General features: G+C 70.3%; 104 protein-coding genes and 2 pseudogenes (2 of these 106 cut by a window edge). 53 read left to right on the forward strand and 53 right to left on the reverse strand.

Features of this window, described 5'->3' with window-relative positions:
- The 4 genes in view from ACFUNE_RS12030 to ACFUNE_RS12045 are tightly spaced (at most 3 nt apart) and all read left to right on the forward strand, a layout consistent with a single transcriptional unit that may run on beyond the window.
- Positions 1-495: the end of a hypothetical protein gene (locus ACFUNE_RS12030; RefSeq protein ID WP_383565400.1), read on the forward strand. 4,704 nt of this gene lie to the left of the window's left edge; 495 of the gene's 5,199 nt are visible here — the last part of the coding sequence; the start codon falls outside the window, past its left edge; its stop codon occupies positions 493-495.
- A complete protein-coding gene (locus ACFUNE_RS12035) occupies positions 495-1,730 on the forward strand; it encodes an AAA family ATPase (protein ID WP_383565402.1) in 1,236 nt (411 codons plus the stop codon). The genes ACFUNE_RS12030 and ACFUNE_RS12035 overlap by 1 nt, the downstream gene beginning before the upstream one ends.
- A 3-nt stretch (positions 1,731-1,733) precedes the next feature.
- The gene (locus ACFUNE_RS12040; protein WP_383565404.1) at positions 1,734-5,600 is read left to right on the forward strand and encodes a DUF5682 family protein; all 3,867 of its coding nucleotides are present in this window, start codon (positions 1,734-1,736) and stop codon (positions 5,598-5,600) included.
- Complete coding sequence (locus tag ACFUNE_RS12045; RefSeq protein ID WP_383565406.1) at positions 5,597-7,438, forward strand: hypothetical protein; 1,842 nt, start codon at positions 5,597-5,599, stop codon at positions 7,436-7,438. The genes ACFUNE_RS12040 and ACFUNE_RS12045 overlap by 4 nt, the downstream gene beginning before the upstream one ends.
- A 37-nt stretch (positions 7,439-7,475) precedes the next feature.
- Here the strand turns inward: ACFUNE_RS12045 and ACFUNE_RS12050 are convergent, their stop codons facing one another.
- The 7 genes from ACFUNE_RS12050 to ACFUNE_RS12080 all read right to left on the reverse strand — a co-directional run bounded on the left by ACFUNE_RS12050 (position 7,476) and on the right by ACFUNE_RS12080 (position 12,920).
- Positions 7,476-7,982 (reverse strand): HAD family hydrolase, encoded by a 507-nt coding sequence (locus ACFUNE_RS12050; protein ID WP_383565408.1) that lies wholly within the window; start codon positions 7,980-7,982, stop codon positions 7,476-7,478.
- 49 nt (positions 7,983-8,031) lie between these two features.
- Entirely contained in the window at positions 8,032-8,448 is a 417-nt protein-coding gene (locus tag ACFUNE_RS12055) for a YybH family protein (RefSeq protein ID WP_383565410.1), read from the reverse strand.
- An 82-nt stretch (positions 8,449-8,530) separates the two neighbouring features.
- A complete protein-coding gene (locus ACFUNE_RS12060) occupies positions 8,531-9,124 on the reverse strand; it encodes an isochorismatase family protein (RefSeq protein WP_383565412.1) in 594 nt (197 codons plus the stop codon).
- A 429-nt stretch (positions 9,125-9,553) separates the two neighbouring features.
- A complete protein-coding gene (locus ACFUNE_RS12065) occupies positions 9,554-10,423 on the reverse strand; it encodes an alpha/beta fold hydrolase (protein ID WP_383565414.1) in 870 nt (289 codons plus the stop codon).
- A 101-nt stretch (positions 10,424-10,524) separates the two neighbouring features.
- On the reverse strand, positions 10,525-10,989 hold the full coding sequence (locus tag ACFUNE_RS12070; RefSeq protein ID WP_383565415.1) for a hypothetical protein: 465 nt from the start codon (positions 10,987-10,989) through the stop codon (positions 10,525-10,527).
- Between the two features lie 377 nt (positions 10,990-11,366).
- Entirely contained in the window at positions 11,367-11,702 is a 336-nt protein-coding gene (locus ACFUNE_RS12075; RefSeq protein WP_383565417.1) for an STAS domain-containing protein, read from the reverse strand.
- A 492-nt stretch (positions 11,703-12,194) separates the two neighbouring features.
- A complete protein-coding gene (locus ACFUNE_RS12080) occupies positions 12,195-12,920 on the reverse strand; it encodes a hypothetical protein (RefSeq protein ID WP_383565419.1) in 726 nt (241 codons plus the stop codon).
- 570 nt (positions 12,921-13,490) lie between these two features.
- Between ACFUNE_RS12080 and ACFUNE_RS12085 the strand changes: the two genes are divergently transcribed.
- Complete coding sequence (locus ACFUNE_RS12085; RefSeq protein ID WP_383565421.1) at positions 13,491-14,144, forward strand: hypothetical protein; 654 nt, start codon at positions 13,491-13,493, stop codon at positions 14,142-14,144.
- Positions 14,145-14,159: 15 nt separating this feature from the next.
- Here ACFUNE_RS12085 and ACFUNE_RS12090 read toward each other — a convergent pair whose 3' ends face one another.
- Positions 14,160-14,885 (reverse strand): dienelactone hydrolase family protein, encoded by a 726-nt coding sequence (locus ACFUNE_RS12090; protein WP_383565423.1) that lies wholly within the window; start codon positions 14,883-14,885, stop codon positions 14,160-14,162.
- 157 nt (positions 14,886-15,042) lie between these two features.
- On the opposite strand from ACFUNE_RS12090, the gene ACFUNE_RS12095 reads away from it, so the two are divergent.
- Positions 15,043-15,702 (forward strand): class I SAM-dependent methyltransferase, encoded by a 660-nt coding sequence (locus ACFUNE_RS12095; RefSeq protein ID WP_383565724.1) that lies wholly within the window; start codon positions 15,043-15,045, stop codon positions 15,700-15,702.
- A 90-nt stretch (positions 15,703-15,792) separates the two neighbouring features.
- Here ACFUNE_RS12095 and ACFUNE_RS12100 read toward each other — a convergent pair whose 3' ends face one another.
- Positions 15,793-16,971 carry a tyrosinase family protein gene (locus ACFUNE_RS12100; protein WP_383565425.1) on the reverse strand — a complete coding sequence of 393 codons (1,179 nt, stop codon included), beginning with the start codon at positions 16,969-16,971 and terminating at the stop codon, positions 15,793-15,795.
- Positions 16,972-17,311: 340 nt separating this feature from the next.
- Here ACFUNE_RS12100 and ACFUNE_RS12105 point away from each other — a divergent pair, with 340 nt between their 5' ends.
- Entirely contained in the window at positions 17,312-17,839 is a 528-nt protein-coding gene (locus ACFUNE_RS12105) for an NUDIX hydrolase family protein (RefSeq protein WP_383565726.1), read from the forward strand.
- 106 nt (positions 17,840-17,945) lie between these two features.
- On the opposite strand, the gene ACFUNE_RS12110 is transcribed toward ACFUNE_RS12105, so the two are convergent.
- Together ACFUNE_RS12110 and ACFUNE_RS12115 are read right to left on the reverse strand one after the other, a co-directional pair.
- Positions 17,946-18,935, reverse strand: coding sequence for an ArsR/SmtB family transcription factor (locus ACFUNE_RS12110; protein ID WP_383565427.1), 990 nt, complete (start codon positions 18,933-18,935; stop codon positions 17,946-17,948).
- A 189-nt stretch (positions 18,936-19,124) separates the two neighbouring features.
- A complete protein-coding gene (locus tag ACFUNE_RS12115; RefSeq protein WP_383565429.1) occupies positions 19,125-19,925 on the reverse strand; it encodes a peptidoglycan DD-metalloendopeptidase family protein in 801 nt (266 codons plus the stop codon).
- A gap of 231 nt (positions 19,926-20,156) precedes the next feature.
- On the opposite strand from ACFUNE_RS12115, the gene ACFUNE_RS12120 reads away from it, so the two are divergent.
- From ACFUNE_RS12120 to ACFUNE_RS12130, 3 genes are all read left to right on the forward strand, one after another.
- Entirely contained in the window at positions 20,157-21,509 is a 1,353-nt protein-coding gene (locus tag ACFUNE_RS12120) for a hypothetical protein (RefSeq protein WP_383565431.1), read from the forward strand.
- 35 nt (positions 21,510-21,544) lie between these two features.
- Entirely contained in the window at positions 21,545-22,825 is a 1,281-nt protein-coding gene (locus ACFUNE_RS12125; protein WP_383565433.1) for a hypothetical protein, read from the forward strand.
- A 133-nt stretch (positions 22,826-22,958) separates the two neighbouring features.
- Positions 22,959-23,366, forward strand: a complete 408-nt coding sequence (locus ACFUNE_RS12130; protein ID WP_383565435.1) for a RidA family protein — start codon at positions 22,959-22,961, stop codon at positions 23,364-23,366.
- Between the two features lie 76 nt (positions 23,367-23,442).
- Here ACFUNE_RS12130 and ACFUNE_RS12135 read toward each other — a convergent pair whose 3' ends face one another.
- Complete coding sequence (locus ACFUNE_RS12135) at positions 23,443-25,668, reverse strand: CBM35 domain-containing protein (protein ID WP_383565437.1); 2,226 nt, start codon at positions 25,666-25,668, stop codon at positions 23,443-23,445.
- Positions 25,665-26,855 (reverse strand): RICIN domain-containing protein, encoded by a 1,191-nt coding sequence (locus tag ACFUNE_RS12140; protein ID WP_383565439.1) that lies wholly within the window; start codon positions 26,853-26,855, stop codon positions 25,665-25,667. Before ACFUNE_RS12140 ends, ACFUNE_RS12135 begins: the two co-directional genes overlap by 4 nt.
- A 438-nt stretch (positions 26,856-27,293) precedes the next feature.
- Here ACFUNE_RS12140 and ACFUNE_RS12145 point away from each other — a divergent pair, with 438 nt between their 5' ends.
- Positions 27,294-29,672 (forward strand): cellulase family glycosylhydrolase, encoded by a 2,379-nt coding sequence (locus ACFUNE_RS12145; protein ID WP_383565441.1) that lies wholly within the window; start codon positions 27,294-27,296, stop codon positions 29,670-29,672.
- Positions 29,673-29,735: 63 nt separating this feature from the next.
- Here ACFUNE_RS12145 and ACFUNE_RS12150 read toward each other — a convergent pair whose 3' ends face one another.
- From ACFUNE_RS12150 to ACFUNE_RS12170, 5 genes are all read right to left on the reverse strand, one after another.
- Complete coding sequence (locus ACFUNE_RS12150) at positions 29,736-30,791, reverse strand: LacI family DNA-binding transcriptional regulator (RefSeq protein WP_383565443.1); 1,056 nt, start codon at positions 30,789-30,791, stop codon at positions 29,736-29,738.
- 85 nt (positions 30,792-30,876) lie between these two features.
- Entirely contained in the window at positions 30,877-32,664 is a 1,788-nt protein-coding gene (locus ACFUNE_RS12155) for a glycoside hydrolase family 43 protein (RefSeq protein WP_383565445.1), read from the reverse strand.
- Positions 32,665-32,692: 28 nt separating this feature from the next.
- A complete protein-coding gene (locus ACFUNE_RS12160) occupies positions 32,693-33,607 on the reverse strand; it encodes a carbohydrate ABC transporter permease (protein ID WP_383565447.1) in 915 nt (304 codons plus the stop codon).
- 22 nt (positions 33,608-33,629) lie between these two features.
- Complete coding sequence (locus ACFUNE_RS12165) at positions 33,630-34,583, reverse strand: carbohydrate ABC transporter permease (protein ID WP_383565449.1); 954 nt, start codon at positions 34,581-34,583, stop codon at positions 33,630-33,632.
- A 94-nt stretch (positions 34,584-34,677) separates the two neighbouring features.
- Positions 34,678-35,958, reverse strand: coding sequence for an ABC transporter substrate-binding protein (locus ACFUNE_RS12170; protein WP_383565451.1), 1,281 nt, complete (start codon positions 35,956-35,958; stop codon positions 34,678-34,680).
- A 375-nt stretch (positions 35,959-36,333) separates the two neighbouring features.
- Here ACFUNE_RS12170 and ACFUNE_RS12175 point away from each other — a divergent pair, with 375 nt between their 5' ends.
- Together ACFUNE_RS12175 and ACFUNE_RS12180 are read left to right on the forward strand one after the other, a co-directional pair.
- Entirely contained in the window at positions 36,334-37,929 is a 1,596-nt protein-coding gene (locus tag ACFUNE_RS12175) for an endo-1,3-beta-xylanase (RefSeq protein ID WP_383565453.1), read from the forward strand.
- 92 nt (positions 37,930-38,021) lie between these two features.
- Entirely contained in the window at positions 38,022-39,272 is a 1,251-nt protein-coding gene (locus tag ACFUNE_RS12180) for a hypothetical protein (protein WP_383565455.1), read from the forward strand.
- A gap of 155 nt (positions 39,273-39,427) precedes the next feature.
- Here the strand turns inward: ACFUNE_RS12180 and ACFUNE_RS12185 are convergent, their stop codons facing one another.
- A complete protein-coding gene (locus ACFUNE_RS12185) occupies positions 39,428-40,918 on the reverse strand; it encodes an FG-GAP repeat protein (RefSeq protein ID WP_383565457.1) in 1,491 nt (496 codons plus the stop codon).
- Positions 40,919-41,167: 249 nt separating this feature from the next.
- On the reverse strand, positions 41,168-41,743 hold the full coding sequence (locus ACFUNE_RS12190) for a TetR/AcrR family transcriptional regulator (RefSeq protein ID WP_383565459.1): 576 nt from the start codon (positions 41,741-41,743) through the stop codon (positions 41,168-41,170).
- Between the two features lie 97 nt (positions 41,744-41,840).
- Between ACFUNE_RS12190 and ACFUNE_RS12195 the strand changes: the two genes are divergently transcribed.
- The 4 genes and pseudogenes from ACFUNE_RS12195 to ACFUNE_RS12210 all read left to right on the forward strand — a co-directional run bounded on the left by ACFUNE_RS12195 (position 41,841) and on the right by ACFUNE_RS12210 (position 45,289).
- Positions 41,841-42,230, forward strand: a complete 390-nt coding sequence (locus ACFUNE_RS12195; RefSeq protein ID WP_383565461.1) for a hypothetical protein — start codon at positions 41,841-41,843, stop codon at positions 42,228-42,230.
- A 17-nt stretch (positions 42,231-42,247) separates the two neighbouring features.
- A pseudogene (locus tag ACFUNE_RS12200) lies at positions 42,248-43,102 on the forward strand (erythromycin esterase family protein); the annotation flags it as partial.
- A 76-nt stretch (positions 43,103-43,178) separates the two neighbouring features.
- Complete coding sequence (locus ACFUNE_RS12205; protein WP_383565463.1) at positions 43,179-43,529, forward strand: erythromycin esterase family protein; 351 nt, start codon at positions 43,179-43,181, stop codon at positions 43,527-43,529.
- Positions 43,530-43,828: 299 nt separating this feature from the next.
- On the forward strand, positions 43,829-45,289 hold the full coding sequence (locus ACFUNE_RS12210; protein WP_383565465.1) for an amino acid permease: 1,461 nt from the start codon (positions 43,829-43,831) through the stop codon (positions 45,287-45,289).
- 108 nt (positions 45,290-45,397) lie between these two features.
- Here the strand turns inward: ACFUNE_RS12210 and ACFUNE_RS12215 are convergent, their stop codons facing one another.
- A complete protein-coding gene (locus ACFUNE_RS12215; RefSeq protein WP_383565467.1) occupies positions 45,398-46,018 on the reverse strand; it encodes a hypothetical protein in 621 nt (206 codons plus the stop codon).
- 481 nt (positions 46,019-46,499) lie between these two features.
- Here ACFUNE_RS12215 and ACFUNE_RS12220 point away from each other — a divergent pair, with 481 nt between their 5' ends.
- Both ACFUNE_RS12220 and ACFUNE_RS12225 read left to right on the forward strand, forming a co-directional pair.
- The gene (locus ACFUNE_RS12220; RefSeq protein WP_383565469.1) at positions 46,500-47,693 is read left to right on the forward strand and encodes a PP2C family protein-serine/threonine phosphatase; all 1,194 of its coding nucleotides are present in this window, start codon (positions 46,500-46,502) and stop codon (positions 47,691-47,693) included.
- 180 nt (positions 47,694-47,873) lie between these two features.
- The gene (locus ACFUNE_RS12225; RefSeq protein WP_383565471.1) at positions 47,874-48,452 is read left to right on the forward strand and encodes a dihydrofolate reductase family protein; all 579 of its coding nucleotides are present in this window, start codon (positions 47,874-47,876) and stop codon (positions 48,450-48,452) included.
- 99 nt (positions 48,453-48,551) lie between these two features.
- Here ACFUNE_RS12225 and ACFUNE_RS12230 read toward each other — a convergent pair whose 3' ends face one another.
- Positions 48,552-48,824, reverse strand: coding sequence for a hypothetical protein (locus ACFUNE_RS12230; RefSeq protein ID WP_383565473.1), 273 nt, complete (start codon positions 48,822-48,824; stop codon positions 48,552-48,554).
- Entirely contained in the window at positions 48,821-49,099 is a 279-nt protein-coding gene (locus ACFUNE_RS12235) for a hypothetical protein (protein ID WP_383565475.1), read from the reverse strand. Before ACFUNE_RS12235 ends, ACFUNE_RS12230 begins: the two co-directional genes overlap by 4 nt.
- A gap of 401 nt (positions 49,100-49,500) precedes the next feature.
- On the opposite strand from ACFUNE_RS12235, the gene ACFUNE_RS12240 reads away from it, so the two are divergent.
- The gene (locus tag ACFUNE_RS12240; RefSeq protein ID WP_383565477.1) at positions 49,501-49,842 is read left to right on the forward strand and encodes a DUF6355 family natural product biosynthesis protein; all 342 of its coding nucleotides are present in this window, start codon (positions 49,501-49,503) and stop codon (positions 49,840-49,842) included.
- Positions 49,843-50,010: 168 nt separating this feature from the next.
- Here ACFUNE_RS12240 and ACFUNE_RS12245 read toward each other — a convergent pair whose 3' ends face one another.
- Positions 50,011-50,283 (reverse strand): hypothetical protein, encoded by a 273-nt coding sequence (locus ACFUNE_RS12245; RefSeq protein ID WP_383565479.1) that lies wholly within the window; start codon positions 50,281-50,283, stop codon positions 50,011-50,013.
- A 385-nt stretch (positions 50,284-50,668) separates the two neighbouring features.
- On the opposite strand from ACFUNE_RS12245, the gene ACFUNE_RS12250 reads away from it, so the two are divergent.
- The 4 genes from ACFUNE_RS12250 to ACFUNE_RS12265 all read left to right on the forward strand — a co-directional run bounded on the left by ACFUNE_RS12250 (position 50,669) and on the right by ACFUNE_RS12265 (position 54,335).
- Positions 50,669-51,718 (forward strand): medium chain dehydrogenase/reductase family protein, encoded by a 1,050-nt coding sequence (locus ACFUNE_RS12250; protein ID WP_383565481.1) that lies wholly within the window; start codon positions 50,669-50,671, stop codon positions 51,716-51,718.
- Positions 51,719-52,062: 344 nt separating this feature from the next.
- Positions 52,063-52,674, forward strand: a complete 612-nt coding sequence (locus tag ACFUNE_RS12255; RefSeq protein ID WP_383565483.1) for an ABC transporter permease — start codon at positions 52,063-52,065, stop codon at positions 52,672-52,674.
- Between the two features lie 173 nt (positions 52,675-52,847).
- A complete protein-coding gene (locus ACFUNE_RS12260; RefSeq protein WP_383565485.1) occupies positions 52,848-53,492 on the forward strand; it encodes an SRPBCC family protein in 645 nt (214 codons plus the stop codon).
- Between the two features lie 180 nt (positions 53,493-53,672).
- Complete coding sequence (locus tag ACFUNE_RS12265) at positions 53,673-54,335, forward strand: TetR/AcrR family transcriptional regulator (protein ID WP_383565487.1); 663 nt, start codon at positions 53,673-53,675, stop codon at positions 54,333-54,335.
- Between the two features lie 78 nt (positions 54,336-54,413).
- Here ACFUNE_RS12265 and ACFUNE_RS12270 read toward each other — a convergent pair.
- The 3 genes and pseudogenes from ACFUNE_RS12270 to ACFUNE_RS12280 form a co-directional block, all read right to left on the reverse strand.
- Positions 54,414-55,991: pseudogene (locus ACFUNE_RS12270) on the reverse strand (purple acid phosphatase family protein).
- Between the two features lie 138 nt (positions 55,992-56,129).
- Positions 56,130-57,155 (reverse strand): alcohol dehydrogenase catalytic domain-containing protein, encoded by a 1,026-nt coding sequence (locus ACFUNE_RS12275; protein ID WP_383565489.1) that lies wholly within the window; start codon positions 57,153-57,155, stop codon positions 56,130-56,132.
- Between the two features lie 259 nt (positions 57,156-57,414).
- On the reverse strand, positions 57,415-58,050 hold the full coding sequence (locus ACFUNE_RS12280; protein ID WP_383565491.1) for a GPP34 family phosphoprotein: 636 nt from the start codon (positions 58,048-58,050) through the stop codon (positions 57,415-57,417).
- Between the two features lie 234 nt (positions 58,051-58,284).
- On the opposite strand from ACFUNE_RS12280, the gene ACFUNE_RS12285 reads away from it, so the two are divergent.
- A complete protein-coding gene (locus ACFUNE_RS12285) occupies positions 58,285-59,031 on the forward strand; it encodes a DUF1838 family protein (protein WP_383565493.1) in 747 nt (248 codons plus the stop codon).
- A gap of 93 nt (positions 59,032-59,124) precedes the next feature.
- On the opposite strand, the gene ACFUNE_RS12290 is transcribed toward ACFUNE_RS12285, so the two are convergent.
- Positions 59,125-60,033, reverse strand: coding sequence for an NAD(P)-dependent oxidoreductase (locus ACFUNE_RS12290; protein WP_383565495.1), 909 nt, complete (start codon positions 60,031-60,033; stop codon positions 59,125-59,127).
- Positions 60,034-60,116: 83 nt separating this feature from the next.
- Here ACFUNE_RS12290 and ACFUNE_RS12295 point away from each other — a divergent pair, with 83 nt between their 5' ends.
- Complete coding sequence (locus ACFUNE_RS12295) at positions 60,117-60,488, forward strand: winged helix-turn-helix transcriptional regulator (RefSeq protein ID WP_383565497.1); 372 nt, start codon at positions 60,117-60,119, stop codon at positions 60,486-60,488.
- Positions 60,489-60,607: 119 nt separating this feature from the next.
- On the opposite strand, the gene ACFUNE_RS12300 is transcribed toward ACFUNE_RS12295, so the two are convergent.
- Positions 60,608-61,162 carry a pyridoxamine 5'-phosphate oxidase family protein gene (locus ACFUNE_RS12300; protein ID WP_383565499.1) on the reverse strand — a complete coding sequence of 185 codons (555 nt, stop codon included), beginning with the start codon at positions 61,160-61,162 and terminating at the stop codon, positions 60,608-60,610.
- 550 nt (positions 61,163-61,712) lie between these two features.
- Between ACFUNE_RS12300 and ACFUNE_RS12305 the strand changes: the two genes are divergently transcribed.
- The 4 genes from ACFUNE_RS12305 (at position 61,713) to ACFUNE_RS12320 (ending at position 68,702) form a co-directional block, all read left to right on the forward strand.
- Positions 61,713-62,663: a hypothetical protein gene (locus ACFUNE_RS12305; RefSeq protein ID WP_383565502.1), complete on the forward strand. Its 951-nt coding sequence runs from the start codon at positions 61,713-61,715 to the stop codon at positions 62,661-62,663.
- Between the two features lie 199 nt (positions 62,664-62,862).
- Positions 62,863-63,831, forward strand: a complete 969-nt coding sequence (locus ACFUNE_RS12310; protein WP_383565504.1) for a sugar phosphate isomerase/epimerase family protein — start codon at positions 62,863-62,865, stop codon at positions 63,829-63,831.
- Between the two features lie 119 nt (positions 63,832-63,950).
- Positions 63,951-67,229: a PQQ-dependent sugar dehydrogenase gene (locus ACFUNE_RS12315; RefSeq protein ID WP_383565506.1), complete on the forward strand. Its 3,279-nt coding sequence runs from the start codon at positions 63,951-63,953 to the stop codon at positions 67,227-67,229.
- 300 nt (positions 67,230-67,529) lie between these two features.
- Positions 67,530-68,702 (forward strand): ROK family protein, encoded by a 1,173-nt coding sequence (locus ACFUNE_RS12320; protein WP_383565508.1) that lies wholly within the window; start codon positions 67,530-67,532, stop codon positions 68,700-68,702.
- A gap of 95 nt (positions 68,703-68,797) precedes the next feature.
- Here ACFUNE_RS12320 and ACFUNE_RS12325 read toward each other — a convergent pair whose 3' ends face one another.
- Positions 68,798-69,871 (reverse strand): glycerophosphodiester phosphodiesterase family protein, encoded by a 1,074-nt coding sequence (locus tag ACFUNE_RS12325; RefSeq protein ID WP_383565510.1) that lies wholly within the window; start codon positions 69,869-69,871, stop codon positions 68,798-68,800.
- Between the two features lie 210 nt (positions 69,872-70,081).
- Here ACFUNE_RS12325 and thpR point away from each other — a divergent pair, with 210 nt between their 5' ends.
- Positions 70,082-70,678: an RNA 2',3'-cyclic phosphodiesterase gene (gene thpR / locus ACFUNE_RS12330; protein WP_383565512.1), complete on the forward strand. Its 597-nt coding sequence runs from the start codon at positions 70,082-70,084 to the stop codon at positions 70,676-70,678.
- 16 nt (positions 70,679-70,694) lie between these two features.
- Here thpR and ACFUNE_RS12335 read toward each other — a convergent pair whose 3' ends face one another.
- Positions 70,695-71,087 carry an STAS domain-containing protein gene (locus tag ACFUNE_RS12335; RefSeq protein WP_383565514.1) on the reverse strand — a complete coding sequence of 131 codons (393 nt, stop codon included), beginning with the start codon at positions 71,085-71,087 and terminating at the stop codon, positions 70,695-70,697.
- Positions 71,088-71,398: 311 nt separating this feature from the next.
- Here ACFUNE_RS12335 and ACFUNE_RS12340 point away from each other — a divergent pair, with 311 nt between their 5' ends.
- The gene (locus ACFUNE_RS12340; protein WP_383565516.1) at positions 71,399-71,896 is read left to right on the forward strand and encodes a MarR family winged helix-turn-helix transcriptional regulator; all 498 of its coding nucleotides are present in this window, start codon (positions 71,399-71,401) and stop codon (positions 71,894-71,896) included.
- A gap of 35 nt (positions 71,897-71,931) precedes the next feature.
- Here the strand turns inward: ACFUNE_RS12340 and ACFUNE_RS12345 are convergent, their stop codons facing one another.
- Positions 71,932-73,119, reverse strand: coding sequence for a PP2C family protein-serine/threonine phosphatase (locus ACFUNE_RS12345; RefSeq protein WP_383565518.1), 1,188 nt, complete (start codon positions 73,117-73,119; stop codon positions 71,932-71,934).
- Positions 73,120-73,384: 265 nt separating this feature from the next.
- Here ACFUNE_RS12345 and ACFUNE_RS12350 point away from each other — a divergent pair, with 265 nt between their 5' ends.
- From ACFUNE_RS12350 to ACFUNE_RS12360, 3 genes are all read left to right on the forward strand, one after another.
- Positions 73,385-74,272 (forward strand): SigB/SigF/SigG family RNA polymerase sigma factor, encoded by an 888-nt coding sequence (locus tag ACFUNE_RS12350; RefSeq protein ID WP_383565520.1) that lies wholly within the window; start codon positions 73,385-73,387, stop codon positions 74,270-74,272.
- A gap of 221 nt (positions 74,273-74,493) precedes the next feature.
- Positions 74,494-75,147, forward strand: coding sequence for a Type 1 glutamine amidotransferase-like domain-containing protein (locus tag ACFUNE_RS12355; RefSeq protein WP_383565522.1), 654 nt, complete (start codon positions 74,494-74,496; stop codon positions 75,145-75,147).
- Between the two features lie 110 nt (positions 75,148-75,257).
- Entirely contained in the window at positions 75,258-75,857 is a 600-nt protein-coding gene (locus tag ACFUNE_RS12360) for a DinB family protein (protein WP_383565524.1), read from the forward strand.
- A 123-nt stretch (positions 75,858-75,980) separates the two neighbouring features.
- On the opposite strand, the gene ACFUNE_RS12365 is transcribed toward ACFUNE_RS12360, so the two are convergent.
- The gene (locus tag ACFUNE_RS12365) at positions 75,981-77,051 is read right to left on the reverse strand and encodes a glycoside hydrolase family 43 protein (protein ID WP_383565526.1); all 1,071 of its coding nucleotides are present in this window, start codon (positions 77,049-77,051) and stop codon (positions 75,981-75,983) included.
- Between the two features lie 439 nt (positions 77,052-77,490).
- Here ACFUNE_RS12365 and ACFUNE_RS12370 point away from each other — a divergent pair, with 439 nt between their 5' ends.
- Entirely contained in the window at positions 77,491-79,155 is a 1,665-nt protein-coding gene (locus ACFUNE_RS12370; protein WP_383565528.1) for an RICIN domain-containing protein, read from the forward strand.
- Between the two features lie 79 nt (positions 79,156-79,234).
- Here ACFUNE_RS12370 and ACFUNE_RS12375 read toward each other — a convergent pair whose 3' ends face one another.
- The 4 genes from ACFUNE_RS12375 to ACFUNE_RS12390 all read right to left on the reverse strand — a co-directional run bounded on the left by ACFUNE_RS12375 (position 79,235) and on the right by ACFUNE_RS12390 (position 84,384).
- Positions 79,235-81,061, reverse strand: a complete 1,827-nt coding sequence (locus ACFUNE_RS12375; RefSeq protein ID WP_383565530.1) for a glycoside hydrolase family 2 protein — start codon at positions 81,059-81,061, stop codon at positions 79,235-79,237.
- A 79-nt stretch (positions 81,062-81,140) separates the two neighbouring features.
- Positions 81,141-82,040 carry a carbohydrate ABC transporter permease gene (locus ACFUNE_RS12380; protein ID WP_383565532.1) on the reverse strand — a complete coding sequence of 300 codons (900 nt, stop codon included), beginning with the start codon at positions 82,038-82,040 and terminating at the stop codon, positions 81,141-81,143.
- Between the two features lie 2 nt (positions 82,041-82,042).
- Positions 82,043-82,990 (reverse strand): carbohydrate ABC transporter permease, encoded by a 948-nt coding sequence (locus ACFUNE_RS12385; protein WP_383565534.1) that lies wholly within the window; start codon positions 82,988-82,990, stop codon positions 82,043-82,045.
- 23 nt (positions 82,991-83,013) lie between these two features.
- On the reverse strand, positions 83,014-84,384 hold the full coding sequence (locus ACFUNE_RS12390; RefSeq protein ID WP_383565536.1) for an extracellular solute-binding protein: 1,371 nt from the start codon (positions 84,382-84,384) through the stop codon (positions 83,014-83,016).
- Positions 84,385-84,651: 267 nt separating this feature from the next.
- Here ACFUNE_RS12390 and ACFUNE_RS12395 point away from each other — a divergent pair, with 267 nt between their 5' ends.
- The 4 genes from ACFUNE_RS12395 to ACFUNE_RS12410 all read left to right on the forward strand — a co-directional run bounded on the left by ACFUNE_RS12395 (position 84,652) and on the right by ACFUNE_RS12410 (position 90,145).
- Positions 84,652-85,707, forward strand: a complete 1,056-nt coding sequence (locus ACFUNE_RS12395; RefSeq protein WP_383565538.1) for a LacI family DNA-binding transcriptional regulator — start codon at positions 84,652-84,654, stop codon at positions 85,705-85,707.
- A gap of 296 nt (positions 85,708-86,003) precedes the next feature.
- Entirely contained in the window at positions 86,004-87,299 is a 1,296-nt protein-coding gene (locus ACFUNE_RS12400) for an SGNH/GDSL hydrolase family protein (protein WP_383565540.1), read from the forward strand.
- 239 nt (positions 87,300-87,538) lie between these two features.
- The gene (locus ACFUNE_RS12405; protein ID WP_383565542.1) at positions 87,539-89,008 is read left to right on the forward strand and encodes a cytochrome P450; all 1,470 of its coding nucleotides are present in this window, start codon (positions 87,539-87,541) and stop codon (positions 89,006-89,008) included.
- A gap of 246 nt (positions 89,009-89,254) precedes the next feature.
- Positions 89,255-90,145, forward strand: coding sequence for an LLM class F420-dependent oxidoreductase (locus ACFUNE_RS12410; protein WP_383565544.1), 891 nt, complete (start codon positions 89,255-89,257; stop codon positions 90,143-90,145).
- 199 nt (positions 90,146-90,344) lie between these two features.
- Here ACFUNE_RS12410 and ACFUNE_RS12415 read toward each other — a convergent pair whose 3' ends face one another.
- The 3 genes from ACFUNE_RS12415 to ACFUNE_RS12425 form a co-directional block, all read right to left on the reverse strand.
- Complete coding sequence (locus ACFUNE_RS12415) at positions 90,345-91,190, reverse strand: GNAT family N-acetyltransferase (RefSeq protein ID WP_383565546.1); 846 nt, start codon at positions 91,188-91,190, stop codon at positions 90,345-90,347.
- 251 nt (positions 91,191-91,441) lie between these two features.
- Positions 91,442-91,948 carry a GNAT family N-acetyltransferase gene (locus tag ACFUNE_RS12420; RefSeq protein ID WP_383565548.1) on the reverse strand — a complete coding sequence of 169 codons (507 nt, stop codon included), beginning with the start codon at positions 91,946-91,948 and terminating at the stop codon, positions 91,442-91,444.
- A gap of 98 nt (positions 91,949-92,046) precedes the next feature.
- Positions 92,047-92,217, reverse strand: coding sequence for a hypothetical protein (locus tag ACFUNE_RS12425; protein WP_329225229.1), 171 nt, complete (start codon positions 92,215-92,217; stop codon positions 92,047-92,049).
- Positions 92,218-92,393: 176 nt separating this feature from the next.
- Between ACFUNE_RS12425 and ACFUNE_RS12430 the strand changes: the two genes are divergently transcribed.
- Positions 92,394-93,497: a DUF4037 domain-containing protein gene (locus ACFUNE_RS12430; protein WP_383565550.1), complete on the forward strand. Its 1,104-nt coding sequence runs from the start codon at positions 92,394-92,396 to the stop codon at positions 93,495-93,497.
- A 198-nt stretch (positions 93,498-93,695) separates the two neighbouring features.
- Here the strand turns inward: ACFUNE_RS12430 and ACFUNE_RS12435 are convergent, their stop codons facing one another.
- Positions 93,696-93,962: a hypothetical protein gene (locus ACFUNE_RS12435; protein ID WP_383565552.1), complete on the reverse strand. Its 267-nt coding sequence runs from the start codon at positions 93,960-93,962 to the stop codon at positions 93,696-93,698.
- A gap of 336 nt (positions 93,963-94,298) precedes the next feature.
- Between ACFUNE_RS12435 and ACFUNE_RS12440 the strand changes: the two genes are divergently transcribed.
- Both ACFUNE_RS12440 and ACFUNE_RS12445 read left to right on the forward strand, forming a co-directional pair.
- Positions 94,299-94,721 (forward strand): PPOX class F420-dependent oxidoreductase, encoded by a 423-nt coding sequence (locus ACFUNE_RS12440; RefSeq protein ID WP_383565554.1) that lies wholly within the window; start codon positions 94,299-94,301, stop codon positions 94,719-94,721.
- Between the two features lie 215 nt (positions 94,722-94,936).
- Positions 94,937-95,368, forward strand: a complete 432-nt coding sequence (locus tag ACFUNE_RS12445) for a VOC family protein (RefSeq protein ID WP_383565557.1) — start codon at positions 94,937-94,939, stop codon at positions 95,366-95,368.
- 43 nt (positions 95,369-95,411) lie between these two features.
- Here ACFUNE_RS12445 and ACFUNE_RS12450 read toward each other — a convergent pair whose 3' ends face one another.
- From ACFUNE_RS12450 to ACFUNE_RS12460, 3 genes are all read right to left on the reverse strand, one after another.
- Entirely contained in the window at positions 95,412-96,179 is a 768-nt protein-coding gene (locus tag ACFUNE_RS12450) for an NPP1 family protein (protein ID WP_383565559.1), read from the reverse strand.
- A 138-nt stretch (positions 96,180-96,317) separates the two neighbouring features.
- The gene (locus ACFUNE_RS12455) at positions 96,318-97,415 is read right to left on the reverse strand and encodes a hypothetical protein (RefSeq protein ID WP_383565561.1); all 1,098 of its coding nucleotides are present in this window, start codon (positions 97,413-97,415) and stop codon (positions 96,318-96,320) included.
- Between the two features lie 167 nt (positions 97,416-97,582).
- Positions 97,583-98,062 carry a hypothetical protein gene (locus ACFUNE_RS12460; protein WP_383565563.1) on the reverse strand — a complete coding sequence of 160 codons (480 nt, stop codon included), beginning with the start codon at positions 98,060-98,062 and terminating at the stop codon, positions 97,583-97,585.
- A 780-nt stretch (positions 98,063-98,842) separates the two neighbouring features.
- On the opposite strand from ACFUNE_RS12460, the gene ACFUNE_RS12465 reads away from it, so the two are divergent.
- Positions 98,843-99,337: a GNAT family N-acetyltransferase gene (locus tag ACFUNE_RS12465; protein ID WP_383565565.1), complete on the forward strand. Its 495-nt coding sequence runs from the start codon at positions 98,843-98,845 to the stop codon at positions 99,335-99,337.
- A gap of 93 nt (positions 99,338-99,430) precedes the next feature.
- Here the strand turns inward: ACFUNE_RS12465 and ACFUNE_RS12470 are convergent, their stop codons facing one another.
- Entirely contained in the window at positions 99,431-100,246 is an 816-nt protein-coding gene (locus ACFUNE_RS12470; protein WP_383565567.1) for a PepSY domain-containing protein, read from the reverse strand.
- A gap of 169 nt (positions 100,247-100,415) precedes the next feature.
- Positions 100,416-100,670 (reverse strand): DUF5133 domain-containing protein, encoded by a 255-nt coding sequence (locus ACFUNE_RS12475; protein ID WP_383565569.1) that lies wholly within the window; start codon positions 100,668-100,670, stop codon positions 100,416-100,418.
- 275 nt (positions 100,671-100,945) lie between these two features.
- Here ACFUNE_RS12475 and ACFUNE_RS12480 point away from each other — a divergent pair, with 275 nt between their 5' ends.
- From ACFUNE_RS12480 to ACFUNE_RS12505, 6 genes are all read left to right on the forward strand, one after another.
- The gene (locus tag ACFUNE_RS12480; RefSeq protein ID WP_383565571.1) at positions 100,946-101,200 is read left to right on the forward strand and encodes a DUF6296 family protein; all 255 of its coding nucleotides are present in this window, start codon (positions 100,946-100,948) and stop codon (positions 101,198-101,200) included.
- A 158-nt stretch (positions 101,201-101,358) separates the two neighbouring features.
- Positions 101,359-102,120: a DeoR/GlpR family DNA-binding transcription regulator gene (locus ACFUNE_RS12485; RefSeq protein WP_383565728.1), complete on the forward strand. Its 762-nt coding sequence runs from the start codon at positions 101,359-101,361 to the stop codon at positions 102,118-102,120.
- Complete coding sequence (gene pfkB / locus ACFUNE_RS12490) at positions 102,117-103,064, forward strand: 1-phosphofructokinase (protein ID WP_383565573.1); 948 nt, start codon at positions 102,117-102,119, stop codon at positions 103,062-103,064. Before ACFUNE_RS12485 ends, pfkB begins: the two co-directional genes overlap by 4 nt.
- Before the next feature lie 79 nt (positions 103,065-103,143).
- A complete protein-coding gene (locus tag ACFUNE_RS12495) occupies positions 103,144-105,111 on the forward strand; it encodes a fructose-specific PTS transporter subunit EIIC (RefSeq protein WP_383565575.1) in 1,968 nt (655 codons plus the stop codon).
- 51 nt (positions 105,112-105,162) lie between these two features.
- Positions 105,163-105,441 carry an HPr family phosphocarrier protein gene (locus tag ACFUNE_RS12500; protein ID WP_383565577.1) on the forward strand — a complete coding sequence of 93 codons (279 nt, stop codon included), beginning with the start codon at positions 105,163-105,165 and terminating at the stop codon, positions 105,439-105,441.
- Positions 105,438-105,872 (forward strand): protein phosphatase, encoded by a 435-nt coding sequence (locus ACFUNE_RS12505; protein WP_383565579.1) that lies wholly within the window; start codon positions 105,438-105,440, stop codon positions 105,870-105,872. The genes ACFUNE_RS12500 and ACFUNE_RS12505 overlap by 4 nt, the downstream gene beginning before the upstream one ends.
- Positions 105,873-105,900: 28 nt before the next feature.
- Here ACFUNE_RS12505 and ACFUNE_RS12510 read toward each other — a convergent pair whose 3' ends face one another.
- Together ACFUNE_RS12510 and ACFUNE_RS12515 are read right to left on the reverse strand one after the other, a co-directional pair.
- A complete protein-coding gene (locus ACFUNE_RS12510; RefSeq protein ID WP_383565581.1) occupies positions 105,901-106,188 on the reverse strand; it encodes a hypothetical protein in 288 nt (95 codons plus the stop codon).
- Positions 106,189-106,310: 122 nt separating this feature from the next.
- A complete protein-coding gene (locus ACFUNE_RS12515) occupies positions 106,311-106,742 on the reverse strand; it encodes a DUF2000 family protein (RefSeq protein ID WP_383565583.1) in 432 nt (143 codons plus the stop codon).
- An 89-nt stretch (positions 106,743-106,831) separates the two neighbouring features.
- Between ACFUNE_RS12515 and ACFUNE_RS12520 the strand changes: the two genes are divergently transcribed.
- Positions 106,832-107,671 carry an AraC family transcriptional regulator gene (locus ACFUNE_RS12520; RefSeq protein WP_383565585.1) on the forward strand — a complete coding sequence of 280 codons (840 nt, stop codon included), beginning with the start codon at positions 106,832-106,834 and terminating at the stop codon, positions 107,669-107,671.
- On the opposite strand, the gene ACFUNE_RS12525 is transcribed toward ACFUNE_RS12520, so the two are convergent.
- From ACFUNE_RS12525 to ACFUNE_RS12540, 4 genes are all read right to left on the reverse strand, one after another.
- A complete protein-coding gene (locus tag ACFUNE_RS12525) occupies positions 107,632-108,141 on the reverse strand; it encodes a DUF664 domain-containing protein (RefSeq protein ID WP_383565587.1) in 510 nt (169 codons plus the stop codon). The two genes, ACFUNE_RS12520 and ACFUNE_RS12525, sit on opposite strands and share 40 nt — an antisense overlap.
- A gap of 168 nt (positions 108,142-108,309) precedes the next feature.
- Positions 108,310-109,023 carry a DUF4230 domain-containing protein gene (locus tag ACFUNE_RS12530; protein WP_383565589.1) on the reverse strand — a complete coding sequence of 238 codons (714 nt, stop codon included), beginning with the start codon at positions 109,021-109,023 and terminating at the stop codon, positions 108,310-108,312.
- Positions 109,024-109,112: 89 nt separating this feature from the next.
- Positions 109,113-109,628 (reverse strand): DinB family protein, encoded by a 516-nt coding sequence (locus tag ACFUNE_RS12535; protein ID WP_383565591.1) that lies wholly within the window; start codon positions 109,626-109,628, stop codon positions 109,113-109,115.
- 292 nt (positions 109,629-109,920) lie between these two features.
- On the reverse strand, positions 109,921-110,652 hold the full coding sequence (locus ACFUNE_RS12540) for a VanZ family protein (RefSeq protein ID WP_383565592.1): 732 nt from the start codon (positions 110,650-110,652) through the stop codon (positions 109,921-109,923).
- Between the two features lie 60 nt (positions 110,653-110,712).
- Between ACFUNE_RS12540 and ACFUNE_RS12545 the strand changes: the two genes are divergently transcribed.
- Complete coding sequence (locus ACFUNE_RS12545; protein ID WP_383565594.1) at positions 110,713-111,213, forward strand: tetratricopeptide repeat protein; 501 nt, start codon at positions 110,713-110,715, stop codon at positions 111,211-111,213.
- Between the two features lie 293 nt (positions 111,214-111,506).
- On the opposite strand, the gene rpmG is transcribed toward ACFUNE_RS12545, so the two are convergent.
- Complete coding sequence (rpmG, locus tag ACFUNE_RS12550) at positions 111,507-111,671, reverse strand: 50S ribosomal protein L33 (protein ID WP_383565596.1); 165 nt, start codon at positions 111,669-111,671, stop codon at positions 111,507-111,509.
- A gap of 510 nt (positions 111,672-112,181) precedes the next feature.
- Here rpmG and ACFUNE_RS12555 point away from each other — a divergent pair.
- Positions 112,182-112,706, forward strand: the 5' portion of a protein-coding gene (locus tag ACFUNE_RS12555; protein ID WP_383565598.1) for a PP2C family protein-serine/threonine phosphatase. 924 nt of this gene lie beyond the right edge of the window; only the first 525 of its 1,449 coding nucleotides appear in the window; it begins with the start codon at positions 112,182-112,184; the stop codon falls past the right edge of the window.

A 112,706-nucleotide genomic window follows, 5' to 3' on the forward strand; every position in this document is an offset into this window, starting at 1 on the left:
GCCCTGGTCTCGGCGGGTGCCCCCGACGGCACCCCGCACCACCCTGCCCAGGACCCGACGCGCGCGGTGCCGGAGCTGGTGGCAGAGGCCGCCGCAGCCCTCGGGCTGAGCGCCGACGCCGCCGCCCTGTACCTGATGCTGCTCGCCCTGCCCGACCCGACGGACCGCAACTGCGCCCGCTGGAGCGCGTGGAAGCCCGCACGGATCAAGAAGGCCCGGGCGGAGCTCGCCGCCACCGACCTCGTGGTGGAGGCCAAGCGCTCCCGCGCCGGCCGCACCCTCTTCCTGCCCTGCGGCTGGCTCGAACGCGGCGCGCCCGGTCTGCCGCTGGAGACCTGGAAGGAGCGGCTGTACCCCCTGACAGGGTCCACCCGGACGCTGCCGGACAGCCCCGTGCCGGAGCTGTTCGCCACGGCTTGGGCACGGGCCCGGGGCGGCGACGCCCCCGCCTTCGAGGAACTGCAAACCCGCGCACCCCGGAAGGGCCGCCGCTGATGACGAGCGACACCACGACCACCACTGAGAGCACCGGCACGGGCGCGGTCCCGGACCACGCGACGCCTCCTGCCGGTGTCTCCGGCCGGGAGAACCGCCAGGTCATCCCGCCGGAGGACCAGTACGGCACCGAGCTGGCCTTCCTCGCCGCCCACGACGCCGGGCCGCGCCCGCCCGGCTGGCTGCTCACTCCGCGCGCTGTCGTCACCTTCGTGATGGGCAGCGCGGGCGAGGCGCTCGGCCTGCCGAAGACCGCGCGGCCCGCTGCCGGGGTGCCACGCCGTCTGGTGATCGAGCAGAAGTTCGTCGGCGAACGAGCCCTGGTCGAGCGCTGTGTGGTCACCCTCGCCGGGGAGCGCGGGCTGCTGCTGGTGGGTGAACCGGGCACCGCGAAGTCCATGCTCTCCGAGCTGCTGTCGGCTGCTGTCTGCGGGACCAGCGCACTCACGGTGCAGGGCACCGCGGGCACCACGGAGGACCAGCTCAAGTACGGCTGGAACTACGCGCTGCTGCTCGCCCAGGGCCCCACCGAGCAGGCCCTGGTGCCCTCCCCGGTGCTCACCGCCATGACCCGGGGCGCCGTCGCCCGTGTCGAGGAGGTCACCCGTTGCCTGCCCGAGGTCCAGGACGCGCTCGTGTCACTGCTGTCCGAACGGCGGATCGCGGTGCCCGAACTCGCGGGAGCCGAGGGCGCCCAGGTGCACGCGGCCCCGGGTTTCACCCTCATCGCCACTGCCAACCTGCGGGACAGGGGCGTCTCGGAGATGTCAGCCGCACTGAAGCGGCGCTTCAACTTCGAGACCGTGGGCCCGATCGGGGACATGGACGCCGAGACCGCGCTCGTCCGGCGCCAGTCGCGGGCGGCCGTCGAACGGGCGGGCGCCGCCTACCAGGTGGACGACGCGGTCCTCGAAGCGCTCGTCACCGCTTTTCGGGACCTGCGCGACGGCCGCTCGGTGGAAGGCTGGGAGGTCGAGCGCCCCTCGACGGTGATGAGCACGGCGGAGGCGGTCTCCGTCGCGGGATCCCTGGGCCTGGCCACCGCCTTTTTCCCCGGCGACCGGGACGTGCTCTCCCTCCTGCCCGGCCATCTGCTCGGCGTCGTACGCAAGGACGACCCCGCCGACGCGGCACGGCTGCTGGGGTACTGGGACGGGCCGGTGCGCAGGAGGGCGGAGCAGGGGTCGGCCACCTGGCGTGCCCTGTGGGAGCTCCGCGCGGTGCTGGAGAGCTGACGGATGAACCAGTCGATCGCCCCGGACGCGTCGGCCATCGCCGAGACGTCGCCCGCCGCTGACGCGTTGCCCGGCACCGAGGTGTCGCCCGTCGGTGCACCGCAGAGCCCTGCGGCCGGGCCCACCACTCCGGAGGCCGCGGTCGCGGCCCTCGCAGCGACCGGACCCGGGCTGCCGTTCCTGATCGGGGTGCGTCACCACGCGCCCTCGCTCGCGGCCGCCCTGCCGGCGCTCCTGGACGCGGCGGCCCCCGACATCCTCCTCGTCGAGCTGCCCGCCGAGTTCCAGCCCTGGCTGGGCTGGCTCGCCCACGAGGAGACCGAGGCTCCGGTGGCGCTCGCCGCCGTACCCGCCGACGGAACGTGCGCGGGTGGCGAACGAGGGCCCGCGTTCTATCCGTTCGCGGACTTCTCGCCCGAACTGGTCGCCCTGCGCTGGGCGGCCCGGAACGGCGTCCCGGCCGTGGCATGCGATCTGCCGCTGGCCGAGCGGTCCTGGGCACGGGGCGGGGCGGACGCCCCCACGCCCGTGCCTTTCCCTGGTGCCGCGCCGGTGCGGGGGGAGGCGCACGGGCTGTCCGCCGCCCTCCGCTCCCGGCTCACCGGCCGCGACGGCGACGACCTGTGGGACCGGCTGGTGGAGGCTCCGGCCCCCGGTTCGACACCCGAGGCGCTCCGCCGTGCCGCCCTCCTCACCGGCTGGGCGCTGCGGTACGAAGCCGAGGGGACGGGTGGCGTGGACGGCGAGGACCTGGTCCGCGAGGACTGCATGCGCGGACATGTCGCCGAGGCCCTGGCGAACGGGCGGCGGCCCGCCGTGGTGGTGGGAGCCTTCCACACCCCGGCGCTGCTGCACTCCGCCCACGGGGCGGCCGAGGCGCCCGCCCGGGGAGAGCGGGCCGCCTCCGCCGCACCGAGCGGACCGGATGCGGGCGGCCAGGTGAACGGCGCTGGCACGACGGTCGCGTGCACGGTGTCCCTGATCCCGTACACGTACCCGCTCCTCGACTCACGGTCCGGTTACCCGGCCGGTATCCGGGACCCGGAGTGGCAGCAGACCGTCCTGGATGCCGCCGGGTCCCCGCCCGCGCTGCACGAGGCGCTGATCCGCACCGCGGTCCGTGTCTGCACGGCCCTGCGTGAACAGGGCCACCCCTACGGCCCGGCGGACGGCCGGGAGGTCGTCCGGGTCGCAGGGGACCTGGCGCGCCTGCGTGAACTGCCCGCCCCCGGTCGCGGCGAGTTCCTGGAGGCCGTGCAGACGGTGCTCGGTCGCGGCGAGACCTACGGCACCGGTCGAGCCGTCGCCCAGGCCCTCGAACGCGTGCTCGTCGGATCCCGCACCGGACGGCCCTGCCCCGCCGCTCCGCGCAGCGGGCTGGGTCCGGCGGTGGAGGCCGAGACCGCGGCGCTCTCGCTCCCCGGCCCGGAGGACTCTCATGAGAAGACACCGCGTGATCTCCGGCTCGACCCGGCCCGCTCCGTCCTCGACGGGCGGCGCCAACTGCTGCTGCGCAGGCTGACGGTGTGCGGCATCCCCTACTCGCGGGAACAGCCGGTGACAGGTGCCGGTGGCTCGGAAGGGCTGACGACCCGCTGGCAGGTGGGGTGGACCCCGGCGACGGCCGCGATGCTCACCGCGGCCGGGGCCCGTGGCGTCACCCCGGCGCAGGCTGCCGAAGGTGTGCTGCGACAGCGGCACGCGGCCGAGCTCGCGCACGGCGGACCCACGGCCGCCCAGGTCGTCAGGGGCCTCACGGAGGCTGCCGAGTGCGGACTGCACGCGCTGGCCGACGAACGGCTCACGGAACTGGCGGCCGTGCTCCCCTCCAGCGGCACCCTTCCCGACATCCTCACCGGGCTCGACCTCCTGGACCGCCTCGATGCCGGCCACCTGCCCGGCCCGGCAGCCTCCGACGCTCCGTCAGTTTCCGGGGACACTGAGGATCCTGCCTCCCACGTCTTCCCCACCGCCTCCGCCCGTACCGCCCGCATCGCGCACGCGGCGGAACTCCTGACCTCGGCGGCGGTCCGTCAGGTAGACGGCCTGACCGGATCCGAGGAGCCCGAGGACGCCCGCGCCCTGCTCGAACTGGCCCAGCGCGCCGACCGAGTGGGCGGCATCCGTCTCACCGACGCCCTCGTCCGGCTGACAGCCGGCGGCACCCCGCTGATCGCCGCGGCTGCCGGTGCCGTCCGGGTGCTGATGGGCCACGAGAAGGCCGAGACCTTCGGGGTGCGCGTGGCGTCCTGGGTGGACGGTGCTGTCGACGGCACCTCCCGGGCCGCGCTCGCCGCCCGCCTCACCGGCGTCCTGACGGCGGCGGGCCCGCTGCTGACCGTCGGATCCGGGGCCCTGGATCCGCTGCTGCGCCGTGTCGTCGAGCTGGACGACGTCGCGTTCCTGACACGGCTGCCCGCCCTGCGCGGCGGCTTCGACACCCTCAGCCCTGCCGCACGGGACCGGCTGCTGGACACCATCGAGGAGAGGCTCGGCGAACGGGTGGACAGCCTCGACGCCGACGACCCGGCCGACCTGGCGGCCCGAGCGGCCGCCGACCTCTCGGCCCGCGAACTCCTCACCCGCCTCGGCCTGCCCGTCCCCTCCCCCGCGCACGACGACCGGATCCCGCCGCAGTCGGACCACCTGACCGCGCCCCCGACCGTCCCCGCATCCTTCACCCGCACACCTCCCCCCGGGCCGGGCGCCTCCGCCGTCCCCGTGCCGACGCATGTCCGCGTCACCGGAGCCGCCCCCGCGCGGACCCTCGCGCCCGCCGACAGATGGCGGCTCGTGCTCGGCCGGCGCCCCGATCACCTGCCGGCCGGTGCCGCCAGGCTGGCGACCGCACTGGACGAGCTGTACGGGAACGGACACGGCGAGGGATCACGTGGCGGCATGCCCGGGCACGGTCGCGGCGGCGGCCGCGAGGCACCGTTTCCCGGCGTCCGCGAGTGGTCCGAGGAACTGGCCGCACTGTTCGGCCCCGGCATCCGCGAAGAGGTCCTGGCGGCCGCTGCCACGAGCGGCCGACAGGACGTCCTCGCAGAGATCGACCCGGCGGCCGCCGCCCCCTCCGTGGAACTGCTGCGTACGGTCCTGCGCCATGCCGGAGGTCTCCCCGAGGCGCGTCTGGCGGCGCTCCGGCCCCTCGTCCGCCGCTTGGTCGACGAACTGACCCGGCAGCTCACCACCCGTCTGCGGCCCGCCCTCACCGGCACCATGCTGGCCCGGCCCACCCGCCGCCCGGGCGGCCGGCTGGACCTGCCGCGCACGCTGCGCGCCAATCTGGCCACCGCCCGCCGGACGGCCGACGGCACACTCCAGGTGATTCCCGAGAAGCCGGTGTTCCGCAGCCGCGCACGCCGGTCGGCCGACTGGCGCCTGATCCTGGTCACCGACGTCTCCGGGTCCATGGAGGCGTCCACGATCTGGTCCGCGCTGACCGCCTCCGTGCTGGCCGGGGTGCCGACCCTGAGCACTCACTTCCTCGCCTTCTCCACGGAGGTCGTCGACCTCACCGGCCATGTGCACGACCCTCTCTCGCTCCTGTTGGAGGTGAGCGTGGGCGGCGGCACACACATCGCCGCGGGGCTGCGGCATGCGCGCAGCCTGATCACGGTGCCCACCCGCACCCTCGTCGTCGTCATCAGCGACTTCGAGGAGGGCGCCCCGCTCGGCGGACTGCTGGCCGAGGTCCGGGCCCTGGTGTCCACCGGGGCACACGTCCTCGGGTGCGCGAGCCTCGACGACGCGGGCCGGCCCCGCTACTCGACAGGCGTCGCAGGGCAGCTCGTGGCCGCCGGTATGCCCGTGGCAGCACTCAGCCCGCTCGAACTGGCCCGCTGGATTGGGGAGAAGACAGCATGACCACCGCCCAGTTGCCACCTGTCGCGCCGGAGGTCACGGCCACGCTGGTGGAAGACCTCTCGCCCCGGCTGCGCAAGCGGCTGGACGCGGCGGTCACCAAGCTCGGCGCCCGTCCGGCGCACCGCGACGGGGACACGGTGACGATCGCGGTCGACGAGGAGACCGATCTGCGCCTGCACGCCCCGGGCGGCGTGGTCGTGTCGGCGGACGCCATCACCTGTGGCTGTCTTCTCGCCCCGGCCTGCGTCCACCGCGCGGCCGCCGCCTGCGCCGCCCCCACAGCGGATCCGGCCCCTGAGCCCGCCGGGCAACCGGCGCCTGCCGCGACCGAATCACCATCGCACGCCGACGACAACGCCCCCGTTGCCGCGCCCGACGTGGCGAGCCCGGCCGAGCGGGCCGCAGCCGACGCCGTATGGTCAGCTGCTGCCGCCGTGCTGGAGGCAGGAGTCGATGGAGCCGGTGCCGTCGCCCAGGCGGCGCTCCTGCGCGCCGCGCACACGGCCCGTCTCCAGCACCTGCCGCGCGTCGCGGGCGCCGCACTGTCCGTTGTCACGCTCCTGCGCGCGGCCCGCGCCGGGGACCCGTCCTACCGCACTGCCGACCTCGTCACCGCCTTGGCCGAACTCCTGGGAACCGCGCACCGGGTGGGGGCCGCGTCCGGGGCGGAGCTGGCCGCAGTCAAGGGCCGGGCACGCCGCCCGTACAGTCCGGACGGCTCGCTGCGCCTGTACGGGTTGTTCACCGAACCCGTGGTCACCGACTCGGGGCACGGCGGCGCCCGCACCTGGGTCGCCGGACCTGACGGGCGGCTCTGCACGGTGGGCGACGTGGCCCCCGGCGGGGTCGGACGCGCCCTGGGCGTGGCCGACCGAGCCGTGCGCCTCGGGGAGAGCGCGCTCACCCACCGGGAACTGGGCCGGGCCGGGCTGTCGGTCTCGGGGGCGACAGTCTCCCCGGACGGCAGGCTGGGTGCCGGAAAGGGTGTCAAGGCCGTCACCGCCCGGGGCGCGGCATGGACGGAACCGCCCCTCGCCGCCCTGTGGGAGACGCCTCCGCTTCAACAGGCCGGACGGGCTCTGCGGTCCACATCCCGCTACGCGGACCCGGACGGCGGCAGCAGCGACCTGCTCTTCCTGGACGTCGAACTTCGCGGCGCCGTACGGGAGGCGAGCGGCACCTGTCTGCTCGCGTGGTGCGACGGTGGCTTCCTCCTCAGGCTCACAGTCGCCGACGACGACCCCGCTCTTGCCCACCGGGACAACCTGATGCTCCTGGCCACGGCGCCGGGGACACGGCTGCGGATCATCGGCCGCCTGGAGCCCGCGCTCCACCCCAGGCTCGCCCTGCTCGCCTGCTCTCACCCGACCGGAGAGGGCAGGATCGACCTAGGCTTCGACCGCCTGCGTCGCGCCGACCTTCCCGTCCAGGAGGCCCGCGTACAACCCGCACAGCCCGAGCCCGGCGGCGCAGGCGCACACTCGCCCCTGCACATCCTGGAACGGCGCGTGGAACAGGCGGTCCCCGCGGGCCGCGCCGCTCTCGGCATGCTCGGCGATGTCTCCGCCGAGACCCGCCGACTGCGGCGGGCAGGTCTCCCCACAGCCGCCGGTCTTCTCGCCGCTCTGTGCGCCTCTGCGGCCAGACGCGAACGCGACTCCTTCGGCCGCCTCCTCCCCGCGGACACCGACGGCTTCGCCTCCCACTGGCTCTCCGCCGCCCGGTACACGGCCGCCGTGTCCGAGTCCCTGTGCGCGGCCGCCTGGGAACCGACGCAGGGAGGCCCGGCCGCTCCGGGCGAGCTACCGCCCCTGCCCGGCCGAGCCGCCCGGCCGTAGCCGTCCGGTGCGGGGAGTCTGCTCGCTCTCATCATCTTCACCGTGCTGCTGTTGGCCGGCCGGCGGGTGAGGCGCGGCCGGAAAGCCGGCCGCCACACGTACCGGGCCAAGCCCAACGGAACCTACGACAACTCGTCGACGGGCAGCCCTCACTGAAGGAGCGTGCACTCCCCTCAGAAGCGTTCACCCGGGGCCGGCGCGACACTGCGGCACACGCATGCGCTCCATCCCGGTCAAGACGCATCGAAGCTGATGACGCGTCATGGCAGAGTGCTGCCTGCGGGCAGGAGACCGAGTGCTTCCATCGGCCCCGGACAACACAGCATCTGCCTGTTCCGCCTGGTCGTACATGGGTTCCCCAGGCCGCTGCGACACTGCGACTTCCCGCAGCCGTAGCTGCCCGCAGATCGAGTGAGGAGTCGCCGACGTAGGCCAATTCGCCAGGGTCGACGCAGAGCTTGCCTGCCGCCAGGACGATTGCGTCCGGTGCCGGCTTGGGACGCGTCACGTGGTCCCCACTGATCAGCACGTCGCCGTCAATCATCGGAAGTGGCTCGTTCCGAAGGATTCCTGAAGGGCTTCCCGCCCGGGCCTCACAGGTCCGTGGCCGATCCCGAAGTGTCTGCGAACGAGTGGTGCTCGTGCGCGACCATCCAGCGGTTGTCCTCACGGCGCAGTCCGAGGGTGAGCCGCAGGCGGTTCTCCGGGTGGGCAGCGAGCTCCTCGGGCGTACCGCAGAGAAGCAGCGCGTGGGCGAAGGCGATGTCCTGGCCGACGGTGATGTCGAGGGAGACGATCTCGAACGACGCGCCCTGCGCCTGCCAGTCGAAGAACGGCGGCCATGTCGAGCGATAGGCGTCGATGCCCCGGACGCCCTCGTGCGGCGGAGGGACGTCGAACATCACGATGTCGTCCGTGTGGTCCGCCAGGACCGCCGGGAGATCACAGCGGTGCACCGCATCGGCCCAACGGGTGATCAGACCACGGATCTCTTCCTCTTCGAGGGTCACGGTTCCTCCGTTCGCGTGCGGAAAAGGTGCGGACGGCTGGGCCGCTCGGACCGCGCCAGGTTTGGGTCGAGACGGGCTCCGTCTATTGCGGTGCGGGAGTCTCGCCGGAGACGGCGACGCCGGCCTGTCTGAAGTCCCCCAGTGTCGACTCCGTCGTGTCCGGTGCGACACCGACCGAGTAGTTCAGAAGGACGCGGGCGCGAAAGCCGGCTTTCACCGCGTCCAGCGCGGTCGCTCGTACGCAATGGTCGGTCGCGATGCCCACCACGTCGACGTCTTCCACCCCGCGCTCACGAAGCCAGTCCGCCAGGGGGGTGCCGTGATCGTCGGCGCCTTCGAAGCCGCTCTTGGAGGCGCTGTGGGCGCCCTTGAAGAACACAGCGTCGATCTTGCCGCTGGTGGCAGTGGGAGCGAAGTGGGGATGAAATTCGCCGCCCTCGTGCCCTGCCACGCAGTGGACCGGGAAGCTGTTCCTGTAGTCCGGGTTCTCCGAGAAGTGGTTCCCCGGGTCGATGTGGTGGTCACGGGTGGCGACGACGTACTGGTAGTCACCGCCCGCTTCCTGTTCCACCAGTCCTGCGATCTTGGTGGCGATCTGCGCGCCTCCCGCGACAGGGACGCTGCCTCCCTCGCAGAAGTCGTTCTGCACATCTACGACGATCAAGCCTCGACTCATCACACACACCTCTCAGGTGACACGGGGCAAGCGGGAAGGTCATTCCTTCCGGGGCCCGGGGCCTTCGGACTCCAGCACCCCACCCCAGCGTTCTACCGGCGGCACCACTCCCGGCCGATGCCCGCCGCCTGTCTCTCACCCGCACGGACGTGGACATTCACCGCAGCGAACGACTCGCACGTCCCTGTGGGCACTCCAGGGGCGAGGCGGTAGGAGGGTTCCGTGGCGCGGACCCGAGCGTGGAAGGCCCCAGCCGGCAGGACCCCTGGGGGTGTGCGAGCGTAGGGCGGTCGCCTCTCTGCGGAGGGGCCCCACGGGGCTTCAGCCGAATGGCCTCCCTCAGGACCACAGGTCGGGTGGGGCCGGGGGCCCTGCCCCTCTCCGTACTCACCCGGACGAGTGCTCCACATTCCCCGCCACCACGCGATGTCAGGCAGCTGCCGCTCCCTGTCGGGTGAGCCAGAAAGCGAGAAGGGCGGAAGCCGCCTCGTCAGGCATGTGGACATTGGGGGAATGCCCGCCGCCCTCGATTCGGACGAACGCAGAACCGAGTTGACGGGCCATCCGCTCCACACCGTCAGGGTCCCACGTCTCGTCGGGAGTACCGGAGACCACCAACAGAGGAACGGCGGATCGGGCCAGATCACTCGTGGTGTCGGCCTCGTCCAGCATGTGCTGCGCGACGGCAGCCAACTGGCGCGGGCTGTTGCTCACCCACCGCTTCTCCAGAAAGCGTTCGACGTCCTCGGGCACGGACGCGTCCTTGCTTCGCACGAACGGCCAGATCTCGGCCAGGGGCATCGATTCGATGACGGAGAGCAGCATGTTCAGGCGTTCCCGCTGCCAGGAGGAGACGCTGGCGGGACCGAAGTTCATCAAGGTGGCCGACGCCCAGAGGGACGGGTCCCCCTGAGTCGCGATGACTGCCGCACGGACGAGACCTCCCCCGTAGGAATGGCCCAGCAGGTGAACCGGGCCGGCTCCCAGGGAACGGGTAACGGCTACCAGATCGCGGACCAGGTCGCCCTGGGCGTACGAGGGCGCCGGTGAGGCGTCGCCGGTCTCGTACTGACCTCGGCAGTCCACGGCCACTACACGGAGGCCGCCGGCGCTCAGGGCGGGCAGCATGGGGAGGAAGTCCTCCTTGCTGCCCATGAAGCCGGGTACGAGCAGGGCCGTCCCCCGCACGGGGGCGTGCCCGGCAGGTGGGACATCCAGGGCGGCGAAGACGCCCCGCTCCGTTCGAAGACGCACCGGGCGGGCGTGGCGCGGGGTTTCGAGGCTCAACAACTGGCTCATGAGCAGCATGATAGGCACGGTCGCCGAGCAGACGAGGCCACTGTTTCGAGCAGCGGAGAGCACACAACCACGCGTATTCGAGGCGCAGTTCGAGGGGCGTTCTACCCTTCGGATCCCCCGCGTGGTTCCGGAACCCTCTCGCGCGATTCGTCGCGGTGCCAGCCCCCGAAGCGCCCGAGGGCCTTCCAGAACCTCTTCTCACCGTTTCTCTCGGTCTGCCGCCGGGACTCCCAGGTGAGGATCTCCCGCCCGTACACGCTGCGAGCCAGGTCGTTCACGTCCTTCTCGATGAGCCGCAGGTGGGTCCCCAGCCTCTGGATGCCGTCGTTGCTGTCCCGCAGGTACAGGTAGGCGACCAGGAGCACGAGCCCGACCACGAGGATGCGCCAGAGCCCGAGGCCACTGCCGAGCGTGGCCGCGATGGCGGTGGCCGCGCCTGCGTACCCGGCCAGTTGTTGCCGTGCCCCGATCCTCTGGACCACTTCGGAACGCAAGGATTCGTATTCCTTCATCCGAAGGCCGATGATCTCGATGGTCTTCTCGTGCTCACTTGTGCTACCGCTCACGGCACCCCCTCGTCGCTGTGGATGATGCCCAGCGTTGAAGACAGCCACGCCTTCGTGCGGCTGGTACGACGACCGTGAGTAACACGACGCAGCCCAACGGTCGGGCGAACGAAGCGATTCGGCTGGGCAGCGGTTGTCGGGAAGACAGGTGTATCGGGCTGCGCGCTGATCTTCTCGGCCGCGCTCCGTGCCGTCGCAGGTGTGACGTGCCTGTACGCCGTGGTGGCCATGGGCTGCTACGTCCGTAGACGCCGGGCCCACACACGCAGCGGGCAAGAGTGCCCGCTCGGCGAGCCCGACCGCCTCCTACAGGCCGCGACTGCCGACCTGGCGGCGTTCCGTGACGGACCCCCACCCGCCGAACGGGCCCTGCGAAATCAGGCGGCCGCTTGCTGTCGCGTCTCAGGGACCATGTGGGCGAACTCAAGGGTGGGGAAGAGTTCGGCAGCCGTACGCAGCAGTTCCAGTGGCTGTGTCTGCATGCCGGTCACCGTCGTGCGACGGCGCGGGCTGTCCGCCGGTCGCGGATCGGTGAGCAGGTGCAGGCCCGCCGTGTCGACGAAGGGTGTGTCATGAAGGTCCCAGACCACCTCGGTGACCCCCGGCGGCAGGGCGGCGGCCGCGGCTCGTAGCTCGGGCAGGGAGTCATGGTCGATCTCGCCGTGCGGAGTGATCCGGGCCGTGGTGCCCTCGATCATCGTGGTCGTGTCCATGGCGGGCGTGCCCCCTTCCGGGGGTGGTGAGCCCAAAGGCGAAGCGCCCCCGCAGGGGCGGCCGACGATGGCGGGAACCGGGAACCCGTGAAGGGGGTAACACCCGGAACCCAAAGTCCGGCACCCGCGGTGCCGGACGGTCTCGTGTCCTCCCACCGTGACACACTCCCACCCCTCCCGGCCACCACCCGCCCATCAGGGTCGAACCGCATACGCCCTGACCTGCGGTGGTGAGCTCCCCGATCGCGAACTCACCACGCCGGATCACAAGGGAACCCGCTCTCCGGGCGGCTTTGCGCCTGTCCGTCGCCTACGACACGCCCAGCACGTACGGCCCCCCGTGGCCCGACCGGATCGCCTTCGACGCCGAGCCGTTGGTGGAGGCCAGGGCGCGCGGGGAACTCGAGCCGGACTCGGACACCACCACGACGGCAGGGCGATCGGACGGCAATCAACTGCCGATCCGGTCGATCGCCGGAAGGTGCTTGAGCATCACCAGCAGGTCCGCCACACGGTATCGACGGTCTCGGCGTCGGCCAGGGCCGCCGCCTGGTCACGCGCCCAGTCCTCTTCGTTGTAGACGCGGAAGGCGTGCTGCCACTGGATGGACAACGTCTGCATCTTCTTCAGGTCGAGGGCCGCCAGCCTGGTGGCCGCGCCGCGCAGCTCGATGGACACCTCCGCCGGGATCCAGAAGCCGAATCCCTCAAGTTGCGGGCGGAGGTCCCTGTCGATGTCGAGCCACATCTGGGCGACGAGAACCACCCATTTACGTGTCTTCCCCACGTCTGATCCGAATGCTGCGCTCAAGCCCCCCTTCATATCGGCCACCAGCTGACGGAGCATCTGTGCCGTCTGTCGCCACGCGTCGACGTCGGGTTCCGGCCGCGAGGCTGGGCGCAGTTGGGTAAGGAGTGGGGACATGCGTGATTTCACTTCCTCCAGATCCGACTGCCGGTCAGTGTCCGTCGAGGCCTTGAAATGCGCCCTCGTCTTCGTCGTGAACTCAGTGACGACCACATACGCCCGCCGCTTCGCTGCTCGCCGCGCCACGGCGTCGTTCCGGTCATCGTTGAGGCGCGAGACGAAGAGCAGCGCGAACGGCACGCCGATCAGCAAGCTGGTGATGCTGGTGAGCAGGTTGCCGAGGAAGGCATGGTCTCCCCACCAATCAAGGCAGTCGCCCCAGAGGCCGACGGCCCCTGCCGCAAGTCCCATCGGAAGACCGATACACACACTTCGACGGACCAGTGGTGGATTCTCTCGCCACCAGGACCAAGCTCTCCGGATCATGCATCCCCCCGTTGATCGCTCCGAGATGCGACAGTAGCGCGCATCGGGCCCTTCGCCCTGCGCGATCCTCTGGTAGGGCACTCAGCGACATCGCGGCCCTTCGGAGCGTTCGACCGGGCGCTTCATCGTTCGCCGTTCAACGGGCCTGCGGCCAGGTGTCGGAGACATAGACGGGCGGACGGACGGATACCTCATCCCCTATGTCGCTGTCGGGACACGACTGGAACACGACTGAGGCGGGAATGCTGCGCTTTCACGCACGGAGACCTGTCTACTCTCTGGTGAAACCATCGGAACGACGGCAGGAAGGACGCAGGTGTGAGCGCGAACGGGGGCGGAGCGCCGTGGAATCCGTACGCAGGAGGACAACCGCCGGAACCGGGGTGGCCGCCGGTTCCGGTACGCCGGCTGACCTTCGGACGTCTCTTCAATCCGATCGCTGTGGGGCGTGCGGTGTTCACGCCGTCCCGGCCGGACCGTGTGCACGACCCGGCGGTGAAGAGGGTGCAGGTTCTGCGGACGGTCGTCGGCCTGGTCGCCATCACGTGGATGCTGGTGTCCTACGGTCTGGCGTCGGACGCCGATGCCGTGGTGGACGACCGCTTCGACCAGATCCGCACCACCCTCATCGTCCTTGCGGTGACGTTTCCTGTCGCTGTCGCCGCCTTCATCGCGGCGGCCCGCCCGCCCAACCGGCGCCTGTTCCTCCGCCGCGTGGGCAAACCCGCCGGGGCTCTGCTCGCGCTGTTCGTCACGCTCGCCGTGCCGAGGCTGATCACAGGGCTGGGCTATGTCGACGAGCAGACGGACTGGACGGCGTCCGCAGGGCGGGTCGCCTTGCTGTTCGCCCTGGGAGCCTTCCTGCTGTGGCTCGCTCCCTTCGCTCTCTACGGCATCGCGCAGTCGCTGGTGCACGTCTTCCGTACGGCAGACCTCCACGAGACGGTTCCGCCTCTGCTCGCGACGCTGCTCGTCTGGGAAGTCACCGTCTTCGACCTGCTGCGGGGCGCCTACGACAGCGTGCCCTTCGGGGTGCGGGTGGCCTTCACGCTGGGCGCCCCGCTTTCCGTCACCCTCGTGGCCATGTGGGAGCTGCGGCGCCTGCGCACGCGCCACGGCATCACGCTTCGTGGGGCGCTGCTTCGCTGACCCGTCGCGACGACGTCAGACCGTCGCGGGCAGGCACTCGGCGAGCAGGGCGACGACGTCCCGCCAGGCCCGCTGCGCGTGCCGTGCGTGGTAGCCGACGCCGGGGACGACGGGCTGGTCGACCGGAGGGTGGTGGAAGGCGTGCAGAGCTCCGCCGTAGACCACCAGGCGCCAGTCGACGCCTGCGGCCTGCATCTCGGCAGTGAACTCGTCCCGTTGCGCAGGGGCCATGATCGGGTCCTCCGACCCGACCCCTGCCCAAACAGGGCAGCGGATGCGCTCAGCCTCCCCCGGCCGGCCCGTGGTCAGTGCGTTGACAGTCCCGATCGCTCGCAGGCCGGCACCGTCGCGCCCCAGTTCCAGCCCGATGGCGCCGCCGGTGCCGTACCCGACGGCAGCGATCCACTCGGGGTCGGTCCGTGGCTCGGCGCGCAGCACATCGAGCGCCGCGTGGCCGATGCCCCGCATCCGGTCGGAGTCGGCGAGCAGCGGCATGCAACGGGCCAGCATCTCGTCGGGGTCGTCCAGATAGCGCCCGCCGTGGAGGTCGAAGGCCAGCGCCACGTATCCCAGAGCGGCCAGCTCATCGGCTCGACGGCGCTCGACGTCGCTGAGCCCCGGCCCCTCGGGCCCGAGCAGCACCGCCGGCCGGCGGTCTGCACCGGCCGGGAGCGCGAGGTGCCCGATCATCGTCAGGCCGTCGGCCGGATACTCGACCGTGCGTGTGGTAACCGTCGTCATGGGAGGGACGGTAGTGATCGTCGGGCCCTTCCGGGCGCATCTTCGCCGCCGGCATAACAGCGCGGGTGGGGGCCTGCGAAGGCGGCAAGGTCATCGGGATCCGTCACATCAGGGAAGTGACCACTTGAGCAGCGGCTGTTCACCTAAGGTCGTCCACGTGCCTGATCTCTCCTACCTCGCCGCCGTCCGGGATTCGTACGACACGGTCGCCTCGGACTACTTCGAACGGGTCCCGGCACCGGCGGACCTGGATCCGCTGTCACGAGGAATGCTGAACGTGTTCGCAGAAATGGTGCGAACGGCCCGGCTCGGCCCCGTGGCCGATCTGGGATGCGGTCCCGGCAAAGTCACGGCGTACCTCGCCGAGCGGCACGTGCCCGCGTTCGGCATCGATCTGTCTCCGGAAATGATCGCGGTGGCCCGTAGGGCCTACCCGGATCTGCGGTTCGACGTCGGCTCGATGACCTCGCTCCCGATCGGGGACGACGAGCTCGGCGGCGTCCTCGCGTACTACTCCACCCATCACACGCCGCCGACGTTGTTGCCGGTGCTCTTCGGTGAGTTCTACCGCGTTCTCGCACCCGGTGGCTCTCTGATGCTGGCAGGCCACGTGGGGGCCGACCAGCACCTGCGACCGGCGCAGGCCTACGGTGGCCATCCGGTGTCCTGGGAAACCTACCTGTTGCCGCCCGATCGGATTGTCGAGCTCTTGAAGCAGGCCCGGTTGGTCCTCACCGCACGCCTGGTGGAGGAACCCGGCGAGGGAGCAACGAGGACTTTCGCCACCTTTCTTGCCCACAAACCCGAACGACCTTGAGTCCGGAGGGGTAGCGCGCCGCCCGACTGGCGATCTGCGGTGGATGCGGGTGCGGGTCAGATCGGGCTTCGCCGAAGTGGACCGTTCACCTCACGACGCGTCCGGCTTCTTCCAGACGAGCACGCTGTCTTGGCGGAAGATGGATACGTGGCCGTTGTACTGGACATAGAGTCGGCTCGCCCGGTTTCCTGTGGAGCCTGTATTCGTATGCCAGACCAGGTTGTAGGCGGCGTCGCGGACGGCGAGGTCACCATCAGGCTGCATGATACATACGCCACCTTGTGCTTTACCGTCGGTTCCCGAGGTCCACAGCGGAGTTCCGTTGTCGCTCCGGGAAAGCACCAGGTTTCCGTTCGCCTGGAACTTGAACATGTAGGCGCCATCCTGGGAGATCAGGTACTGGTCGGCGACGAGCGTGTCGCCGGGCAGCATTCGATCCCCTTGGCCAGCAGGCCACTCGGTGTCGTAGATGTATCCGAGGTTCTGGTGCTTCAGCGTGCTGGCGATGGTGGTCGCCCCGAACCACGGATCCATCGGGTCAGGTTGGTTCTGGCCCATCGGCGCCCCGCTCTGCGGCAGATAGGGCCGGTCCGGGTGTTCACGTTGCCATTTGGCCCACAGACGGTCGATGTTGGCGTGGTGAAGCCAGAACAGAGGGTCGTTCGGAGAACTGAGCGGCCTCATGTGGCCACCGACCCACTCATGCACCCGGTTGTGGATGTCCGGCCCGATCCAGCCTTCGAGATCGTTCCGGAAGCTCGACTTACTCGTCGTGTCCCACGGATAACTGTCGTAGTCCGGAATCCCGAGACAGTCGGTTACGGCCTGCTTGGTGGGCAGGGAGGAGATGTGCACTCCCAGCTCCCTGGTCAAGTAGTCCGTACTGATGTCGATCTTGAGACAGGTCCAATGGCCCGCGTTGAACGCGAAGCGACCGGACGTCACCATCCGATTGCTCCCCTGCCCGTCTCCGCCCATGAAGTTGGCATCCCAGATCGAGGAATCCGGACTGTTGTCGATCGTCCAGTCCCAGTACGGAATGCTGAGCCCCGGCGTCACTTCTTGTAGATCTTTCTCGAAACGGCGCAGGAACTCCCGGTGCCATGGAAGGAATGCCGGGCCCATGTGCCCGTTGTAGCCGATCTGAGAGTGCTGTTTGATGTAGTTGTCGTAGATTCCGCGACGCTTGAGCTCGAGAAGGGCGTCCACGAATGTGGTCTGTTCCTGCCGGTACAGCATCGCCTGGTCTCTGCGGATAAGAGCCATCATCGCTCCAACTGTGGCTTCACGGGTCAGGTGTTCATCCCTCCTCATCCAGGCTCCGACCGGAGGGGGAATCCGGCAACATGTGAGCGATCAGGTTGAAATGGCAACGACGAAGCCAGGTTTGAGTGGGTCGTAAACACAATGCCGCCGCCGACCAGCACCGGGTGGATCCCGGCCCGGTACTGGTCGCTGCCGGCAGAGACGTCCCGGTCCGGCTATCGCCGATCGGGCGAGCATCGACGACCACCCGGAACCGGAGCATGCGCGGCAGGTGAGCGAGAGATCTCGTGTCGGACACGCGGCCAGAACCCGGCCGGGTAAGTATGATCAAGCGATGTCTGACATGACGGAAACCACGCCCGGCTGGCTCACCACGGACGAACTGGACATGGCCAGGGCCAGGATGCCCGTTCTCTACGTCGAGGCCGTCCCTGTGCGAGTGGACGAGAGCGGTGATGTCACCAGCATCGGACTGCTCCTCCGAATCGGCTCCGGCGGGACCATCAGCCGCGCCCTCGTATCCGGCCGTGTCCTGCACCACGAGCGAGTCCGTGACGCGCTGCTGCGCCACCTGGAGAAGGATCTCGGTCCGGTGGCCCTGCCGCGCGTCCCGGCCTCTCTGCAGCCCTTCACCGTGGCCGAGTACTTCCCCACCCTGGGCGCCACCCCGTTCCACGACCCACGCCAGCACGCGGTGTCCCTCGCGTACGTGGTGCCGGTGACGGGGGATTGCCGCCCGCGGCAGGACGCGCTGGACCTGGTCTGGTTCAGCCCGCAGGAGGCAGCCTCACCGGCTGTGCAGAACGAGATGCCGGGCGGCCACGGGGTGCTTCTGAAGCAGGCCCTTGCGCATATGGGACACGCCTACTGAAGGGCCTCCGGGTGAGGTCGGGACGGCGGTCCAGCGGCCGGGCCGGCACGCCGCCGCCCGCCCTCCCCCGGCCCTGTACCCATCGCCGATCGCCAGCGCGCGGCCTTCACCTGGGAACTCCCTCCAGCACCGCCCGGCCGAGCCCCGTCCGGTGGTGGAGCACCCGTACGCCCTGACGCTGGGAGAGCAGCAGACCCGCCTCGCGGAGCACCGTGGCGTGCCGACTGGCCGTCGACGGCGCGAGGCGCAGCGCCGCGGCGATGTCCATGGTGGTCATCGGGCGGTCCAGCATCCGGAGCAGCTCGGCCCGGGAGGCGCCGATGAGCTGCGCCACCGGGGCGTCCCCACCGGGGCGGCTGCGTTCGAGCCAGCCGGGCGCGGGCGAGAGCGGGTGGACGAGGACCGGTGGCAGTTCCTCGTCGACGAGTGCGAGCGGAGCACGTACGCAGAAGAAGGCCGGGACGAGCGTCAGCGTCCGGCCGCGCAGGCCCAGTTCACGCTCGACAGGGTACGGGGCGCGCAGCGTCCGGTCCCGGTAGCGCCACCCGGGCAGTTGGTCGTACGCCGTGAGCAGGCCCTCCGCTCCGTGGGCGAGGACGGCATGGGCGCGCACCGTCCGGTCGGCTGCCGCCTGTGCGCACATCGCTGTGAGATACGGCTCGACGGCGACCTGGTGATAGGCCCGCAGGGCCGCGCCCAGGCGGTGCAGCGCCTGGGGGCACCCGTCGGCGAGCGTGCGCAGGCCGGCCGGGACGGGACCCTTCGTGTGGGCGTGGAGCCGGGTGATCTCGGCGCGGAGCCGGTGTCGAGGCGTGGAGAGCAGCCGGTCGAGCCCGGCTTCCAGATCCGTGTCTCCGCGGCCGGGTGTGAGGAAGTCGGGGAAGTAGGAGCCGTCCGGGCAGAGTCGCGTCAGCGCGCGTGTCACGGGGACGAGGCCGGATCGCCGCAGGGCCGCGCCCACCTCCCGGCGCCATGCTCCGAAGGCGATCGGCGCCTGGCGGTTCTGGAGGAGGTGCAGGCTCAGGGCGGTCTCCCAGAGCGGGTCCACGCCGGACGCGACGCGTAAGCGGGCCAGTTCCTGGCTCGTGAAGTCCACCCGTAGCACAGCGCACCCCCGGCGGTCACGGGCGCCGGTGACGCCCGCCCAGCGGAACTCTACGCGCATCACAGAGGTGACGCATGCATGTCACTCGCCTGGTGTGGTCCGGCGCGGGTTCGGCCGGAATGCGCGGCGGTCCGACCGGAATTCGTCCCGGCCGGACCGCCGTCGAGCCGCTCAAGGGTCTCAGCAGAGCGGTACGCCGGGCAGCTTCGCGTCCGGGTGGTCGATGTAGATGTTGCTGATGAAGCCGTTCTGATCGCGCAGCTTGCTCCACCAGTTGTTGCTGTACCCCTCGGCGTTGACGGTGTCGCCCTGCTTCTGGCACAGCACGCGCACGGCTGTCGGGCCGGCGAGGGTGGTGACGACGGGCGCGCTGACACGGGCGTCGGCGCGGACGTTCACCCCGCTGCCCCAGGTGCTGAACGGGTAGCCGCTGCCACCGCATCCGTTGTCACTGGTGAGGTACGCCTGGTTGTAACTGCCGGGGTAGGAGAGGCCGGCGCCGTTGATGACGATGTTCTGGCCCACCCCGTTGAGCAGTTGCTCGTAGTGGATGTGTGCCCCGGAGGAGTTGCCGGTGCTGCCGGTGACGCCGATCTGCTGTCCCTGTGCGACGGACGCGCCACTCGGGACGGAGTACGCGGAGAGGTGGAAGTAGTACGTCGTCCACCCGCCGCCGTGATTGATGGCTATGTAGTTGCCGGCCCCGCTCGGCTGCGAGTACCGGGTCGCCGTGCCGGCTGCCGAGGCGAGCACCGGAGTGCCCGCCGTCGTACCGCCGTCGGCGCGCACGAAGTCCAGCGCTCGGCGCACCTCGGCCGAGTGGTGACTGTAGGTCCAGCGCTGGCCGCAGGGGTAGGGCGCCTTGAAGACGGGCGCGGCCGTCGCACCGGCCTCCCCTGCTTGTGCCGGGGCGGCCGACAGACCGGTCAGGGCCATCAAGGCGACGACGAACAGAGCGGGTAGACGTCTGAGGAACCTCACGAATGCTCCTAGGTGGGGGAGGCGGCCCGGACGGAGCCGGGTCGAGGCGCGGTGAGACGTCGGGAACGTAGCGGGGGCCCGTACCGCTGACAAGCGTGCGTCGGGCTCCTTCGACCAGGAACGAATTGCTTGCGCCTCACGCGCGGCCCCCGCCACCGTGGCGTCCACGTGCCACAGCGTCACCGGGCCGCCGGCCGGGTGCGTCCGTGCCCCGAAGGAGCCCCCACTCCCATGCCTTCGCTCCGTCCAGCCCGCCGGGCCTCGTTCCTCGGCGCCGCCCTCACCACCGCCGCCGGACTCCTGCTCGCGCTGACCGGCTCCGCGGCCGCCTCACCCGCCGCGACCACGGCCAACCTCTCCTCACCTGCCCCCGTCCGCGGCGATGCGTCCGCCGCGGCACCGCCCTCTGGACTCGCGGTGGCGGGCTCCGAAGCCGAGGTGACGCCGACCGGGACGGAGAAGCGCAGCGTCGTGGACATCCCCGCGAACGTCACAGCGGGCATCGCGGTGTTCGACCGGCTCACCGGCCGCTTCACCGAATCCGTCCAGGCGGACCGGGCCTTCCGTTCCGCTTCCGTGGTCAAGCTGCTGCTCGCACTGGACTTCCTCTGGAACCGGGCGCCCGCATACGAGGTGCCCCAGGCGGACCGGGACCGGCTCGAGGCGATGCTGAGCAGGAGTGACGATGCCGCCGCGAGTCACTACTGGTCCACGGGTGGCGGCAGTGCCGTGATCACCCGCATGGTGCCTCGCCTGGGGCTCACCGGTACGGCGCCGCCGCCGGCCGGCTACCCGGGCTACTGGGGTTACGCGGCGACCACCGCCGCCGACACGGTCCGCGTCTACCGCTACCTCCTCGACACGGCCCCGGCGCCGGTCCGGGACCTCGTCATGGGGGCGCTGCACCGGTCGGAGCGGTGCGCCGCCGACGGATTCGACCAGGGATTCGGGCTGCCTTCCGCGTTCGACGGCCCCCTGGCCGTCAAGCAGGGTTGGTCCGGCTTCAGCTCCGGCGGCTGTGCCTCCTCCGGGACACCGGCTGCCGCGCCTTCGCACGTCGCACGCCCCCGTACATCCGTGCGGGCGGACGGCGCCGAGGGAGCCGACACCCATCGGGGGGCCGGCGCCGCGGCGCCCTCCGGGGGCGCCTCCGCCGCGGCGGTGGACCTGACGTCCGACGCGCTGCACACCACCGGCACCGTGGGGCCCGACGACCGGACGGTGGTGGCCGTGCTCACCCTGCACCCCGACGGCACCCCGTACGGAACCGCCTACAGCAAGGTCACCGCCCTCACCGATTCCCTGAACGTACCCGGAGCTGTCCGCCCCACAGGCACCCGGTTCACCACCTGGGGCAGCGGCGTCCGTGTCCGCACCGGGGCCACCACCTCCTCCGCCGCGCTCACCACTCTGCCCGCCGGAGTGGACGTCCTCGTCGGCTGCCAGAAGCAGGGCGGGCAGGTGTCGGTTCCGCCCTACGTCAACGACTGGTGGGCGTATCTGCCCCAGTACGGCGGCTGGATCACCAACATCTACGTCACCTCTCCCGGGAACGCGCTCCCGGGCGTGCCCCGCTGCTCGTAACGCCTTCCCCTCCCCCACCGAGAAGGAGGCGCACCATGCGCCGCACCCAGAGACCCAACGCCCACGCCGTCCCCGCCCGTCGAGGGGCGGCGGTCGCCGCCTCCCTGTTGGCGGTCGTGGCTCTGACTCTCACGGCCGGCCCTGCCGCCGCCCGGGACGCCCTGCCCGACGACGCCCCACTCGGGGCCGTCAACTGGCGGGCGGACCTGTCCGCGCCGACGGCGGACACGACGAATCTCAACCGTGCCGACGGTGGACTACGCCTCCACGACACCGGCCTGAGGCCCGCTTCCTCCCGCTCCCCTCAAGGACAGGGCACGGTCGTGCTTCCCGTACGCGTCCTCGACCGCGCCGTCGACCGGATCACGGCCGACCTCGATGCGACCGTCCCCGGCGGAGCACAGGTCGCCGTCGACGTGCGCGGCCGGGACGGGCTGGGGCAGTGGACCGAATGGCGCGAAGCACGCGAGGTCAGCCCCGCCCTGCTGCCCCGCGCCGTCACCCGTGTGCAGACCCGGATCACCCTCGTCTCCGCGCCGAACGGCACCGCACCGACCGTCAGCGCCCTGCGCCTGAGTGCCGAACTCGACGGCACGCCCAAGAAGGCCGCAACGGCGGAAGCCCTCACGACCAGCGTCTACGCAACCCGGGAGGGCCTGGTCGGCGGCACCACGGCGAACGGGCATGTGATCGTCCCCAACGACCACTTCGTGGCGTTGCCCTCCCGGCGAGGCCTCTCCCCGAAGGGCAGCGGGCAGTACTCGGTGCGCGTCTGCGGGCCGGTGCGCTGCGAGACCGCCCCGGTGTGGGACGTCGGGCCGTGGAACACCCGTGACGACTACTGGAATCCATCCTCCGTCCGCGAATCCTTCAAGGATCTGCCGCAGGGCAGGCCCGAGGCACAGGCCGCCTACCAGAACGGCTACAACGGCGGGTTGGACGGGTCCGGCCGCCGGGTCCTCAACCCGGCCGGCATAGACCTGGCCGACGGAACCTTCTACAACGTCGGCCTGAACAACAACGGCTGGGTGACCGTCACCTATCTGTGGACCGGCACCGGCGCCCCGACCAAGTCGTTCCCGACCTGGGGCACCGCCGTCAACATCCGCCAGCAGGCCACCAGTGCCTCCCCCCGCGTCGCACAGCTCCCCGGCCCCACCACGGTGCGCGTGCAGTGCCAGGTGCACGGCCAGCTCGTCGAGGCCGACGGCCACAGCAACGACGCGTGGTCGTACCTGCCGGACTACGGGGGGTACATCTCGAACATCTTCATCGACGTCGCCGACAGCTGGCTGCCCGGCGTACCGAACTGCTGATCCCTCACGTCCGGATCAAGGGACCCGCGCACCCGCGCGGGTCCCTGACCTGCCGGAAAATTGCGCGCGGGACCCGTCGGACCACTGGCAGGATGGCCACGCCCCCCGTCTCCGTGGAAGGACCCGACCCGCCGTGGCCCGTGCCGTCACCCTGATCCGTTCCGCCGCCCTGTCCGGTGTCGCCGAGTACGCCTACGCGGCGACAGCTCCTGCCGAATCGCGCCTGATCTTCCTCGCCGGGGCGTGCCCCCTGAACGAGGACGGCTCCACGGCGGCGATCGGGGACTACGCGGGCCAGGCGGCGAAGGCCGTCGAGAACCTGCGGATCGCACTCACCGACTCCGGCGCGACCCTCCAGGACGTCATCAGCACACGGGTCCTCGTCGCCTCGGCACACCGGGAGGACCTGGTGACCGCCTGGAAGGTGGTCCGGGACTCCTTCGCCGACCACGACGTGCCGAGCACCCTGATGGGAGTCACCGTGCTCGGCTACACGGACCAGCTCGTCGAGATCGAGGCCGTCGCCGCGGTGCTCGACTGAGTACCGCGGCGACACGCTCCCCCGCTCCCTGTGCTCCCGCACCCCGGTGCGACGCCGCCGGCGCCGCACCGGCAGGTCAGCCGGGCCGCAGGGCGGCCCAGTCGATCTCGGCGTACCCCTGGCCCTTGGTCAGCCGGATCCGGTTCGTGCCCTCGCGCAGGGTGACGCGCGCCGTAGCGGTCTTCGCCACGGCGTCCTGCCGCGCGGTCCCCAGCCACGCCCCGGTGGAGGGGTAGCTGATCCGGCCCGCGTCCGCGCCGTCCACGGTGACGGTGTGGTCGGCCACGCCCGCCAGGCCGTTGGCGTATCCGACGTCCAGCAGATAGGTGCCGTTCCGGGGTGCGTCGACCGTGAACTCCACCGCGCTCGTCGGACGGTCGATGCCTCCCACGTAGTCGGGGAACTCGTTCCACTGGTAGTGCCGGGTGCCCGCGTCCGTCACCGCCGCGTTCTCGGCCTCGTAGCGGTGGGTGTCCGGGCGGACGTCGATGCAGTCCAGCTCCGCGTGTCCGAGGCCCTTGGAGAGGGTGATGGTGTTGCTGCCCGCCGACAGTGCCACGCGTGTGGTCGCGGTACGCATCGTGGTGTTCGCCCAGCCCCCCGTAGGCTCGTACTCCACCTCCCCCTGCCGCTCGGTCCCGACCGTGACGGTGTGACTCGCCGGTCCGGTGGTGCCGTTGGCGTAGCGCACGGTCATCGTGTGGATCCCCGCCTTCGCCGCCTCAACGGTGAAGGCGACGGAACTGTCCGCGCGGTCGATCCCGCCGACGTAGCCGCGCCCCGAGGCCAGCGCCGTGTCACTGCCCAGGTGGGGCACGACACCGGTGCCACGCGCGTCCTCGGCCTCGTACTTGCCGGGGCGGGCGGTGGGCGTGGACGCGGGCCGGACCGTGATCCGGTACCCGTTGAGCCGTTCCATCCGGCGGATCGGGACCGTCAGGTGGCCGCCTGCGTCCAGGGGGAGCACCTTGTCGTACACGTTGTACGGGGCACTCTGGGGGTCTCCGGCGCGGTCCGGCCTCTTGTCGGTGGCCAGCGGGTCGGTGGTCCACAGCGCGTAGTCGACACTGACCCGGACCTGCGGCCCCAGGCCCCGTGCGGACAGCCCGAGCAGCCTGACGTCGACGTCCCCGTCCTCGCCGCCCGCCAGGACGGCCACGGTCCGCGCGTCCGGGTCCCAGGAGGCGACGCCGTCGGCCGCCTGGTAATGGCGGGTGTCCCAGCGGCTGACGGCGAGCTGGGTCCCGCGCATCTCACGGAACCAGTTCATGGTGTACCAGCCGCCGTTGGGCCTCAGCCCGTCCGCCGTGCGGCGGAGGGTGTTCCCGAGGAGACCGGGATTGGTGTAGATGCCCATGGCCGCGGAGTCGACTCCGTAGCGCGCGAACTCCGCCCAGTGTTTGATCATCGTGCCGGGCACACCTTCGAACTCGCCGTTGCCAGGGCCGTACTCCTCGATCATCACGGGGCGGGGAGAGATGCCGAGCTCCCTCTCCAGGGGCCGGTAGAAGCGGGTCAGCGACTCGGGGACGTCGCCCGGGCTGGGCCCCAGGCTGTGCCAGCCGATGATGTCCGGGAGGGTCCCGTTGTTCTTCGCGTTGACGAGGAAGTCACGCATACGGGGCTGGCGGTCCGCGGACTCCCAGGGGTTGTAGTGCTCGTAGTTGGGACCCATGACCTTCAGCGTCGGGTCGGTGGCGCGGATGCGTCGCACGGTCTCGGTCCAGAGCCAGTTGACCTTGGCGTCGTACGTGGCGCCCCGGACCCTGGGGTCGGTCATGAACGGGCTGTCCGCCTGGGGGCCCAGCTTGTTGTCCGGTTCGTTGAGCGGCGCGACGGAGTGGAGCACGTCCTTGTACTTCTGGACGGAACGGGTCGCGCTGTCGACCTTGCCCATCCAGTCGTCGACGCCCTTCCAGACGTAGGGCCAGCCCCCCATGAGGTCGTTGTAACGGGCGACCATCTTCACCCCCGTTCCGCGCAGTCGGCCGGCCACGGCTTCGGTGGAGCTCGGGTAGGAGGTGTCCCCGTCCAGGCTCTGGTGCTGGGAGAGCAGCACCTGCGACCCGTCGGCGAGCGTGGCAGGGGTGTCCGGGGTGGTCGTGACGCCGAAGAGGGTGCCGAGTCCGGCCTTCTTGAGGGGGCCGGACTGCTGACCGGTGTCCACGGTGATGACCTCCGGCTCCGCCGCCGCCGTCTCCACGGGGTCGGAGCTCCGGCCGGCCGCCGGGCCGGAGAGGGACACCGCGAGCGCCGCTGAGGCGAGCAGCGCGGTCAGCCGCAGTCCGCTGCGGGCGCTCATCCGACGTCCCACTTCATGTTCTCGCCGCCCCAGCAGTCCCAGATCTGGATCCGGGTGCCGTTCGCGGTGCCCTGGCCGGCGGCTTCGAGGCAGCGCCCGGAGTTGGGGTTGCGGAGCGTCCCGTCGCTGCCCAGGGTCCACTTCTGGTTGGCCCCGCCCCAGCAGTCCCACAGCCCGACGCCGGATCCGTTGTCACGGGCACCCGCTCCGCCCGCGACCTCCAGGCACTTGCCGAACGCCCTTACGGTCCCGTCGGATGCGAGGGTCCACTGCTGCGGTGCCCCGCCCCAGCAGTCCCACAGGATCACCGGGGTGCCGTTGGCGCTGCTGCCGCCCGAGACGTCGAGGCAGCGCTTGCTCTGCCGTCCGACGACTGCCTTCGCGCCGCCCACCGCGCCGTTCGCCGTGAAGGAGAAGTCGCCGACGGCGAGCCCCGCCCCGCCGACCCAGGGCTCGAAGCCGGCCTGCACGCTGGTCAGGTACCAGGACCTCTGGATCTGTCCCCGGGCCACGGCGTCGTCGGTGAAGGACCGTACCGCGAAGTCCAGGGAGCCGGTCCCCGCCGTACGGACGTAGGAGATGACGTTCCAACCGATGTTGCCGACCCACACGTCCCAGCTCGCGCCCTCGATCTGTGCGGTGGCGACCTTCGAGCCGATCGGCTGCGGACGGCCTCGGTGGTCCAGCCAGAGCATGAGTTCGGCGCCGGTGTTCTGGCCGTCGGTCCGGGGGGTCGGGTCGAACCACAGGTCGTAGGAGGCGTTCCACTCCCCCGAGGCGGGCCGTGTCATCGCCACCGAGCTGCGCGCCCCTGCCGCGTCGCTCACCCGGAGCGGAAGTCCGCTGCCGGTGGTGCAGTTGCCGTAGTGGCAGCCTGCGTAGATCGACGGATACCCGGCGGGGACGTTGTTCGTGGGGTTGTTGTGGTCGGCCGCGGTGACGGCGAACCCCCGGTCGCGGACCTCGACGCACTGGCGTGTCGAGGCACCCCAGCGGTTGTTCTGTACGACGTAACGCCCCTGCTGGACGGCGGCGGAGGCGTACGGCTCGCACAGGGTCGTCGCCGCCTCAGCGGCGGGTGCCACCGCGAGGAACACGCCGAACGTGGCGGCCAGCAGGGACAGCAGTGCGGCCCAGGTACGGAGGACGGTCGGGGCGCGGCTCGGGTTTCGCGGCTGTGTCGGCATGCGTTCGCCTCTCTGTTCTCGTGCCCCGGGGTCGAGGCGGAGAGGGAGCGTTCGAAGGGGGAGCGCTCCCATGCGCCCTGAATTCTGCACACCGGCCACCTGCTGAGGAAGTCGCGGTCGGGAATCTTCGAATTCTCGACGGATCTACCGGTACGAGCGGCACCCGATTTCGCGACTCGACGGATGATTTCGAGCCACTCTGATGAATTCAGCAGCGGGGAAAGACACTTGGAGCCCCCTTGCTGCACTCCTGGAGTGACGCCAGATGGCCGAAATCGACTCTCCCCGTCTCGAAACCGCACGTCATGAGTACCGGCATTTCCTCCGGGAATGCGAAGTCCGGCGCAAAGGTCTTCCGCCCCGACCGAGGAACTGCGACGTTCACCTGATGGGAGCGCTCCCAGTCATTTCCGTCCCCCTGTGCATCGGAAGGTGCCCGTGAAACTCTTCAGAAGACGTCCGCCCCTGGCGATGGTCACGGCCGTCGTGGCCTGCCTCCTCGCGGCCGCACCGGCCCTCGTCGCCACTCCTGCCGCTGCCGGCGTCGCCCCCTCGGCAGGGCAGTCGCCCGCATCCGCGTCCACCGCGAGCAGCGGGGAGGCCGCAGCCGCCCCGGCCGAGGACTGGCTGCACACCCGGGGCAATCAGATCGTCGACGCGAACGGGGACAAGGTCTGGCTGACCGGCACCAACTGGTTCGGTTTCAACGCCACCGAACGCGTATTCCACGGCCTGTGGTCGGGCAACATCACCGAGATCACGAAGTCGATGGCCGATCGGGGCATCAATATCGTGCGGGTCCCGATCTCCACCCAGTTGCTCCTGGAGTGGAAGAGCGGCCAGGCGACCGTCCCGAGCGGCGTCAACACCTACGCCAACCCGGAGCTGAAGGGGCTCACGAGCCTGGGTGTCTTCGACCACTGGCTCGGCCTCTGTGAGCAGTACGGCATCAAGGTGATGCTCGACGTGCACAGCGCCGAGGCGGACAACTCGGGCCACATCCACCCGGTGTGGTGGAAGGGCGGGATCACCTCCGAGCAGTTCTACACGGCCTGGGAGTGGGTGACCGCCCGCTACGAGGACAACGACACGATCGTCGCGATGGACGTCAAGAACGAGCCCCACGGCAAGCAGACCGAGAGCCCGCGGGCCAAGTGGGACGGCTCCACCGACCAGGAAAACTTCAAGTACGCCTGCCAGACGGCGGGCAGGCGCATCCTCGCGGTCAACCCGAACGTCCTCGTCCTGTGCGAGGGCATCGAGATCTACCCGAAGGCCGGCAGGTCCTGGTCCTCGCAGACCGAGTCCGACTACCACTTCAACTGGTGGGGCGGGAACCTTCGCGGGGCGAAGGACCACCCCGTCGACCTCGGCGCCCAGCAGGACCAGCTCGTCTACTCCCCGCACGACTACGGCCCGCTGGTCTTCCAGCAGCCCTGGTTCCAGGGCGAGTGGAACCGCACCACGCTGGAGCGGGACGTCTGGGACCCCAACTGGCTCTACCTCCACAAGGAGAACATCTCGCCCCTGCTCATCGGCGAGTGGGGCGGACTCCTCGACAACGGGCCCAACCAGAAGTGGATGACGGCTCTGCGCGACCTGATCGCCGAGCAGAGGATCCATCAGACCTTCTGGTGCCTGAACCCCAACTCCGGTGACACCGGCGGGCTCCTCCTCAACGACTGGAAGACCTGGGACGAGGCGAAGTACGCGCTGCTGAAACCCACGCTCTGGCAGAGCGGAGGCAAGTTCGTGAGCCTCGACCACCAGGTCCGGCTCGGCGGTTCCACGGCCACCACCGGCATCAGCCTCGGCGACCTCTACGGCGGGCAGCCGCCCGCCGGTGACGAGCAGGCGCCGTCCACCCCGGCCGGGCTCACCTCGACGGCCAGGACGTCGACCTCGGTCACGCTCGGCTGGACGGCCTCCACCGACAACGTCGCCGTGACCGGCTACGACGTCTACCGCTCCACCACCAAGGTGGCCACCGTCACCGCGCCCGCCTACACCGACACCGGACTGACCCCCGCCACCGCCTACTCCTACACCGTCCGGGCCAGGGACGCGGCGGGCAACACCTCAGCGGCGTCGGCCGCGCTGAGTGTCACCACACAGACGGGCGGCACCACAGACACGACACCGCCCGGTGTCCCGTCGGGACTGGTCAGCACCGGCAGGACGGCCTCCAGCACGACGCTGCGATGGAACGCGTCCACCGACGACACGGGCGGCAGCGGCGTCGCCGGCTACAGCGTGCTGCGTGACGGGGTCGCCGTCGGCACCGCCACGGGCACGACGTACACGGACACCGGCCTCTCGGCTTCCACGGCGTACAGCTACACCGTCAAGGCCAGGGACGTGGCCGGCAACACCTCCGCGGCCTCCGCTCCGCTCGTGGTCAGCACCTCGGCCGCCGGAGGCGGCGGCACGCTGCTGTCCCAGGACAGGAGTGCCTGGGCCTCCTCCTCTGAGGACGGCGCCACCTCCCCCGACAAGGCGGTGGACGGCAACCGCTCGACCCGCTGGAGCAGCACCTTCCAGGACAACCAGTGGATCAACGTGGACCTGGGGTCGCGGAAGGCGGTGACCCGGGTCGTGCTCGACTGGGAGGCCGCGTACGCGAAGGGGTACCGGGTGCAGGTGTCGGACGATCCCGCGTTCGGGACGTGGACGGACCTTCATTCGACGACGACCGGTGACGGCGGCACCGACACCCTCGACGTCTCCGGCACGGGCCGCTACGTCAGGGTGCTCGGTCAGACCAGGGCGACCCCGTACGGCGTCTCGCTCTACGAGTTCCAGGTCTACGGGCAGTGATCCCTCAGGGGTGAGCGGTGGGGCCGGCGGCGGGCCGGCCCCACGAACGTCTCACCTCCGGGCTCAGGTGGTCCGGCCCGCGCCTCCGGACGGGGGCGCCGTGCTCCCGCGTACCAGCAGCTGGGTCGCCAGTTCCAGCCTGAACTGGTCCGCGGGCTCGCCGTCGATCACCCGGAGCAGCGCGTTCGCGGCCACCGAGGCCATGTCGAAGAGCGGCTGACGGACGGTCGTGAGCGGGGGGTGCGTCCAGCGGGCGACCGGCAGGTCGTCGAAGCCGACGATGCTGATGTCCGACGGGATGGCGTAGCCGCGGTCACGGAGCACCTCGAAGGCGCCGAGCGCCTGGAGGTCGCTGGCCGCGAAGACGGCGGTGGGCGGTTCCTCACCGGAGTCCTCGAGCCCGTCGAGCAGCCGGGCCGTCTCGGTGCGGCCGGAGGCGTCGTTGAACTCCCCGTGCGCCACCCAGCCGGCCGGCATGGGCAGTCCGGCCTGTTCCATCGTCGCGCGGAAGCCGTCGGCGCGCGCCCGGCTGCACAGCACCTGGCGTGGGCCGGCCAGGTGGGCGATGCGGGTGTGCCCGAGCCCGATGAGGTGCTCGGTGGCGCTCACGGCGCCGGCCCAGTTGGTCGCTCCGACCGTGGGCACGAGGGCGTCGACGCTGCCGACGGGATCGAGGAGGACGAACGGGACGTCCAGCGCGGTGAGCCGCTTCCGCTGCTGCTGCGTGAGGTCGGAGACGACCAGGATCGCCCCGTTGCTTCGGCGGGCCGCTAGCTGGTCGATCCACTCGCGTGTGTCGGAGCTGCGGCCGTGGACGGCCGAGAGCACCATGCTGGCCCCCGCTTCGTGGAGCACTTCGTCGACGCCCCGGATGATCTCCACCGACCAGAGGCTGTCGAGTTCGTTGAGGACGAGGTCGATGACGGCCCCGCGTCTGCGGGCCGGGCGCCGCTGGTAGCCGAGGTGGTCCATCACCGCCTCGACCCGCTCCTTGGTGTCCGCGGACACGTCGGAACGGCCGTTGAGCACCTTGGAGACGGTGGAGACGGAGACACCGGCCTCGGAGGCGATCATGTTCAGAGTGACCCTGCCCGGGCTCTCACGCGTGTCCGAGGTCATCCGAGGTGTCCGTTCCGCTGGGAGGTCCGCACGGTGCCGTTCCTGGGCCGTGACCGTCGAGTCTGCCATGGTCCCGTCGCCGCCCTCACCGCTCCTCGTGGCGGCCGGAGACCGTCTCGCGGTATTCCGACCAGGCGAAGTCGGCCGCCAGGGCGGCGCCGGTCAGATCCTGGACGCACAGGCCCGCGAACGCTCCCGTGAAGCCCCAGGACGTGAAGTGTCCGGTGGCCGGGTCGCCCTGGGTCGCGCTCTCGTCGGAGAGACGAGTGACGTCGAGATCCGGTCCGATGGTCCGCCAGGGGGACCCGTGGGCGGAGCGCCACGCGAAGTGCGCCCGGGTCGTACGGACCGTGAGCAGGAGGTCCAGCGGGCCGTCGGGCACGGCGACGGCCGGCTCGGGTTCGAGGTATCTGCCGTGGTCGCACAGTCCGACGCGCAGGACACGGCCCAGGTCTTCGTCCCAGGTCAGGTGGAGGTAGTGCCAGAGCGTGGAGTTGTAGTAGTGGACGATGCCCGCCATCTGGAGCGGTGAGCGGGGTTCGGCCTCCAGCCGGGAGGAGAAGTCGAAGGACATCGCCTGCTGTCTGCGCGCGACGAGGCTCTGGCCATGGGTGGAGCCCAGCGACTGGCCGCCCCGCAGCCGCAGGTGTCCCGGGCGTTCGGTGAGGTCGAGCCAGGAGGGGTCGGGGTGGCGGCGCAGTGTCGCCCAGGGCGTGGTCAGCTCGGGTCCGTCGAAGTGGTCGAGGGCGGGGACCGCCGGGACCGGGGCGGGCGGCAGGGCGGGGCCGGGCACGGCGGTTCTCGGGAGGTGCCCGCCGGCCTGCGGGGAGGCAGGCTCGGACGCGTGGGCACCCGCGGGCTCGGACGCGTGGGCACCCGTCGGCTCGGAGACCGGGGTGCCGGCCAGCCGGGGCCATCCGCCGGCGTTCCACTCGATGCGCTGGAGCGCTGTCTCGCGGCCGAGCACGCAGGGGCCCATGGGGGTGAGAGGGCGCGCCATGAGGTGCGCGAGGTACCACTCCCCGGCGGGCGTCTCGACGAGGCTGCCGTGGCCGGCCTTCTGCAGGGGCCACGTCTCGTGCCCGGCCGAGGTGAGGAGGGGGCCGTCCGGGTCCGCCTCGTAGGGGCCCGTCAGCGTCCGGGAGCGGGCGACGGTGACGGCGTGGGCCCAGGACGTACCGCCCTCCGCCGTCACCAGGTAGTACCAGTCGCCCGTGCGGTAGAGGTGCGGCCCCTCGGTGTGAGCCAGGGGTGTGCCGTCGAAGACGCGGTGCAGCGGTCCGGTGACCTGTCTCCTCTCCCGGTCCCACTCCTGGAGGAGGATGCCCGCGAAGGGATGGTGGCCGGTGCGGTGGTCCCACTCCATCCACAGGGCCCAGCTGCGCTCGTCGCCCTCGGGGCCGTCGTCGTGGAAGAGGGACGGGTCGAAGCCGTGGCTCGGGAAGGGTGCCGGGTCCGACCACGGGCCGTCGATCGCCGGGGCGGTGATGACGAAGTTGCGTACGTCCTTGAAGGCACCGGAGAGGTTGGTGACATCGCTGTAGACGAGGTGGAAGAGGCCCTCGGTGTACGAGAGGCACGGTGCCCAGACCCCGCCGGAGTCGGGCCGGCCCGTCAGGTCGACCGTCCGTTCCTCGCGGAGGATGCCCCCGAGCGAGCGCCAGTTCACGAGGTCGCGTGAGTGGTGGACGACGACACCGGGGAGCCATTCGAAGGTGGAGGTCGCGATGTAGTAGTCGTCCCCCACGCGCAGGATCGAGGGGTCGGGGTGGAATCCGGGCAGCACCGGGTTGACGATGGTCGCGGGGCGCTGCTCCGCGTGCGTCCGGCGGTGGGGCCGGTCCTGGTCGGGGGCGGTGGGCACGGCGGTCATCGGTATCTCCAGGAAGTAGAAGGCTCGCTCAGCCCTTGACGGCGCCGGCCATGACACCGGAGACGATCCGGCGCGCGAGGACGGTGAAGACGACGAGTACGGGCAGGACGGAGACGACGACGCCGGCGAGCATGAGCGTGTAGTCGGTGTAGTAGCCGGCGGCCAGCTGGTTGAGGGCGATCTGCACGGTGCCGTTCTCGGGAGGCAGGGCGATCAGCGGCCAGAAGTAGTCGTTCCAGGCGAACATGAAGGTGAACATGCCGAGGACGGTGGCCGTGGTGCGCACTCCGGGCACCACGACGTACCAGTAGGTGCGCAGCAGTCCCGCACCGTCCATGCGGGCGGCCTCGATGAGCTCGTCCGGGATGTTCTCCTCCACCGCCTGGCGCATCCAGAACACCCCGATCGCGGAGACGAGGGCGGGCACGATCAGCGCGGAGAGCTTGCCGTACAGGCCCATGTCGGTGACGAGCATGTAGAGCGGGATGATGCCGAGCTGTGTCGGCACCATGACGGTGACGACGACGCAGACGAGCAGCGCGTTGCGTCCCGGGAAGCGGAGCTTGGCGAAGGCGAAGCCGGCCAGGGAGGCGAGGAGCACGTTGCTCACCGCGGTCGTCCCGGCGACGATCAGCGAGTTGCCGAGGGCCTGCCAGAAGGCGGACAGCTCGAAGACACGCTGGATGTTCTCGATCAGGTGTCCGCCGGGGACGAGGGGCGGGGTGGAGCCGGCGAGTACGGAGTTGTCGTCGTGGGAGGCGACGACGAAGCTCCAGTAGAGGGGGAAGACGGAGCCCGCGGTGATCGCCGCGAGGATCGCGTAGGCGAACGGCCCCGCCTTGTCCAGTCTCCCCGGGCCGCGGCTCGGGACGGTGCGGCCCACGCGGCGGGGCCGGGTGCCCGGACGTGCGGCGGGGGGCCGGGAGGGTGTGGTGACGGCCATGAGATTCTCCTGGTTGCCCGGATCAGCCGCGGTCGGAGCGGCGTGCGAGCAGGAAGTTGACTGCGGCGATGACCGCGATGACGAGGAAGAGCACCCATGAGACGGCCGAGGCGTAGCCGGCGTCGTTGTTGATGAACCCGTACTTGTAGAGCATCAGCGTCAGCGTCTGGAACTGGTGCTCGGCGCCGCCTTCCGCGTTGCCCTGCTGGTCGAAGAGGAAGGGTTCGGCGAAGAGCTGGAGCCCGCCGATGGTGGAGATCACGACGGTGAAGACGAGGGTGGGCCGGATGGAGGGCAGCGTCACCTTGCGGAACGTCAGAAAGCGTCCCGCGCCGTCGATCTGGGCGGACTCGTAGAGATCCCTGGGGACCGCCTGCATGGCGGCCAGGAAGATCAGGGCGTTGTAGCCGGTCCAGCGCCACATGACCATGAAGCTGATGGCGAGGTGCGAACTCCAGCTGTCCGCAGTCCAGTCGACCGGGTCGCTGATCAGTCCAAGGCCTTCCAGTGCCCAGTTGACAATGCCGAAGTCCCGTCCGAAGAGCTGGGAGAAGACCAGGGCCACGGCCACGACGGACACGTACTGCGGCACGAGCACGAGGGCCCGCCACACGCTCGTCGCGCGCAGGTGGCGGTCGAGCAGCCAGGCCAGGCCGAGGGCGGCGACCAGCTGCGGCACCGTGGAGAGCACGAAGATGCTGAGGGTGTTGTACGTGGCGGTGTAGAAGTCCGAGTCCGACAGCAGCCGGCTGAAGTTGTCGAACCCGACCCACTCCCCCGGTCCTGCCAGCCGGTCCCAGTCGTGGAGGGACACCCAGAAGGTCTGGAGGAGCGGGTAGAGCCCGAAGACGCCGAAGACGACGAAGAAGGGAGCGATGAAGAGGTAGGGCAGCAGGTGCCGCTCCACGCGCAGCCGGGGTGTGCGGGCCGGTGTCGCGGTGGTGCCTGAGGTCGTGCGGGTGGCCTGGAGCGCCATGCCGGTTCTCCGAAAGGTCGGGAGGGTGGGGACGGGAGCCCGGCCGGCGGAGGAGCGCCGACCGGGCCACGCGGGGAGCGCGGTGCGCCGTGGGTCAGCGCAGGTTCTTCGCCGCTTCCTCCAGGGCCTTGTCCCAGGCCTGCTCCGGGCTCGCCTTGCCCTGCTCGACGAGCTGCAGCGCGTTGCCGAACGGGATCCGGGCCTGCTGGTCCTTCGTCCCCCGGTAGTTGGGCTTCAGGCTCTTGGCCGAGGCGGCGAAGAGCTCGCCGGTCGGAGCTCCGTTGAAGTACTCCTGGGTGGCGCCCTTGACCTCGGCGTCGTCGAGCACGGGGACGAGCGAGGGGAGCGCGCCCACCGGGCCGGTGAAGATCTTCTTCTGGGATTCGGCCGAGGTCAGGAAGTCGGCCAGTTCGGCGGCCTCCTTCACGTGCTTGCTCTGCTTGGGCACGGTGAGGAAGGAGCCTCCCCAGTTGCCGCCGCCTCCGGGTACCGCCGCGATGTCCCACTTGCCGGCGTTGGCCTCACCGGCGGCGGTCTTGATCTGGCCGGTCATCCACGCGGGGCAGGTCATGGTCGCCATGCGGCCGAGCTTGATGCCCGCGTTCCACTGCTGGCTGAAGGGCTGGAGGTTGGCCGACTGCTTGTCGGCCGTGGCCTTCGCCGTGGCGGTGAAGAACTCGCGGACCTTCGGGTTGCTCTCCCCGATGTAGGCGTCCTGCGCGTCGAAGAAGCCGAACTCCGTCTGGTTCATCATCGCGGTGAAGATGTTGCCCGAACTGTCGAACCAGGCCTTGTCCTTCACCTTCGACTGGAACCGCTTGCCGGTGGCGAAGTAGTCGTCCCAGGTGGGCCAGAGCTTCGCGACCTCGGCCCGGTCGGTCGGGAGGCCGGCCTGGGCGAACAGGTCCTTGCGGTAGCAGATGGCGAGGCTGCCCACGTCGGTGCCGTACCCCATCACGAAGTCCGGGCTCCCGAGGGTCCCCTGCTCCCACTTCCAGCCGAGGTACTCGTCCTTGCGGTCCATGGCGCCGTGGTCGGCGAGGTTGGTGAACTTGTCCTTCACCGAACGGAACTTGGGGAGGTAGCCCTCCTCGATGGCGACCACGTCGGCCGCTCCGCTGCCGGAGGAGATCTGGGTCGACAGCTGGTTGTGGTGCTGGTCGAACTGGGAGATGCGCTCCTTGACGACGACGTCGGGGTGGCTGCGCTCGTACTCCTTGATGAGCGGCTTGTAGCCGAAGTCGCTGAAGGTCGCGACCGTGAGGGTGATCTTCCCGTCGGCTTCGCCGGAGCCCGCGCCGCAGGCGGGGAGGGAGACGAGAGCGGTGGCGACGGCGAGCGCGACGACGGTTCTGCGGGCACGCGTACGGCCCATGGTGGTCCTCCGGACAGGCGAGCTGGATGAGTGCGACCACGGTGAGGCTCAGCCGAAACACCTGTCAATAGTTTCGCGAAACTTATCGTCGAGTTGCGGTTTCGATACCGGGAAGAACACGACTGCGCCGTCAGAGGCCTGCCGAGCCGCCTTGACCTGCAAGAACCAACTCGGCATATGCGGAGCCCTTTCCATGTTTCGTAACCACACCGCGCTGAGCTGGGCCTAGCTACGAAACTTTCGCGGAGTGTTGACCGGGCCCGGTGTGCGCCCTCACCATGCGAACGCCCCGCGGCGACCGCCGGTGGGCCCCCCACCTCGTACAGACCGGAGACACCCATGAGGTACACGGGACATCGCCATGTCCGAAGAACGGTGGGAGCCGCCGTCGCCGCGGCCACCGCCCTGATCGCACTCGCCGGACTGACAGCGTCGGCGGAGGCGGGCACGGCGTCCGCCTCCGCCTCCGTGACCGGCCGGGGCGTCCCCGCCGACGGCAAGGTCATGCTCGTCATGGGCCAGGACAGCGACACCCTGTCCGACTACCGCACCGACGTGCTCGACAAGGCCTCCCTCGGTGCCCCGGCTCCGGGTGGCGTGACCCTGTACACCAACCTGGTCCTGGGCGGCACGCCCGAGCCGCTGGCCGGCATGAACAGCCCCGCGAACTGGGGTGCCGGTACGGTCGACTTCGCCCGCACGATGCGGGAGTACCCCGGCGCGGCCGTGGCCGTCGGGCTGTACCTCTCGGACGCCACCTCCGGCTGCAACAACCAGCCCCTGCGTGCCGTCATCGGCCGCAACGACGCGGACGTGACCGCGGGCAGCCCGAACCTGATCACGCAGTACCGCGCCAAGGTCGACGAGATGATCACTCGGTTCAAGGGCTACGACCGCGACATCCTGCTCCGCATCGGCTACGAGTTCGACGGCCCGTGGAACTGCTACAGCTCCGACTTCTACAAGGAGGCGTTCCGCTACATCAAGGGCCGGATCAACGCTCTCGGGGCCACCCGCGTCGCCACCGTCTGGCAGAGCGCCGCCTGGCCCGTGAACACCAACACCGACCACCCCGAGTGGCACTACATGGTCACCGACCCCGGTCACCTCGACGCCTGGTACCCGGGCGACGAGTACGTCGACTGGGTCGGCCTGTCCTCCTTCTACAACTCCCGCTCGGTCCAGACGCAGTGGGGCTGCGGCTCGCACGACACCGACCCGGTGGGCCTGCAGAACCGGGTCCTGGACTTCGCCCGCAGCCACGGCAAGCCGGCCATGGTCTCGGAGGCCGCCCCCCAGGGCTCCAGGACCGGGGCCAGGACGTCGAGCTGCATCTTCCGCAACAGTCCGGCGCCGTCGAGCGGCCAGGCGATCTGGGACGGCTGGCACGCCGGCTACTTCGACTGGATCAACCGCAACAAGGACGTCATCCGCTCGGCCGCCTACATCAACACCAACTGGGACGCCCAGACACAGTGGCAGTGTGCCGCCGGCGCCCAGGCGGGCGGGCCGGGCTGCGCGAACGGCAACTGGGGCGACTCCCGGGTCCAGGCGGATCCCACCGTGCTGGCCGCCTTCGTGAACGAGATCAAGAAGCCGATGTGGACCAACGGCGCGTCGGGACCGGCACCGACCCCGACGCCCACCCCCACGCCGACGCCCACACCGACCCCCACGCCGACGCCGACCCCCAGTGATCCCGGGAACGGCACGTACACGCAAGGCGTGACGGCCGGCGGGACCGTCTGGTTCGCTCCCAAGGGATTCAAGGCGAGTTTCGTCACGGTGCAGTACCGCATCGACCAGGGCGCACCGCAGAACTACTTCCTGACGTTCGACGGCGCCGACAGCCGCTGGGAACTGCCGGTCGCCGTCCCCTCGGGCAAGACGCTCACGTACTCCTTCAACTACCAGCCCACCACGCAGACCAGCCAGGTGGCGACACCCACCTACCGCTGGACGGCCCCCTGAGCCGTCGGCGCTCACCGGCGGGCGCCGTACGTACTCCTCCCCCGCGTACGGCGCCCGCTCCCCACACCCCCACCACGGAGAGCGGTACGCACATGCTGATCGGACGACCACTCAGGGCCGCGCTGCGGTCCGCAGCCACCGCGGCCCTCGCCGGGCTGCTCATCTGGCCGGGCGCCGCGAGCGCCGAGGCCACCGGTACGCGGGACTCTTCCACGACGAAGGCCGCGGCCACGGCTCCCGAACTGCTGCTCGGGCAGTCGACCCGTGGCGCGTGGGACGACTTCAACGGCTTCGGGCAGAACGCCGACGGCGGGTCCGTCTACTACGAACTGCGAAGCGGTGACTGGGTCAACAACGCACACCGCGACTTCGCGACCCTGCTCGCGAACCAGGGGAAGACCGTCCAGGTCGGCATCAGCTGGAAGGACAACCCTCCCGGTTTCAACGGTGGGGACGAGAACGCGAAGGCGGCCCGTTCACGGGCCGTCACCGCCGAGATCGCCGCGGGAGGCCACACCGCTTCCCTCGACCGGCTGCTGGCGTTCACCAACAGCCACCCTTCGGCCCGGTTCAAGCTGCGCCTCGACTACGAGGTCAGCAGCTTCTACCACTGCACCGACGCGAGCTGCTCCTCGTACAAGGGCGCGTTCAACCGCCTGGCCTCCTACCTGGACGGCCGGTCCACCGCGCACAACCTCGACTACGTCTTCCACCCCGTCCGGGGCGAGTTCGAGGCCATGTACCCAGGAGACGCGGCGGTCGACTGGATGGGTGTCTCCGTCTTCGCCCACGAACTCTGCCTGCCCATCTACGACCGGGGCTACCTCTACAACGGCACGCCTCCGCAGAACTACGACGTCGGCGCGAGCCAGTGCCGGAACGCGTACATCGGCACGGACCAGCACGGCAACCCGGCGGCGGTCTGGCGCAACTTCGACCACGACGCGAACGTGCTCAAGCTCGTGAAGTTCGCCAAGGACCACGGCAAGCCGGTCGTGCTCTCCGAGGCAGGCATGATGAACTTCACCGCTGACGGAGGAGCGACGGACGGCCTCGAACAGCAGCGCGGTGACCTGTGGGTGAAGCGACTGTTCTCCCTCATGAACTACCAGGGGCCGATCCCCAACATGCCGGGCACGTACGACCTCCGAGGCGTGATCCGCTCCGTCGTCTACATCAACCTGGACTTCCGCTACGGCTGGGACGGGATCGCCGACGGGAGCTTCGACTTCCCGCCGGACACCACCTGGTTCGTGGACGGACGGCTGTCCCGCTACACGGCGGCCAAGGCCTCCTTCTGCCAGGGCCTCACGACGAACGGCTTCACCGCACGCTGCCGCTGAGCTGCCGCCGACCGCTCCGGGGAGCGGTGGACCCCATCGATCACCGGGGCACAGGCGACAGGGCCGCGTTCGACAGCCGATCGGTGCCGCCGCCGGAGCTCCGGAGGCGGCACCGATCCTGCTCGCGGACAACGGACGAGGCTCGCGGACACGGCTCACTCATCGATCGAGGCACCGAACAGCGCGTCGGTGCCCGAAGTGCCGAGCGAGCCTCCGCCGTACGACCACGAGCCGGTGCTCACCGTCCCGGTGGTCGACGCGGGGAGCCACCAGACGACGCCGTCCGACGTGTTCTCACCAGGTGCGGCGGCCAGGAGCTCGGAGCGGCCGTCGGCATCCGTGTCGGCGAGGCGGACCTGTCCGCCCCAGCGGTCACCCTTCTCCGCAGACCCCGGTACTCCTGCCGACTCCTGGTCGAAGGACTTCGCACCGGCCGCGGTCAGACCCGCACCCGAGCCGCGCAGCACCCTCACCCCACCGGCGTCCGCGACCGTGCCGACGTCCTCGCCAGGCACGCCCACCGCGACGTCGGCGTAGCCGTCCCCGTCGATGTCGGCCAGTGAGACGTCGGCACCGAATCCGTCGCCGAGCTCGGCCGTGCCCGGCACACCTACGGTGTCCTGCGTCCATACCTGCGCCGGGGTGCCCAGGTCGTCCACGTCCGCCATGCCCTCGGCCGTGCCCAGGTAGACACCGATGATGCCGCCCGTGAGGGGCTCGTTCTCGTCCTCCGGCCGGTCGGGCCGGCCGTAGACCAGGTCGTCGTATCCGTCGTCGTTGATGTCGCCCGAGGCCGTGGCCGTGCCACCGGCGAGATCACGGGTGTACGCCGGTCCGCCGGCACCGCCCATGTACACGGCTGACCATCCCCTGCCGTCCTCTTCCGGGCTGCGGCCGGTCACGACCAGGTCGGCGTATCCGTCGCCGTCGTAGTTCCCCGTCGTCAGGGAAGCCGGCAGCAGCGACTCGCGCCCGGGGGCTCCATCGGTGTCGAGGCGGCCCGTGCTTCGCAGTGTCCCCCGGGTGTACGTGAACAGGTCGGCGCCCGCACGGTCGGCGACGGCGAGCTGGTCGCCGTCGGTCTCCCCACCGAGCCGGGCGGCGGCGAGGGCCAGGCCGAACCGTGCGTTCGCCTCGGGTACGGCGGGCCGCAGAGTGGCGGTGCGGGCGGTGGTGAGCCCGTCCTTCGACCCGTAGAGGACGGTCACCCGGCCGGCGTCGCTCACCGAACCCTCGTCCTCGCCCGGCAGCGAGATGATCGCGTCGTCGAATCCGTCGGCGTCCAGGTCGCCCGTGGCCACGGCGGTGCCGAAGCCGTCACCGGGTTCGGCGGAACCCGGGACGCCCGCGGTCGACTGTCCGAACACCGCCGTCCGGACCCGGGGGATGCTCGTGGCGGTGCCTGCCCCGCCGGCGGAGCCGTACTGCACGGTGACGTACCCCGCCCCCTGCTTTCCACCGTCGGTGCCACCCGGCGCGCCGGTGAGAACGTCGTCGTAGCCGTCACCGTCGAAGTCGCAGTTTCGGTCGTCGGCGTAGGTGCCGCCGGGCGTTCCCGCGAAGGCGCCGGGCGCGGCGGTGATGCCTGCGGCGCTCAGCAGCAGGAACGATGCAGCAGCGAGGACTCCGGAAGGCCTGTTGATCACGGTCTGCTCCCTGGGACGGGTCGATGACGAGTGCCGGCACTGGTTGGATGCCTGACGTCCCAGGGAGGTTGCGGCCTGACCGGCGTTCTGTGGCGAATCCGTTGCAAGGAGACAGCCGGCGGCCACCGGTGTCGGCCGAATACGCCCTCGACTTCATCGAGGCGGCCACCCCGGGCACCTGCGGTGCCGAGGAGCTCGCAGGTCTCCGCGCGGCACCCACCGGGCGCCCTGCTGCTGCCTGGATCCGCTTCACGACGGACTGCCCATGCCGACGAAGAGGACCTTGAGGACGCGGTCGACGTACTCATGGGTCAGGGGTTCCTGAGTGATGAGGAACTGGAAGTAGAGCGGTCCGGAGAGGATCGCCATCGCCAGGTCCGGATCGAAGGCGGGCGACAACTGGCCCCGGTCTCGTGCCGCTTCCAGCCGGGCGACGGTTCTGTCGGCCTGCGGTGAGATGAAGCGCTCGTTGAGGGCGGCGGCGACTCGTGGGTCGGACTGGGCCTCGCCGACCAGCGCCTGGAACAGCGGGCCGAAGGGGGGACTGCCCAGCAGGTCGACGGCCGCGTGGATCTGTTCGCGCAGGTCGGCGACGATGTCGCCGGTGTCGGGGTAGTCCAGGCGCGACTCGTGCAGCGAGAGCAGCGAGTCGAGGAGCAGGGCGCCCTTGGACGGCCATCTGCGGTAGATCGTGTGCTTGCCGGCACCGGCGCGAGCTGCGACCGCTTCGATGCTGAGCTTCGCGTAGCCGATCTCCTGGCCCAGTTCCAGCGTCGTCCGCATGATGGTCTCGGTCCGGCCTGCTCCGCGGCGGGGATCGGTCATGGCGCCACCATATCGGCACGGCACGTGCCGTACTTGACGGGATGCGGCGTGTGCACTTTCCTTTCGGCACAACACGTGCCGTTCCGAGGGGGAGTGGATGGACGCCGCCGCCGTGATCATCGTGGGCGTCGGTCCGGCCGGGCTGGATCCGGTTTGCGCAGGCCTGGCCGGGATGCGGCCCGACTCGCGCCGGAGCGGCGCTGGTTCCGACACCCGACACGACGTCAGGTTCGACCACGGGACGCCGGTGATGCCCGGCGTCCGCGTCGGCCGGGCCGTCATCGCCTCCGGCTCCGTGGTCGACGACGGCGCCGTCGGCGGCAACCCGGCCCTGCTCCTGCGCCACCGCGGCGCAGGCGTCGACCGCCTCCTCACCCCGGCCTGGCGGTACCGGCCGCTCCCCCACATCACCGAACACGCCCGCACGATGATCTCCGGCACCGTCGACGGCGTGGAAGCCGCGACGGCCGGCCCCTCCTCACGCTGAGAATCGAGCCGTTCACCATGCCTGCTTCATCCACCGGAGTCCCGTTCACGGACTGGCTTCGCGCGCACGCCGTCCCGCTCACCCACGTGGACCCCGAAGCACCGCTCGACGACCTGGAACCGCTGCGCGACGTCATCGGCGACTCCCGCGTCGTCGCGATCGGCGAGCACTCCCATTTCATCGACGAGTTCTCCCTCCTGCGCCGCCGCCTCCTGCGGTTCCTCGTCGAGCGCTGCGACTTCACCGTCCTGGGCTTCGAGTACGGCTTCAGCGAGGGGCTCCCCCTCGACGCCTGGGCCTGTGGAGAGGGAACGGACGACGACCTGGCGGCCCACCTCGCCACGGCGATCCCCGTAGGGGTCTCCGAGCCCCTCCAGTGGGTCCGCCGGCACAACCGTACGGCCTCGTCACCGGTGCGCTTCGCCGGAATCGACATCCCTGCGGCGGGCGGATCCCTGCTTCCCGCCCTGACACCGGTCGCCGACTACCTGCGCCGCGTCGACCCCGAGACCCTGCCGGCGATCGAAACCGCGATGCGTACGGCCGCATCGTTCGCCGGCGGCTCGGCAGCCGTGGCCGCACCGGCCTGGGCGCGCCTTCCCTCCGCCGAGCAGGACGCCCTCACCGCGATCCTCTCGCGCCTGCTCGTACGGTTCCGTTCGCTCGAACCGCTCTACGTGTCCCGCAGCGACCGGCGCGACTACGAGACCGTCCTGCACCAGCTCGAAGGCGCCTGCCACGGCGACTACACCTTCCGCGCCATGGCAGGCCTGTTCGCCGGAGAAGGCCTGACCGCCGACACCTCGGCCCGGGACGCCTACATGGCCGGTTCGGTCCTCTGGCACCTGGAACGCCTCGCCCCCGGCACCCGCATCGTCCTGGCCGCCCACAACGCCCACATCCAGACGGCGCCCATCGCCTTCGACGGCCGGCCTCACAGGGCTTCCGATGGGACAGCACCTGCGCAGGGCGCTCGGCGACGACTACTTCGCGCTCGGCCTGACCAGCGTCGACGGGTACACCGCGGAGATGCACCGCGACGAAAGAGCGCCCTTCGGCTTCACCCTCAGCCACACGGCGCTGGAACCCCCGGAAGCCGGAAGCGTCGAGGCCGCCTTCGCCGACGCCGGCCTCGGGCTCGGCATCGCCGATCTCCGCAGGGCGCGCACGGAGGAGTCCTCCGGCGGCCCCGACCGCATCCGGTTGCAGAGCACCTACGTGCGCACCCCCGTCCTCGACGCGTTCGACGGCGTCCTCACCACTCCGGCCTCCAGCGTCGTGGAGGACCTCAGCATCTGACGGCCGGACGCACGTCGGCGACGGGCGCGGCCACCGATAGCCATACCGGATGAAAGCACCCGCAACGGGCATCGCGCCGGGCGCCGGGTCACGTTCGGGTCGACCGCCACACTCGGGGACGCGCTTACTTTACTGTGCCGAAACCTCTGAAATACCTCAGATTTGTTTTCGCCAGGCGCTGCGCACTGCCAGAATCACAGGGTTCCTGATCATGCGCCTTCGAGCCATTGCCGGGCACCACCCCCCGCAGGCCCGGCCGGGACCGACCACCTTCCCCTCACAAAAGGCGACCCCCCTCCATGAGTGACGGCAGCATGGCAGCAGCCGATCAGCTCGCCGCAGACGGATCTGCGACAAGCTCCCCCCACGTGGATGCCGGCGACGCCGGTTACAGCAAGGACCTCAAGTCCCGCCACATCAACATGATCGCCATCGGCGGTGCGATCGGTACCGGACTCTTCCTGGGTGCGGGCGGCCGTCTCGCCGACGCCGGCCCCTCCCTCGCCATCGCCTACGCCGTCTGCGGTGTCTTCGCGTTCTTCGTCGTGCGCGCGCTGGGGGAACTGATCCTCTACCGCCCCTCGTCCGGCGCCTTCGTCTCCTACGCCCGCGAGTTCATGGGCGAGAAGGGCGCCTTCGCGGCCGGCTGGCTGTACTTCCTCAACTGGTCGACCACCGCGATCGCGGACATCACCGCCGCGGCGACGTACGCCCACTTCTGGGGCATGTTCAGCGACGTACCCCAGTGGATCCTCGCGTTGATCGCCCTCGCCGTGGTTCTCACGGCCAATCTCATCTCCGTGAAGTACTTCGGTGAGATGGAGTTCTGGTTCGCGATCATCAAGGTGGCCGCTCTGGTCGCCTTCATGCTGATCGGCATCTACCTCGTGGTCACACAGCACCCGATGGACGGCCACACCCCAGGTCTCTCCACCGTCTCGGACAGCGGCGTCTTTCCCGTCGGCACGCTTCCGATGCTGCTCGTGATCCAGGGCGTCGTCTTCGCCTACGCCTCCGTCGAGCTGTGCGGCGTCGCAGCCGGGGAGACCGAGAACCCCGAGAAGATCATGCCCCGGGCGATCAACTCGATCATGTGGCGGGTCGGCCTGTTCTACGTCGGCTCGGTGGTGCTGCTCGCCCTGCTGCTGCCGTACACCGCCTACTCCGGCGACCAGAGCCCGTTCGTCACCGTCATGGACAAGCTCGGCGTGCCCGGTGCGGCAGGCGTGATGAACCTGGTCGTGCTGACCGCCGCACTGTCGAGTCTGAACTCCGGCCTCTACTCCACAGGCCGCATCCTGCGCTCCATGGCCCTGTCGGGTTCCGCACCCCGCTTCACCGGCCTGATGAACAGGGGGCAGGTGCCCTACGGCGGCATTCTCCTGACCGCCGGCTTCGGAGTGCTGGGGGTCGGGCTCAACTACGTCGTGCCCGGCCAGGCGTTCGAGATCGTGCTGAACTTCGCGTCGATCGGGATCCTCGGGACCTGGGGCATGATCATGCTCTGTTCCCTGGTGTTCTGGCACCGTTCGCAGGACGGCCGGGTCACGAGGCCCGAGTACCGCCTGCCCTGGGCCCCGTACACACAGATCGTCACCCTGCTGTTCCTGGCCGGCGTGGCGTTCCTGATGTGGTGGGGCGGCGGAGTGGGCCGGACGACCGTGATGTGCCTGCCGCTGATCGCCGCCGCGCTGGTCGGCGGCTGGTTCCTGGTCCGCGGCCGGGTGCACGAGATGGCAAGGGCCAAGCAGGACGCCTGACCCCGTTTCCCTTCTCCGACTGCGCCGGTCACCGGGCGGAGCAGGTGTGGCCTCCACCCACGGGTGGGGGCCATACCTCTTTTCGTCGGGCCACCGGTGCGGCGGTCCTCAGCTGCTCAGAGGCGAGCCCCATGCGGGTTCGTGCCATGTTCTCCCCCTCAGGCCGGCCAGCAGACGCTCGGCCGTGCTGAGGGCGGTGCCTCGCGCCACCCCTACGGCGGTCAGGGCGGCACCGAGCCGTGCGGGTGCCTCCTCCGGCGCCTCAAGGTCGTCGAGGAGGGGAAGAAGCACCAGAAGGCGGGCAGCCGGATCATCGACACCGTCGGCTTCTCGTGCGGGGTTGTCAGCGATGCGGACCAGCTCCCGCCATCCCAGCCCGGTCCCCGCGAGGCCCCCTTCCCGACGGGCGATCCGCTGGGGGTGGCTCCGGCCCGGACGGACGAGCAGGAAGTCGGTGCCGTAGTCGCCTTCCAGATTGCGGAAGACCACCACGACACGCGAGCCGTCGGCGCCGGACACCCGGAGCACGGGCCAGCAGTCGGGATCGAAGAGGGTTTCGGACAAGGCATCCACGTCAGCGCCGTCCTCGCCGAACCACTCCGGAAGGGGACGCGCGGCGTCGGCTCCACCGGCACAGATCGCCGACAGGTAGTTCGACCAGAAGCCCGGGCGAGCCAGCAGCGGCTCTCCGGCACCCAACGGGCCGTCGCCGTATCCCTCGATCACCATGCAGGAAGCCTGCCAGCAGTCACTGCCATGGCTCACCCCGGGGGACCCGACAGATACGGGGGCCGCCCTCTGCCATGAGGGAGTTGTGGGACGGGTGGAGCCGAGCCGAACATCCGACTCGGGGCAGGCCTGCCCTTCCCTGGCGATCGGGCCCGTACGTGTCGGCCCGGGACGTGAAGCGCCACAGCCGCCGGCCGAGAGCGCGCCCCTCACACACCCACCATCACGTCGAACTCTCGTTCGCTTGCGTTCGTCGCGCTCGGACGGCGCGCGCATTGAGCCAGATGGTGCTGCGGAGTGGCGTCACAGAGCACCTGGGCGGTTGGCTTGGCCGCGACGGCCAAATCGACGCTCGCGGGGTGCCGGTTGCCACGCAGGCGCGGCGCTCCCCCACCGCCATGGAGTCCGCCATGATCTGCGGCAGCACCGTTCGTCACACTGCCTTGGGCAGCCGCGGGCGCGCCCTACGCCGGCCTCTGCTGTGAGCGATGCCCCGGCCGGCGACGGCGAGCGCTTGTTGCACGAATTCCTGGCAGAGGTGCATTCCACCGCCCCGACGAATCTGCCCGGCATGGTCAACCGCTTCGCGGTCCGGCTGGGACTGCGCCAGGTCGACATCTACCTGGTTGACCTGCAACAGCGACAACTCACGCTGCTTTCGGGCGAACACCGTCTGCCGGTGGACGGGTCACTGGCAGGCTGGGCATTCCGGGCTGTCGCCCTGCGCGTCGAGGACACAGACAACGGCGAACTGATCGTATGGCTTCCGCTCGTGGACGGCGTGGAACGTCTGGGAGTCGTGGGCATCCAGGTGCTATCCCTGGACACCACACGACTGGAACGCTGCCGGACGCTGGCTTCCGTACTCGCCATGGCCATCACGTCGAAACGCGCGTTCAGCGACCGGTTCGTGCAACAGGCCCGCACCGGGACGATGACCCTGCCCGCCGAGATGCTCCGGGCGCTGCTGCCACCTCGCTCGATCGGCGAGGACCGGGCCATCTCGACCGCGGTTCTCGAGCCCGCCTACGAACTGGGCGGGGACGCGTTCGACCACGCGCTGACGGAGTCGACCCTGCACGCCGTGATCCTCGACGCGATGGGACACAACCTGGCGTCCGGGCTGACCACCGCGATCGCGATGGCCGGCTGCAGAAGCGCCCGCCGTAAGGGCTTCGGGTTGCGCGAGCTCGCCCATACCGTGGACGACACGCTGTCCGACTGGCTTCCCGAGCAGTTCTGCACGGGAATCGTCATGCAACTGGACATGCCCAGTGGAATTCTGAGCTGGGTCAACTGCGGGCACCCGCCGCCCCTGCTCATCCGCGATCAGCAGGTCCTGGAGGACGCTCTCGCCTATCCGGGCGAACCTCCGATGGGTACGCCCGCCAAACTCGGAGGGTCCCCCCGGGTGGTCCATGAGGTTCCGCTGCAACCCGGGGACCGCGTCATCCTGTACACGGACGGCGTGACCGAGGCGCGCCTGGCCGGCGGATCCCAGTTCGGCCTGTCCGGATTCACGTCGTCCATCATCCGGGCGACCGCAGCCGGGGAACTCGCCTCCGAGGCCCTGCGTCAACTCATCCACTCCATCCTCGAACACCAGAACGAATACCTGAACGACGATGCGACCATCCTCATGATCGAATGGCGCCGACCGGATCCGAGTGCGTAGCGGGCGCAGGAAAGTGCCCTCGCTCGGCCCAGTGGTGCACCACGGGCCGTCGGTGCACGACCTGCGCGTCGGCGTACCGCCCCCTTCCTTCAGCGGTGCAGGGCGATGAGTTCCACCGAGGTTTCCAGTCTCACTTCACGAAGGCGCTCGTCACGACCAACGGCACGCGAGGAGAGCACCATGACCGCCACCTACACGTTCGACGTCTTTTCCAGTCTCGACGGATTCGGCGCAGCCGGCGGCGACTGGACCGGCTACTGGGGCAAGCAAGGACCCGAACTCCTCGCCCACCGACTCGCCCTGTACGGAGAGGAGCAGCGGATGGTCTTCGGAGCCAACACCTATCGGCTGTTCGCGCAGATGCTGGCCTCGAGCACCGAGGAGTCGGAGGTGCGTGACCCATGGGTCACGCGGATGAGGAACACGCCGGCGACGGTGGTGTCGACCACGCTGGAAGGACCTGTCGACTGGCCGGACGCGGAGGTCGTGAGCGGCGACGCCGTGGACGTGGTCGCTCGGCTCAAGGAGGAGTCCGAAGTGCCGTTGCGCTCGCACGGCAGCCTGTCGATGAACCGGGCGTTGATGGCCGCCGGTCTGGTCGACCGCGTCCAGGTGACACTCTTCCCCGTGATCACAGGTCGAACCGGACAGGACCCCGTCTTCCAGGGCTCGGCCGACTTCGACCTCGAGCTGATCGAGCAGCGGACGCTCGACGGCCATATCCAGGAGCTCGTCTACCGGCCCACCCTGCACGCCTGAACCCGTCTCTGCCTCAGGCCCGTCAAGCGGCCGCGCCTGAAGGGATGTTCACGCCTGCCGAAGGTCAGCAGCCGTGTCTCCCGCACGGCGCGGAACACGTCAGTGGAACCAGACCAGGACCGGGATCCGGATCTCCTTGACGTCTCTCATGACCATGTACTCGATGATGATCGGTTCACCGGGCACCTCGAGGGAGTGCCGGACCCCGATGCCGTCCATCGGGTCGCCCGGCGGGCGCCGACCGAGGTCGAGGGCGCCTCCGGCTTCGATGGCGAGCGCCCGCAGGAAGTTGGCGGTCCTCCTCTGCAGCTCCGGGGGCATGTCCAGGACTGTCTGTGCGGCGATCTCTTCGGTCCGGACGCTCCAGCTCACGCAGCATCGATCCGCGCGTCGAGCTCGTCCACGGACAGCAGGGAGCGACCGCTCCGCGCGTTCTCCCGGCTACGCGCCGCTTCGGGGACGAGGCCGAGCATGGCCGCCTTCCACCAGCGGCGCATCACGCCTGGCACCGCCGTCTCCTCCGCCGCGAGCACCTCCGCCTTGAAGCGCGCGCCGTCCGCGCCGCCCAGGGCGTCGGCGATGGCGTTGATGGTGTGCGCAACGGCGGGGATCCGGCGGTGCCGAGGGCTTTCAGGCTGAGCGCTCACGTTCCTCCTCCAGGTCGGGAGTTCGAGTGTCCTACAGGACGCGGTCCGGCATGAAGCGGTCCGGCGGAATGCGCGTGGAGCCCACGCCCCAGGTGTGCGGACCCGAACTTACGCCTGCTGCCACGGTGACGAGGTGCCTCTCCCTGACCTGACGTCGATTCGACAGCGCGACACGCGGCGCAGGGCTTCGTCCAGACCCGCAGCCACCTCACCCGACCACTCGATCCAGTGACATGGAGTGACCTTTGATGCACGGAACGTTAGGGTGAACGGTCTGCCCGGTTCGGCGCCATGAGCCGGGCGAAGCCCGCCAGCCGTTCGCCATGAACCGCCGTAAAGGACTGCCCGTGAAGCCCTTCCTGACCCATGGTCGTCGAGTCGCTCTCGCAACAGCGTCAAGCGTGCTCGCAGCAACTGCGATGGTGACGTCCACGGCTCCGACGTTCGCCGAATCCACCCGGGCCCCGGAGACGATCCGGACACGCGCGAGTGCAGCCGTACAGTGCGGCTTCTTCCGGTACAACGTCCGGGAGTCCCAGTTCGCCGGATACAACCACTGCGGCGAGACGACCGTGCTGGTGCACGTCGACGTCAGAGGGGGCGGCAGTTCGAACGACTACCACCTCTGTGTCAGCCCCGGCCCCACCCAGCTTCCGGGCGCAGGACCGAACTACCTCAACGCGTACTACATCGGCGGCGCCGGATGCCGAAGCGGAGCCCGCACCGGACACACATCCCACTGAGACCGCTGTGCCCGGCCGCAGCCGGGCACAGCAGCCCTCCGCCCGGCTGCCGGCCCGCGAGCAATGGCCCCCGCGCCTGATGGAGACCACAGTTGAGGCGTCCGGCCCCGGCCGCCCCGGCCGCTCCTGCGCGCCTTGCCGAGCGCACGCTCCCGTACGGGCCCGGACTCACCCCGTCGACTCGTCCGGGGTGGGATGCTCCGGGTGGACGCCGGCATTGCGGGCCCGGTCGCGTCCCGAACCTGCCTCGTCCGGGTCGGGCCGGTCGGCGTCGGACCCGGCGTCCGGTTCCGCTTCGGGGCGTTCGGACCCCGGCGGGAGAATCACATCGAGAGCATCCTCGCTCTCCTGGACCTGTTGGTCGGGCATGTCGGCGGGGATCGGCGGCGGGCTGGGCTTCGCCCCGGTGTAGGCGATTCCTGAGGGCCTGCGGTCAGTCATGTCGTCACTCCCGTCGGTGCGCGCCCGTTCTGATGGGGCGGGCAGGTGTCGCACCTCGCGTACCCCCTGGGCACCGGACGACGCACACCCAGTCGCACGACGAGGACGCCTACGGGGGTCGAGGCGGGCGACAGCGCGCAGACCGACGGCGGCTTCCCGTCCCGCAGCGGCATCCGTTCGCGCAGTTGCTCACTGCCCTTCCCTCCCACCAACAGTAGCGACCTCCAGGAGGTCGACCGGGAAGGCGATCCCGCGGGGAGAGCGACACGGAGCCCCCTCCATCGCCTTACACGGCGAAGTTTACGGCCGTACCCATCTTGCCGGTAGACCCTAACGGCTGTAGCGTTACAGCCGTAAGCCAACGGGCGAAGCATTAGGGGACACCATGACCAGCAGTACCGCCACCATTCGCGCCACCGAGATCGTGCTGCCCGGTCCGGTCGAGCCGGACGGCCTCGAGACGCGGACCCGCGAGCTGTCGGCCCCGGCCAAGGGCCAGGTAGTCCTGCGGATGGAAGCGACGGGCGTGTCGTTCGCCGAACAGCAGATGCGCCGCGGCAAGTACTACGACCAGCCGCCGTTCCCCTTCGTGCCCGGTTACGACGTGGTCGGCACGGTGACGGCGGTCGGCCCGGAGGGGGACACCGCGCTCATCGGAGGCCGGTTCGCCGCGGTCACCAAGACCGGCGCGTGGGCCAGTCACCTGCTGATCGACGCGGCGGACCTGATGCCCATACCGGACGGGGCGGACGCGGCCGCCGTGGAGTGTGTGCTCGTCAACGGTCTGACCGCATGGCAGATGCTGCACCGCACCGCCAAGGTCCGCGCCGGTGGGGTCGTCGTCGTGCTCGGCGCCAACGGCGGCGTGGGCTCCATTCTCGTGCAACTGGCCCGTCACGCCGGGATCACCGTGATCGGCACAGCATCGCCCCGCCACCACGCCACCCTGCGTGAACTGGGCGCGGCCCCGGTCGACTACCGCGACCCGGGCCTGTACACGAGGATCCGGGAGATCGCCCCGGACGGGGTGGACGCGGTCTTCGACCACGTCGGCGGCGCCGCGGTGGAACAGTCGTGGCGACTACTGCGCCGCGGCGGAACGCTGGTCTCCTACGGCACCGCGGCCAGCAAGGACCAGGAAGGCAACTCACAGCTGCCGGTGCTGAAACTGTTCGCCCGGCTGGCGGCGTGGAACTCCCTGCCCAACGGCAGAGGTGCGCACTTCTACAACTTCTGGGCCGGCAAGCGCCGTTGCCGGGCGTCCTGGCAGCGGCGGATGACCGACGACCTCACTCAGGTGCTGCGCCTGCTGACCGACGGCTCGCTGGCCCCGCAGATCGCCGCGGAGATCCCGCTGACCGAGGCGCCTTCCGCGCTCGCCCTCGCCGAGTCCCGCACGGTCGCCGGCAAGATCGTCATCGTCCCGGGTGCGTGACGGCGCCATGATCCCCGGCCCCGCCTCTCCGCCGAGGCGCGGTTCACCTGTCGCGTGACGGCATCCCTGCCACCGCGAACAGCCTCCACGACCGCACGCTCAACCAGCCGTCACCGGCGGGCCAGTGACCGCCACTCCCCCGGTCCGCCTGAGCCGGGACTCGCCGGAGCGCCACGGGCCCACGATCCCGGCCGTGCACCCTCGTTCCCCCGTTCACGGGCTCACCGTCACATCAGGGGTCGCTGCACGGCACGCCCTTCCCCTCGCGCGCACAACCACCAGGACGCATCACCATGTTCACGACCATGCCCTTACGCCGGATCCGTAACTCCGGAGGTCCCGTCATGTCTGTCACCGCCCCCGCCGCGCCGTTCGCCCCCGAGCCAGTGGCCGCCGAACGCCCCGCAGATCAGATCGACAACCGGCCGACCTACATCAGCTTCGGCCTCGCCTACGTGCTCGGACACGGGACCGCCGCCCTCTCCCAGGGCGCCACCCCCCTGCTCGACCTGCCCGGCCGGCTCTCGACGGCTCTTCTCGGTGCAGGCCTCGCCGTGGGGACCGTACTGGCCACCGTCACAGCCCTGCGAGCCCAGCGTGCTGCCACCGACCCCGCCGACGTCCTTTCCGGCAAGCTGCTCGGTGCCGCCTGGATCACTGCCTTCGCCGCCCTGTTCCTGGCCGTCACCGGCCTGACGGACAGCCTCGACGCACCCGCCCTGCAGTCCATGCTCTGGCCCACCGGCTCGGGCCTCATGGTCGGCCTGCTCTACGTCGCCGAAGGCGTCCAACGCCGGAACCTTCTCCACTACGGCCTCGGCACCTGGCTCGCCCTGACCTCGACCGGGGCGCTCCTTCTCGGCACCCCCGGCTTCTACTGGGTCCTCACCGTCGCCGGTGGCGGAGCCTATGCCCTAGCAGCCGTCCTCGAACGCCGTCGGCTCACCTCCCGCTGATCCCCCGGCACGCTCCGGCGCCGCACCGGGCCGAGACCCCGCCCTCAGCATCCGACCCCTTTCACCACCAGCGCGAGAGGCACACCATGTCCAGCGACTTCGCTCCACTCCTTCTCCGTCAGCGGCCCTCGCGTCAGCATCGGAGGCGCGTACGCACAACTGCCGTCACCGCGTTGCTCGTCGCAGTCACCCTCGGCATCAGCGCCGGCGCCGGCCCCGCCCAGGCCGCCCCCGCACCTTCGGGGCCCGCCCCTCACTCCGGTGGGCTCCAGTGCCAGGGAAAGGGCGTCGACCCCACCGCCGATGTGCGCTACCGGTCCGACACGGTGATCAAGGCACCGCTGAGCACCGTCTTCGACCTGCAGGCCGACGTCGAGCGATGGCCCTCGTGGCAGGCAGCGGTCCTCTCCATGAAGCGACTCGACCCCGGCCCTCTCCGAAAGGGCTCGCAGTTCCGGTGGACGACCCCGGCGCCCGCCACTCCCACGACGCCTGACACCACCCTGGAGATCACTTCCACCGTCCACCGGCTCGACCGCGACTCCTGCATCCGATGGAGCGGGCCGGCGGTAGGTGACGGGCTGCGCATAGACGAGGGCGTCCATGTCTGGACCTTCACCGAGGTCAAGGGCGGTGTGCGCGTACAGACCGAGGAAACCTGGACCGGTGCCCAGGTCGAAGCGGACGTTCCCACCGCGACGGCGATCCTCGGTGCAGGACTCGAACAGTGGCTGCGCGAGCTCAAGGCCACCGCGGAAGGCCCCGGCGCACCGTGCCCCCGGCCGGTCGCTCCTCATGGCACCGAACACCGGCCCTGAACACGTCAGGGCCGCCCGGCAGCTGGAGGAGGGCGATGAGATCGGCTCACCGCACCCCCGCGCGCGGACGGCGGAATCCCCGAGTGCCGGACCGATGGCGGTCAGACAGTCGGGGCGAGGGTCGTCGAGCCCCCACGTGCGACAGATACGGCAGTAAACTTCACGGCGTAAGGTGACACCATGGAAAGCACCGGAGCAGCGGCCTCGACCGCATCGAAACCGGCCCGCGCGCGCAACCGACGCGGTGAGGGCGGCCGCTTGCGCGACGACATCATCGCCGCGGCAGTGGAACTCCTCGACGAAGCCGGCGACGAACGCGCCATCACGCTGCGGTCCGTCGCCCGCCAGGTCGGGATCGCCGCCCCGTCGATCTACCGGCACTTTCCCGACCAGCCGGCCATCATGCTCGCCGTCGTTCAGCGGGAGTTCGCCGAGCTGCGGGACGGCCTGCGCTCCTCGGTGGAGAAGGCCGGGGACGACCCCCGGCAACGGCTCTACGCCGTCTGCCATGGCTATCTGGACTTCGCCCGGCTGCATCCCGAGCGCTACCGCACGATGTTCGGCGGCCTCTGGGTGCCTGACCTGGAGGACAGTTCGCTGACCGAGGCGGACATGGCCGCGCTCGGCGACGAAACCATGCAGATCCTCATCGACGCGCTCGCCGACTGTGCCGCCGCCGGGCAGTCCGCCAGCACCGACCCGCCCGGTGACGCGGTCGCACTGTGGCTGGGTCTGCACGGACTCGCACATCAGCGCGCTGTGAGCCCCTCGTTCCCCTGGCCCGAAGGCATGGCCGACCGCATCATCGTCGCCCTTGCCCAGGTGAAAGGCCCGGATGCCTGAACCCCGCCCCGGAGCAGGCCTGCCGCACCCTCGGCCGACCGGTCGCCCAGTGCTCCGTCACCCGCTCGACGCCGGTTCTCAGCCTCGGCCGACCTCGAAGTGGTCGATGCGATCCCCCGACTCGGCGAGCGCCGTGACCCTCATCCTGGGGTGCCGGCCGGCCTCCACCTCCACCGCGAGGAACGAGAAGCCGGTGTAGCGCACCCGGGACCACTCCACGGTCCCGGTCGCCTTCCCGCCGCCCTTGACCACGTGATACGTGTTCACGCTCTCCAGGTCCTCGACGTGACCCTCATAGCTGTCCGGTGCCGGGAAGTCGTACAGTGCCTTGCCCGCGCCACCTGCCGTGACGTACACGATGCCGTCCCGCGTCGGGTCGGTGCGCTCGCCGATCGGGACCCTGCGCCCGACCGCGTTCCTCAGGATCGCGTCGGTGCGCTCGTAGACGTGGTTGTGGCCGTTGACGACCAGGTCCACCTGGTGCTTCTCGAAGAGAGGCACCCAGGCGTCGCGCACCCCGCCGTCCGAGGCGTGCGCGTTCGTCGTGGAGAACGCACAGTGGTGGAAGAACACCACGACGAAGTCGATGTCCTGGCGGGCCCGCAGCTCTCCCAGGCGCCGGTCCAGCCAGCGCGTCTGCTTGCCCCCGCTGATACCGAAGTTGGCCGGGATCTCGTACGAGACGTCGTTGGCGTCGAGCGCGACAACAGCCACGTTGCCGTGCGTGAAGGAGTAGGCACCCGGCTGGCCTACAGGGTCCGGACCGTTGTCCGGCAGCGTCCAGCGGGCGTTCTGGCCGCCGTAGCCGTCGGGTGAGTACCAGGCCTCCATGTCGTGGTTGCCGGTGGTCACCATTTACGGCACCGTCTTGGCCACTGTCTCCGTCTGGGCCAGGAACTGGTCCCAGGTGCGGGCGTCATAGGAATCGGTGGTCTGCCCGGACCCGGACGGATCGGCGTAGCAGATGTCGCCCGCGTGCAGGTGAAAAGCCGGGTTCTGACCCAGGATCAGCTGGTCGTTGCCGAGCGCGTGATAACTGACGCCCTGGTCACCGAAGGCCGTGAACGTGAAGGACCGAGGGCGCTCGGGCGCGGTGGTGAAGGTGCCGAGCGTGCCGAGGTTGCGGGTGTCGGCGGGGTCGAAGCCGTCGTGGCCCACACCGTAGTAGTACGTCGTGCCGGGCTTCAGCCGTTCCAGGGCAGCGTGCACGTAGAACTGCTCGGCGGCCGCGATCCTGCCGCTGTTGAGCAGAGGCGTCGTCAGGTGCCGTATCTCGGCGTCGATCCTGCCGCTGAGCGCCCACGGCTCGGACCCGATCCGGAGGTAGGGCCGCTTCACCGCGAACGGGACCTGCCAGGAGACCGTCATCTGCGTCTTCGCGTCGGCTCCATAGGCGAGGTGCCGGCCGAAGGGGGCGACCAGCGAGCCGTCCACCTGCGTCGAGCTGCTGCGCGACGTGATCACGTCCGGGATGGCGGCGTGTGCGGGCGGGGAGGCCAGTCCCGAGGCCATGCCTGTGCCCGCCACCGCCGCGGTCGCCGCACTCGTGCGGAGCACACCGCGCCGGGTCAGCCGGGCGCGCAGAAACGCGTGCTGCTCGGCCATGCTCATGCGGTCGGCGAGTTTCTCGGGGATTCCGAAACGGGGGATGTCCATGGCCGAAAACATCCACGGGTTTCATGACGACCCCCCGTCAGATACATGAACGCTACACGTACATGTTCCCATGTGTCCCTATGGTGGATGTGACATGACAAGGACTGGCTGCGCAGCGGGCGTGGGCCGGAGTTGGCGTCAACCGTTGGTGAGGACCATACGGAAGCGGGCGGCGCCGGCCAGCATCCTGCGGTACGCCTCGTCGGCGCCGCTCAGGGGCGCAGCCTCGACAGTGGGGCGGATGTCGTGGAGGGCGCTGAAGTCCATGGTGTCCTGGACGTCCTGTGCCGTACCGGACGGATGCCCTCGCACCGTCCTGCCGGGGAGGATGAGCTGGAGCGGGCTGATCCCCAGAGGGTCGGGGGAGACTCCGATGACCACGAGCTCGCCGCGATGGGTCAGCCCGTCGACAGTCGCCGTGATGGCCTCGGAATGACCGGCGGTGGCCAGTACTACCTTGGCGCCTCCCAGGGACCGCAGCGCGTCCGCGACCGGAGTCGGCCCCGTGCTGTCGATGTAGTGGTGCGCCCCGAATCCTTCGGCCAGGCCGGCCTTCTCCGGCCCTCGCGCGATGGCCACCGTCTCGAATCCCATGGCCACCGCGAACTGCACTCCGAGGTGCCCCAGGCCACCGAGGCCCAACACGGCCACCCGGTCTCCCGGCTCTGCCGAACTGCGCCGCAGCCCGTTGTAGGTCGTGACTCCCGCGCAGGCCAGGGGGCCCGCATCCGCCGCCGAGAGGACCTCGGGGATCCGCGCAAGCGCGTCCACCGGCGCGATCATGATCTCGGCGAATCCCCCGTCGTACGCCCAGCCGGGAACCTTGAGGTTCTCGCAGACGATGAAGTCGCCCTGCCTGCAGGCGGTGCAGTGCCGGCAGCTGCCTCCGAACCAGCCGACTGTCACACGGTCCCCCTCTGCCCAGCCGGCCCCCGAAGCCCCTTCGCCCAATTCTTCGATACGCCCGGCCACCTCGTGCCCCGGAACCAGAGGAAACCGCACACCGGGCATGCCGCCGCTGACGAAGGCATCGTCGCTGTGACAGATTCCGCAGGCCTCGACCGCCAGACGTACGTGGCCGGGGCCCGGTTCGGGCACCTGGCGCTCGACGATCTCGAAGCGCCCGTTCGCGGTGGCGACCTGCGCGGCTCGATAGGTGCCCATGGGTGCCTCCGTGATCAGAGAGGAGAGCTGCAACCGTGGCGGACGACCACATCCGCACGGCCCGGGGGCGCGCCTCGGCGCCCCGGTCGCAACCTCCGGCCTGCCCGGCCGGAGGGGCGCAGTGCTCTTCGTCCGGCGCCCACATGCCCGTGCGGTACTTCGTGGACCCCCTCCATGGCACCACTGGCGACGCGGCCCGGCAACAGCGGCAGTCCTGTCCTGTCTGCGTCGAGGCGACGGGCCTGCCGGCCGGTCGGTGTCAGTAGCCGCGCCAGATGTTGTCGAAGGCCGCTCCTTCGATCGATCTGCGCTGACGTTCGGCGGCCAGTTGTGTGATGGCGTGGTGGACGGCGGTCAGCACGGCGCCCTGGTCGTCCTCCAGACCGGCCAGCGTGTCGTCCGACACCTCCCCGATCCCGGCCGCAGCCGCAAGGGCGGCGAGAACCGGTTCGCGGGCCGTCCAGCGGTCGTTCGCCCTGCTGAGCACGGCGGTGTCGACCTCTACGGGGCGAGCCTTGCGGAAGGGGCGCCGGGACCGCGCCGGCGCTCCGGGTCCCGCTGCTTCGGGGTCGGCTCGGTAGCGCTCCGCCAGCTCGGGACCGCGGCGCCAGAGCCAGTCCTCCACCGTGTCGTGAGGCGGACGCCCGGTGAAGGTCCCGGCTGCCTCGAGCAGCAGGACGCTCTCCGTGCGCGGCGTCGCCCCGGGCACGAGCCGGTCGCCGTCGAGGGTGACGGCCCGGGCATCGATGAGGTCGATGAGTTCGGCTCCTGCCAACGCCAGCGACAGATCTCCCAGCTCCAGGGCGGGGTCGGTGTCCGGAGCGGCGGCGATGATCGACAAGTCCTGGGCTGTGGTCATGTACGACTCCAGGTGGGCGGCTACGACGATGGTCACCGGGCGTCGGACCACCGCGTGGCACACGGTGTGCGACCTGGGACACGGTCCCGACGAGACCCGGGCTTCGCGGACCACGATAGGCGCAGGCGCGCCGGCGGTCCGCCCGAACGCGGTGGCAGGACACCCGGTGGCCCGGCGATCTGTTCGTCCAGGAGGGAGGGACGTGGAAGAACCGGTGGAGGCGGGGCCGTTTCCGCCCTGCGGGCGCGGAGACCACGCACAGTGGTCCGCATGACGACACCCGCAGAGCTGCTCCGCTCCTTCGCCCGCACCCGCGCCTCGCTCGACGGCGAGGACGTCACGTACTGGTGGTCCGGAGACGTGTACTCCTGGGCGCCCGACGAGCCGTACCGGCGCGTCTTCGGCTTCGAAGGTCTCAACGTCGCCCGTCTCGTCCAGGACGCCGAGGCCGGCCCGGACGCCTACCGACTGCTGACCCGCGAGGCCGCCTTCTACCTGGACCCCACCACCCGCGACATCCTGCGTACCTGGCAGGACCTGCCGGTGGTGCATGTCTGGAACGACCCGGCGAACCAGAAGTGGCGCCCCTTCCCTGTTCCGACGACCGAGCTCGGCGGACAGGTCTGCTTCAGCATGGAGATCCCCCTTTCCTACCCCTCCCCGCTGCCGGTGGCCCAGTACCCCGTCCACTCGGCCGGCGACACGTACAAGGCCCTGGAGCTCTTCCAGTTCTTCGCCGATCGCGACGACCTCGCAGGCCCGGCTCCCAGCGTTCCTGCGACCATGTCGTGGACCCGCATGTCCCCGTGGCTGCCGTGGATGGCCCGCGGACAGCGGCCCGGCGGCCTGACCTTCCACTGCCGGGGCCGCAAACTCGGCTCGTACGCCGAGGTCCCGGAGCGCACTCGTGCCCATATCGCCGACCAGCACCCGGAGTTCGCCCGCGCTCCGGAGAAGTGGAGCGAGCCGAACGAGACCAGTTGGACCTACTTCCGCAAGCTCAACCCTCCGCGATGACGGCGCGCCGCACGAGGCGGCAGGCGGGTGGCCCCACCAGGGCCACCACGGTTGGGGGTTGGCAGCAGCACCCACCCGCCCTTCCCCGTCCGGTCAGCCAGGGGCGCGGATGCTGTCGATGATGCGCGTCCAGTTGTCGCTGCCGTGTCCGTCCTTGACCGCGCGCCGATAGTGGGCCTGTACCGCCAGGGGAAGCGCGAGATCGAGTCCGAGGGACGCGCTGGTGTCGACGACGTGGTCGGCCGTCGCACCCATCATGGTGACGGTGCTGAGGTCGCCGGGGTGCTCGCCGGCATCGAGCGCGGCTCCGGGGCTCTCTTCACCCGCCCTCATGATGTCGCCGATGGAATCGGCCGAGGAGAGCAGCTCCGGCAGCGCTTCGCGGGCCGGCATACCTGCGGTGCCGAGCATCGCTGTGGCCTGCATCATCCCGGACAGGGTGGTGAGGAAGACCGCGAGTTGAGCCTGGTACATCATCTGCGCGAGGCCCGGGTCCTCGCCAAGGTGCTTCGGCGTACCGAGCAGCGCCAAGGCCGACCGGTGTCTCTCCATCACCCCGTGGCGGCCGCTGTAGTAGACGGATGCCGCATCCGTGCCGACCATCGGCGCGGGGACCATGACACCTCCGGTGAGGAAATCGGCGTGGTGATCCTCCGCCCATGCCGCTGCCTCGCGGGTGCGGTCGGGAGTGTCGGAGCTCAGATTGACCAGCGTCCGGCCCGCGAGCGATGCGGTGGCGCTGCCGAGGATGTCGTACATGGCCTGGTAGTCGGTGAGGCTGAGGATGACGAGATCGCTCGCTTCCACCGCCTCACCGGGTGTCGCCGCGAGCGTGGCTCCGTCGGTGACGAGGCCGTCGGCCCGTCCGGCTGTGCGGTTCCAGACCGTGACCGGGTGGCCGGCGGTGAGGAGAGTGCGTGCCATCGCCTGCCCCATCGGGCCGAGACCGATCACGGTGACAGGGCTGGTTCGTCCGCTGGTGGGTTTCCGTTGTTCGTTCACCCCTCCATGGTCGAAGGGCGCGGCTAATCTCGGAAGTACCCACTATTTACTGCGGTACTTACCTTTTAGTAAGGGGGCCTTTGATGGCCAAGGAGCCGAGGTGCGGGCCGTACATCTGCGGCATCGACGCTGCGCTCGATGTGGTGAGCGGCAAGTGGAAGGGGCTGATCCTCTGGGAGCTCGACGCCCACCTCGTACGTCGCTTCGGCGAACTCCGTCGCGGCCTGCCGGGAGTGAGCGAGAAGATGCTGACGCAGCACCTGCGTGAGATGGAGGCTGACGGTCTGGTGCACCGGGAGGTCTACGCCGAGGTGCCACCGCGGGTGGAGTACTCCCTGACCGAGCACGGACGTACGCTCAACCAGGCGCTCGGCCCGCTCGGTCTCTGGGGGACCGAGCGGATTCGCCGCGAAGGCCATGAAGCGGTCGTCATGGCGGACACCTCACACGGCTGAGCTCACGTCTGCGGTCCTGTGCCGTGCGCCCCTCCCGAGTCGTCGGACGCGGTGGGCGGGGCGCGCCGAGGTGCGTTGCCCCGCCGCTCGGAGCCTCGGCGCGGATCCGCCTCCGCCGCTCAGAACGACCACCGTGTATGGCTGTAGACCCCGTCGTGTCTGCCGAAGCCGTACGCCGTGGCCGGAGTCAGGGCGAAGACCAGCGCCTTGCGGATGCGAATGGCGTCTCCGATGCCGTGGAAGGTCCCCTCGGTCGACGTGATGTGAGACCCGTACTTCGCCTCGTACGCCGCGATCACCTCCTCCAGGGCCGACGGGTCGTCAACAGGCACCGCCGTGCCCTCGACCACGAGATCGAGCCCTTCGCCGAGCGAATTCCTGCCTGTGGTCAGTGCGCAGTGCCCGTCATGGGCAAGGTTCTTCGCCTTCTGCTCCCCAGCGCCGGTGGAGAAGTACAGCACTCCGCCGTACCAGGCCGCGATCAGGGGTGTGACGTGCAGCCGGCCGTCGGGCCGCACCGTGGACGCCCAGAAGATCTCGGCCTCCTCCAGGTGCCGCTGGGCCTCGGCCCATTCGGTGGCGGTGACGTCTCCGGCCCCCGGACGGGGATTGAGCGCGGAGCTGTAGCGGGCGTCGAGTTCGGTCGTGGGCCGCTCAGGTGACGATTCAGGCATGGTGGGCCTCCTTCCTCCGGTCGCACAACGAACAGCCGGCGCCGAGGAAACCACCGGTCACTCGACCGCCCGGCACAAACCCCGGCGAGGTGCGCCGGATTTGCCCGGAAGCCAGGAAGCGGCCCGAGTCCGGTCGCGACTGCGAACACCCGGGCGCAGCAGCACTCTTGCGCCCTCCCGCTGCCGACCCGGGGGCATCCGTCGACTTTTTCACGCTTCCCTCTCACCTTTTATTGAATCAGACGGAAGTTCCATGGATTCGTACCGAACCTCTGGACAGTGCTGACGCGTCGTTCTAACGTCTCGGCCCATCAGCACACGCGATTCGTCACGATGACACCGCCGCCGATCGGCGTTCACCCGGACGCCCCTCACCCCACGAGTCTTTCCACGTCTCTCCCCCCATGGCCGGGCCGTCCGCCCGTTCCGAGGCGCTGCGCGATCGCCGTCACAGCGGTCGTCGCTCACGCACCGTGCAGCACCCCCGTCGGAACACGGGGAAAACGGCCGGGTCACCGACTCCGCCGTACCGCAGCGGAAGGGAAGCGACATGAAGATCCGTACGTTCATCGCCACGGCGTCCCTGGTGGCATCCGGAACTCTGGTGGCATTCTCAGGCTCGGCCCAGGCCGCTCTCTACACCACCTGTGTCGGTGACGGCGGGGCCGTGACCGTCAGCAACGACCTCGTCGTACCCGCCGGGAAGTCCTGCACCCTCACCGGCACGAAGGTCAAGGGCACGGTCACCGTCGAGGCCGGAGCCGATCTCGTGGCGGCGGGCGCCACCTTCAACGGCGCGGTCAACGTCGAGGAGAACGCCTACCTCGACCTCACCGGCACCACAGTCAAGGGCGCGTTGACCACCGAATCCGCCTTCGGCACCCACCTCGAGAAGAGCACCGTCAAGGCGGTCGACGCCACGGCGGGATTCGTCTATGCGGTCGACTCGACGCTCGGCGGCAACGTCAGGACCGAGGCCGGTGAGCTGTACGTCTCCGGCAGCACGCTGAGCGGCTCGCTGACGGGTGAGGGCAACCAGTACAGCGACGTGTACGACAGCACGGTCAAGGGCGCGCTCACCGTCGACGGCAACGTTCTCGGCGGCGTGTTCTGCGCCGGCGAGGTGTACGGCGCCGCCACCTGGGCGGGCAACGCGGACACCCTCCAGATCGGTGGCGAGGGCGCGCTCGGGTCCTGCGCGGGTGCCTCGTACTTCGGCGGCGACCTGTCGTTCACGGACAACACCGCGGCCGCCGTGCTCGACAACGCGATCGTGCGCGGCGGACTCACCGCCACCGGCAACGACCCCGTGCTGGTCGTGGGTGAGCTGACGCGGATCCGTGGCGCCGTCACCGGAGAGACCGCCGTCGCCGGAGCGTCGTCCGCCCGCTCGGCCGGGAGGGCCGCGCCGCAGGACCGCGGTGCCGGCCTCGCGGAGAAGGCCGCCGAACGCACGGCCGCCGCGCGCGCCGACGCCCACGAGGCGGGCAAGTCCCTCTGACCCCGGCCGGGGCCGGGCGGCAACGATTCCCGCACACGCCGCGACACCGACGGGTCACGACGGCCGACCGCCGCCGTACCTCGGTGGATCACCGCGCCGCACCGCCGCCGAGAGCCCTCCGCCGTCGCGCCCACCGCCGGACGGGAGCCTCGTCACACGTCCCGGTCCTCGCCCTTCTCCTCACTCCTCAGGAGCGACCGTGAGTCATACGAACAAGTCCTTCGACCGCAGGGACTTCCTGCGCGCCACCGCCGGCACCACCGTGGCCCTCGCAGCAGCCGCCGTCACCGGGGCGGGCGCCACCTCCGCCGCAGCCGCGACGGGCAGTCTGGCCATCCCCAAGGACCGCATCGGCATCCAGCTCTACAGCATCCGCGACAAGGTCAGCGCACTCGGCTTCGCCGTAGTCCTCGCCGAGCTGGCCCGGATCGGCTACAAGGAGATCGAGTTCGCCGGGTACACCCAGTCCACCTCCATCCTGGGCCGGCAGATCACCCTCCCCGAGATCCGTACGCTGCTCGACGACCACGGGCTGCGCGCGGTCGGCAGCCATGTGGGAATCGGCAACCTGCGCAGCAATCTCCAGGCCGAGCTGGATGCCGCCCAGATCCTCGGCATGCCGCACGTGGGCACCGCCAACGCACCGTCGAACCTCAACACCGTCGCCGGCTACCGCGCCGCCGCCGACGAGTTCAACCTATGGGGCGCGGCGGCCACCGCGCGTGGTCTGAAGCTGTACCAGCACAACCACGCGGGCGAGTTCGCGTTCGCCACCGACCAGCCGACGGTCCGGCTGTACGACGTGTTCCTCAAGAACACCGACCCGCGCCACGTCTATCTCGAGCTGGACATCTACTGGGCCTACGTGGGCCAGTACCGCTGGCCCGGATTCGACCCGGCCGCCTACGTGCGCAACCAGCCCTACCGCTACCCGCTGTTCCACATGAAGGACGGCGACGCCAACGCGGCCAACGCCAACGGCTTCGACATCGTCGAGTTCGGTGCCGGGGACCTCCCGTACGAGAGGTTCGTCCGCGACATCGGGCCACGCGCCTCGCACATCGGCATCTGGGAGCAGGACACCGCGCCCAACACCGTGCCCAATCCGCCGGGTTCGCTCGCCGCGGCGGAGCGCAGCTACACGGCGCTCAAGGGACTCCTCGGCTGAGGGGGCCTCTCCCGCCGAGGAACGCGAGGCGCCCTCGCGGCGCGAGGGCGCCTCACCCGTCCGCTCCTTACCGCCAGCGACCGAGGAGACGCATCACCGTGCAACGCACCCTGAGACGCTTGATCACAGGTGCCCTGCTCGTGGCACTGCCCGCGCTGGGCAGTGTGGCCGTCGCGCCCGCCGCCCAGGCGCACCCGGGCCACGAACACGCTCTGGACTGGTCGAACTACGAGAAGGCCACCCTCACCAAGGACACCGGCGAGCCGATCGACCTCGCCGTACTGCCCGACAGCCGCGTGCTGCACACGGCCCGCAACGGCGACGTGCGGCTGACCGACCCAGGCACCGGTGTGACAAAGGTCGTCAACCACGTCGACGTGTACCAGAACTCCGAGATGGGACTGCAGACCGTCACGCTGGACCCCGGCTTCGCCACCAACAAATGGGTCTACCTCTACTACTCACCGCCGCTGGACACCCCGGCCGGCTCCGCACCGCAGCAGCTGCCGGCCGGGCAGACGGACGCGTACTGGAAGCAGTGGGAGGGTTACGACACCCTGACCCGCTTCAAGTGGACGGGCGACAGGCTGGACCTCTCCACCGCGCAGGAGATCATCCGGGTCGACACCAACCGCGGCCAGTGCTGTCATGTCGCGGGCGACGTCGACTTCGACGGCGACGGCAACCTCTACCTCGCCACCGGCGGGAACACCCCGGCGTCGGGCCCGAACGTCAGTGGCTACACCCCCATCAACGACGCGGCCGGCTACAACCCGGGGCTGGACGAGCGCCGCGGCGCCGGCAACACCAACGACCTGCGCGGGAAGATCCTGCGGATCGACGTCCAGGAGGACGGCAGTTACGCCGTCCCGGAGGGGAACCTCTTCGAGCCGGGCACGGCGAAGACCCGGCCCGAGATCTTCGTGATGGGCCTGCGCAATCCGTTCCGCCTCGCGGTGGACCCGGAGACGAACGCCGTGATGTGGGGCGACTACGGCCCCGACGCCGGTACGGCCGACCCGAACCGCGGGCCGATGGGGTACGTCGAGTGGCAGAGCACGACCAAGCCCATGAACAGCGGCTGGCCGTTCTGCACCGGTGACAACAGCAAGCCCTACCGTGACTTCGACTTCGCCTCCCTCACTCCCGGCCCCGCCTTCGACTGTGCGGCACCGGTGAACGACTCCCGCTGGAACACCGGCCTGGCCGAGCTGCCCGCAGCCACCCCGGCCACCCTCTGGTACGGCGACCGGGACACCGACCAGCCCTGGCCCGAGCTGACCGCCTTCCGCGGCCCCGGTGGCCCCGGCGGCCAGGCCCCGATGGGCGGTCCGGTCTACCACTACGACGCGGACAACCCGGCGCCGGGCAAGTTCCCGGAGTACTGGGACGGCAAGGCGTTCTTCGCGGAGTTCTCCCAGGACTACGTCGCGGCGCTCACGCTCGACGGGCCGGACGGCCCCGTGAGCAAGCTGGAGAACGTGCTGCCCAACAGCGAGCGTTCACAGAACGGCATCCCGCCGTGGGACAACCCGATGGACCTGGAGTTCGGTCCGGACGGCGCGCTCTACGTCCTCGACTACGGCGACGGCTTCTTCCGCCAGAACCCCGACGCGGGGCTCTACCGGATCGACTACGCCGAAGGGAACAAGGCGCCGACCGCGGTGATCGAGGCCGACAGGACGTCCGGCCGGGCACCGCTGGAGGTCTCCTTCAGCGCCACCGGCTCCAGCGACCCGGAGAACGGCGCGCTCACCTACCGGTGGGACCTCGACGGTGACGGCACCTTCGACGCCGACGGCCCCTCGGTCACGCGTACGTACCCGGAGAACGGGCAGTTCCAGGCCCGGCTCAAGGTGACCGACCCACAGGGCAAGACCGGACTGTCGAGCCGTCAGATCACCGTGGGCAACACGGCGCCGACGGTGCGGATCACCTCGCCGCCCGACGGCGGATTCTTCAACTGGGGCGACGCCGTGCCCTACGGCACAGCCGTCGAGGACCCCGAGGACGGCACCACTCCGGACTGCACCAAGGTGGCCTGGACCTTCGGTCTCGGGCACAACCAGCACGGGCACCCGGTCAACAGCGGCACCGGCTGCTCGGGCGCCGTCGTGACCCCGGCCGACGCGGGGCACGGTGACACCGAGAACGTCTTCGGCGTCCTCGGGATCACCTACACCGACAAGGGTGCGGGCGGTGTGCCTCCGGCGACCGGTGACGCCCAAGTGGTGCTCAACCCTGCACTGATGCAGGGCGAGCACCACGACTCCGCGGAAGGCGTCACGATCACGGACGACACCACGGCGTCCGGGCAGCGCAAGCTGACCTCCTTCGACGCGGGTGACTGGATCGCGTACGACCCGGTGTCGTTCGCCGGGATCGACGGGGTCAAGACCCGTGCCAGTGGCGCCGGCACGCTGGCGCTGCGCTGGGGATCCGCCGGCGCGGAGCCGTTCGCCACCGTGCCGGTTCCGGCCGGAGAGGGCTGGCAGACGGTCACCACCGCTCTGCCGAACGCCCCGTCGGGGACGGGTCAACTCTTCGTCACGAGCTCCGGTGGTGTCGAGCTGGACGCACTGACCTTCCAGGGCTCGGGTGTCGCGGACAGGACCGCGCCCAAGGTCACCGCCACCCTCAACCCGCCCCGGCCCAGTGGTGACGAGGGCTGGTACACCGGCAACGTGTCGCTCGCGGTCTCGGCGACCGACAACGGGACGGTGGCCACCCGCCAGTACTCCGTCGACAACGGGGCGACCTGGCTGTCGGCCAACGCGGCCGTCACCCTGTCCGCGGAGGGAGCCACCACGGTCCGGTACCGGGCCACCGACAACGGCGGCAACGTCTCGCAGGTGGGCTCACTCACCGTACGGATAGACCGCACAGGTCCCGCGGTGACGGCGACCGGCCTCGACGCCGCCGGCGTCTACGGGGACTCCGAGCGTCCGACGCCTGTCTTCTCCGCGGCGGACACGGTCTCGGGCGGGGCCACCGCGACGGCCACCCTGGACGGCAGGGCCGTCACCTCCGGTCAGGCGCTCGAGCTCTGGCGGCTGCCGCTGGGGAACCACGACCTCACGGTGAGGGCCCGGGACCGGGCGGGCAACACCACCACGAAGACGGTGGCCTTCACCACCCGCACCTCCTACACGGACCTCCGTGCGCTGATCAACCGGCTCGGGTCCGACGGCCTGATGACGGCGCAGGGCCGGCAGCGGCTGACCGTACGACTCGGCCAGGCCGAGGCGCACGCCGACGCCGGCCGTGCCGGACAGGCCGCGGCGGTGCTGGAGTCGTTCGCCGGCTACGCCACAGACACCTCCCTGGTACCGGACAGCGCGGCCGGCGCCGCACTGGCCCGGGACGCACGGGAGTTGAAGGGGGGAGCCACCGGCTGACGCCGGACGGTCAGAGGTGCCCCGCTCCCACCGGCGGGGCACTTCTGTGCCCGGACCCGACCCGGGTGCGGGGCCCCGCTCCGCCGTGTCACCCTCGCCGGCCCTCGTTCCGTCAACGAGGCGACAACTTTCCACGCGCTGTGAAAAAGTTGCCGGAAGCCGCTACAAACGGCGTCCTGCCACTCGGCGGGGCACAGGTCCTGGGCGCACGACACCCGGCGCCGTACTGCTCCCCCACCCCGCGTTCCGTCTTGGGACTTCTCTCGAGAGCCGTCCGGGGCGCCCAGAGGAAGTGAGCCCGTGAACCTCCAGTACCGCGTGTTGAGTCTGCTGCGTGAAAACGGCCCGCTGTCCCGCGCCCAGCTCGCGGACCGGCTGGACGTTCCGCGCCCGCGGCTGCTCGGCGAGCTCGACCGCCTGGTCGCCGCACGGCGGGTCAGCGAGGCGGGCCCCGCCGCGTCGCGCGGCGGTCGGCGCTCCACCCTCGTCCGCCTCGACCCCGGCCTCCGGTTCGCCGCCGTGGATCTGGGGGCCAGCTCGATCGACATCGAGATCACCGACGGGGCCCTCGCTCCGGTGGCCTCCTGCTCGGAGCCCGCCGACATCCGGTCGGGTCCGGTCGCCGTACTCGGCCGGATCAGCGAGCTTCTGCGTGCGATGGCGGACGCGGGGCACTACACGCGGCTCGACGCGATCGGTATAGGTCTGCCCGGTCCCGTCAGCTTCCGGGAGGGTGTCCCCGTATCGCCGCCGATCATGGCGGGCTGGAACCGCTTTCCGGTACGCGACACCCTCGCGAGCGCGCACGGCTGCCCCGTCGTCGTGGACAACGACGTCAATGTGATGTCCCTCGGGGAGCGGCACAGCGGGGTCGCGAAGACCGTCGATCATCTGCTCTTCGTGAAGATCGGCAGCGGCATCGGATCCGGTATGCAGCACCACGGCCGCATCTACCGGGGTGCGGAGGGGTGCGCCGGGGACATCGGGCACGTCCAGGTGGAGGCCGAGGCGGACGGGCCCGTCTGCTCCTGCGGGAACACCGGCTGCCTGGAGGCCTACTTCGGCGGGGTGGCCCTGGCCAGGGACGCCACCGAGGCCGCGAGGTCCGGCCGGTCCCCCGCTCTCGCCGAGAGGCTCGCCGCGCAGGGGACGCTGACCGCGCTGGACGTCGCGGAGTGCGCGTCCGGCGGCGACAACACGAGTGTCACCCTCGTCCGGACCGGCGGTCACCGGGTCGGGCAGGTCCTCGCCACCCTCGTCAGCTTCATGAACCCGTCGATGATCGTGATCGGCGGCGGTCTGACGGGCCTCGGCTATCCGCTGCTCGCCGAGATCCGGAGCGTCGTGTACAAGCGCTCGCTCCCGCTCGCCACCGGAAATCTGCCGATCGTCATGTCCGGGCTGGGCCCCCGCGCGGGGGTGGTGGGCGCGGCGTTCCTCGCGAGTGAGCTCGCCTTCGGCGAGGAGACCTGACCTGGAACAGCCCGGTGGTCCGCCTCACGCCTCCCGGCCTTCACCGCGATGCGTGCCGCGGGCAGCCCGACGCGGCGTGTGCCGTCACCGGGACGTCAGTGACGCGGCGCCGGGTACGACGTGGGGAGAGGCATCCCGCGGGTGGCCATGATGTCCCGCACACGGTCGGGGTAGTCGGTGATGATGCCGTCGATCCCCATGTCCATGAGTGCCTCGATGGTGGCGGGATCGTCACAGGTCCAGGGGATGACCTTGAGCCCGCGCCGGTGGGCGTCGCGGATCATCTTCCTGTCGGGGTAGAACCGGAAGCCGGGGTCCGCGACCGTGCCGTTCTGCGGGAAGCCGTAGTTCGGGGAGAGTGCGGTCACGCCGGGGATCGACGCGGCAGCCCTGACGAAGTCCCCGTCGTAGTCGTCGGCGTCGATTCCGCCGAGCCAGGGGGATGCTCCGTCCTTCCCCACCTGGAGGAAGTCGTAGTTCGTCAGCGCCACCAGGGGGTACGCCGGTGCGAGCCTGTGCATCTCCTTCAAGGCCCCCCAGTCGAAGGACTGGACGGAGACCTGCCTCTCGATTCCGGAACGGTGGATCTCCTCGAAGACACGGCGTACGAACAGCTCCCGCGGCGCGGTCTGCTCGGGCGCTCCCGCCTCCACCTTCGTCTCGATGTTCAGCTTGACGCGCTTGGCCCCGTAACCTCTCACCAGGCCGAGGACGTCACTGAGCTCGACCATGCGGAAGCCCTTGACCTGCTCCTGCTCCGGGTGACCGGGAAGCTGCTGATAGCCGCAGTCCAGGCTCTTGATCTGGGCGAGCGTCAGGTCCTTGATGTATTTGCCGACGTACGGGTACATCGGGTCGCCGGGCGTCAGGGGACCGGTGTCCCGGCACTTCTGGGCGCTGATCTGCCGGTCGTGGTTCACGACCACTCGGCGGTCCTCGGTGATCTGGGTGTCCAGCTCCAGCGTGCTGACACCCAGGCGGATCGCCTTGCCGAAGCCCTCGAGGGACTCCTCCGTGGTGAGCCCGAGGCCTCCTCGGTGGGCCTGCAGATCGAACACGGACCGAGGGCCCGGCCTGTGCTCGTGGGGAGCTCCGGCCGCCTGCGCGGTCGCCGGGAGAGCAAGGGCGGGGAGCAGGGCCAGGGCGGCGGCTGTGTGCCTCAGGGACATGGGGGGCCTCGTCTGTCGCACGGGATGGACGCCGGGAAGCCAATCCTGCGGATTCGGCCCGCACGAGGACCACGTGTGAGGAGATCGTGAATGTCCGCGGAACGCTCACCCGCCCCTGTGCGCCCGCACGCCCGTCCCGGGGCCGGAGCCGATCACGGGAGTCCCCACCTGGGCGTCCGGCGCGGCGGCCCGGATGGTACGAAGTCCGGTGTGAACGAACAGAACCAGTCCGCGACCGTTCGCGTGTTCATCGCCCTCGCCCCGCCCGACGACGCGAAGGAGGAACTCGCCCGGGTGCTGCGCCCCGCCTATGACACGCACCCCCGGATGCGGTGGAACCGCATCGAGGACTGGCACATCACGCTGGCGTTCCTCGGGGAGCTTCCCGCCGCGACCGTACCGCTCCTCCGTTCACCTCTCGCCGGCCTCGCGGCGGCCCGGCAACCGCTCCCCCTGGCGATGCGTGGGGGTGGAGTCTTCGACGACCGGGTGGTGTGGAGCGGGATCGACGGCGACCTCGACGCACTGCACACCCTCGCCGCCGACGTCCGCTCCGTGGTGAGGGGGTGCGGCGTCGTCTTCGCGGACCGGCCTCTGCGCCCCCATCTGACGCTGGCCCGCGCCCGGCGGGGCGACCGGTCATCGGCCGGGGAGATCGCCGCCGGGTTCGCCGGTTTCAGCGGTCTGCGGTGGCCCGCCGAACGTCTCCACCTGGTCGGAAGCAATGCCGGCCGCAGCAGCGGACCGATCCACTACCGCGACATCGAGGCGTGGGCCCTCGGCGGCGGTACCGGCACTGCCTCCTGAGGGCCCGCCCTGCCGGTCAGGGGGTTGCCGGGGCCCCGGGTGTGTCACCGGGCATCACGATGCGGTTCAGCGCCTCGGCCGTGGTGGGGAGCGTGGGTATCAGGTGGCCGATCCCGGTGATGTCCAGCAGTCTCGTGAGGTGGGGCGGTGCGGCGGCCAAGGACAGCGAGCCGTGGCGGTCCTTCGCGTACCGCAGGATGCTGATCATGGTGTTGAGCCCGGAGGAGTCGCAGAATTCCACCGGCGCCAGATCGAGGACGAGATGCGGTCTTCCTCGTCTGATCAGGTCCAGGGCTCTGGTCCGCAGGACAGGCGCACTGTCCACGTCGATCTCACCTGCGACGTTCAGCACGGCGATCGAGTCCGCCGGGTGCTGGACGGTGAGAATGAGGGGCGAGCTGTGCGTCATGGGTGTCAGTGCTCCAGGCCGGTGGGCGGTCGCCGTCCCGGCAGGAGTGGCGGTGACCGCTGGAAGATCACGCATCGAATGTCGACTGCGAAACCGTACCCCATGGCAACTATTGTCGTGCGGAAACATACTGGAGTCCGCTCGCGGTCCCAGAAGCCTTTGCCGACGGGGGTACGATATTCGGGGCCACGAGCGTGTCCCGGAACCTTTCTCCTGGCTTTCCATACGAGCGCATCGGATGCCCGGCTCGTTCACTCGGTCCGGTGGCCAGACGGACGAGCAGGACGAAGCCGGATCGGAGTGTCATCAATATGGGCCTGAGCCCCGAACCCGACCACCGGTCCAGGGACGCGGCCCGCGAGGGTTCCGAGTTCGTCGAACTCCTCGAAGTCCTCTGGGAGCAGGGCCGCGAGGCCGTCCCCACGGGCCCGGTCTCTCCTTCCCAGCTCCGGGTCCTTTACACCCTGGACCGGGAGGAGGGCATCAACCTGCGCATGCTCGCCGAAGCTCTGGGCTCGGCCTCCCCCTCGGTCAGCCGGCTGTGCGACCGCCTGCAGGCCACTGGTCTGGTGGAGCGCACACCCAGCCCGGTGAGCCGGCGGGAGCTGGAGCTCCGGCTGACCAGCCACGGCAAGGCGTACCTCGTCGACCTGCGTATGCGCAGGGAAAAGGTTCTGATGTCCACGATCGACGCCATGCCGGCCAAGGCACGGCGTTCGCTCCTCGAAGGGCTCAGGGCGTTCCGCAACGCGGCCGCGGCCTCCGGGCAGGACAGCGGCGGGGCGAGACCCTTGCGGTCGACCGGCTAGAGGCCGGCCGACCGTGGCCGATACGTCGGCTCAGGTCACGCGGACACGTCGCCGGTGGAGGACTGCCGGCCGAACCAGTCCAGACAGACCACCAGGGCGTCGTCGTCCAGCGGCACGGCGGACCGGTAGTCCCGCAGATCCCGCAGCACGGCCAGCGGCACCTGCTCGGACGGCAGCAGGCGGTGCGCGGAGAGCGACCGCGCCAGAGCGCGCTCCCCATAGTGCTCCCCAGCAGCCGACGCGCTCTCGTAGACACCGTCACTGCCGATCAACAAGCGGTCGCCCGGTTCGACGCGCAGGCGCTCCGCGACGTACTCCGTCTCCTCGAACATGCCCAGTGGCAGTTGCGCGTCGAAGTCGATGGACTCGACGCCACGCCCCCTGAGCCGCCACATGCGGGGGGACCCCGCGTCCACGGCCTCCACCTCGCCCGTGGCCAGGTCGAAGCGCAGCAGCAGGACCGACGCGTACAGCGCACCCCGGTGCTGGGCGTAGACCGCCTGGTCGGCGAGGCTGGCCTGACCGGGAAGGTCGAGGCCGGCACGCCGGGCGTTGCGGAGGGCGTTGACGACCAGATTGGTCAAAAGGGCCGCCTCCATCCCCTTGCCCATGCCGTTGGTGACGGTGAGCGTGAGGTGACGGGCCGACACCGACCAGTCGAAGTTGTCACCGAAGATCGCGTACGCGGGTTCCAGATGGGCGCCCAGCGAGAATTCGGGGCGGGACACGGAGCGACCCGGCAGCAGCTGCCACTGCATCTCCGCGGCCAGCGTCAGCCGCGTGGCGCGGCGGGCGAGGAGGTAGAGGTCGGTGTCCCGCTCGGCGACCAGGATCTCGTGGCCCAGCGCTTCGCAGATCTGCTGCACCTCCGCGAGGCCCGCATGGGAGAAGCCCGTCTCCGGCCCCGTGACACTGAGGACACCGAGCCGGTCACCCCGGACGCTCACCGGCAGGTGCGCGGTCACGGGCCCGGGCGCGGTCCGGGGCTCCACATAGGGCTCCTGGGCGCCGAACGCCCGCCCCTGCGGGCTGTCGTGGACGGGCACCGGCTCTGCGAGTGGCGCCTCGGAGACCACCTGGAGGGTGGTCATGCCGTAGTCGGCGAGCCGCAACTCCACGCTCTCCACGTCGTACTGCTCCCGCAGCGCCGCCGTGACGACATCGAGGAGCAGATGAGGTGCGGCTTTGCGCAGCTCCCGCTCGACGGCAGCGATTCTGTCCACGTGATCCTGTTTCTCGTCGTGCTGCGCCGAAACCCGGACCGATCGAGGGCCCCGGCCGTCGGCCTCCAGCGTACGGGGCCTGTGCCCGATCCTGCGCGGCGCGCCCGAGAGGTCGCACCGGTGGCGGGCGCGTTCATCTTACGATGTCCGAAGACAACAGTTTCCACACAGCAAGAAAATCTGGCGTCATCGCGCATGGGCCTCCCGAGGCCGGGCAGGGGCTCGTGAGGAAGCGCGCTCCAGCACGATCAAGGGTGGGAACGAAATGACTGCTGCACAGACCGCCGGGACCCTGGCGACCGACCGGACGTCGGCTGCGAAGGCCTCGCCCGAACGCGTCGGTGAGCTGCCCTGGATCGAAGACACCGGCAAGGTGAGCCCGAAGGACGCCCGCGCCCTGTCGGCTCTGTTCTTCGAGCAGTTGCAGGTCCTGGAAGAGGGCACGCACGAGTACCAGTACGCGCGCAACACCCTCATCGAGATGAACATCTCCCTGGTCCGGTTCGCCGCGCGCCGCTTCCGCAACCGGGGCAGCGGAGACATGGAGGACATCACCCAGGTCGGAACCATCGGCCTCATCAAGGCCATCGACCGGTTCGAACTCTCCCGGGAGGTCGAGTTCGCCACCTTCGCCGTCCCCTACATCGTCGGCGAGATCAAGCGCTTCTTCCGTGACACCACCTGGGCCGTCCACGTCCCCCGACGGCTGCAGGAACTGCGCGTGGAACTGGCCAAGGCGAAGGACGAACTCGCCACCCTCCTCGACCGTGACCCGACGGCGAGGGAACTGGCCGCGCACATGGACCTCACCGAGGACGAGGTCATCGAGGGCATCATCGCCTCGAACGGCTACACCGCCGGCTCCCTCGACCTGCCGACGAACAACGGCGAGACCACCGGAGCGGCGACCCGTACCTTCGCCGACATCCTCGGCGAGCCCGATTCGGCCATGGAGACGGTGGAGAACCTGCACGCCCTGGCCCCGCTGATGGAGCAGCTCGACGACCGTGAGCGCCGCATCATCGAGATGCGCTTCGGCCAGGAGCTGACACAGGCACAGATCGGCGCCGAACTGGGCGTCTCCCAGATGCACGTGTCCCGCCTCCTCACACGGACGCTCGGCAAGCTGCGCACCGGCATGCTGGCCCTGTAGGCACGGGCCGGCACAGCACCGCGCGGGCTGCGGCCGACCGATCTTCCCCCCCGGAGCCGCGGGTGCGGACGCGCCGCCCCTCCGTACCGGCATACGGACGAGCGACCGACCGGCCCTCGGCAGCCGCTCGCTCCGCCACGGTTCGCCGGGGCGGCCGGCCCGGGGAGCCGACACCGACGACCTCGTGGAACCCCCCGGCACACGGCATCTACGGTTCTCGGATGCGCATGTACCTCTCGTCGTTCCGCACCGGTGATCACCCCGACCGGCTGCTCGCGCTCCTGCGCGAGCCGGTCGGCACAGGGGAAGTGGCCGTGATCGTCAACGCGCTGGACGCCCTGCCCGAGGACGAGCGGCGGACGGCGTCGGCGCGGGAGATCGAAGCGCTCGGCCTGCTCGGCCTGCGAGCCGCCGAACTGGATCTCCGGGTGTTCTTCGACGGGCCTCCCAGCCGCACGGCGGAGGCCCTGAGCCGGTTCCAGCTGGTCTGGGTGCGGGGAGGCAACGTGTTCGTCCTGCGCCACGCCCTCGCCCGCAGCGGTGCGGACATCGCGCTGATCGAGTTGCTGCGGCGCGACGACATCGTCTACGGCGGTTACAGCGCCGGAGCATGTGTCCTCGCACCCGACCTGCACGGGCTGGAACGATGCGACGACCCCCGAGCGGTCCTGGCAGCGTACGGCGCTCCTGCCCGTCGGGACGGGCTCGGCCTGCTCGACTACGTCGTGGTGCCCCACATCGACTCCCCCGGGCACCCGGAGACCGAGATCCTGGGCACGGTCGCCGAGGTCTACCGAGCCGCGGGGACACCCCACCAGCCCCTCCGTGACGGCCAGGCCATCGTCATCGACGGCGAGAGGACCGACATCCGATGACAGCCAATGCCCGGCCGGTCCGTCATCACGCCGTCGCGTCACCGCCCTGAGGCATCGCTCCGCGGCGCCTGCGGGCCCGGCTGTCGGTGCCGGGTGGAAGACTTCCCGGCATGACCGAACCGGATCCGAAAGCAGACCTTCTCCGCTATCTGCAGGACGGGCGCAGCGCCCTGCTCCGGAAGCTCGACGGGCTCACGGAGTACGACGTCCGCCGCCCCCTGACCCCCACCGGCACGAATCTGCTGGGACTGGTCAAGCACCTCGCGGGCGTCGAGCTGGGGTACTTCGGCGACACGTTCGGACGGCCCTTCTTCGACGAGAAGCCGCCGCCCTGGTGGTACACGCAGGACGCGGAACCCAACGCGGACATGTGGGCCACGGCGGACGAGTCGCGGGAAGGGGTCGTCGGGTTGTACCGCAAGGCGTGGGCGCACTCCGACAGCACGATCGAGACTCTGGCGCTCGACGCGGTCGGTCACGTCCCGTGGTGGCCTCAGGAGCGACGGGAGGTGACACTGCATCACATCCTGGTGCGTGTGATCACCGATACCCAGCGGCACGCGGGCCACGCCGACATCGTGCGAGAGCTGATCGACGGAGCGGTCGGGCACCTCGCGGACAAGGACGGCGTGCCGGCAGAGGATCAGGCTTGGTGGGAGGACCACCGGCGCAGGCTGGAGCATGTGGCGAGAGAGGTCTCCGGCACCTGACCTCGTCCGCCGCCGTCGGCCCCGGGCTCCGGGACCGGCGGCGGCACGTCGCCCTTCGGGCGGCTTCGGCGAGCGGCGTCACCACCCGGCTCCCGGCGGACCGAGCGCCGGGGGGCTCCCGGCTCACTCGAAGAACTTCAGACTCCAGCCGGTGTCGGTGTTCGGCCCGGGTACGTTGGCACGGCTGTAGGTGGTGTTGCCCCACCATGCGAACGTACCGGTGTACCAGTACCGGTTCTCCCACGCGTACGGCGTGCCCTTCGGCACCGCGTGGAACATCGACGGGAACTTGGGGCCGGCGGGCGGGCTCGTGCCGATGTCCCCGTTGAGCAGGACGAAGCTGTGGTGGCCGGGGCCGTTGACGTTCAGCGTCGGGTCCCAGCCGGACATCATCGTCGCGCGGTTGGAGCCGAACAGGCAGCCGTTGGACTTGTACCAGTCCCATACGTACGTCGGGTCGCCGCCCGCCCGCAGCCTCAGGTCGGCCAGGCAGTACTGGTCGCTCCAGCTGCCGTTGGCGGAGTACACGACGTGCAGCTGGCCGTTGGGGTCCTTGATGGGCTCGGGGCCCTCGTTGATGAACGGGTTGCCGACGACGCGTTCCCAGCCCTCCCTGGGCTGTGAGATGACGTACCGCGCGCCGGTCGGTGTGGTCGGGCTGCTCATCCGGGCGATGTAGAGGTTCTGCTCGACGTTGGTGTCGCCGGCCCACCCGGACCACACGAACCAGCGCTGCCCGTTGAAGGTGAACAGGGCCCCGTCGATGGCCCACTTGTCGTCCGGCAGCGCCAGCTTCGTCTCTGCGGTGTACCCGCTGTCCGGCGCGGTGGAGCTGATCACGTACATCCGGTGGGCAGTGCCCCGGCCGGCGGAGAAGTAGATGTAGTAGCGGCCGCCGTCGACGACGACCTCCGGCGCCCAGACCTCGCCGAGGCCACGGGTGTCGGACCAGACCTGCCGGGCGGCGGCCGAGGCCAGAGCCGCCGTCGACGAAGCCTGCCGTACGGCGATGCCACCACCGGTGGACTGGACCGAGACGTAGGTGCTGCCGACCCGCAGCACGCTGGGATCCGCCGCCCGGAGGCTTGTCTGCCCGGCCCGGGCGGGCTCCGCGGAGGACAGGGTCATCACCAGGAGAAGGACGCCGGACAGCACGACGGCCGCGGCACCGTACAGACTCCGAAAAAGTTTCATGGCCTCGTTCCCGGGTTGGCCGCCGCCGCTTCGACGACGACATTTACATCGATGGAAGAGCGCCGTAACATCATCGTGACTAGCCCTGGACATGTCAACTCTCTGGCAACTCCCCCTGCCCTGCCCGCCGGGCCGCGTCGGCAACGGCTTCGGCCTTCCCGGGCACCACCTGGTCCCGTCGGCGCCGAACCCCGCCACACGGTCTCCAGGACGACCTCGCCCGGGTCCCGCGCAGCGCCTCCGTTCCGGCACGGCACGCCCCGCCCGTCCGTCATGCAGCACCTGAGGAAGGAAGACCCGCGTGTTCCGATTGCGCACACCGAGACTCCGCACTCACCTCTCGCCACTCGCGGGAACGGCCTCCACAACATCGTCCGCGACCGGCGCCGGCACCGCGGGCGTCTCTCCCCGGGCGCGGCGATGGGCCAGGAGGGTGGCGGTGTCCGCCGGACTCCTGGCGCTCGCACTCCCCGGTCCGGCCGCCGCGGCCGTCTCCCCGCCCGCGTCGACGGCGCACGCCACGCCCGGCCGGGCGTCGGCCGCGAGCGTGCCGGCGGAAGGCCTCTCCGCGGCGGCCACCGGTACGCCGCTGCGGAACGGCACAGGTCTGTACCCGCGTGCCGTCCGGCTCGCCCACAACGGTTCGGCGAACGGCCGCATTCTCGCGAGCGTCGTCACCTTCGACGGCAACAACGGCATCGGCGCCCTCCACGAGAGCACCGACGCGGGAGCGACCTTCAGGGAGGTGGGCAGGGTCGGCGACCCGGAGTCGGCCGGAGGCCAGGGCCTGTGCTGCACCACGCTCTTCGAGCTCCCCCGGCAGGTCGGCGGGCTGCCCGCGGGCACCCTGCTCTGGGCGTCCTCCGCCGGGCAGGACGAGAGCAACCGCCGTATGGCCATCCGCGTCTGGCGCAGCAACGACATCGGCCGCACCTGGTCCTACCTCTCGTCCTGCGCCTCCGCGACGGGAACGGGCGGGCTGTGGGAGCCGGAGTTCTCCGTGGCAGCGGACGGGGCTCTGGTCTGTCACTACGCCGACGAGACGGACCCCGCGCACAGTCAGAAGCTGTCCGCCGTACGCAGCTACGACGGCGTCCACTGGCAGGACCGGCGGAACGTCGTGGCGAGCGGCTGGACCCCCGACCGGCCCGGCATGCCGGTGGTCCGGCAACTCCCGAACTCCACGTACTTCATGAGCTACGAGATCTGCAATCCCGGCGGCCAGTATCAGTGCGTGGTCCACTACCGGACCTCGGCGGACGGGTGGAACTGGGGCGATCCGGCGCACCTGGGCTTCCGGCCGGAGACCGTCGACGGCAAGTACTTCCGCGCGGCGCCGACCATCGCCTGGTCCCCGTCACCGGGTGGCGGCACGAACGGCAGGATCCTGCTGATCGGGCAGAAGCTGCTGAACCGGGACGGCAGCACGGCCGCGGACAGCGGCAGGACGATCCTGGCCAACACGGAGAACGGGACCGGCCCGTGGTACGAGATCGAAGCCCCGGTGAAAGTCACCGATCCGGGTGTGAACTACTGCCAGAACTACAGCTCTCCGCTGCTCCCGTCGGCGGACGGCACCCAGGTGCTGCAGATCGCGACCGACTGGGACGGCACCGTGTGCCGGCCCTACTTCGCGTCCGGCCGGACCACCGGAAGCGGTGACGCGGCAGGGGTGGCGGACGGGGCCGTCCACCGCCTGGTGAACGCGAACAGCGGGCACTGCCTCGACGTGGCCGGCGACTCCCGGGTGGCGGGCGGCAACGTCCAGCAGTGGACGTGCAACGCACTCGGCCCGCAGGACTGGGTCCTGAAGGCGCGTGGCGGGGGCCGTTTCACCCTCACCGGACGAAACAGCGGGCACTGCCTGGACGTCGAGAACGGGTCGGCGGTGCCGGGCGCCGACGTCCGGCAGTGGACGTGCAACGGCCGGGCGGCGCAGGACTGGCGGTTCGAGAACGTCGGCCGCGGCTACTACCGGCTGGTCTCCGGGGCCGGCGGCCAGTGCCTCGACGTGGCGAGCGGGTCCCGTGAGCCCGGGGGCGATGTCCGGCAGTGGACGTGCAACGGCCTCCAGCCGCAGATCTGGCGCCTCGAACGGCGCTGAAACGGCCGGTCGGCACGAGCAGGAGCGCCCGGAGGCCTCCCCGTCACTCGCGGCACGGGGAGGCCTCCGTCCGGATCCGCTACACCTGGCCCCGGCCCTCCTCGATGGCTGCCGGCCGCAGCTGCGCCGCACGGATGCGGGAGATGTCGAGCTTGGTGCCCCGGTCGAAGCGGTAGACGCCGTTCTGCTCCTGGAAGACGTCGGTCAGCTGCGTGTAGCAGTAGCCGAACATGGCGGGGTCCCCGAGCAGCACGCTTGTGAGGCCGAGGAAGCGCTCGTGGAACTCGTCCTCGTCCCGGACGCGTTCACCGTAGCCCCAGGACTCGGTGCGGTCCTCGCCCGACCGGTCGGCGGCCGCCTCCGGGTCCCACCAGATGCCGCCGAACTCGCTGACGAAGTACGGCTGGCCGCGGTACGGCTGCGAGTAGGCCGTGCCGTTCTCGTACGCGTTGACGAAGGGTTCGTCCTTGGCCAGGCCGGCCATGAGCTGCCGGAAGGCGGCCGGGTCCTGCTCGTAGTTGTGGGCGTCGTAGATGTCCGTCGCGGCGACCCGGTGGGCGTAGCCGGACGAGTCGATCACCGGGCGGGTGGTGTCCATGGCCTTGGTGGCCAGGAACATGGCGTGGGTGACCGCGTCGAGCTGGGTGATGCGGTCGTGCAGTTTCTGGTACGTCTCGTTGAGCGGGCACCAGCCGATGATCGAGGGGTGCGAGTAGTCGCGTTCCACCGCCTCCAGCCACTGGCCGACGTACGAGGCGTCCGGCTGCTGGTTGTCGCCGGAGGAACCGCCGGTCTCGCAGCCCCAGTCGCCGAACTCGCCCCAGACCAGGTAGCCCAGCCGGTCCGCGTGGTGGAGGAAGCGCTCCTCGAAGACCTTCTGGTGCAGCCGGGCGCCGTTGAAGCCGGCCTCCATCGCGAGCTCGATGTCACGGACCAGCGCCTCGTCGGTCGGGGCCGTCATCAGCCCGTCCGGGTACCACCCCTGGTCGAGCACGAGCCGCTGGAAGACGGGGCGCCCGTTGAGGGTGACGGCCTTGCCCCGCAGGCCGACGGAGCGCAGGCCTGCGTAGCTCTCCACGCTGTCGATCACCTCGCCCGCGCCGTCGAGCAGTTCGAGGCGCAGGTCGTACAGGTGGGGATCCTCGGGGCTCCATTCCCGTCGCCTGGAGGCGTCGACGAGGAGGTGGAGACGCGGTGCCAGGTCGAGGTCGGCGCGGGCCTCGGCGCGGCTGACCTCCCCGTCGGCGTCGCTCAGCACGGCGCGGACGAGGTGGTCCGGCCGGTTGCCGGACAGCGGCAGTTCGAGGTGGAAGGCCGAGCCGCCGAGATCGGGAGTGATCCGGGGGCGCCTCAGGTGGACTTCGGACACGGGTTCAGCCCAGACGGTCTGCCAGATCCCGGTGACCCGGGTGTAGTTGCAGTCGTGGTTCGCGTACTGGATCGCCTGCTTCCCCCGGGCCTGCGGGCCGGAGCGGGGATCACGGGCCCGGACGGTGACGACGACGTCCTCGCCGGAGCCGGCGACGTCGCCGAGGTCGGCGGTGAACGGGGTGAAGCCTCCCCGGTGACGCGCGACCTCGGTGCCGTCGGCCCAGACGGTCGTGTCGTAGTCGACGGCACCGAAATGCAGCAGCACACGGCGTCCGGCCCATGAGGGCGGCAGGGACAGGGTCCGCCGGTACCAGACGGCCTCCAGGAAGTCCGTCTCGCCGATGCCGGAGAGCTCGGACTCGGGCGGGAAGGGGACGAGGATCTCCCGGCCCAGATCACGCGCGAGGAGACCGCGCTCCAGTCCGCTGTCCCCCTGGTCGGTCTCGAACTGCCACGGGCCGTTCAGATTGAGCCAGTCGCGGCGGACGAACTGCGGACGGGGGTACTCCGGACGCGGTACGGAGTGAGTGGACACGCGTGCTCCAGTCGATCGGCGGGGCGGGCGAAGGGCCGCTCCCGGGTGGTACGGAGGGTGGTGCGGGGCATCGGCGGGATCAGGAACCGCCGAGCCCCGTGGTGGCGACCGAGTTGACGATGCGCCTCTGGAAGAGGAGGAACACCACGATCAGCGGGAGCGCCGCCAGCAGGGCGGAGGCCATGGACTGTGCGTACTGGACGCCGTAGGCGTCCTTGACGGTCGCCAGCCCGACCGGCAGCGTCATCAGTGAGGGGTCGTTGGTGACGATGAACGGCCACATGAAGTTGTTCCACGCCCCGATGAAGACGAAAATCGACACGGCGGCGACGATGGGCCTGGACAGGGGCAGCACGATCGACGTGAACACCCGCAGCTCGGAGGCCCCGTCGATCCGCGCGGCGTCCTCCAGTTCCCGGGGGATGCTTTCGAAGAACCGCTTGAGGATGAAGACCATCATCGGCGCGACCACTTGGGGCAGGATCACCGCGGCGTAGGTGTCCACGAGGTCGAAGAGCAGCATCTGCTTGAACAGCGGGACCACCAGCAGCTGCGGCGGAACCATGATCGCGGCGACCGTGACGGCGAGGAGCGCACGCCGGCCTCGGAAGGTCCCCCTGGCGAAGCCGTAGGCGGCGAGGGTGGAGACGGCGACGGTGAGCAGCGTGACCAGGCCTGCCACGAGGAAGCTGTTGAACGCCCAGAGCGCTACGTTGCCCCGATCGAGGATCTGCTCGTACGACCCGAGGGTGAGTGCTCCCTTCAGCGGGGAGAGGCCGGGGGTGGCCACGTCCTGCTCGCTCTGGAGGGAAGTGGCGACGGCCCAGACGAAGGGCAGCAGCCATAGCGCCGCCAGGACGGCCAGTGCGGTCCCGGCCAGCACGCGGGGTGTGCGTCCGTGTCCCAGGAGCAGCGGGGAGCCGTCCGCTCGACGCGGTGGCCGAGGGCGTCTGCGAGGTGCGGTGACGGTGGCGGACATGGTCAGTCCTCCTTCCGGAAGAAGCGGAGCTGTGCGACGGAGACGATGATCACGAGCGCGAAGAAGAGGTAGGAGACGGCCGAGGCGTAGCCCAGGCGGTAGCCGGTGAACCCGACGTCGTAGACGTACTCGAGGATCGGGCGGGTGGATCCGTTGGGCCCGCCCTTGGTGAGGATGTAGATCTGGTCGAACACCTTGAGCGAGGCGAGGACCTGGAGCATGGCCACCAGCACGGTGGTTCTGCGCAGTTGCGGCAGCGTGACGGACCACAGCCGGCGCCATGCGCCGGCGCCGTCGAGCGCCGCGGCCTCGTCGTAGGTGGAGGGCAGGGACTGCAGGGCGGAGAGGTAGAGCAGGAAGTTGAAGCCGACCGTCCACCAGACGGTGAGGGCCGCGACGGCCCACATGGTCACGGCCTCGTCGGACAGCCAGCCGACTGGTTCGAGGCCCAGCGTGGTCATGAGCTGGTTCCCCAGGCCCAGGTCGGGCTGGTAGAGCCACGTCCAGATCAGTGTCACGACGGTCACGGGCAGCAGGTAGGGCGCGAAGAAGGCCAGACGCCAGACCCACTGACCGGCCAGGCCGCTGTGCACCAGGAGCGCCATCGCGAGGGCCACCAGTACGAGCGGCACGCAGGAGATGGCGGTGAAGACGGCGGTGTTCCCGAGGCTGCTCCACACGTCGGGGTCACCGAAGGCCTCGGCGTAGTTGTCGAAGCCGACGAAGGTCGTGTCGCGGATGGCGAGCGAGGTGTCGGTGAAGCTCAGCCAGAGGCCGTGGACGACGGGCCAGACCAGGAAGAGCGCGAAGACGATCAGGAAGGGCAGGACGAAGAGCAGTCCGGTACCCGGCCGGCGACGGGATCCCCGGCCGGGCGGGCGCAGTCCGCCGGGTGCGGGGGAAGGCGCGCCGGCCGGCGTGTCGGCGCCTATGGGTGCGGTGGTGGTCACGGGATGACTCCTTCGGCTCTCGGTCAGGCCACCGGGTTGGGCTGCCGAAGCAGCGTGTCCACTTCGCGGATCATCTGGCGCACCGCTTTTTCGGCGGAGGTGTTGCCCATCAGGGCCGCCTGGAGCGGCTGGCACATCCGGTTCTGGAAGTTCGAACCGGCGCCGACGAACCAGTTCGGGGGGTCGAGCACGGCGACGTCGCCCGCGTCCGCGTACGACGACTGCGGGTCCAGCGCGGTGTACCCGGGTTCGGCGAGCACCGGCTGGTAGGCGGGGATGTGACCCGCGCTCGCCCAGGTGAGGCTCTGCTTGATGATCTGCGCGATGTAGCGGTGGGCCTCGCGCCGCCGGGCCGGGTCAGGGTTCTTCTGGTGCGGGAGGACGAAGCTGTGGGAGTCGGTGTAGACGGCGGGCCGCTCGAAGACCTGGGGGAAGGGTGCGGCCCCCAGGGGGATGCCGGACTTCTTCAGCGTCGGCAGCTCCCATTCGCCGAGCATGACCATGCCGCCGCGCCCGCCGACGAAGTTGGCCAGCGCACCGTTGTAGTCGAGGTTGTTGGGGTTGGTCTTCCCGTCGAAGAGCTGCTTCATGAAGTCCACGACCCGTACCGCCGCATCGACGTCGATGCGGGGAGGTCCTCCGTCCGGCAGGGTGAAGGACGCACCGGTCTGCGCGTAGAAGGCGGCGAACTGCCGCCAGTTCTGGGCGGTGTCGGTGACGTGTCCGAAGAGGATGCCCGAGCTCCCGGTGGCGTCGGCGAGCGCCTTGCCCGCGTCCAGCATGGCCTGGGGCGATCCCATCGGTGCCAGCTCGCCCGCCGGGTCGAGGAGCCCGGCCTTGTCCGCCGCCTCCCGGTCGTAGAAGACGATGAAGGGGTGGACGTCGAGGGGGATCGCGTACACGGTCCCGGCGTGCTGGGTCCGCGACCACACCGCTGGGGTGAAGTCCTTCTCCGTCACCCCGAATTCGGCGAGCAGGTCGAGGTCGAAGGGGTCCAGCAGGCCTCCGGGGGCGTATCCCGCCAGTCTGGAGAGGTGCAGCACGGCGACGTCCGAGGCCCGGCCGCCCGCGGCGGACATGGCGAGCTTCGTGTAGTACGACGGCCCCCAGTCGAGGATGGTGCGGTCGACGGCGAAACCGTCCGGCCCCGCGGAGACGGCTGCGATCATCTCGTCCATCAGCATGCCGTCACCGCCCTGGAAGAGGTCCCAGACGCTCAGCTCGGACGCACCGGAGGCCGAGGCGGGTGAGGCACAGCCCGCGAGCGATCCGGCCGCGGCCAGCGCACCGGCTCCGGCCAGGCCGGAACGGAGGATCCCGCGGCGGCTGACACCGTGTGCCGGACCAGGCGCCCGGGGGTGGCGCACCTGTCGGGCAGGGAACGAAGAACTCATCACGGACCTTTCGACGGCCGGACGCTCATGCCGGACCGGCGGTGGACCCCGGGTACGAGCGGGTCCACCGCGTACGGCAGATGGTTGGCGCACCGGCTGAAACGGTGCGGTGGCATGTTTTTACATCGATGTACATTCGCTGTAAAGGGTTCGGTACAGACGTTTGCCCGAAGCACGGCCGCCGATGGGTCCGCCCGGAGGCCGGGGGCGTCCACGCCGCACGGCTGGACATAGACTCGGCGGCGCGCGAGGGAAGGGGAGGTCACGGTGGCACGGCCCAGGATCAAGGACGTCGCCCGGCACGCGGGCGTGTCCGAGAAGACGGTGTCCAATGTGATCAACGACTACACCCATGTCTCCGAGCGCACCCGGAGAGTGGTCCAGGAGTCCATCGCGCATCTCGGATACCGGGTCAACCTGGCGGGCCGCCACCTGCGCAAGGGTCGCACCGGCATCATCGCCCTCGTCGTACCAGAGCTCGACGTCCCGTACTTCGCCGAACTCGCCCGCCACGTGGTCCGCGAAGCCGGAGAGCGTTCACTGACGGTGCTGATCCACCAGTCCGGCGCCGACCGTGAACACGAGCTGGCCGCACTGGCCGGCTTCGGCTCCGACTTCGTCGACGGGATCATCCTCAGCCCTCTCGCCCTCACCGCCGACGACCTGCGCGAGCGTCCGGGCGCTCCCCCGACCGTCCTCATCGGGGAGTTGCTGGAGGAGGGCGCCGACCACGTCGCCATAGACAACGAGAAGGCCGCGCGCGAGGCCACCGAGCACCTGATCTCGCTCGGCCGGCGCTCGATCCTGGCCGTCGGGGGACGTGACGCCACCGGCCTGGGTACGGCCGAGGCGCGCACCCGCGGCTATCGAGCGGCCTTGGCGGAGGCGGGCATCCCGTACGACCCCGCCGCCCTGCTGCCCGTCGAGTCCTTCCGGATGTCCGACGGCGCGGAGGCGGTGGCAGGGGCACTGATCCGCGGGGCGCGGCCCGACGCACTCCTCTGCTTCAACGACCAGCTGGCGCTCGGCGCGTTGCGCACGCTGCACGAACACGGCGTCCGCGTCCCGGAGAGCGTCGCCGTGATGGGATTCGACGACGTGGAGGGCGGCCGGTTCAGCGTTCCGACGCTCAGCACGGTGGCGCCGGACAAGGCGGCGGTGGCGAGGACAGCCGTCCTGCTCCTCCTGCGCCGCATCGACGAGGCGACGGGTTCGTCCACGAGCGCCGACCCGGCGGGTTCCGGCGTCCAGTCACCGCAGGACCGCGTGGTGGCGCACCGTCTCGTCCTGCGGGAAAGCACCCAGGGCCCCGCCGACTCCTGACTGCGGAGCCCTCCGGCCACCGACACACTCCACGGGCCTCGACCGGAATCGCTGGCACCTCGCCCGGCCATTCGCTTCGGCATGCCCCGACGGGCGTGCGCGCGCCGGTCCGCGCCTCGTGCCGCGCCCAACCGCGCTGCGGCACGCGCGATTCACCAGCGCCCGGCGGACACTCCGGACTCTTCGATGACGGACGCTCCCACTTCGCACTAATGGCCCCATGGTTCCATTACGCCCGTTCGCCTGCTACGGTGCTCAAGGAACTTAACGGAACCACCTTCCCATTAGGGGGACTTGTGAGCACCCTTTCCGTACGCCGCGTCGCCGCACCTCTCGTCGCCGGATCCCTCGCCATGGGCATCCTGGCCGGCCCCGGTGAAGCAGCGCCCGTCACCTGGACCACAGCGTGGGGCGCCTCTCCCCAGATGCCCAGCACCGGCTTCACGCCCAACTGGTCCCAGGAGGGCTTCTCCCACCAGTCCGTCCGCCAGGTGGTCCGGTCCACGAGGGGTGGCGACTTGGTCAGGATCCGGCTCTCCAACGCGTACGGCACCTCACCTCTGCAGGTCACCGGCGCGACGATCGCCCGCACCGCACAGGGGGCGGCCGTCGAGAAGGGGTCGGTCCGCCGCCTCACCTTCGACGGCAGGGGATCGACCGAGATTCCGGCCCACGGCGAGCTGCGCAGCGACGCGACCTCACTGCACCTGGAGAGGCTGGAGTCGGTCACGGTCACGCTCCACTTCGCGGGGACCACAGGCCCCGCGACGTTCCATTCACAGGGCTGGGCCACCACCTACCGAGCGGACGGCGACCACCGGTCCGACACGGCAGGAAGCGCGTACACCAGCACGACCCAGTCCTGGTACTACCTCTCCGGCATCGAGGTGGGCGGCTCACAGCGCGGCGTGTCCGCGGAAGGAGCAGCCGGAGGCACAGGAGGGGCCGGTGCCGAGGACGGCATCGTCGTCTTCGGGGACTCCATCACCGACGGCTTCGGATCCACCCCCGACACCAACCGGCGATACTCCGACGCCCTGGCCGAGCTCACAGGGCGGCCCGTCGTCAACCAGGGCATCGGCGGCAACCTCGTGCTCAACGACTCGGCCTGGTTCGGTGAGCGCGCCACCGCCCGGTTCGAGCGCGACGTCCTGGACCAGCCGGGCGTCTCCACGGTCGTCATCCTCCAGGGGGTCAACGACATCGGCTTCAGCGAAGCCGCCGACGGCCCCAACCCGCCCGCCACCTACAAGCCCGCCCCGACCGTCTCGTCCCGCGAACTCATCGCCGGCTACCGCGAGCTGATCCACGCAGCTCACAGCAGGGGCATCGAGGCCGTGGGCGCAACCCTGCTCCCTCTCAAGGGGTCCGACCACTGGGGTCCGCACGCGGCACGGGTCAGCAACGAGGTCAACGACTGGATCCGCCGTACGGGCGAGGTCGACTCGTACGTCGACTTCGACAAGGCGCTCGCCGCCCCGTCCGATGCCGACCGCCTCGATCCCGCATACGCGAACGCGGACGCTCTGCACCCCAATGACGCCGGATACCGCGTCATGGCGGAGGAAGTCGCCGCGGTCCTGGCCGGCTGACGCGGACACACGAGGCGCCTCGCGTCGAAGCCGGTGTCGGCGATGCTGGGCAGGTAGCCCGGTACTGGAGTTCCGCGACACCCTGACGGGCGAGTTCGCCCCACGCGGCACCGCGGAGGCCGGGCACGCCGAAGTCACCGGGCGGCGGCTCAAAGATCAACACCGATGGCATTCCTTGATCATCAGGTGGGCATGCATGCGGCGATCGCCGATACCCCACAAGGAGTGATCAGCCCCCCATGAGTGCCCCCACCTCAGCGACCGTCCCCACACGGACCGCGCCCGGCGCCCTACCCCTGGTCGGCCACGCCCTCCAGCTCGCCCGCAGGCCGTTGCCGTTCATGACCTCACTCCGCGAGCACGGGAGCGTGGTCCGTATACGCATCGGTCCCACACCCGCGTTCGTCGTCACCGACCCTGCCCTGACCCGCAAGGTCCTGGTGAACGACGCCGCGCACTTCGGGAAAGGCGGCAAGATCATCGATGCACTGCGCATGTTCTTCGGTGACGGACTCGCCACGGTCGCCGACGGCGACACCCACCTCCGGAACCGGCGCCTGATACAACCCATGTTCAACAAGTCCCACGTCGCCGAGCGCGGCGCCCCCATGATCGGCCTGGTGCGGGACGCGGTCGGCGTCTGGCCTGCGGCTCAGCCGCGCGATGTGTACGCGGACATGAACGAGGTTGCCCTCTCCGCGTTCCTGGTCGCCCTGTTCGGTGCGGACCTCCCCGCGCATCTGGAGGGCGAATTCGTCACCCTCATGCCCGAGATCATGAAGGGGGCGATCCGCCAGACGATCGCTCCGCCCTGGGTCACTCGTCTCCCGCTGCCCGCCAACCGTGCGCACGCGGACCGGGTCGTCCGGCTGCGCGCCCTCATCGACCAGGCCATCGACCATCACGCCGGCCGGCGCCCGGGTCCGGCGCCCTCAGCCGCCACGGTCTCCGCCGGCGCGGCCGGATGCCCCCACGCCGGGGCCGGGGCTCAGGACCGGGGCGGACTCTTCACGACGCTCCTGGCCGCCGAGGACCCCCTGACGCGGCAGCAGTTGCAGGACGAGGCCATAACCCTGCTGACCGGGGCGATCGAGACCACCGGCACCACCCTCGCCTGGACGCTGTTCGAGATCACGCAGAATCCCGGGGTGGAGAAGCGTCTGCGCGACGAACTCACCACCGTCTGTGGTGACCGCGCTCTCCAGTACGACGACGTCGGGCAACTGCGGTACGCCCGACGGGTGCTCCAGGAATCCATCCGCAAGTACGGACCTGCCTGGATGGTGACCCGGACCGCGGCCCGTGACGTCGACCTCGGCGGCCACCACATCCCCGAAGGGGCCGACGTCGTGTGGAGCCCCTACCTCCACCAGCACGACGCCCGCTACTTCACCGACCCGGAAACCTTCGACCCGGACCGATGGACGGCGGAGCGCGCTCCCCACACCCGTGGGTCGTTCCTCGCCTTCGGCGACGGTCGGCGCAAGTGCATCGGTGAGAACTTCGCCTGGGCCGAACTCCAGATCATCCTGGCGAGCATCCTGCAGGCCTGGCCGCGCTTCACGCTCACCTCCCGGCTCCCACGCGCACAGGCCGTCGTCACCGTCAAGCCGGACGTCCTGACCATGACGTACCACTCGCGCGAGACGCCGGAACCGGCGGGCGGTTCCGAAGCGGCCGGCCTTCGGCAGGGACCGACGTCCTCCTGACGCGACAGACGCGGTGGCTCGTCCGCCCTCGGCACCGGAGTGCTCGCCGCCCGGTGCCGAGGGAGGCAGGTGCGGCTGGTGGCGAGGCGGTCGGGCCATCTCCCGCGAGGGTCGGGGGCGGTCCCGGCCGCCGGCCCCGCGGACCGGGGGCCACCGGTACCGGGCAGCGGTGGCCCCCGGCTTCCCCTCATCGAGCAACCCTCGCCGGACCGGGAATAGTGACCACGGGGCATTGTTGACGCCACCATGACTTCTGAGACGCTTGAGACGTTCGGCCGGGTCGGCATCTGGAGCGGTGCCCTGCACGCATCCCGGACGGACGACGCGGGCAGGCAGGCGCTCGCGGAAGCGGTGGCCGAGCTCGAAGAGCTGAACTACGGCACTCTCTGGATCGGGGGCAGCCCCTCGCCGGAGGACGCCGCCGCTCTCGTCGCCGCCACCCGCACGATCACCGTGGCCACAGGCATCCTGAGCATCTGGGACCACTCCGCAGAAGAGGTCGCGGCACGGATCGCCGCGATCGACGCGAGCGCGCGCGGCCGATTCGTTCTCGGTCTGGGCGTCAGCCACGGCCCGATGGTTCCGCAGTACTCCAAGCCGTACAGCGCGATGGTCGCCTACCTCGACGCACTCGACGCTGCGACCCCGCCTCTGCAATCCGGGCGCCGGGTCCTTGCGGCGCTCGGACCGAAGATGCTGAAACTCGCCACCGACCGGGCACTCGGCGCGCACCCTTATCTCGTCACCGCCGACCACACGGCGGAGTCCCGTAAGGCACTCGGCCCGGACGCGCTGCTGGCCCCGGAGCTGTCGGTGGTGCTCGACACCGACCTCGGCCGCGCCCGCACCACCGCCCGGAACATGCTTTCGCTGTACCTCCGGCTGCCCAATTACACCGACAACCTGCTTCGCCTCGGCTTCTCGGAGAGCGACTTCGACGGCGGGGGAAGCGTCCGTCTGCTCGACGCCCTCTTCGCCCTGGGTGACGTCGACCGTGTGAGGGCCAGGACCCAGGAGTACCTCGATGCCGGCGCCGATCACGTCGCGCTCCAGGTGCTCACCGCCGAGGAGGGAGGCAGCGGTCTGCCGCGGGCCGAATGGCGGGAGCTGGCCGCGGCGTTCACCGACCAGCCGTAGGACCCGGCTCTCCTGCGCCGCAGGCCGCCACAGCTCGGTCCCCCACCGCGACAGCGGCCCGTGCTCCCGGGAGAGTCAGGAGTACGACGCCGCCGTCCGGTGAGGGCCCACGCCCTCGAGGGGGGCCGCATCTCCGCGTACGCCGAAGGGGGCCGCACCTCCGCGTACTCACGCCCGGAGCGAGCAGCGCAGCGGCGCGCTACCCGAGTTCGATCGTGGTCACGGCATAGATGCCGGCCACATCGACATCGGGAACGCCCCCCGTGTACATCCGGGCGCACTCGAAGGTCGGTTCGAGTCCCAGGCGCTCCATCAGCCGGATCGCCGTCACGTTCACGTCGGGCACGTCCAGAGCCACCGGTGTCCCCTGCTGGGATGCCGACAGGCCGTTCAGCAGAGCAAGAGCGATGTCCTCGGAGGCGGCGTAGAGGGGACCGACGCGCGCGCCCGACCCAGCCGGGCGTACGACCCCGAACCCCCGCAACTCGCCGTCCTGAAGCGCCACAAGAGCTGTGTGGCCGGGCAGTCCCACCCACAGCGAGAGGAAGGCGTCACGCCGTGCGGGGAAGAAGCGGCGGTCGTAGGAAGCCAGCCGCCCGAAGGGAACGGATCCGGCGTCGGCCACCGTGATGCCTGCCGGGGGCTTCTCCCCGTCCGGCACTCCCGCGTATCGCACGTGGTTCCAGGCCGTGCGGAATCCGGACCTGCGGTAGTTGTCCTGCTGTTCGACCACACCGTCGAGACCCACGTTCCGGCCGTCCAGGCGGTCCATGGCCGCCCGCCAGGCCTGGATCCCGTAGCCCTTGCCGCGGACCGGGGGCCGGGCGATGTAGAAACCGATGAAGCCGAAGTCTGCTCCGTACCGCACGGCCGAGACGGAGGTGACGGGCTCCTCGTCCAGCCGGCCCAGGAGAAAGCCGTGCGGGTCGGCGGCGTGGAAGGGGAGGTGATCCAGTTTCCCCGGGTTCCACTGCTCGTCGTCAGCCCACTCCAGGAATTTCGCCATCTCACGGACGCCGGCGGTCGTGATCTCGTACGCTGCCATGTCCCTCTTTCACTCGATCCAGTGACCCGCTGGGCGGGGTTCGCCCCCGCCTCGCGCGGCGGTTGCCCTCCCCGCACAGGGCGTCGCACCTCGGCCCGGCCGTGTTCCGTCCGCCTGGGATGCGGGCAACGGCGACGTGGACCGGCCGACACCCCACCGGGGTCAGGGCCTCCTGGACCATGCTCCCGCGCCCGCGGGGGCGCGGTCACCACGGATGTTCGGAACCAGCCGCCGGAGCGACCTCCACAGGATCACAGCTCTCTGCGCATGCAGACCCGGGGCCATCGGTCGAGGCCGTGGGCGGCTTCCCGTCGTCTGATCTCCCTCAGACCGGGACCTGTGCCGCTGTCCCCGATCACGCGGAATCCGCAGCGCGCGTAATACGGCGCGTTCCAGGGGACGTCGGTGAACGTGGTGAGTGTCAGAGCGGGTACACCGCCGGCAACAGCGTGCGCCGCGAGACGATTCAGCAGCGCATGACCCGTCCCGCGGCGCGCATGAGCAGGGTGTACCGATACCTGCTCGACATGCAGGTTTCCGTCGACGTACTCAGCGACGAGGTAGGCCGCCGGGCGGTCTGCCGCATCGACGGCGGTCCAGGCCAGCCCCGTCTCCTGATAGCAGGTCAGTTCATTTACGGAGAGCGGTTCGTCCTCGGCGATCTCGGCCATGCCGATGTCGCGGAAACACTGACCGGCAGCTCTTTCGATGTCCTGCAGCAGGGGTAGCTCTTCGGCGTTCACCGGGCGAATGCGCATGGACACAGTGTCCTGGAGATTCACAACACCCGTGCGCAGGCCCCCGGTTCGATGACACTGAACCGGGGGCCTGCGCACGGCGCGGGAGAGGCCGACGATCACCGTCTCCCGACGCGCCGCCCGTTGCCGATACCTGCGACATGCAGGGCCAGAAGGGCCAGGCCGATCAGCATGACGTTCGTCGAGGCGAAGATGTCGTTCGTCGCGATGTCAGCGGCGTTGATCAGGAACGCGATGAAGAACAGGACTGCGGCGGCTATGGCAAGCATGACGTTGCTCCTTTGATTGATGGAACACATGTGCCCCTACTTGCTCGGGTCAGACCTGGGCGGTGCCATCGGAATCGGCGCTCCTCGCGCTTCGGTGCGTTCATGGTGCTGACGGCAGGCCGGACACCGTGGGATATCCGCTGGGATCGGGTGGGAGGATGCGGGACAGTTGTCCCATGACGATCTCTGGCGCCGGTTTCGTGCCTGGACTTGAATTGTCCGGAATCCTGTACGCCGAAGGGGTCCAGCCGATCCTCCGGGACGCCTTTCCGGGACTGCCGTACGCGGCTGCTCGGATCGGCAGCGGTTCCGAGGTGCTCGGGTTCGACTCGCCGAGGTCCGCCGACCACGATTGGGGGCCACGGCTGGAGATCTTCCTGAAGGCCGGGGACAAGGCCGCGCACGGGCCGGAAATCCGCCGCATTCTGGCGGAACGGCTCCCGAAGCAGGTGCGGGGCTGGCCCACCCACTTCCAGGAGAGCGACGACCCGCTGGATCCGGTCGGGCACATGCGGGCGACCGATGGCCCGGTCAATCACCGGGTGGACCTGCACGACATCGACGGATGGCTGGACGACCGACTCGGACTGCGTTCGGCAGCAGCCGAGTTGGGCGCTCGCGACTGGTTGGCGCTACCGCAGCAGCGGCTTGCCGAGACGACCGGCGGGGCTGTCTTCCACGACGAGCTCGGCTCCCTCACCGACGTGCGGCGAAGACTGGCCTGGTATCCGGACCAGGTATGGCGCTACCTGCTGGCCTGCCAGTGGCAGCGCATCGCGCAGGAAGAGGCGTTCGTAGGACGCTGCGCGGAAGTCGGTGACGACATCGGCTCGACGGTTGTGACCGCACGCCTGGTACGGATCCTGATGCACCTGTGCCACCTGCTGGAGCGCCGGTACGCGCCTTACGGCAAGTGGCTCGGCAGTTCGTTCAACAGACTGGCGACGGCCGGCCCGCTCGGCACCGTGCTTCGTGGCGCTCTGGCTGCGGCTGACCACCACGCCAGGGAGGCGCACCTGTGTGCTGCCTACGAGGCCGTCGCATCGCTGCAGAACGCGACCGGGCTCATCGCTCCCGTGGACCCCGCGTGCCGCCCCTACCACGCGCGTCCCTTCCTGGTCCTGCATGCCGAGCGATTCGCCCAGGCTCTCGCGCACACCGTGACGGACCCGGAACTCCGGACTCTCGCACTGGTCGGCAGCGTCGACCAGTGGTCGGACAGCACGGACCTGCTCGACCAGCCCAGCGCCATCAGGGCCGCGGTCCTCGCCCTCCGTTGAGCAGAGCGGAGACGCAAGCTGCCGCCACTACGACCTCGGCGCCATGAGCCTCCTCGATCTCGTACGTAGGCTGTGCGACCTCGGGCTGGACCTGGCCGTCGTCAGGAAGGCCCTCAATCAGGAGGCCTCCGTCCCGGACGTCGCCGCGGCGCACGCCGATGCCCTGGACGCCCAGACCCGCACCGGGAGGCAGGCAACTCACGGGCTGTCCGCCTCCCAGGCCCAGCGCTCCGGGTCGGCCTCCACCGGTCCGTACACGGCGCGTCCTCCCGCGCCGAACTTCCCGAGCTCCGTGCCGAGTGCGGCGCCCACGGCAAGGCGCTCCCCCGGCCAGCCGGTCACGTCAAGGAGCAGTCCGTCGAGAGGCCCGCCCACCAGCTCCACGTAGACGTGTCCCGGCCGTGGGCCCGGATCGGGGTCGTCGTGGTCGGCGCCGTAGACGCGGCGCCTCATCAGTTCGTCCATGTCTTCAGCATCACAGCCACCACTGACAGCGCGACGCCCACGAACCGGCGCGGGCCCGCGTCACCTGCGAGCGGGCGCCCTCGGTGTACGTACGCCCCGAGAACGTACGCCCAGGGGAATGCGACGGGGCTGCGCGTCGACGTCACTGCGCCGGTCGGGAACGGTTCGCTGGGCGGGGAGGCGAGTGCGGCCGCGTGGCGTTCACCCTGGACGCGCAGTGCGAGGGCGGTACCCGCTGCCGCCGCCGAGGTGTGGCAGCGTGGAGGCGCGCCCCGCGAATCACCCGGTGTGATTCACCGCCACCAGGTGGGCACAGCACGAGACAGAGGAGAGAACATGTCGAAGCCACCGCTCCCCGACGCCGCGATCACCATGCTGCGCAAGCCCAACCCGGCTGTCATCGCCACCCTCCGTGCGGACGGCCAGCCGGTGTCCACGGCAACCTGGTACCTCTGGGACGAGGGCCGGGTGCTGGTCAACATGGACGAGGGCCGCAAGCGCCTCGACCATGTGCGCCGTGACCCCCGTGTCACCCTGACCGTGCTCGACGACTCCGACTGGTACACCCATGTGACTCTGATCGGACGCGTGGTCGAGATCAGCGACGACGAAGGTCTCGCCGGCATCGACCGGCTGTCCCAGAACTACCTCGGACAACCCTACGCGGACCGGGAGCGCGGCCGGGTCAACGCCTGGATCGAGATCGACCGCTGGCACGGCTGGGGCGGATTCCGGGACAGCACGCAGGCTGCGACGTAGTTCGCCGTTCCACCGGATGGCATGCGCCTCTCCAGCCCCGGACCCAAGGCGGGGTAAATGGTCGAAGTGCGGGCCTCACTGGCGTTTCGCACAGCCATACGGCCCGTTCCTGGGTGACGGTAATCTCCGTCGGAGTTCGCTGAGGCGCCCTGCCGTCCCGGCCTCGCGAGGAGGCCCCGTCCGGCCAGACGCACTGGCCCCGCTGAGGAGGATCCATGAACTGGACACTCGAGGTCATCCCGGTCCCTGTCACCGACATGGACCGGGCGAAGACCTTCTACACCGAGAAGGCAGGCTTCAGGCTGGACCTGGACGACGAGGTCGCCCCCGGTATGCGCATCATCCAGATGACTCCCCCCGGCTCGCGGTGTTCGATCGCCCTGCTCCAGGGCATGCCCCCGTTTCCCGGGGAGACGGTGATGGCCCCCGGCTCGCTGCACGGTCTCCAGATCTGTGTGACGGACATCGAGGCGGCGCGCGAACATCTGGTGAGCAGGGGCGTGGACGCCTCACCGGTCCGGCACGTGGGCGCGACGGGCTGGGAGGAGGGCAAGGGCGGCACCTGGAACTCGTTCATGTCCTTCGCCGATCCGGACGGCAACGGATGGGTGGTCCAGGAAGCGCCTTCGGACCTTTCCGAGCGCTGACTCCCCGCTGTGGTGAGCGGCTCGGCTCCGCCCGCCCCCGATGTCAGGCGTTCGGGTCGAAGGGGACGCCGGCCGGTAGTGCCTTCGCCAAGTGGGCAGCGAAGTTTCCGTCCTTGAGCCCGAAGACCGCGCTTCCGAAGTCGGCCTGGACCAGCTTGTCCCGCAGGCCGGGCGGGTAGCCGTTCCAGCCGATGAGCCCGGGGAACCGCCACGCGTGGTAGTGGTTCTCCGGTGGCTCGTCGTTGGAGTTCGCGGGGCGGAAGCAGTGGGTGCTCACACCGTCCTTGTGATAAACGATCTTGGGATGCGTGCCGTCCCAGCGGATCTGCTCACGGGTGTAGACGTCGAAGTCGCCGTGGGCCGAGGTGGATACGTAGCGGGCCTCGTTGTTCTGGATCCATACCACGACGTGCTCCCAGTCGTGCCGGTGCCCTCCGAGGCCGCTGCCGGCGACCGCCTGGTCCTTCTCGAAGTAGAGCCCGTACATGACCGCGCACCACCCGTTGTTGCACGTGGAGCGGGCGTAGCCGTTGGTGTTGTCCAGATCCACGGCGTCACGGCAACTGCCGTTGACGGCACCGGTGGTCTTGAGGCCTGCGGCGATGGTGCCGTCGGGCCCGATCGCGGGCGTGGGGTAGCAGCCGTCGGTGTCGTAGTCGAACGCCGGCTGGAAGGCCTGCTCCATCGTGTCGGCGTTCGCGGGCAGCGCGGCAGGCGGTGCCGCCAACGCGCTGCTCGCCGTGGCGAGGACGAGTGTGATGGCACTGCCAACGACGAGGGCTGCCTTGCGGATCGGTGCGCTGCTTCTCACTGCGTCCTCCCGGTCGGCGCGTGGCTGTGGGGGGGGGCACGCGCGCTACGCCTGACATGCCCATCCCAATAACCTTGAACCCTGCGGGCGTACATGACGTCGGACGCCGGTGCGGGAAAGCATCCACGCGCCGACGACTCAGCGGCGACGTACCCCCGCGGCAGCCGGGGCCGTCGAGCCTGACATACCGGCTTGAGCGGCCCTGCCCGGGCGCAGAGTCCACGGCACCGGTTCGGTGTTCGTCAGCCACCCGTCGTCGATCAGCCGGCGGATGACGTGGATCCGCAGGTCGCGGGACATCTTGCCCCACTCCAGCGCGTTGCAGAGCTGTTTTACGGAAGGACCGTGACCGTGCTCCGCACGGAAGGCGGCGGAGAACTCCGCCGCGGCCGGCCCCTGGTCCGGGTGCCCGGCCTCCCAGACGTCGTGGGCCCGCCGCACCTTCTCCTGGACCTGGGCCGGAACCGCCTTGCGCATGAAGGCTTCCGACACTCTGGCCGTGGACAGGGAACACCGAGGGCAGCCCTCGACGGCTTCGACGTGCCGCCGCAGCGCCACGCTCGCTCGGTCCTTCCACTCGTCCCAGCTCGGCGGTTCCTCCTCCGGCGCACGGGTGGCCGGAGGGGTGTCGGACGGGGGACGCGTTCCCGACAGGTGCCGAACGCCCTCGGCCAGCAGATACCGACTGCCGTCCAGTTCCCGCAGGAACCCCTTGGCGAGCAGTTCGGGCAGGGCCGCCCCGCACTCGTCGGGCAGGAGGGCGGGCAACGTGCCGTACTCGTCGGCCGGGCCGTGCGCGGCCAGGAACAGCGCCGCCAGCCGGACGGCGGACGAACTCTTCTTGACCGGCTTGGCTGCCAGGGTCCGCGCCGTCCAGCCGGAGACGCGGGACCGCATCACCTTGCCGAAGGGCAGTCGGGAGTCCGGCAGACCGCCGAGGCCGGGCACAGTGACCCCGACGGGCGTGGCGAGATCCCCTCCGAGGAGGGCCTCCTGCCCCTGCCAGCCCAGCGTGGCGAGAGCGGTGACGGCCGCCTCCGGGTCGGCCAGGCGGAGGGACCTCACGTCCTGACCGGTGAGATTGCCGATTCCGCTCCGGGCCGCCCGGATGGCGACCACCACGGCGAGGAGCTGCGCGTCGGCCCCCCGCAGCGGCAGCGAGCCGAGGTAGACCAGGAGCTCACGCGCGGCTTCTCCCTGGCGGGGCGTCAGCAGGAAGGGGTTCTGCTTCACCACCGGTGCAGCCGGGGCGGGGGGCGTGCTGGAAACTGAAGGAGACACGCCCTGTACAACGTGCGCGAGGCGCCGAGGTCACCGTTCGTACTGTCGTACGAGCATGTCACGCCACGCCCGAGTGAGCCGCTGCGCCCACGCGGCCCGGCGCCCGAACGCCGCACGCGGCCTCAGATCGTCGTGACCACCACGCGCCGGGCGTACGGCGCGCCCTCGAAGTTGTCCACGATCGCTGTGACCTGCACCGGGTCGCCCTCCCCGAACGGGAGGTGGTCCCCCCACGTGCGGGCGGTGAGCGCCACAGTGCGCTTCTTCCCGTCACAGGTCAGCTGGGAGGGCTGCAAGGTAGCGACTCCACGGGGGCTGTCGATCTGCGAGTCCCGCTCGTCGGCCAGCCGCCAGGCTATGCCCAGGGAGAGGGCCGGGGTCGGGTCGCAGGAGTACGTCACGTCGACCGTGATGCCGTCCTCGTCCCGCGCCGTCGCCGGAGCGTACGTGACCTCGGCCACGGCAACGGTGTTGTCCTTGCCGAAGATGGTCGAGTCATCCCCGGCCAAGGCGGGAGGAGCGGCGGCCAGGGTGCCCGCCGCGACCAGGAACGCGGTGACGGCGACGACCGGGACGCGGCGGCGCAGAGCTAACGAGTGCATGCTGAACTCTCCTTCTGAACAGGCAGGTTGCCGGTCCAGTCGTGGATCTTCGCAGTTGCCCGGACACGTGTCCAGAGCGCGCCGCGCAGGCCGTGACCCGCCCTGCGGTACCGCCACCACGGACACGCCCGCCCACGGCAGGCCCGCCTGTTGCCACCCCCGAGCAGCTCCATCCGCCGTCCTACCGCCCCGCCCACCGGTTGTCCGACCGCCCCGGCCGTCGCTGCGACACCGGCGATCGGAATCAGCGTCCGGTGCCGCTCCGGCGCTCCATCGCCGTGTCGGGATTGAATCCCCACGCTCCGGCCATACACCGAAGGAGGAACGCCGTCCGGGCACGACGCATCAGGCGGCGCCTCCGGGCCGGCAATGTTTCGGACGCCGGCAGCCACTGTTCCTCCGCCGGCTCGCGTCGTGCCGCGTCGTGAGGAATTAGCCGGGAGTCAAAGGCCGTGGACAGGGCCGGCCCCGGCGATGCCGTCGCCAGGAGGGGCGGCACACACCCACGGCAAATCCACGTACATCGGGGGCACATGGAGAGCGTCCTCGGCCCTCAGCACAGGCACGGCCACCGGCCCCCCGCGCGGCCGACGGCTCACTTCCGTCGGACCCGGCATTCCTCGTGCCGCGCAACGGCACCCCGGTCGGGGCCCGGCTGCAGGCGAGCGATCCGGGGCCCGACGCGGTGACCGGAGTGCCCCCTGACGATCCGGGCCTCCCGTCCTGCCACGCGATGGGTAGGGTCGCCGCATGCTGCCACGCGATGGGTAGGGTCGCCGCATGGCCGTCCTTGAGCGTCTTCGTTCCGATCACGCCCCCGCGCTGCTCGCCTTCGAGCGGCGGAACCGCGCGTACTTCGCCGCTTCGATCCCGGACCGGGGAGACGACTTCTTCACCGGGTTCGACGTTCGTCACGCCGAACTGCTCGCCGAACAGGCGTCAGGGATGCACCACTTCCATGTCCTGGTGGACACCGACGGCGCCGTGCTGGGGCGGGTCAACCTCGTCGGCGTCGTGGACGGCTCGGCCGAGCTCGGATACCGGATCGCCGAGCACGCGGCGGGACGAGGGCTGGCCACCTCGGGGGTGCGCGAGGTGTGTGCGCTCGCCCGCGAGGAGTACGGCCTGACCGCCCTCCGGGCTGAGACGACGGTGGACAACACCGGTTCGAGGGCTGTGCTGGCCCGTACGGGATTCGTGGAGACCGGCCCGATCAGGCTGGTGGGGAGGCCCGGCCTGCGCTTCACCCGTGATCTGGCGGACGCTCGCCGCTGAGCCCGGTACCCGACCGCGCCCACACGCCGGCAGACGCCCGTCGGTGGCGTACCGCGCTGCGGTACGCCACCGACGGGTCCGTTCGTACGGTGATCAGTCGTCGTCGATCTGCTCGTCCGTGATCGTGCCCTTGGCCGCGTCCACGTCGAAGGTGGTCTTGTTCCAGTCCTTCGTGACCACGTCGACCTGCCAGACCAGAACCTTGCTGTCGTTCTCGTCGAGTCCGATCGAGGTGACCCAGCCCTGCGTCTTGTCCGTGGCGGTCTTGGCGGCCTGCTGAGGCGTCTGCGTGGCCTTGGAGAGCTGGGCCGCCAGCTCCTGCTTGTCCGCGTCGCTCTGATCGGCGTCCGGGACGGACTCGATGACGGCTCCGGACACCGCGTCGATGGTCACGTTGTGTGCGGTGCCGTCCTTCTCGGCGACCTCCGCGATCCACTTCGGGCCGGCGGAGCTGCCGCTCGGGCTCGGGCTGCCGGACGGGCTGCCTGACGGACTCGGGCTGCCCGAAGGGCTCGGGCTGCCGCTGGGGCTCGGGCTGCCGCTCGCGTCGTCCTCGTCATCGAGGCCCTCGAGGTCCAGATCGGTCAGCTTGCCACCGGACACCTCGCCGACGGCCGTCGTGGCCGCCTTGTCGAAGGGGACCTTGACGGTCGAGAGCAGTTCCTTGCGCTCGGTCTGGTCCTCGGTCAGCTGACCCGTCCCGGAAGGGCTGCCGGAAGGGCTGGTCGTCTGGTTCGGAAGGACCTTCGCGGCCTCAGAGGTCTCCGCGGCGGTCTTGTCACCGCCGTCCTGACCACAACCGGTCACAAGGGTGGCTGCAAGAGCAGCGGCGCACAGGGCGCCGCCGGCGACGCGGAGCCGGCGGGCGCGCGGGGAAACGGTCTTGTTTCGACGGGGCTCAAATCTCATGCTGGCATCCCTAGCCGTCTCCGCGAACAGTCATGTTGTCCGACCGGGGGGTGTCACCCGATCGACAGCGCCGTCCGCCCATTCGGCGTGTCGCGTTCCCCGCCATGAACATGCCCAAGCAGGGGAATGGCGCCGGTTCCGTCGGAACCGGCGCCATTCCCGCGGGGCGTCAGGCGGTCAGCTGGACCTCGGCCGGGCCCGCCGACGCGCCCAGCGCCCCCGCGGCCGGAACGCCGCTCAACTGCACCGCTGCCACCGCCAGGGCGTCGGGCACGGCCCTGGTCCCGGTGGTGACGCAGAGGGTGTAGGAGACGTCCTCGAGTTGACGGCGGCTCTCGGAAGTACCCAGCCGTGCATGGGTGCTTCGCAGTGTCTCGTAGCGCTTGACGAGATTCCGCAGCGTTGCGGGATTGGCCATCAGCACGGCAGTTCCTCTCCACAGGGCGGCCGGGAGCCCGTGGGCCCCGCACCGACGAAATCCGATCGCGCCGGCGGAACCGCCTGGCGTCACGGCCGGCCGTGCGAAGCTGACAGCACGCGTCCGGTCCCTTGCTGATGATGGTCGCTCCGCCCCACTCATTCCGCATCCTCAGTCACGGACGGTCACGCGGCTGTGTTCCCGGGGCGCCGGGCGCCGGTGTGGGAAACAATGGAGGGGACGGGCCGAGGCTGCCGCCGGGCCCGGTCGGGAGGTCGGTCATGGGTTACCCGGAGAGTTACGAGCTCATCTTCCAGGCGGGCGGGTCGGAGGACGACGTGGTCGTCGTCCACCTCACGGCGCGTTCCGGCGCCGGCGGCTACCCCGTCTACGCGGACGAGACGGGGATCGTGCGCGCCGAGATCAGCGAACGGGGCGAGGTCCGCATGCAGGCCAGCGGTGGCCACCAGGTGCTGGGAGCACCCTTGCTGGCCCGGCCACTGAGCCCCGGGGCGAGCGCGCGCGACGCCGGCTGACTGTTTTCGGCCGCCTCGACGACGCACCCGCAGTCCGTTCATGCCCGCATTCGTCTGTTCATGCCTTCGCCTCGCCCGAATGTGTTTACTTCCTTGAAGTGCGGCCGTAGTCTGCCCCTGAAACCACAGACTCGGGCATGAAACGGATACGTAACCACATGTACGCACCGGAGCGGCAGCAAGAGATCCTCCGCATCGCCGGCGAGAGCGGCCGCGTCGATGTGCTGTCCCTGGCCGAACAGTTCCAGGTGACCGCGGAGACCGTTCGGCGCGACCTCAAGACTCTCGACCGCGCAGGGCTCCTCCGCCGGGTGCACGGCGGAGCCATTCCGGCCGGGCGCATCGGCTTCGAACCGGACCTGGCCGAGCGCGACACCGTGGCCGCCGACGAGAAGGACCGCATCGCGGCCGCAGCCCTGGGCGAACTCCCCACCGAGGGCAACATCATCATCGACGCCGGAACGACGACCGTCAGGCTGGCGGCCGCCGTACCGATCGATTCACGCCTCACCGTGGTCACGCACGCCCTACCGGTGGCCGCGCGACTCGCCGACCATCCCGGGATCGCACTGCATCTGGTCGGCGGCAGGGTCCGTCACCGCACCCGCGCGGCCGTCGACGCCTGGGCGCTGAGCGCGTACGCCGAGATCAACGCGGACGTCGTCTTCCTCGCCACCAACGGTTTCTCGCCCGAAGGCGGGCTGACCACCCCGGATCTGGCCGAGGCCGCCGTGAAGCGCGCCGTGATCGCGGCGGCCCGCAGGGTGGTGCTCCTCGCGGACTCGGGAAAGTCCGGTCAGGAACACTTCGCGCGGTTCGGCGATCTCTCCCACGTCGACCTGCTCATCACCGATACGGGGCTGAGCCCCGAGGACGCCCGGGCCATCGAGAGCCGGGGCACGGAAGTGGTACGCGCATGATCCTGACCGTCACCCCCAATCCGAGCCTGGACCGCACCTACGAACTGCCGGGGCTGACCCGCGGGGCCGTCCTTCGGGCCACCACGGACCGTGTCGATCCCGGCGGCAAGGGCGTCAACGTCTCCCGGGCCGTCGCCGCCGCCGGGCATCGCACGGTGGCCGTCGCGCCGTTGGGCGGGCCGGAGGGCGGGCTGCTGGCCCAGCTCCTCGGAGAACACGGCATCGAGGCCGCCGGGGTGCCGATCGCCGGCAGCACCCGTATCAACATCACTCTGGTCGAACCGGACGGCACGCTCACCAAGGTCAACGCCGCGGGGCCCGCGATCACCCCTGCCGAGGCCGAGCGCCTGCTGGACACCGTCCGGGCACGGTCGGCGGGCGCGGACTGGATCGCCTGCTGCGGCAGCCTGCCGCGCGGACTGCCGCCCCAGTGGTACGCGGAGCTGGTAGCCCGCAGTCACCGCGCAGGCGTCCGGATCGCTCTCGACACCTCGGGCGCCGCGCTGATCGCCGCGCTGCCCGAGCGGCCGGACGTGATCAAACCGAACATCCAGGAGCTGGCCGAGGCCGTGGGCCGTCCGCTCGCGACGGTCGGTGAGGCTCTCGATGCCGCCCGGGAGCTGTGCGAGCTCGGGGCTCGCTCCGTGCTCGCGAGTCTGGGCGCCGTCGGCCAACTGCTGGTGGAACCGGCGGGAGCGCACTTCGCGAGCGCGCGGGTGGGTGCCGTCCGGAGCGACGTCGGTGCGGGAGACGCCTCCCTCGCCGGGTTCCTGTCCGCAAGGGGAACGGGCCGGGCCGCTCTCTCGGCCGCGGTGGCGCACGGCGCGGCCGCCGTACAGCTGCCCGGAAGTGCCATGCCGACGCCCGCCGACCTCGATCCGTCCGCGGTGGTCGTCACCGCAGACGTCCCCATGGACCTGGCCCTCACGGAGCAGACCCGATGACGGCCACGCCTGTGCACCAGTACGACGCCCCCGTCCCCCGCGCCGCCTCCCCGGCGGTCCACGAGCAAGGAGCCCCGCGATGAGTGAGCTGATCACCGCGGACCTGGTCGACCTCGATCTGTCCGCCGAGACGAAGAGTGCGGCCGCCCGTTCACTGGCCGGACGGCTGGTCACCGCCGGCCGCGTCACCGACCTCGAGGGCTTCCTCGCCGACGTGGCCGCCCGCGAGGCACAGATGCCCACAGGCCTGGACGGTGGCATCGGTATCCCGCACTGCCGGAGCGAGCACGTCACCGCGCCCACCCTCGCTTTCGGCCGCAGCACACGCGGCATCGACTTCGGCGCGCCGGACGGCCCCGCGGACCTCGTGTTCTTGATAGCCGCGCCCGCGGGCGCCGACGACGACCACCTCACCATCCTCTCGAGCCTGGCACGACGGCTCATGGACCCCGAATTCACCGGCGCACTGCGAGAGGAGGCCGACCCTGCCGCGGCTGCGGCCCTGATCCGCGGCGAAGAGGCCGCCGCGGGCGCCGGGGACGCTGTCGCTGCGGACGCGGAGACGGTCGAGCCGTTCCGCGTCGTCGCCGTCACGTCCTGCCCGACCGGTATCGCGCACACCTACATGGCCGCGGAGTCCCTGGAGGCGGCCGCGCGCGCCCAGGGAATCGTGCTGCACGTCGAGACTCAGGGCTCGGCCGGGTTCGAGCGGCTGGATCCGGCGGTCATCGCCGCCGCGGACGCCGTCATCTGGGCGCACGACGTCGACGTACGGGAGAAAGCGCGGTTCCGTGGGAAGCCGGTCGTCGACACCGGGGTGAAGGCAGGGATCAACCGGCCCGCCGAGCTGATCGCCGAGGCCCGGCGCAAGGCCGAGCGGGGCGAGATCAGCCGGATCTCCGACGGACACGACGAGTCCGGCGCCGACGCGGGTTCGGCGGGAGCGTCCGGGCACTTCGGCGTGCGGCTGCGCACCTATCTGATGTCCGGCGTCAGTTACATGGTGCCGTTCGTCGCGGCCGGAGGCCTGCTCATCGCCCTCTCGTTCGCCATCGGCGGCTACGAGATCGCGAGTGCGAAGTCGGTGGCGGACCACTTCGTCTGGGGCGAGGCGGCCAGTTGGGCCGCCCTGCTCAACCAGATCGGCACTGCCGCCTTCGGCTTCCTGGTCCCGGTGCTGGCGGGGTACATCGCCTACGGCATGGCGGACCGGCCGGCGCTCGTCCCCGGCTTCGTCGGCGGCGCCATCGCGCTCACCATCGACGCGGGTTTCCTCGGCGGCCTGGTAGCGGGTCTGCTCGCCGGTGCGACGGTGATGGCGATCCAGCGGGTGAAGGTGCATCCCACGCTGCGCGGCATCATGCCGGTGCTGGTGATCCCCCTGCTCGCGTCGATCGCGGTCGGCTTCCTGATGTTCATCGTGGTCGGCAAGCCGATCGCCTCCCTCCAGAACGCCCTCACCGACTGGCTGAACGGGCTGTCGGGCTCCAACGCGGTCATCCTCGGCATCGTCCTCGGCCTCATGATGTGCTTCGACATGGGCGGCCCGCTGAACAAGGTGGCGTACGCCTTCGCGGTCGGCGGACTGGCCGACCCGACGCCCGGCAGCCTGAAGGTCATGGCCGCGGTGATGGCGGCCGGCATGGTGCCCCCGCTGGCGATGGCCCTCGCCACGACCGTGCGCCGTGGGCTGTTCACCCGGACCGAGCGGGAGAACGGCCGGGCCGCCTGGGTGCTGGGCGCCTCGTTCATCACCGAAGGGGCGATCCCGTTCGCCGCGGCCGATCCCCTGCGGGTGATCCCGTCCGCGATGGCCGGAGGGGCGGTCACGGGCGCGCTCTCCATGGCATTCGGCTGTACGCTCCGCGCTCCGCACGGTGGCGTGTTCGTCGTCCCGCTCATCGGCGAGCCGTTCCTCTACCTGCTGGCGATCGCCGCCGGCACCGCCGTGTCCACCGTGCTGGTCGTCGCCCTCAAGGGCATGCGCCCCACCTCCGCGTCCGCCGAGCCGGCCGACGACGGGTCCGACGTCGCCGTGGCCGTCTGATCCTGCCGCTCCCCCGAACGGCAGATCCCTCTTCACCCCAGGAGTTCACCCGTGTACCAGCGCACCGTTTCCGTCGGCTCCCGCAGCGGCCTCCATGCCCGTCCTGCCTCGCTCTTCGTGCAGGCGGCCATGCGCCAGCCGGTCCCCGTCACCGTGGCGCGCGAGGGAAGCGCCCCGGTCGATGCCCGGAGCATGCTCTCCGTGCTCGCCCTTGCCGCTCAGCACGGAGAGCTGCTGGTGCTGTCAGCCATGGGCGAAAGGGCATCCGACGCCGTCGAGGAGCTCGCTAGCCTCTTGTCGGAGGACCTCGACGGCAAGGACCGACAGTGACGGAGACGTGGGATGGCGCGGGTGAAGGCGTCCTGTTTCTTCCCTCGGGGCGGCTCGTGCGTGGCCGCGGCCTGAGGCGCCCGCTTCCCGAGGGCCCCGGGCCCACCTTCGCGGTCCATCTGCTGGGCGGTCCCCCGCCCCCGGTCGCCTGGGATTCGGTGTGGCTGCGCTGGCCGGACTTCCGGCTGCCCGCCGACCGGGAGGCGGCGCGCTCCGTGCTGGAGGAGGCGTGGAGCCGCGCTCCGGGTGAGCGGGTCGAGGTCGCGTGCGGAGGGGGCCGGGGACGGACGGGCACGGCTCTGGCGTGCCTGGCCGTACTGGACGGGGTCCCGGCGGAGGAGGCGGTTGCCTACGTCCGCCAGCATTACCACCCCAAGGCCGTGGAAACGCCTTGGCAGCGGCGTTACGTGGTGCGCTTCGCGGGAGGCTGACCGGCCCCCGCGGCGCAGTTCGTGAGGGTCACTCCACCGTCTGCGGAGCCGGAACCGTTGCTCCGCCGCCGGCGCGTACCGCCTCCACGACGCTCTGATGAAGGCTTCTGCTCGCTTCCTCCGAGGGGCACGGCACCGGACTGCCGGCCAGTGTGAACCAGTCCGAAGCGCCGCTGTACTGAACGGCGACCTCGGCCAGCTCCTCGGTCCACGTCGTGTGCACGGTCAGATCACCGCTCACGACACCAATTTCTTCGGTGCGCACTCCGCCGGTTCCCGCGAAGACACCGAGGGTGGTCCACGATGCCCAGTTCATGACGCGTCGCCTTTCGGGACAGTGACAAGCCTGTCTAGCGGACTTGACTCGAGTATGGCACCGCGAACCGTCACCCGCACGGGTGTGCCCGTGAGTATCCGCCCGGTGACAGCGGGAGGTGGTCACGGGTGCATCGACGCGCCCTTGAGGATCTTGTCGACGGCGTTGCGCGGCCCGTACACGGCCAGGCCCACCAGGTCCATCGCGTCCCTGCCCACCGCCCGCACGGCGGCCCTGTTCGCCTCGTCGTGACCGGTGGCGAAGAGGTCGGACGTGAACACCGCCATGGTCGCGCCCCGGCCGACCGCCCTGGTGTGCGCGGTCGTCAGGAGTTCCTTGGACCCGGCGAACACGAGGACGGGCTGCCGGAACATGGGCAGGTACGGGGTGTCGTCGGCGTCGGCGTAGGGTTCGCCGACCACTTCGGGCGCCCTGGTGCCGAGGCCGCTCACCAGGAAGGCGGTGACGTTGAGTCGCTGCCAGGTCTCCAGGTCGTCGCGGAGCAGCACGGCGATCTTGGTGTCGAAGCGTACGGGTGCGTTGTCGTCGGTCATGGCCAGAAGTCTGCCGAGCCCGGTTGCCGCACGTCTTGTACAAAGTTTGCACGCCGTAGCGGTCCTGGACGCTCTTGTACGATTCATCCATGGGAGCACGTCCGGACATCACCGCGTGGCGTCCGCGTGTCGAGGGGATCGACGAGGTCTTCCACGCGCATTTCGCCGACCACGCGTACCCCATGCACACGCACGACGCGTGGACGCTGCTCATCGTCGACGAGGGAATGGTCCGCTACGACCTCGACCGTCATGAGCACGGGGCACCCAGCTCGGTGGTGACGCTGCTCCCTCCGCACGTCCCGCACAACGGGGACGCGGCGACGCCCGGAGGGTTCCGCAAGCGCGTCCTGTATCTGAGCACCGCGCAGATCGACGAGGATCTCGTCGTGCGTGCGGTGGACCGGCCCGTGCTCCGGGATCCGCGACTGCGCCACCGGGTCCATCAGCTCCACCGCACGCTGGAGCACCCCGGGGACGAGCTGGAGGCGCAGAGCCGACTCGCGCTCGTGTCCGAGCGTCTCGCCGGGCATCTGCGGGACGAGCCGGTCGCCCCTCAGGTCCCGGACCGACGGGTCGCGTACGCGCTCCGGAATCTGCTGGACGAGCACTTCGTGGAGGGGCTGACACTTCGCGGGGCGGCGGAGCGGCTGCAGTCCCATCACACCCACCTGGTACGGGCTTTCAGCCGCGAGTTCGGCATGCCCCCGCACCAGTACCTGACGGGACGTCGCGTGGACCTGGCCCGTCGCCTGCTGCTGGGAGGGATGCGTGTACCGGAGGTGGCGGTCTCGGTCGGGTTCTACGACCAGTCCCACTTCTCCCGGCACTTCAAGCGCGTGGTCGGCACGACGCCCGGACACTACGCGCACACCGGAGCCGAGGCGGCTCAGCGGCGCTCCAGCGCCCCGCGGACGAACGCCGCCTGACCGGCGTGCTGCAGGTCGTCGGCGACGACGCTGATGAGCCGCACGCCGAGGGTCACCGGGGGCGACCAGGAGTCGTCCACGACACGGTCGAGGGCCCGCCCGTCGAGTCCCCGTACGAAGTCGAGCGTCTGCCCGCTCACCGCGTCGAAGTACCCGAGGAGCAGGTCCGCCGAAGCCACCCGCACGGAACCCACTTGCGCGCTGCTGTGGCCGTAGCCGGTCGAGCCCTTCTCGAGGGGCAGCTCGAAGCGGGAGGCCCAGTCCTGCGCGAACCAGACCTGCTCGGTTCCCGCCGCGTCGGCGACATGGTCGTCCTGGACGCGCGTGAGGTGCCACACGAGCCAGGCGATGGAATTCGCGTCGTCGTCGAGTCTGGCGTTGAGGTCCTCGGCCGGGAGGCCCTCGACCGCGGCGTGCACCACTTCATGGACGCGTTCGAACGCATCGGCGAGAATGCCTGCACTGTTCATACGACCACCATGGCCGCTCGGCGTACGAGGCCACGGCTTCGACACGCGGCCGGCCGGGCGGGCATCGGCAGAGCGACCGACCCGCCCGGCTGCCCCCGTCCGGGGTGTCCGGTGACCACCTCGCAGGCACCTCCGCGCTCGTACGCGCTCCTGACGGGCGTCACGGGGTCAGCCGGGCGGGTCGGTGTAGCGGACGGTGACCTTCTCGAATCCGAGTGAGCCGAGCAGCCCCTGGAGCATCGAGGTGGTGTTCTTCTCGGCTCGCTTGGTCAGGCCGCTCTCCTCGGCCGCCTCTCCGATGTGCTGGGCCGCCAGCTTGTTGACCGCCTGCTCGCTGCCGGGGTTGTCGGAGAAGAAGTCGCCGAGCCGGTCGAGGAGGCCTCGCTGCTTGGAGACGGCGTACGAGCGGTCGGGGTCGAGGGCGGGCTTGCCCAGCACGGCGTGGGGCAGCACGAGTTCGGCTGTGGTGCGGTCCTCGTTGACGGTCACCCCGTCGGCGCCGACCCTGCCGAGATCGACGGAGGCCCCGACGGTACCCGCGCCGACGTACAGCGTCCTGGTGCCGCGGATGGCGTCGGGCAGGTATTTGGCGTCCTTCTCCAGGTCGACGACGACCTGGAAGTTGCCGGAGGCCGCCTCGTAAGCGCTCATGTCCTGGATGGACTTGAGCACCGCGGGCCCGGAGCGGTCGTTGGTCTTCTCCTCGAAGAGGTCGTCGAGCCCCGGGAGCAGGCTGAGCCGGGATCCCAGGAACAGCAGGACCAGCGCGGCCGCGCACACGCCGGCGAACGGCAGGCATCCTCGCATGCGGGCACGACGGCGCGGTGAGCCGCCCTGGCCAGGATCCCCAGTACTGTCTGTCCTTACGTCAGTGGACGTCATACCCTCCGTCTGACCCCGTACGGCGTTTTCACTCCGCCTGGACGTCCGACTACGCCAGATCCAGTACGGGCGCGCTCCGTTGGGCGGTGTCAGGCGCCCGTGGTGCCGTCCAGCCGCTCCCTCAGCAGGTCCGCGTGCCCGATGTGGCGCGCGTATTCGGCGACCATGTGCACGTGCACCGTGCGCAGCGAGTAGACCGAGCCGCGCCGGGTGAAAGTGGTGTCGAGCGGCACGCCCGCCGCCACTTCGTCGGCGAGGCGGATCTCCTCGAGGAGGCGGGCGTAGTCCTCCGGGGCACGGTCCGGTGAGAGGTCCTCGAAGTCCGCGTCCTTGCCCTTCTCCGGGGCGTACATCGGGGCCAGTTGCAGGCCCGCGAGCCCCTCACGGAACCAGATTCGTTCCACCTTGGCCATGTGCCTGATCAGGCCGAGCAGGGTGAGGTTGGACGGCTCGACGGTCTGCCCGGCAAGCTGTTCGCCTGTCAGACCCGCACATTTCTGGAGCAGTGTGCTGCGGTAGAAGGCCAGGAAGCCCGTCAGTGTCTCGCGCTCGTCGCCGGTGAGCGATCCGGTGGTGCGGGTGGCCTCAGGGGCTTTCCATGTCATCGCATGATCATGCCTTCCGCCCCGCGGCCCGCACCAGGCGCCGGCACGGAACGGACAACGGCGCGCTGGTCGAGAGGCCGGCCCCGGGGCTGAGCACAGGTCTGCCGGAGCCGGCCTCGGCGAACGGCCGAAGGCGGCCCCGGCGGGGGGGCATCGACGCCCCCGTGTGGAGATGAAGCCCCCGGAGAGTCCGAAGGCGGCCGGCAAACAGATCAGGACAACGAGGGGCCTGCCCGGCGTTCCAGGCTCCGCGTCGGCGCGCTCCGGGCGCTCCTCCGCCCGGGTCCTTCCGTCAGCTGCGCCACTTGTCGAGCAGGGCGCGTCCGCGAGCCGCCGGCGCGCTCCGGCGCACCGTGGTCTCCTTGGGCCTCCCGCCGAGTTTCGCCCGCATCCCGGTCCGCGACGTGGCAGCGCGCTTCGCCTTGATGCCGGCCTTCGTCCTGGCTCCGGACTTCGGTTCCGCACCCGGCTTCACCTCGTCCCTGGACCTGTCCGTCCTCCGGGGCGCGGCCTTCGCCTCCTTCGCCGGTGCCGGTTCGTCGGCCAGGGCGTGGTAGCGGTGGCTGACGCGCCGGCCCACCAGCAGGTAACCCAGCAGCGCACCGGTCGTATTGAGGATCACGTCATCGATGTCGAACGCCCGCCCCGGCACGAGCGCGCCCTGAACGAGCTCGACGACCGCTATGACCAGCACGGTCAGTACGGTCATCCGGAGCATTCGGAGACGGCGCGGCACCAGAATCGGCAGCAGCACGCCGAACGGTGCACCGAGCAGAAGGTTTCCCCCTGCCTGCTTGCACGCGGCAAGAAATGTGTAGTCCTCGGCGTACTGCCTCAGGGACCTCCCCGGTTTCAGATTGGACGTGACGATGTCCTCCGACGCGGGCGACGGTGTCAACGTCACCTTCGCGAGCACCACGGAGAACGCCACAAGCGCCAGGAACGCCGCGGCCAGCGCTGCCGCGCGCAGCAGAAGACGTCCCGTACTTCTGCGTCGTGCACTACGATCCGCCTCTGCAGTCATGGCGGAACGGATGCCCCCAACCTCGGCGGCCACACCCCATCAGGGTGCGACCATGTGCGCATGAGCGCACAGAAGAAGGACGAGCTGCTGGCGGAGGCCGTGGGGCTGCGTGAACAGGGCCACCCCGAGCAGGCCAGGGAACGCCTCCTCTCCCTCACCGCCGCGTTTCCCGACGCCGTCGACGTCGCCTACCAGACCGCCTGGGTCCACGATGTTCTCGGCCTGGAGGCCGAGGCAGTCCCGTACTACGAGCGGAGTCTCCAGGGAGACGGGCTCACGGAGGAGGACCGCCGGGGTGCGCTGGTCGGGCTGGGCAGCACCTACCGCGTTCTGGGCAGGTTCGGGCAAGCTGTCGAGACGCTGCGACGCGGCGTCTCGGAGTTCCCGGACGACGGGGCGTTGCGGACCTTCCTGTCCATGGCCCTGTTCAACACGGGTGAGCACCACGAGGCGATGCAGCTTCTGCTGCGTCTGGTGGCGACGACGAGCGACAGTCCGGGGGTGCAGCAGTACGGTCCCGCCATCGAGCACTACGCGGCGGATCTCACACAGACCATGTGAGTGCGGACGAGCTGAACGCGGGCCCGGCGTTCGCGGCCCGGGCGGCATGCCGTCGCGCGCTCCGGAAAAAGGGGAGCCCCGGCCGGATCGGGGGAATCCAGCCGGGGCGGCTCGTGTGCGGAGGTGAAGGCGGACCACTCGGCGACGGGGTCCGGCCGCTCACTCCCACGCATAGATGAACGATAAACCACTAACCGCCGTTCCCGTGAACCCACCCCTCGCCGTGTGATCCACACCACGAGCGTGCGGGCCCAGGGCATCCGCCGACCACAGGACGGTGACGCCGCCGTCGGTCAGCGGGCCTCGCGGAACACGACGTGGCGCCCCACAGCCGGGTCGAACTTCCTCAGCTCCAGCCGGTCGGGGTCGTTGCGCCGACTCTTCCGCGTCACGTAGGTGTGGCCGGTTCCGGCTGTGGACCGGAGCAGAACGACGGGCCTGGTCCCACTGCGTGCCATTGCGCCTCCAGACGAAGATCGCGACCCCACCCCTGGACGGTAATGGGTGTCGTTTTCGTTTCCGGTTCGGACAACGTCCACGGGTGCGCCGCCATTCCCACCTGAGGGACAGCCCTCTGCGCGAGTGCGCCCGGCGCCCGAACAAACCGTCGACGCACACCTGAGCACCCCACCGAACGCTCGGCCGAACCTGCGGCACGCCGTCCATGAGCAGCCGTTGATCCACGTCCCGGACCGACTCCGCATATGCCCTGATCCCAGCAGGTGCGAGCCGCTCGGGGCCGTGCACGCGGGCGTACGCCCGGCGGCTCACGCCGGGTGACTTGCGTCAACTCCCCACGAGGGGCAAGGGTGTTCGGCGGACCCACGCTCCACCCAGCCGATGGCATATGCCGGAAGCAAGAACGTCTCGAGTGTTGCCAAACCCCTTACGGGGTCACTCAGCCTGTGCAACAGTCGTATGCGGTCCACCCCCACGAACCGGCCGTACCGCCTGTATCGGAGTACCGGATGCCGTCCCATCTGTTTGCGGACCACCCCACGCCACAACCGCCCGAGCGGGACGCGGTCGACGCCCTGATCAACCGGACGCGCCTGCTGCGCGGCGACGTGGACGCGGTACGGCGCGACACCACCGTGTTCGACGACGATCCCCAACTGCGCTGGCAGCGCGCGCTCTGTGAGCTCGCCGTTCATCAGCTCGACGACCTCGGCGAGCACCTGGGACAGCTGCGCGACGGCATCCCCGGGCCCGCGGCCGCCGAGACCACGCGAGCAGCGTCCGCCCGGACCGCGTCCGAGCCGCCGACGGGTTCGCTCCTCAGCAGGGTGGGCAGCGCCGAGTGGAATCTGCTCACCGACGAGGTCAGCTGGTCCGACGAGCTGTACCAGATCTTCGGCAGGGAACCGGGGACGGGAGCCCTGTCCTTGGACGAACTGCCGTCCGTCCTTCTCGCGGAGGACCAGCCCCTCCTGACCTCCATGGTGACCGACTGCCTGGTGGACGGCCGGCCGATAGACGGCGAATTCCGGATC

Origin of the sequence: Streptomyces sp. NPDC057287, assembly GCF_042667905.1 — a bacterium.
Classification (GTDB): Bacteria; Actinomycetota; Actinomycetes; order Streptomycetales; family Streptomycetaceae; genus Streptomyces.

What these genes read in the sequence shown, in the direction of transcription:
- ACFUNE_RS12215 (WP_383565467.1), bottom strand. Translation starts at nt 46,018, where the DNA reads ATGGTGATCGAGGGATACGGCGACGGCCCGTTGGGTGCCGGAGAGCCG.
- ACFUNE_RS12415 (WP_383565546.1), bottom strand. Translation starts at nt 91,190, where the DNA reads ATGGCAGCGTACGAGATCACGACCGCCGGCGTCCGTGAGATGGCGAAA.
- ACFUNE_RS12190 (WP_383565459.1), bottom strand. Translation starts at nt 41,743, where the DNA reads ATGACCGATCCCCGCCGCGGAGCAGGCCGGACCGAGACCATCATGCGG.
- ACFUNE_RS12460 (WP_383565563.1), bottom strand. Translation starts at nt 98,062, where the DNA reads ATGCACTCGTTAGCTCTGCGCCGCCGCGTCCCGGTCGTCGCCGTCACC.
- ACFUNE_RS12350 (WP_383565520.1), top strand. Translation starts at nt 73,385, where the DNA reads ATGACTGCTGCACAGACCGCCGGGACCCTGGCGACCGACCGGACGTCG.
- ACFUNE_RS12045 (WP_383565406.1), top strand. Translation starts at nt 5,597, where the DNA reads ATGACCACCGCCCAGTTGCCACCTGTCGCGCCGGAGGTCACGGCCACG.
- ACFUNE_RS12040 (WP_383565404.1), top strand. Translation starts at nt 1,734, where the DNA reads ATGAACCAGTCGATCGCCCCGGACGCGTCGGCCATCGCCGAGACGTCG.
- ACFUNE_RS12080 (WP_383565419.1), bottom strand. Translation starts at nt 12,920, where the DNA reads ATGGGACTTGCGGCAGGGGCCGTCGGCCTCTGGGGCGACTGCCTTGAT.
- ACFUNE_RS12495 (WP_383565575.1), top strand. Translation starts at nt 103,144, where the DNA reads ATGAGTGAGCTGATCACCGCGGACCTGGTCGACCTCGATCTGTCCGCC.
- ACFUNE_RS12515 (WP_383565583.1), bottom strand. Translation starts at nt 106,742, where the DNA reads ATGACCGACGACAACGCACCCGTACGCTTCGACACCAAGATCGCCGTG.
- ACFUNE_RS12050 (WP_383565408.1), bottom strand. Translation starts at nt 7,982, where the DNA reads ATGATTGACGGCGACGTGCTGATCAGTGGGGACCACGTGACGCGTCCC.
- ACFUNE_RS12305 (WP_383565502.1), top strand. Translation starts at nt 61,713, where the DNA reads ATGAAGATCCGTACGTTCATCGCCACGGCGTCCCTGGTGGCATCCGGA.
- ACFUNE_RS12035 (WP_383565402.1), top strand. Translation starts at nt 495, where the DNA reads ATGACGAGCGACACCACGACCACCACTGAGAGCACCGGCACGGGCGCG.
- ACFUNE_RS12275 (WP_383565489.1), bottom strand. Translation starts at nt 57,155, where the DNA reads ATGGGCACCTATCGAGCCGCGCAGGTCGCCACCGCGAACGGGCGCTTC.
- ACFUNE_RS12140 (WP_383565439.1), bottom strand. Translation starts at nt 26,855, where the DNA reads ATGCCGACACAGCCGCGAAACCCGAGCCGCGCCCCGACCGTCCTCCGT.
- ACFUNE_RS12100 (WP_383565425.1), bottom strand. Translation starts at nt 16,971, where the DNA reads ATGATGGCTCTTATCCGCAGAGACCAGGCGATGCTGTACCGGCAGGAA.
- ACFUNE_RS12425 (WP_329225229.1), bottom strand. Translation starts at nt 92,217, where the DNA reads ATGCTTGCCATAGCCGCCGCAGTCCTGTTCTTCATCGCGTTCCTGATC.
- ACFUNE_RS12265 (WP_383565487.1), top strand. Translation starts at nt 53,673, where the DNA reads ATGGAAAGCACCGGAGCAGCGGCCTCGACCGCATCGAAACCGGCCCGC.
- ACFUNE_RS12125 (WP_383565433.1), top strand. Translation starts at nt 21,545, where the DNA reads ATGCGCCGCACCCAGAGACCCAACGCCCACGCCGTCCCCGCCCGTCGA.
- ACFUNE_RS12420 (WP_383565548.1), bottom strand. Translation starts at nt 91,948, where the DNA reads ATGCGCATTCGCCCGGTGAACGCCGAAGAGCTACCCCTGCTGCAGGAC.
- ACFUNE_RS12195 (WP_383565461.1), top strand. Translation starts at nt 41,841, where the DNA reads ATGGACGCCGCCGCCGTGATCATCGTGGGCGTCGGTCCGGCCGGGCTG.
- rpmG (WP_383565596.1), bottom strand. Translation starts at nt 111,671, where the DNA reads ATGGCACGCAGTGGGACCAGGCCCGTCGTTCTGCTCCGGTCCACAGCC.
- ACFUNE_RS12360 (WP_383565524.1), top strand. Translation starts at nt 75,258, where the DNA reads ATGACCGAACCGGATCCGAAAGCAGACCTTCTCCGCTATCTGCAGGAC.
- ACFUNE_RS12295 (WP_383565497.1), top strand. Translation starts at nt 60,117, where the DNA reads ATGGCCAAGGAGCCGAGGTGCGGGCCGTACATCTGCGGCATCGACGCT.
- ACFUNE_RS12530 (WP_383565589.1), bottom strand. Translation starts at nt 109,023, where the DNA reads ATGACGTCCACTGACGTAAGGACAGACAGTACTGGGGATCCTGGCCAG.
- ACFUNE_RS12435 (WP_383565552.1), bottom strand. Translation starts at nt 93,962, where the DNA reads ATGGACGAACTGATGAGGCGCCGCGTCTACGGCGCCGACCACGACGAC.
- ACFUNE_RS12255 (WP_383565483.1), top strand. Translation starts at nt 52,063, where the DNA reads ATGTCTGTCACCGCCCCCGCCGCGCCGTTCGCCCCCGAGCCAGTGGCC.
- ACFUNE_RS12510 (WP_383565581.1), bottom strand. Translation starts at nt 106,188, where the DNA reads ATGAACTGGGCATCGTGGACCACCCTCGGTGTCTTCGCGGGAACCGGC.
- ACFUNE_RS12105 (WP_383565726.1), top strand. Translation starts at nt 17,312, where the DNA reads ATGACGGAAACCACGCCCGGCTGGCTCACCACGGACGAACTGGACATG.
- pfkB (WP_383565573.1), top strand. Translation starts at nt 102,117, where the DNA reads ATGATCCTGACCGTCACCCCCAATCCGAGCCTGGACCGCACCTACGAA.
- ACFUNE_RS12525 (WP_383565587.1), bottom strand. Translation starts at nt 108,141, where the DNA reads ATGAACAGTGCAGGCATTCTCGCCGATGCGTTCGAACGCGTCCATGAA.
- ACFUNE_RS12285 (WP_383565493.1), top strand. Translation starts at nt 58,285, where the DNA reads ATGACGACACCCGCAGAGCTGCTCCGCTCCTTCGCCCGCACCCGCGCC.
- ACFUNE_RS12245 (WP_383565479.1), bottom strand. Translation starts at nt 50,283, where the DNA reads ATGACTGACCGCAGGCCCTCAGGAATCGCCTACACCGGGGCGAAGCCC.
- ACFUNE_RS12135 (WP_383565437.1), bottom strand. Translation starts at nt 25,668, where the DNA reads ATGAGCGCCCGCAGCGGACTGCGGCTGACCGCGCTGCTCGCCTCAGCG.
- ACFUNE_RS12090 (WP_383565423.1), bottom strand. Translation starts at nt 14,885, where the DNA reads ATGACGACGGTTACCACACGCACGGTCGAGTATCCGGCCGACGGCCTG.
- ACFUNE_RS12250 (WP_383565481.1), top strand. Translation starts at nt 50,669, where the DNA reads ATGACCAGCAGTACCGCCACCATTCGCGCCACCGAGATCGTGCTGCCC.
- ACFUNE_RS12075 (WP_383565417.1), bottom strand. Translation starts at nt 11,702, where the DNA reads ATGGACACGACCACGATGATCGAGGGCACCACGGCCCGGATCACTCCG.
- ACFUNE_RS12150 (WP_383565443.1), bottom strand. Translation starts at nt 30,791, where the DNA reads ATGACCTCGGACACGCGTGAGAGCCCGGGCAGGGTCACTCTGAACATG.
- ACFUNE_RS12485 (WP_383565728.1), top strand. Translation starts at nt 101,359, where the DNA reads ATGTACGCACCGGAGCGGCAGCAAGAGATCCTCCGCATCGCCGGCGAG.
- ACFUNE_RS12365 (WP_383565526.1), bottom strand. Translation starts at nt 77,051, where the DNA reads ATGAAACTTTTTCGGAGTCTGTACGGTGCCGCGGCCGTCGTGCTGTCC.
- ACFUNE_RS12430 (WP_383565550.1), top strand. Translation starts at nt 92,394, where the DNA reads ATGACGATCTCTGGCGCCGGTTTCGTGCCTGGACTTGAATTGTCCGGA.
- ACFUNE_RS12160 (WP_383565447.1), bottom strand. Translation starts at nt 33,607, where the DNA reads ATGGCCGTCACCACACCCTCCCGGCCCCCCGCCGCACGTCCGGGCACC.
- ACFUNE_RS12180 (WP_383565455.1), top strand. Translation starts at nt 38,022, where the DNA reads ATGCTGATCGGACGACCACTCAGGGCCGCGCTGCGGTCCGCAGCCACC.
- ACFUNE_RS12300 (WP_383565499.1), bottom strand. Translation starts at nt 61,162, where the DNA reads ATGCCTGAATCGTCACCTGAGCGGCCCACGACCGAACTCGACGCCCGC.
- ACFUNE_RS12545 (WP_383565594.1), top strand. Translation starts at nt 110,713, where the DNA reads ATGAGCGCACAGAAGAAGGACGAGCTGCTGGCGGAGGCCGTGGGGCTG.
- ACFUNE_RS12165 (WP_383565449.1), bottom strand. Translation starts at nt 34,583, where the DNA reads ATGGCGCTCCAGGCCACCCGCACGACCTCAGGCACCACCGCGACACCG.
- ACFUNE_RS12405 (WP_383565542.1), top strand. Translation starts at nt 87,539, where the DNA reads ATGAGTGCCCCCACCTCAGCGACCGTCCCCACACGGACCGCGCCCGGC.
- ACFUNE_RS12470 (WP_383565567.1), bottom strand. Translation starts at nt 100,246, where the DNA reads ATGAGATTTGAGCCCCGTCGAAACAAGACCGTTTCCCCGCGCGCCCGC.
- ACFUNE_RS12440 (WP_383565554.1), top strand. Translation starts at nt 94,299, where the DNA reads ATGTCGAAGCCACCGCTCCCCGACGCCGCGATCACCATGCTGCGCAAG.
- ACFUNE_RS12380 (WP_383565532.1), bottom strand. Translation starts at nt 82,040, where the DNA reads ATGTCCGCCACCGTCACCGCACCTCGCAGACGCCCTCGGCCACCGCGT.
- ACFUNE_RS12325 (WP_383565510.1), bottom strand. Translation starts at nt 69,871, where the DNA reads ATGTCCCTGAGGCACACAGCCGCCGCCCTGGCCCTGCTCCCCGCCCTT.
- ACFUNE_RS12535 (WP_383565591.1), bottom strand. Translation starts at nt 109,628, where the DNA reads ATGACATGGAAAGCCCCTGAGGCCACCCGCACCACCGGATCGCTCACC.
- ACFUNE_RS12120 (WP_383565431.1), top strand. Translation starts at nt 20,157, where the DNA reads ATGCCTTCGCTCCGTCCAGCCCGCCGGGCCTCGTTCCTCGGCGCCGCC.
- ACFUNE_RS12540 (WP_383565592.1), bottom strand. Translation starts at nt 110,652, where the DNA reads ATGACTGCAGAGGCGGATCGTAGTGCACGACGCAGAAGTACGGGACGT.
- ACFUNE_RS12335 (WP_383565514.1), bottom strand. Translation starts at nt 71,087, where the DNA reads ATGACGCACAGCTCGCCCCTCATTCTCACCGTCCAGCACCCGGCGGAC.
- ACFUNE_RS12355 (WP_383565522.1), top strand. Translation starts at nt 74,494, where the DNA reads ATGCGCATGTACCTCTCGTCGTTCCGCACCGGTGATCACCCCGACCGG.
- ACFUNE_RS12520 (WP_383565585.1), top strand. Translation starts at nt 106,832, where the DNA reads ATGGGAGCACGTCCGGACATCACCGCGTGGCGTCCGCGTGTCGAGGGG.
- ACFUNE_RS12210 (WP_383565465.1), top strand. Translation starts at nt 43,829, where the DNA reads ATGAGTGACGGCAGCATGGCAGCAGCCGATCAGCTCGCCGCAGACGGA.
- ACFUNE_RS12445 (WP_383565557.1), top strand. Translation starts at nt 94,937, where the DNA reads ATGAACTGGACACTCGAGGTCATCCCGGTCCCTGTCACCGACATGGAC.
- ACFUNE_RS12480 (WP_383565571.1), top strand. Translation starts at nt 100,946, where the DNA reads ATGGGTTACCCGGAGAGTTACGAGCTCATCTTCCAGGCGGGCGGGTCG.
- ACFUNE_RS12390 (WP_383565536.1), bottom strand. Translation starts at nt 84,384, where the DNA reads ATGAGTTCTTCGTTCCCTGCCCGACAGGTGCGCCACCCCCGGGCGCCT.
- ACFUNE_RS12205 (WP_383565463.1), top strand. Translation starts at nt 43,179, where the DNA reads ATGGGACAGCACCTGCGCAGGGCGCTCGGCGACGACTACTTCGCGCTC.
- ACFUNE_RS12225 (WP_383565471.1), top strand. Translation starts at nt 47,874, where the DNA reads ATGACCGCCACCTACACGTTCGACGTCTTTTCCAGTCTCGACGGATTC.
- ACFUNE_RS12065 (WP_383565414.1), bottom strand. Translation starts at nt 10,423, where the DNA reads ATGAGCCAGTTGTTGAGCCTCGAAACCCCGCGCCACGCCCGCCCGGTG.
- ACFUNE_RS12340 (WP_383565516.1), top strand. Translation starts at nt 71,399, where the DNA reads ATGGGCCTGAGCCCCGAACCCGACCACCGGTCCAGGGACGCGGCCCGC.
- ACFUNE_RS12170 (WP_383565451.1), bottom strand. Translation starts at nt 35,958, where the DNA reads ATGGGCCGTACGCGTGCCCGCAGAACCGTCGTCGCGCTCGCCGTCGCC.
- ACFUNE_RS12060 (WP_383565412.1), bottom strand. Translation starts at nt 9,124, where the DNA reads ATGAGTCGAGGCTTGATCGTCGTAGATGTGCAGAACGACTTCTGCGAG.
- ACFUNE_RS12410 (WP_383565544.1), top strand. Translation starts at nt 89,255, where the DNA reads ATGACTTCTGAGACGCTTGAGACGTTCGGCCGGGTCGGCATCTGGAGC.
- ACFUNE_RS12155 (WP_383565445.1), bottom strand. Translation starts at nt 32,664, where the DNA reads ATGACCGCCGTGCCCACCGCCCCCGACCAGGACCGGCCCCACCGCCGG.
- ACFUNE_RS12465 (WP_383565565.1), top strand. Translation starts at nt 98,843, where the DNA reads ATGGCCGTCCTTGAGCGTCTTCGTTCCGATCACGCCCCCGCGCTGCTC.